This window comes from Pseudomonas sp. 2822-17 (genome assembly GCF_002742485.1).
Classification (GTDB): domain Bacteria; phylum Pseudomonadota; class Gammaproteobacteria; order Pseudomonadales; family Pseudomonadaceae; genus Aquipseudomonas; species Aquipseudomonas cyclaminis.
In genome coordinates, this window is the sequence record NZ_LJRZ01000738.1 from 1 (window position 1) to 114266 (window position 114266).

At 55.4% G+C, this 114266-nt stretch carries 106 protein-coding genes, 4 tRNA genes, 6 pseudogenes and 1 riboswitch (1 of these 117 running past the window's edge); of the genes and pseudogenes, 62 read left to right on the forward strand and 54 right to left on the reverse strand.

What is annotated here, in order from left to right:
• The first annotated feature begins 178 nt into the window (after positions 1 to 178).
• Both AOA60_RS24030 and AOA60_RS24035 read left to right on the forward strand, forming a co-directional pair.
• Positions 179 to 255, forward strand: a tRNA-Asp gene (locus AOA60_RS24030).
• 106 nt (positions 256 to 361) lie between these two features.
• Positions 362 to 438 (forward strand) — tRNA-Asp (locus tag AOA60_RS24035).
• Positions 439 to 595: 157 nt separating this feature from the next.
• Here AOA60_RS24035 and AOA60_RS24040 read toward each other — a convergent pair.
• Complete coding sequence (locus AOA60_RS24040) at positions 596 to 1879, reverse strand: FAD-binding oxidoreductase (RefSeq protein ID WP_099586448.1); 1284 nt, start codon at positions 1877 to 1879, stop codon at positions 596 to 598.
• Positions 1880 to 2063: 184 nt separating this feature from the next.
• Here AOA60_RS24040 and AOA60_RS24045 point away from each other — a divergent pair.
• From AOA60_RS24045 to AOA60_RS24055, 3 genes are all read left to right on the forward strand, one after another.
• Positions 2064 to 2140, forward strand: a tRNA-Val gene (locus AOA60_RS24045).
• A gap of 230 nt (positions 2141 to 2370) precedes the next feature.
• Positions 2371 to 2805 carry a hypothetical protein gene (locus AOA60_RS24050; RefSeq protein ID WP_099586449.1) on the forward strand — a complete coding sequence of 145 codons (435 nt, stop codon included), beginning with the start codon at positions 2371 to 2373 and terminating at the stop codon, positions 2803 to 2805.
• 224 nt (positions 2806 to 3029) lie between these two features.
• Positions 3030 to 3476 (forward strand): anti-virulence regulator CigR family protein, encoded by a 447-nt coding sequence (locus AOA60_RS24055; protein ID WP_099586450.1) that lies wholly within the window; start codon positions 3030 to 3032, stop codon positions 3474 to 3476.
• Here AOA60_RS24055 and AOA60_RS24060 read toward each other — a convergent pair.
• Both AOA60_RS24060 and AOA60_RS24065 read right to left on the reverse strand, forming a co-directional pair.
• Complete coding sequence (locus AOA60_RS24060; RefSeq protein ID WP_099586451.1) at positions 3457 to 4872, reverse strand: heavy metal sensor histidine kinase; 1416 nt, start codon at positions 4870 to 4872, stop codon at positions 3457 to 3459. The genes AOA60_RS24055 and AOA60_RS24060 overlap by 20 nt on opposite strands.
• Positions 4869 to 5540 carry a heavy metal response regulator transcription factor gene (locus AOA60_RS24065; protein ID WP_099586452.1) on the reverse strand — a complete coding sequence of 224 codons (672 nt, stop codon included), beginning with the start codon at positions 5538 to 5540 and terminating at the stop codon, positions 4869 to 4871. Before AOA60_RS24065 ends, AOA60_RS24060 begins: the two co-directional genes overlap by 4 nt.
• A gap of 235 nt (positions 5541 to 5775) precedes the next feature.
• Here AOA60_RS24065 and AOA60_RS24070 point away from each other — a divergent pair, with 235 nt between their 5' ends.
• Positions 5776 to 6453 carry an HAD-IA family hydrolase gene (locus tag AOA60_RS24070; protein ID WP_099586453.1) on the forward strand — a complete coding sequence of 226 codons (678 nt, stop codon included), beginning with the start codon at positions 5776 to 5778 and terminating at the stop codon, positions 6451 to 6453.
• 95 nt (positions 6454 to 6548) lie between these two features.
• Here AOA60_RS24070 and csrA read toward each other — a convergent pair whose 3' ends face one another.
• On the reverse strand, positions 6549 to 6743 hold the full coding sequence (gene csrA / locus AOA60_RS24075; RefSeq protein WP_003192511.1) for a carbon storage regulator CsrA: 195 nt from the start codon (positions 6741 to 6743) through the stop codon (positions 6549 to 6551).
• Between the two features lie 246 nt (positions 6744 to 6989).
• Here csrA and AOA60_RS24080 point away from each other — a divergent pair, with 246 nt between their 5' ends.
• Positions 6990 to 7370: an SPOR domain-containing protein gene (locus tag AOA60_RS24080; protein WP_099586454.1), complete on the forward strand. Its 381-nt coding sequence runs from the start codon at positions 6990 to 6992 to the stop codon at positions 7368 to 7370.
• A gap of 31 nt (positions 7371 to 7401) precedes the next feature.
• Here the strand turns inward: AOA60_RS24080 and AOA60_RS24085 are convergent.
• Positions 7402 to 7728 (reverse strand): annotated as a pseudogene (locus AOA60_RS24085) (endonuclease); the annotation flags it as partial.
• A gap of 523 nt (positions 7729 to 8251) precedes the next feature.
• Here AOA60_RS24085 and AOA60_RS24090 point away from each other — a divergent pair.
• From AOA60_RS24090 to AOA60_RS24110, 5 genes and pseudogenes are all read left to right on the forward strand, one after another.
• Complete coding sequence (locus AOA60_RS24090) at positions 8252 to 9304, forward strand: nucleoid-associated protein (protein WP_099586455.1); 1053 nt, start codon at positions 8252 to 8254, stop codon at positions 9302 to 9304.
• On the forward strand, positions 9273 to 10748 hold the full coding sequence (locus tag AOA60_RS24095) for a hypothetical protein (RefSeq protein ID WP_099586456.1): 1476 nt from the start codon (positions 9273 to 9275) through the stop codon (positions 10746 to 10748). Before AOA60_RS24090 ends, AOA60_RS24095 begins: the two co-directional genes overlap by 32 nt.
• A 490-nt stretch (positions 10749 to 11238) precedes the next feature.
• Positions 11239 to 12147 (forward strand): hypothetical protein, encoded by a 909-nt coding sequence (locus AOA60_RS24100; protein ID WP_099586457.1) that lies wholly within the window; start codon positions 11239 to 11241, stop codon positions 12145 to 12147.
• Between the two features lie 212 nt (positions 12148 to 12359).
• Positions 12360 to 12602: pseudogene (locus AOA60_RS24105) on the forward strand (AAA family ATPase); the annotation flags it as partial.
• A 198-nt stretch (positions 12603 to 12800) separates the two neighbouring features.
• Positions 12801 to 13523, forward strand: a complete 723-nt coding sequence (locus tag AOA60_RS24110; RefSeq protein ID WP_099586458.1) for a class I SAM-dependent methyltransferase — start codon at positions 12801 to 12803, stop codon at positions 13521 to 13523.
• Positions 13524 to 14035: 512 nt separating this feature from the next.
• Here the strand turns inward: AOA60_RS24110 and AOA60_RS24115 are convergent.
• Positions 14036 to 15067: a serine/threonine-protein kinase gene (locus AOA60_RS24115; protein WP_099586459.1), complete on the reverse strand. Its 1032-nt coding sequence runs from the start codon at positions 15065 to 15067 to the stop codon at positions 14036 to 14038.
• On the reverse strand, positions 15064 to 15540 hold the full coding sequence (locus AOA60_RS24120; protein WP_099586460.1) for a hypothetical protein: 477 nt from the start codon (positions 15538 to 15540) through the stop codon (positions 15064 to 15066). Before AOA60_RS24120 ends, AOA60_RS24115 begins: the two co-directional genes overlap by 4 nt.
• 265 nt (positions 15541 to 15805) lie before the next feature.
• On the opposite strand from AOA60_RS24120, the gene AOA60_RS24125 reads away from it, so the two are divergent.
• Positions 15806 to 17107, forward strand: coding sequence for a hypothetical protein (locus AOA60_RS24125; protein WP_099586461.1), 1302 nt, complete (start codon positions 15806 to 15808; stop codon positions 17105 to 17107).
• Positions 17091 to 17294 (forward strand): hypothetical protein, encoded by a 204-nt coding sequence (locus tag AOA60_RS32375; RefSeq protein ID WP_143522555.1) that lies wholly within the window; start codon positions 17091 to 17093, stop codon positions 17292 to 17294. The genes AOA60_RS24125 and AOA60_RS32375 overlap by 17 nt, the downstream gene beginning before the upstream one ends.
• Positions 17295 to 17504: 210 nt before the next feature.
• On the opposite strand, the gene AOA60_RS33090 is transcribed toward AOA60_RS32375, so the two are convergent.
• The 3 genes from AOA60_RS33090 to AOA60_RS24140 form a co-directional block, all read right to left on the reverse strand.
• Positions 17505 to 17669 (reverse strand): hypothetical protein, encoded by a 165-nt coding sequence (locus AOA60_RS33090; protein WP_178075416.1) that lies wholly within the window; start codon positions 17667 to 17669, stop codon positions 17505 to 17507.
• Positions 17670 to 18024: 355 nt separating this feature from the next.
• On the reverse strand, positions 18025 to 18627 hold the full coding sequence (locus AOA60_RS24135; RefSeq protein ID WP_256592881.1) for a hypothetical protein: 603 nt from the start codon (positions 18625 to 18627) through the stop codon (positions 18025 to 18027).
• Between the two features lie 360 nt (positions 18628 to 18987).
• On the reverse strand, positions 18988 to 19506 hold the full coding sequence (locus AOA60_RS24140; RefSeq protein ID WP_143522556.1) for a hypothetical protein: 519 nt from the start codon (positions 19504 to 19506) through the stop codon (positions 18988 to 18990).
• A gap of 237 nt (positions 19507 to 19743) precedes the next feature.
• On the opposite strand from AOA60_RS24140, the gene AOA60_RS32800 reads away from it, so the two are divergent.
• The 5 genes from AOA60_RS32800 (at position 19744) to AOA60_RS24165 (ending at position 24690) form a co-directional block, all read left to right on the forward strand.
• Positions 19744 to 20121, forward strand: coding sequence for a type II toxin-antitoxin system CcdA family antitoxin (locus AOA60_RS32800; protein ID WP_158235066.1), 378 nt, complete (start codon positions 19744 to 19746; stop codon positions 20119 to 20121).
• Between the two features lie 412 nt (positions 20122 to 20533).
• The gene (locus tag AOA60_RS24150; protein ID WP_099586463.1) at positions 20534 to 21241 is read left to right on the forward strand and encodes a hypothetical protein; all 708 of its coding nucleotides are present in this window, start codon (positions 20534 to 20536) and stop codon (positions 21239 to 21241) included.
• A gap of 239 nt (positions 21242 to 21480) precedes the next feature.
• The gene (locus AOA60_RS24155) at positions 21481 to 22626 is read left to right on the forward strand and encodes a cyclic GMP-AMP synthase DncV-like nucleotidyltransferase (RefSeq protein WP_099586464.1); all 1146 of its coding nucleotides are present in this window, start codon (positions 21481 to 21483) and stop codon (positions 22624 to 22626) included.
• 4 nt (positions 22627 to 22630) lie between these two features.
• Positions 22631 to 24232, forward strand: a complete 1602-nt coding sequence (locus AOA60_RS24160) for a ThiF family adenylyltransferase (protein WP_099586465.1) — start codon at positions 22631 to 22633, stop codon at positions 24230 to 24232.
• Entirely contained in the window at positions 24229 to 24690 is a 462-nt protein-coding gene (locus AOA60_RS24165) for a Mov34/MPN/PAD-1 family protein (protein WP_306461051.1), read from the forward strand. The genes AOA60_RS24160 and AOA60_RS24165 overlap by 4 nt, the downstream gene beginning before the upstream one ends.
• 19 nt (positions 24691 to 24709) lie before the next feature.
• On the opposite strand, the gene AOA60_RS24170 is transcribed toward AOA60_RS24165, so the two are convergent.
• Entirely contained in the window at positions 24710 to 25021 is a 312-nt protein-coding gene (locus AOA60_RS24170; RefSeq protein WP_099586467.1) for a DUF6555 family protein, read from the reverse strand.
• A 556-nt stretch (positions 25022 to 25577) separates the two neighbouring features.
• Here AOA60_RS24170 and AOA60_RS24175 point away from each other — a divergent pair.
• Genes AOA60_RS24175 through AOA60_RS24190 form a run of 4 tightly spaced genes read left to right on the forward strand, consistent with a single transcriptional unit; the run spans position 25578 to position 30418 of the window.
• Complete coding sequence (locus AOA60_RS24175) at positions 25578 to 27014, forward strand: hypothetical protein (RefSeq protein ID WP_099586468.1); 1437 nt, start codon at positions 25578 to 25580, stop codon at positions 27012 to 27014.
• Between the two features lie 11 nt (positions 27015 to 27025).
• On the forward strand, positions 27026 to 27835 hold the full coding sequence (locus AOA60_RS24180; RefSeq protein WP_099586469.1) for a hypothetical protein: 810 nt from the start codon (positions 27026 to 27028) through the stop codon (positions 27833 to 27835).
• 1 nt (position 27836) lies between these two features.
• Positions 27837 to 29375, forward strand: coding sequence for a hypothetical protein (locus AOA60_RS24185; protein WP_099586470.1), 1539 nt, complete (start codon positions 27837 to 27839; stop codon positions 29373 to 29375).
• Entirely contained in the window at positions 29375 to 30418 is a 1044-nt protein-coding gene (locus AOA60_RS24190) for a hypothetical protein (RefSeq protein ID WP_099586471.1), read from the forward strand. The genes AOA60_RS24185 and AOA60_RS24190 overlap by 1 nt, the downstream gene beginning before the upstream one ends.
• A gap of 224 nt (positions 30419 to 30642) precedes the next feature.
• On the opposite strand, the gene AOA60_RS24195 is transcribed toward AOA60_RS24190, so the two are convergent.
• The gene (locus tag AOA60_RS24195) at positions 30643 to 31125 is read right to left on the reverse strand and encodes a helix-turn-helix domain-containing protein (protein WP_256592882.1); all 483 of its coding nucleotides are present in this window, start codon (positions 31123 to 31125) and stop codon (positions 30643 to 30645) included.
• Positions 31126 to 31515: 390 nt separating this feature from the next.
• On the opposite strand from AOA60_RS24195, the gene AOA60_RS34045 reads away from it, so the two are divergent.
• Complete coding sequence (locus AOA60_RS34045) at positions 31516 to 31764, forward strand: hypothetical protein (protein ID WP_256592886.1); 249 nt, start codon at positions 31516 to 31518, stop codon at positions 31762 to 31764.
• Between the two features lie 166 nt (positions 31765 to 31930).
• The gene (locus tag AOA60_RS24205) at positions 31931 to 32428 is read left to right on the forward strand and encodes a hypothetical protein (protein ID WP_099586474.1); all 498 of its coding nucleotides are present in this window, start codon (positions 31931 to 31933) and stop codon (positions 32426 to 32428) included.
• Positions 32429 to 32670: 242 nt separating this feature from the next.
• Here AOA60_RS24205 and AOA60_RS33095 read toward each other — a convergent pair whose 3' ends face one another.
• Positions 32671 to 32823 (reverse strand): hypothetical protein, encoded by a 153-nt coding sequence (locus AOA60_RS33095; protein WP_178075417.1) that lies wholly within the window; start codon positions 32821 to 32823, stop codon positions 32671 to 32673.
• A gap of 287 nt (positions 32824 to 33110) precedes the next feature.
• Here AOA60_RS33095 and AOA60_RS24210 point away from each other — a divergent pair, with 287 nt between their 5' ends.
• Positions 33111 to 33569 carry a hypothetical protein gene (locus AOA60_RS24210; protein ID WP_099586475.1) on the forward strand — a complete coding sequence of 153 codons (459 nt, stop codon included), beginning with the start codon at positions 33111 to 33113 and terminating at the stop codon, positions 33567 to 33569.
• Between the two features lie 87 nt (positions 33570 to 33656).
• Here AOA60_RS24210 and AOA60_RS24215 read toward each other — a convergent pair whose 3' ends face one another.
• Positions 33657 to 34625 (reverse strand): toll/interleukin-1 receptor domain-containing protein, encoded by a 969-nt coding sequence (locus AOA60_RS24215; protein WP_099586476.1) that lies wholly within the window; start codon positions 34623 to 34625, stop codon positions 33657 to 33659.
• A 752-nt stretch (positions 34626 to 35377) separates the two neighbouring features.
• Here AOA60_RS24215 and AOA60_RS24220 point away from each other — a divergent pair.
• Positions 35378 to 35728: a hypothetical protein gene (locus tag AOA60_RS24220; protein ID WP_065926143.1), complete on the forward strand. Its 351-nt coding sequence runs from the start codon at positions 35378 to 35380 to the stop codon at positions 35726 to 35728.
• Positions 35729 to 36106: 378 nt separating this feature from the next.
• On the opposite strand, the gene AOA60_RS32380 is transcribed toward AOA60_RS24220, so the two are convergent.
• Positions 36107 to 36418 (reverse strand): hypothetical protein, encoded by a 312-nt coding sequence (locus AOA60_RS32380; RefSeq protein ID WP_143522557.1) that lies wholly within the window; start codon positions 36416 to 36418, stop codon positions 36107 to 36109.
• A gap of 371 nt (positions 36419 to 36789) precedes the next feature.
• On the opposite strand from AOA60_RS32380, the gene AOA60_RS24230 reads away from it, so the two are divergent.
• From AOA60_RS24230 to AOA60_RS24240, 3 genes are all read left to right on the forward strand, one after another.
• A complete protein-coding gene (locus tag AOA60_RS24230) occupies positions 36790 to 37140 on the forward strand; it encodes a hypothetical protein (protein WP_099586478.1) in 351 nt (116 codons plus the stop codon).
• 216 nt (positions 37141 to 37356) lie between these two features.
• Positions 37357 to 38424, forward strand: coding sequence for an ArsO family NAD(P)H-dependent flavin-containing monooxygenase (locus AOA60_RS24235; RefSeq protein WP_099586479.1), 1068 nt, complete (start codon positions 37357 to 37359; stop codon positions 38422 to 38424).
• A gap of 291 nt (positions 38425 to 38715) precedes the next feature.
• The gene (locus AOA60_RS24240; protein WP_099586480.1) at positions 38716 to 40344 is read left to right on the forward strand and encodes a methyl-accepting chemotaxis protein; all 1629 of its coding nucleotides are present in this window, start codon (positions 38716 to 38718) and stop codon (positions 40342 to 40344) included.
• Positions 40345 to 40673: 329 nt separating this feature from the next.
• Here AOA60_RS24240 and chrA read toward each other — a convergent pair whose 3' ends face one another.
• Positions 40674 to 41894: a chromate efflux transporter gene (gene chrA, locus AOA60_RS24245; protein ID WP_099586481.1), complete on the reverse strand. Its 1221-nt coding sequence runs from the start codon at positions 41892 to 41894 to the stop codon at positions 40674 to 40676.
• Between the two features lie 591 nt (positions 41895 to 42485).
• Here chrA and AOA60_RS24255 point away from each other — a divergent pair.
• On the forward strand, positions 42486 to 43973 hold the full coding sequence (locus AOA60_RS24255; RefSeq protein ID WP_099586482.1) for a SulP family inorganic anion transporter: 1488 nt from the start codon (positions 42486 to 42488) through the stop codon (positions 43971 to 43973).
• 391 nt (positions 43974 to 44364) lie between these two features.
• Here the strand turns inward: AOA60_RS24255 and AOA60_RS34960 are convergent, their stop codons facing one another.
• The 3 genes and pseudogenes from AOA60_RS34960 to crcB form a co-directional block, all read right to left on the reverse strand.
• Positions 44365 to 44619, reverse strand: a complete 255-nt coding sequence (locus AOA60_RS34960; RefSeq protein ID WP_143522558.1) for an SH3 domain-containing protein — start codon at positions 44617 to 44619, stop codon at positions 44365 to 44367.
• Positions 44620 to 44686: 67 nt separating this feature from the next.
• A pseudogene (locus AOA60_RS24265) lies at positions 44687 to 44944 on the reverse strand (inorganic diphosphatase); the annotation flags it as partial.
• A 10-nt stretch (positions 44945 to 44954) separates the two neighbouring features.
• Positions 44955 to 45338 (reverse strand): fluoride efflux transporter CrcB, encoded by a 384-nt coding sequence (gene crcB, locus AOA60_RS24270; RefSeq protein ID WP_099586483.1) that lies wholly within the window; start codon positions 45336 to 45338, stop codon positions 44955 to 44957.
• A gap of 138 nt (positions 45339 to 45476) precedes the next feature.
• Positions 45477 to 45538, reverse strand: a riboswitch (Fluoride riboswitch).
• Positions 45539 to 45851: 313 nt separating this feature from the next.
• Between crcB and AOA60_RS24275 the strand changes: the two genes are divergently transcribed.
• Positions 45852 to 47294, forward strand: coding sequence for an ATPase domain-containing protein (locus AOA60_RS24275; protein WP_178075419.1), 1443 nt, complete (start codon positions 45852 to 45854; stop codon positions 47292 to 47294).
• Between the two features lie 24 nt (positions 47295 to 47318).
• Positions 47319 to 47684, forward strand: coding sequence for a response regulator (locus AOA60_RS24280; RefSeq protein WP_099586485.1), 366 nt, complete (start codon positions 47319 to 47321; stop codon positions 47682 to 47684).
• Between the two features lie 200 nt (positions 47685 to 47884).
• On the opposite strand, the gene AOA60_RS24285 is transcribed toward AOA60_RS24280, so the two are convergent.
• The gene (locus tag AOA60_RS24285; RefSeq protein WP_099586486.1) at positions 47885 to 48220 is read right to left on the reverse strand and encodes a hypothetical protein; all 336 of its coding nucleotides are present in this window, start codon (positions 48218 to 48220) and stop codon (positions 47885 to 47887) included.
• 2128 nt (positions 48221 to 50348) lie between these two features.
• Here AOA60_RS24285 and AOA60_RS24300 point away from each other — a divergent pair.
• Positions 50349 to 52373 carry a methyl-accepting chemotaxis protein gene (locus AOA60_RS24300; RefSeq protein WP_099586487.1) on the forward strand — a complete coding sequence of 675 codons (2025 nt, stop codon included), beginning with the start codon at positions 50349 to 50351 and terminating at the stop codon, positions 52371 to 52373.
• 189 nt (positions 52374 to 52562) lie between these two features.
• Positions 52563 to 52925 carry a histone-like nucleoid-structuring protein, MvaT/MvaU family gene (locus AOA60_RS24305; RefSeq protein WP_099586488.1) on the forward strand — a complete coding sequence of 121 codons (363 nt, stop codon included), beginning with the start codon at positions 52563 to 52565 and terminating at the stop codon, positions 52923 to 52925.
• Between the two features lie 75 nt (positions 52926 to 53000).
• Here AOA60_RS24305 and AOA60_RS24310 read toward each other — a convergent pair whose 3' ends face one another.
• From AOA60_RS24310 to AOA60_RS24355, 8 genes are all read right to left on the reverse strand, one after another.
• Positions 53001 to 53099 (reverse strand): DUF2256 domain-containing protein, encoded by a 99-nt coding sequence (locus tag AOA60_RS24310; protein ID WP_099586701.1) that lies wholly within the window; start codon positions 53097 to 53099, stop codon positions 53001 to 53003.
• Between the two features lie 31 nt (positions 53100 to 53130).
• Positions 53131 to 53526: a hypothetical protein gene (locus tag AOA60_RS24315; protein ID WP_056789427.1), complete on the reverse strand. Its 396-nt coding sequence runs from the start codon at positions 53524 to 53526 to the stop codon at positions 53131 to 53133.
• Positions 53527 to 54142: 616 nt separating this feature from the next.
• Complete coding sequence (locus AOA60_RS24330; RefSeq protein WP_099586489.1) at positions 54143 to 54352, reverse strand: hypothetical protein; 210 nt, start codon at positions 54350 to 54352, stop codon at positions 54143 to 54145.
• Between the two features lie 281 nt (positions 54353 to 54633).
• Complete coding sequence (locus AOA60_RS24335) at positions 54634 to 55431, reverse strand: NYN domain-containing protein (RefSeq protein WP_065926365.1); 798 nt, start codon at positions 55429 to 55431, stop codon at positions 54634 to 54636.
• 3 nt (positions 55432 to 55434) lie between these two features.
• Positions 55435 to 55593 carry an NUDIX domain-containing protein gene (locus AOA60_RS34965; RefSeq protein ID WP_083244906.1) on the reverse strand — a complete coding sequence of 53 codons (159 nt, stop codon included), beginning with the start codon at positions 55591 to 55593 and terminating at the stop codon, positions 55435 to 55437.
• Positions 55594 to 55715: 122 nt separating this feature from the next.
• Complete coding sequence (locus AOA60_RS24345) at positions 55716 to 56366, reverse strand: hypothetical protein (RefSeq protein ID WP_099586490.1); 651 nt, start codon at positions 56364 to 56366, stop codon at positions 55716 to 55718.
• 3 nt (positions 56367 to 56369) lie between these two features.
• Entirely contained in the window at positions 56370 to 58043 is a 1674-nt protein-coding gene (locus tag AOA60_RS24350; protein ID WP_099586491.1) for an adenylosuccinate synthetase, read from the reverse strand.
• Between the two features lie 3 nt (positions 58044 to 58046).
• Positions 58047 to 58586 carry a hypothetical protein gene (locus AOA60_RS24355; protein WP_099586702.1) on the reverse strand — a complete coding sequence of 180 codons (540 nt, stop codon included), beginning with the start codon at positions 58584 to 58586 and terminating at the stop codon, positions 58047 to 58049.
• Between the two features lie 225 nt (positions 58587 to 58811).
• Here AOA60_RS24355 and AOA60_RS24360 point away from each other — a divergent pair, with 225 nt between their 5' ends.
• The 3 genes from AOA60_RS24360 (at position 58812) to AOA60_RS24370 (ending at position 62427) form a co-directional block, all read left to right on the forward strand.
• Entirely contained in the window at positions 58812 to 59387 is a 576-nt protein-coding gene (locus AOA60_RS24360; RefSeq protein ID WP_099586492.1) for a DUF6037 family protein, read from the forward strand.
• Between the two features lie 253 nt (positions 59388 to 59640).
• The gene (locus AOA60_RS24365) at positions 59641 to 59907 is read left to right on the forward strand and encodes an MbcA/ParS/Xre antitoxin family protein (protein WP_256592883.1); all 267 of its coding nucleotides are present in this window, start codon (positions 59641 to 59643) and stop codon (positions 59905 to 59907) included.
• A 336-nt stretch (positions 59908 to 60243) separates the two neighbouring features.
• Positions 60244 to 62427, forward strand: coding sequence for an AAA family ATPase (locus AOA60_RS24370; protein ID WP_099586493.1), 2184 nt, complete (start codon positions 60244 to 60246; stop codon positions 62425 to 62427).
• 565 nt (positions 62428 to 62992) lie between these two features.
• On the opposite strand, the gene AOA60_RS24375 is transcribed toward AOA60_RS24370, so the two are convergent.
• The 13 genes and pseudogenes from AOA60_RS24375 to AOA60_RS24435 form a co-directional block, all read right to left on the reverse strand.
• Positions 62993 to 63367: a hypothetical protein gene (locus AOA60_RS24375; protein WP_143522559.1), complete on the reverse strand. Its 375-nt coding sequence runs from the start codon at positions 63365 to 63367 to the stop codon at positions 62993 to 62995.
• A gap of 211 nt (positions 63368 to 63578) precedes the next feature.
• Entirely contained in the window at positions 63579 to 64040 is a 462-nt protein-coding gene (locus tag AOA60_RS24380; RefSeq protein WP_099586495.1) for a hypothetical protein, read from the reverse strand.
• A gap of 334 nt (positions 64041 to 64374) precedes the next feature.
• Positions 64375 to 64983 carry a hypothetical protein gene (locus AOA60_RS24385; protein ID WP_099586496.1) on the reverse strand — a complete coding sequence of 203 codons (609 nt, stop codon included), beginning with the start codon at positions 64981 to 64983 and terminating at the stop codon, positions 64375 to 64377.
• A 119-nt stretch (positions 64984 to 65102) separates the two neighbouring features.
• Positions 65103 to 66788 carry a hypothetical protein gene (locus AOA60_RS24390; RefSeq protein WP_099586497.1) on the reverse strand — a complete coding sequence of 562 codons (1686 nt, stop codon included), beginning with the start codon at positions 66786 to 66788 and terminating at the stop codon, positions 65103 to 65105.
• Positions 66785 to 67687: a hypothetical protein gene (locus AOA60_RS24395; protein WP_099586498.1), complete on the reverse strand. Its 903-nt coding sequence runs from the start codon at positions 67685 to 67687 to the stop codon at positions 66785 to 66787. Before AOA60_RS24395 ends, AOA60_RS24390 begins: the two co-directional genes overlap by 4 nt.
• A 474-nt stretch (positions 67688 to 68161) precedes the next feature.
• On the reverse strand, positions 68162 to 69229 hold the full coding sequence (locus AOA60_RS32805; protein ID WP_099586499.1) for an endonuclease/exonuclease/phosphatase family protein: 1068 nt from the start codon (positions 69227 to 69229) through the stop codon (positions 68162 to 68164).
• A 30-nt stretch (positions 69230 to 69259) separates the two neighbouring features.
• Positions 69260 to 69823, reverse strand: a complete 564-nt coding sequence (locus AOA60_RS24405; protein WP_099586500.1) for a hypothetical protein — start codon at positions 69821 to 69823, stop codon at positions 69260 to 69262.
• On the reverse strand, positions 69820 to 71781 hold the full coding sequence (locus AOA60_RS24410; RefSeq protein ID WP_143522560.1) for a hypothetical protein: 1962 nt from the start codon (positions 71779 to 71781) through the stop codon (positions 69820 to 69822). The genes AOA60_RS24405 and AOA60_RS24410 overlap by 4 nt, the downstream gene beginning before the upstream one ends.
• Positions 71782 to 71788: 7 nt before the next feature.
• Positions 71789 to 73951 (reverse strand): hypothetical protein, encoded by a 2163-nt coding sequence (locus AOA60_RS24415; RefSeq protein ID WP_099586502.1) that lies wholly within the window; start codon positions 73949 to 73951, stop codon positions 71789 to 71791.
• Positions 73944 to 75089, reverse strand: coding sequence for a tyrosine-type recombinase/integrase (locus AOA60_RS24420; RefSeq protein ID WP_099586503.1), 1146 nt, complete (start codon positions 75087 to 75089; stop codon positions 73944 to 73946). The genes AOA60_RS24415 and AOA60_RS24420 overlap by 8 nt, the downstream gene beginning before the upstream one ends.
• 129 nt (positions 75090 to 75218) lie before the next feature.
• A pseudogene (locus AOA60_RS24425) lies at positions 75219 to 75587 on the reverse strand (endonuclease); the annotation flags it as partial.
• Positions 75588 to 75591: 4 nt separating this feature from the next.
• On the reverse strand, positions 75592 to 75843 hold the full coding sequence (locus tag AOA60_RS24430) for a DUF1654 domain-containing protein (RefSeq protein WP_099586504.1): 252 nt from the start codon (positions 75841 to 75843) through the stop codon (positions 75592 to 75594).
• A 184-nt stretch (positions 75844 to 76027) separates the two neighbouring features.
• The gene (locus tag AOA60_RS24435; RefSeq protein WP_099586505.1) at positions 76028 to 77116 is read right to left on the reverse strand and encodes an asparaginase; all 1089 of its coding nucleotides are present in this window, start codon (positions 77114 to 77116) and stop codon (positions 76028 to 76030) included.
• A 553-nt stretch (positions 77117 to 77669) separates the two neighbouring features.
• Between AOA60_RS24435 and AOA60_RS24440 the strand changes: the two genes are divergently transcribed.
• From AOA60_RS24440 to AOA60_RS24470, 7 genes are read left to right on the forward strand one after another with little or no spacing between them, the layout of a single operon-like run.
• A complete protein-coding gene (locus AOA60_RS24440) occupies positions 77670 to 78626 on the forward strand; it encodes a sugar ABC transporter substrate-binding protein (protein ID WP_099586506.1) in 957 nt (318 codons plus the stop codon).
• Positions 78627 to 78683: 57 nt separating this feature from the next.
• Positions 78684 to 80237, forward strand: coding sequence for a sugar ABC transporter ATP-binding protein (locus AOA60_RS24445; RefSeq protein ID WP_099586507.1), 1554 nt, complete (start codon positions 78684 to 78686; stop codon positions 80235 to 80237).
• A complete protein-coding gene (locus tag AOA60_RS24450; RefSeq protein WP_099586508.1) occupies positions 80234 to 81211 on the forward strand; it encodes an ABC transporter permease in 978 nt (325 codons plus the stop codon). Before AOA60_RS24445 ends, AOA60_RS24450 begins: the two co-directional genes overlap by 4 nt.
• A gap of 3 nt (positions 81212 to 81214) precedes the next feature.
• The gene (locus AOA60_RS24455) at positions 81215 to 82237 is read left to right on the forward strand and encodes a LacI family DNA-binding transcriptional regulator (RefSeq protein WP_099586509.1); all 1023 of its coding nucleotides are present in this window, start codon (positions 81215 to 81217) and stop codon (positions 82235 to 82237) included.
• Between the two features lie 23 nt (positions 82238 to 82260).
• A complete protein-coding gene (gene rbsK, locus AOA60_RS24460) occupies positions 82261 to 83178 on the forward strand; it encodes a ribokinase (RefSeq protein ID WP_099586510.1) in 918 nt (305 codons plus the stop codon).
• On the forward strand, positions 83175 to 83579 hold the full coding sequence (rbsD, locus tag AOA60_RS24465) for a D-ribose pyranase (RefSeq protein WP_099586511.1): 405 nt from the start codon (positions 83175 to 83177) through the stop codon (positions 83577 to 83579). Before rbsK ends, rbsD begins: the two co-directional genes overlap by 4 nt.
• A 26-nt stretch (positions 83580 to 83605) precedes the next feature.
• Entirely contained in the window at positions 83606 to 84634 is a 1029-nt protein-coding gene (locus AOA60_RS24470) for a nucleoside hydrolase (RefSeq protein WP_099586512.1), read from the forward strand.
• Between the two features lie 33 nt (positions 84635 to 84667).
• On the opposite strand, the gene AOA60_RS24475 is transcribed toward AOA60_RS24470, so the two are convergent.
• On the reverse strand, positions 84668 to 84880 hold the full coding sequence (locus AOA60_RS24475) for a hypothetical protein (RefSeq protein WP_032886978.1): 213 nt from the start codon (positions 84878 to 84880) through the stop codon (positions 84668 to 84670).
• A gap of 153 nt (positions 84881 to 85033) precedes the next feature.
• On the opposite strand from AOA60_RS24475, the gene AOA60_RS24480 reads away from it, so the two are divergent.
• Together AOA60_RS24480 and AOA60_RS24485 are read left to right on the forward strand one after the other, a co-directional pair.
• A complete protein-coding gene (locus AOA60_RS24480) occupies positions 85034 to 85339 on the forward strand; it encodes a hypothetical protein (RefSeq protein ID WP_099586513.1) in 306 nt (101 codons plus the stop codon).
• A gap of 145 nt (positions 85340 to 85484) precedes the next feature.
• The gene (locus AOA60_RS24485; protein ID WP_099586514.1) at positions 85485 to 85805 is read left to right on the forward strand and encodes an I78 family peptidase inhibitor; all 321 of its coding nucleotides are present in this window, start codon (positions 85485 to 85487) and stop codon (positions 85803 to 85805) included.
• 68 nt (positions 85806 to 85873) lie between these two features.
• Here the strand turns inward: AOA60_RS24485 and AOA60_RS24490 are convergent, their stop codons facing one another.
• The gene (locus AOA60_RS24490; RefSeq protein WP_003234260.1) at positions 85874 to 86086 is read right to left on the reverse strand and encodes a cold-shock protein; all 213 of its coding nucleotides are present in this window, start codon (positions 86084 to 86086) and stop codon (positions 85874 to 85876) included.
• Positions 86087 to 86375: 289 nt separating this feature from the next.
• Complete coding sequence (locus AOA60_RS24495; protein ID WP_078825416.1) at positions 86376 to 86690, reverse strand: hypothetical protein; 315 nt, start codon at positions 86688 to 86690, stop codon at positions 86376 to 86378.
• A 356-nt stretch (positions 86691 to 87046) separates the two neighbouring features.
• On the opposite strand from AOA60_RS24495, the gene thrS reads away from it, so the two are divergent.
• The 9 genes from thrS to AOA60_RS24540 all read left to right on the forward strand — a co-directional run bounded on the left by thrS (position 87047) and on the right by AOA60_RS24540 (position 94503).
• On the forward strand, positions 87047 to 88969 hold the full coding sequence (gene thrS / locus AOA60_RS24500) for a threonine--tRNA ligase (RefSeq protein WP_099586515.1): 1923 nt from the start codon (positions 87047 to 87049) through the stop codon (positions 88967 to 88969).
• Positions 88969 to 89520, forward strand: a complete 552-nt coding sequence (gene infC, locus AOA60_RS24505; RefSeq protein ID WP_015884933.1) for a translation initiation factor IF-3 — start codon at positions 88969 to 88971, stop codon at positions 89518 to 89520. Before thrS ends, infC begins: the two co-directional genes overlap by 1 nt.
• 60 nt (positions 89521 to 89580) lie before the next feature.
• A complete protein-coding gene (gene rpmI / locus AOA60_RS24510; protein ID WP_002553160.1) occupies positions 89581 to 89775 on the forward strand; it encodes a 50S ribosomal protein L35 in 195 nt (64 codons plus the stop codon).
• 30 nt (positions 89776 to 89805) lie between these two features.
• On the forward strand, positions 89806 to 90162 hold the full coding sequence (gene rplT, locus AOA60_RS24515; RefSeq protein WP_003234252.1) for a 50S ribosomal protein L20: 357 nt from the start codon (positions 89806 to 89808) through the stop codon (positions 90160 to 90162).
• A gap of 109 nt (positions 90163 to 90271) precedes the next feature.
• Positions 90272 to 91288: a phenylalanine--tRNA ligase subunit alpha gene (gene pheS / locus AOA60_RS24520; RefSeq protein ID WP_017737822.1), complete on the forward strand. Its 1017-nt coding sequence runs from the start codon at positions 90272 to 90274 to the stop codon at positions 91286 to 91288.
• Between the two features lie 26 nt (positions 91289 to 91314).
• Positions 91315 to 93693: a phenylalanine--tRNA ligase subunit beta gene (gene pheT, locus AOA60_RS24525; RefSeq protein WP_099586516.1), complete on the forward strand. Its 2379-nt coding sequence runs from the start codon at positions 91315 to 91317 to the stop codon at positions 93691 to 93693.
• Between the two features lie 3 nt (positions 93694 to 93696).
• Positions 93697 to 93999, forward strand: coding sequence for an integration host factor subunit alpha (gene ihfA, locus AOA60_RS24530; protein WP_002553164.1), 303 nt, complete (start codon positions 93697 to 93699; stop codon positions 93997 to 93999).
• A complete protein-coding gene (locus AOA60_RS24535; RefSeq protein ID WP_003219935.1) occupies positions 93980 to 94336 on the forward strand; it encodes a MerR family transcriptional regulator in 357 nt (118 codons plus the stop codon). The genes ihfA and AOA60_RS24535 overlap by 20 nt, the downstream gene beginning before the upstream one ends.
• A 90-nt stretch (positions 94337 to 94426) precedes the next feature.
• A tRNA-Pro gene (locus AOA60_RS24540) sits at positions 94427 to 94503 on the forward strand.
• A 78-nt stretch (positions 94504 to 94581) separates the two neighbouring features.
• On the opposite strand, the pseudogene AOA60_RS24545 reads toward AOA60_RS24540, so the two are convergent.
• Together AOA60_RS24545 and AOA60_RS33100 are read right to left on the reverse strand one after the other, a co-directional pair.
• Positions 94582 to 94940: pseudogene (locus tag AOA60_RS24545) on the reverse strand (integrase); the annotation flags it as partial.
• A complete protein-coding gene (locus AOA60_RS33100) occupies positions 94883 to 95068 on the reverse strand; it encodes a hypothetical protein (protein WP_178075415.1) in 186 nt (61 codons plus the stop codon). The pseudogene AOA60_RS24545 and the gene AOA60_RS33100, both read right to left, overlap by 58 nt.
• 115 nt (positions 95069 to 95183) lie before the next feature.
• Here AOA60_RS33100 and AOA60_RS34055 point away from each other — a divergent pair.
• Positions 95184 to 95405, forward strand: a pseudogene (locus tag AOA60_RS34055) (hypothetical protein); the annotation flags it as partial.
• Positions 95406 to 95662: 257 nt separating this feature from the next.
• Here the strand turns inward: AOA60_RS34055 and AOA60_RS24560 are convergent.
• The 8 genes from AOA60_RS24560 to AOA60_RS24595 all read right to left on the reverse strand — a co-directional run bounded on the left by AOA60_RS24560 (position 95663) and on the right by AOA60_RS24595 (position 108068).
• Positions 95663 to 95986, reverse strand: coding sequence for a DUF2388 domain-containing protein (locus AOA60_RS24560; protein ID WP_099586517.1), 324 nt, complete (start codon positions 95984 to 95986; stop codon positions 95663 to 95665).
• A 214-nt stretch (positions 95987 to 96200) separates the two neighbouring features.
• A complete protein-coding gene (locus AOA60_RS24565) occupies positions 96201 to 98147 on the reverse strand; it encodes an avidin/streptavidin family protein (RefSeq protein WP_099586518.1) in 1947 nt (648 codons plus the stop codon).
• A gap of 166 nt (positions 98148 to 98313) precedes the next feature.
• Entirely contained in the window at positions 98314 to 99654 is a 1341-nt protein-coding gene (locus tag AOA60_RS24570; RefSeq protein ID WP_099586519.1) for an MFS transporter, read from the reverse strand.
• 55 nt (positions 99655 to 99709) lie between these two features.
• A complete protein-coding gene (locus AOA60_RS24575) occupies positions 99710 to 100534 on the reverse strand; it encodes an aspartate/glutamate racemase family protein (RefSeq protein ID WP_099586520.1) in 825 nt (274 codons plus the stop codon).
• A 34-nt stretch (positions 100535 to 100568) separates the two neighbouring features.
• Positions 100569 to 101459: a hypothetical protein gene (locus AOA60_RS24580; RefSeq protein WP_099586521.1), complete on the reverse strand. Its 891-nt coding sequence runs from the start codon at positions 101457 to 101459 to the stop codon at positions 100569 to 100571.
• A gap of 64 nt (positions 101460 to 101523) precedes the next feature.
• Positions 101524 to 103182 (reverse strand): hydantoinase B/oxoprolinase family protein, encoded by a 1659-nt coding sequence (locus AOA60_RS24585; RefSeq protein WP_099586522.1) that lies wholly within the window; start codon positions 103180 to 103182, stop codon positions 101524 to 101526.
• Positions 103183 to 103195: 13 nt separating this feature from the next.
• Entirely contained in the window at positions 103196 to 105280 is a 2085-nt protein-coding gene (locus AOA60_RS24590) for a hydantoinase/oxoprolinase family protein (protein WP_099586523.1), read from the reverse strand.
• A 175-nt stretch (positions 105281 to 105455) separates the two neighbouring features.
• Positions 105456 to 108068 (reverse strand): LuxR C-terminal-related transcriptional regulator, encoded by a 2613-nt coding sequence (locus AOA60_RS24595; RefSeq protein WP_256592884.1) that lies wholly within the window; start codon positions 108066 to 108068, stop codon positions 105456 to 105458.
• 458 nt (positions 108069 to 108526) lie between these two features.
• Between AOA60_RS24595 and AOA60_RS24600 the strand changes: the two genes are divergently transcribed.
• The 5 genes from AOA60_RS24600 to fecE form a co-directional block, all read left to right on the forward strand.
• A complete protein-coding gene (locus AOA60_RS24600) occupies positions 108527 to 110932 on the forward strand; it encodes a TonB-dependent receptor (protein ID WP_099586524.1) in 2406 nt (801 codons plus the stop codon).
• A gap of 183 nt (positions 110933 to 111115) precedes the next feature.
• Entirely contained in the window at positions 111116 to 112030 is a 915-nt protein-coding gene (locus tag AOA60_RS24605) for a Fe(3+) dicitrate ABC transporter substrate-binding protein FecB (protein WP_099586705.1), read from the forward strand.
• A gap of 2 nt (positions 112031 to 112032) precedes the next feature.
• Complete coding sequence (gene fecC, locus AOA60_RS24610; protein WP_099586525.1) at positions 112033 to 113022, forward strand: iron-dicitrate ABC transporter permease FecC; 990 nt, start codon at positions 112033 to 112035, stop codon at positions 113020 to 113022.
• Positions 113019 to 113987, forward strand: coding sequence for an iron chelate uptake ABC transporter family permease subunit (locus AOA60_RS24615; protein WP_099586526.1), 969 nt, complete (start codon positions 113019 to 113021; stop codon positions 113985 to 113987). The genes fecC and AOA60_RS24615 overlap by 4 nt, the downstream gene beginning before the upstream one ends.
• A 4-nt stretch (positions 113988 to 113991) precedes the next feature.
• Positions 113992 to 114266: the start of a Fe(3+) dicitrate ABC transporter ATP-binding protein FecE gene (gene fecE, locus AOA60_RS24620; RefSeq protein WP_099586527.1), read on the forward strand. It continues 517 nt past the right edge of the window; only the first 275 of its 792 coding nucleotides appear in the window; its start codon is at positions 113992 to 113994; its stop codon lies off the right edge, out of view.

Here is a 114266-nt window from a genome sequence, read left to right on the forward strand (position 1 = left end):
CGGTAGTTCAGTCGGTTAGAATACCGGCCTTACAAGCAGAGGGTCGGCGGTTCGATCCCGTCCGCTGCGCCATATTTTCCAGGTCTGACTTGTCGGGCTTGAGATTGAACAGCCAAGGCTGATTGATCAGATGTTTAAAAGACGGTTGAGGTGTTTTGCTCAACTGGTCAAGCGATACGCAGCGGTAGTTCAGTCGGTTAGAATACCGGCCTGTCACGCCGGGGGTCGCGGGTTCGAGTCCCGTCCGCTGCGCCATATTTTCCAGGTCTGACTTGTCGGGCTTGAGATTGAACAGCCAAGGCTGATTGATCAGATGTTTAAAAGACGGTTGAGGTGTTTTGCTCAACTGGTCAAGCGATACGCAGCGGTAGTTCAGTCGGTTAGAATACCGGCCTGTCACGCCGGGGGTCGCGGGTTCGAGTCCCGTCCGCTGCGCCATATCTGCCTCAAGGCCCACTGAACGCCTTGGAGCACAAAGCAAGCCTCTGGCTACTTTGATCCGATAGCAAAGACCCTGGTCGAAAGACCGGGGTTTTTTGTGTCTGCGATTTGATGGCGTGTTGCAAGAGCCGGCGCGCCGGCTCCCGTGGCATTGTCAGAATCCCAGTTTGTCCCGCAAGCCGTAGTACCAGGCCCCCAGCGCCGCAAACGGCGTGCGCAACAGTTGCCCGCCTGGGAACGGGTAGTGCGGCAGGTCGGCAAACGCATCAAAACGCTCTGCCTGGCCTCTCAGTGCCTCAGCCAGTACTTTGCCTGCCAGATGGGTGTACGTCACGCCATGGCCGCTGCAGCCCTGTGAGTAGTAGATGTTGTCGCCCAGGCGGCCCACCTGGGGCAGGCGCGAGAGGGTCAGCAGGAAATTGCCGGTCCAGGCGTAGTCGATCTTCACATCCTTGAGCTGAGGGAATGCCTTGAGCATCTTCGGGCGGATGATTGCCTCGATATTTGCCGGGTCGCGCGCGCCATATACCACGCCGCCGCCGAAGATCAGGCGCTTGTCGCTTGTCAGGCGGTAGTAGTCGAGCAGGTAGTTGCAGTCTTCCACACAGTAATCCTGCGGGAGGAGGGTCTTGGCCAGCTCATCTCCCAGCGGCGCCGTGGTGATGACTTGCGTACCGCAGGGCATCGACTTGGCGGCCAGTTCCGGCACCAAATTGCCTAAATAGGCATTGCCCGCGACGATGATGAACTTGGCCCTCACCTGGCCCTGGGCTGTATGCACTACCGGGTTGGCGCCGCGCTCGATACGCACTGCCGCCGATTGCTCATAGATCGTGCCGCCAAGGGATTCCACGGCCGCTGCTTCGCCGAGTGCCAGGTTGAGCGGGTGGATGTGACCGCCACTCATGTCCAGCAGGCCGCCCACATAGTTGTCGCAGGCAACCACCTCGCGGATGCGGCGCTCGTCCAGCAACTCCAGTTGAGTGTGGCCATAGCGTTCCCACAGGCGCTTCTGTGACTCCAGATGGCCCATGTGTTTGCTGTTGAGTGCTGCGAACACGCCGCCGTCCTTTAAATCACACTGGATCTGGTACTTGGCGACCCGCTCGCGAATGATCCTGCCACCTTCGAACGCCATCTGCCCCAGTAACTGTGCCTGTTGAGGGCCGACGCTGCGCTCGATCACATCGATATCGCGGCTGTAGCTGTTGACGATTTGCCCGCCATTACGGCCCGACGCACCAAAGCCCACCTTGGCGGCTTCCAGCACCGTCACGCGAAAGCCGTTTTCCAGCAGAAACAGCGCACTGGAGAGGCCGGTATAGCCGGCACCTATTACACACACGTCGGTTTCGACGTCACCCTGCAGCATCGGGCGCGGCGGAACGGCATTCGCGGAAGCGGCGTAATACGACTGGGGGTAGGGGGTGTTCGCCATCCTGGAACCTCTGTTTTATATTTTTTACGAGTGCGCCGATCCTACCTGAGTTGAAAATTGCCTGCCAGCCACCCGAAAAATGCCGGTATGTCGGTCGCAAATAAAAAATTCGCATATTCATAGGGTTAGCTGCAAAAAAGATGTTGACACCCCTCCACAATTCCGTAGAATGCCGCCTCACAGCAGGCACGTAGCTCAGTTGGTTAGAGCACCACCTTGACATGGTGGGGGTCGTTGGTTCGAGTCCAATCGCGCCTACCAAACAAAATCCGCTCTGCTGGGCGGTCTAGAAGGGCTCACCGAAAGGTGGGCCCTTTTTTGTTGTCTGCGATTTGCAAAACGTTTGTAAAACCTCCAGCTCAGTACGGCAATTCTGCGCTTACTCCATGTTGGCTGTTTTCGGCGGTTGCGACTAAGCATCAAGGGCTGTCTAAAGTATTTGAATGCCAGGCCGATAAAGGGCGCAAACCTCCAACACTCGGACATTTGGCATGCTTATCAACATTAGCACTACCGCTTCCGTAGCAAGCACTCCAAGCACTGTCAGCTCGATGGATGCCGCGACCACCGAAAGGACGGCTACCGCCAGCAGCGCCACTGCTGGCGCAAGCACTGAGACTAAAAGTGCGGCGGGTGCAGGCGGCGGTAGTCAGGCGTCATCCAGTTCGACGGAGTCAGATACCGTCAAAGAGTTGAAAAAGCAGATCGAACAGTTGCAGAAGCAACTTCAAGCAGAGCAGCAAGCCTTGCAGAAAGCCCAGTCCAGCAACCAGAGCGCAGACGCCAAGGCTGCCGCTGTGGCGGCGGCTCAAACGCAAATTGCAGGCACTTCTGCCGCGTTGCAGACGGTGACTTCGGCGCTATTGCAAGCCGTCACCGCAGAGGGTGGCAGCACGTCGGGCTCGATGGTCAGCACCACCGCCTGATTGCCGCAAAGTGTGTTGAGCCGCTGTATTTATCAATGGTTCAACACACTTGCTCCCGCACCCTTGGGCAATCGATACACCTCCACCAGCGCCAATCCCCCTCCTGCGCCTGAACCCCATGCCCTTGAACGGTCATGGTTACGAGGTTTACGGGTTCGCAACGGTGCGCGTGCTTTGGCAACTTCGACTACAGTTCAACTACGTTTCAGCCTTGGGTAATCGCCATGATCAAGTCGTCCAAGTTTGTGTCAGTCGCGCTGTCGCTGGTCCTGTTTGCCGGTGGAGGCATGGCGCTGGCGGATCCCGGCAATGGCAAGGGGCAAGGTAACTATAAAGGCAATAATCAAGGCGGCCAGGGGCATGACAAACCCAAAGGCAAAGGTGGGTCGGGCAACCATGGCCCCAGTGTCGATCGTGGAAGCGTGCTGAATGTGTTGGGTGGCTATCGCGACTACTGGCGCCCTGGGCCGGCGTTGCCCCCTGGCATCCAGAAAAACCTGGCACGGGGCAAGCCGCTGCCGCCGGGCATTGCGAAGAAACTGGATGGCCGCTTACTGGGCCACTTGCCCCGTTACGATGGGTACGAGTGGCAGCAGGCAGGCACCGACCTGATATTGGTCGCCATTGCGACGGGCATCATCTATGAAGTCCTCAATGGCGCCCTTGATTGAACTCGCGGGCCGGGAAAAACAGTTCGAAACAGGTCTCGCCTGCCTCGCTGCTGACGCTGTACCGACCGTTATGCAGCTGCATGATGGTCGCCACAATCGACAGACCCAGGCCATTTGACTGGGCCGAACGCTCCCGTGACTCATCCACCCGGTAAAACCGTTCGAACAGCCGCGATAAATGCTCCGTCGCAATGGTTTCACCCTGATTTGTGACCTTAAGGTAGATGCCTTCGGCGTCCGCACTTGTCTGGATCACTAACTCGGACGCTGGTGCGCCGTAGTTGATGGCATTGGCGCACAGGTTCGCCAGGGCACGGCGCAGCAGCATCGGTTCGGCCCAGATCACACCTTCGCCCTCGGCACGAATACGGATGTTCGCGTCGCCTGCCACGCCTTCAAAGTAATCGGCGATGCGCGCCACTTCATCCGCCGCGCTCAGTTCCTGGCGCTGGCGCAGGGCGCTGGCCGGGTCGGTGCGGGCCAGGAACAGCATGTTGTCGAGCATCCGAGCCAAGCGCTCAAGCTCTTCGACATTGGAGGCCAAGAGCTGCTGATAACTTTCGATGCTGCGGTTCTGTTGCAGGGCGACCTGGGTTTCCCCCAGGAGATTGTTGATCGGCGTGCGCAGTTCGTGGGCCATGTCGGTAGACACTTGCCCCAGTTGCGCAAAGCCCTTGGCGAGGCGCTCAAGCATGGTGTTGAACGAGTCGATCATCGGCAGCAGTTCTTTCGGTACTCCCTGGCTGTCGAGGCGTTCGGCCAGGTTGCCGACGCCGATGCCTTGAGCGTGTCGAGCCAGCCGACGCAAAGGCAGCAGGCCGCGATGCACCAACAGGTAGCCGGCCAGTGCGAGGAGGATCGCGGCAACGCTCGCCAGGAGATACACGCTCAACCGGTAGCTGGCGAGCAGGGCGGTCCGCTCGGTCATCAGGCGCCCGCTGGTGACTTGCAGGCTGCCCAGGTCGCCGGAGTCGATGGACGCGGCCAGGGTGGAGAAGGGCACGCCATTCACGCCGGGCAGGTGTTGCACGTCGTTCAGTGTGAGGATGTGGTCTTTGGGGACTGGCTTGATGGCTGGCAGCTCGATGTTGCCGGGGTTCACCAGCAGCAGCGGCTTTTGGCCGGGCGCGGCGATGCTCAGCACGGATTCGCGGTTGCCCAGCATGTTTTGGAACAGTTCCGGCTTGGTCCTGATCAGGTCCAGTGTGTTGCTGTCGTTGAGCAGGTTGCGCAGTTGATTCACCCGGGAAATCAATTGCACGTCGTCGCTCAGGATCAGCTCGCGCTCCAGCTCCCGGTATAGCACCACGCCGAGGGTGGCGAGCAGGGCAAAGGCGAGCAGGGCGAAGATCACGGCCAGGCGCAGGGTCAGGGAATAATGACGGCGGTGGGTCATGGCTGGGTATCGAAACGGTAGCCAATGCCCCGCACGCTGTGGATCAGCTTGAGCGGGAACGGGTCGTCGATTTTCAGGCGCAGGCGCCGCACGGCCACGTCCACCACGTTGGTATCGCTGTCGAAGTTCATGTCCCACACCCGCGAGGCAATCAACGAACGCGACAGTACCTGGTCCTGGTGAGTGGCAAACAGGTGCAACAGGGCGAACTCTTTATTGGTCAGGGTGATGCGTGTACCGGCGCGTGTGACGCGGCGTTTCATTACGTCGATGTGCAGGTCAGCGATCTGCAGGTGCTCTTCTTCCCGGCTCGGGCCGCGACGGTTCAGGGTGCGCAGGCGTGCTACCAGCTCGGCGAAGGAGAAGGGCTTGATCAGGTAGTCATCGGCACCCAGTTCCAGGCCTTTGATGCGGTCGGCAATATCGTCGCGCGCCGTCAGAAAAATCACTGGAGTATCGGCGTCCTTACGCAGGCGACGCAGTACTTCCCAGCCGTCCATTTTCGGCATCATTACATCGAGCACAATCACGTCGAACGGCGTTTCCAGCGCTTGGTGCAGGCCGTCCACGCCATCCCGGGCCAGGCTGACCGAGTGGCCCAACTCCTGGAGGCCGTTGAGCAGGTAATTGCCGGCCTTGGGTTCGTCTTCGATAACGAGGATGTTCATGGGAAATGCCCTGATTCAATACTGGCGCCAGTGTAGCCGGATCAATTGTCGTTGGCGCATTGAGTCGTGCCAGTGCGTTCACGGTAACCCGCGGCCGCGTACAGCCAACCAACAGAATGATGACAAGTTCGTAATGATTGCCTCGCGGTGCTGGCATCAGCGTTTACAACTCAGGAGGTGATCCGTAGATTGCAACGGGCCGATTATTCGTTTCAGCTCACGAGGAAGCCCTGCAGTGTCTATCCGAGGTTCAGCCGTACTTGCCCGCCCTTACCACGCCTTCTTGTTCGATATGGACGGAACCCTGCTTAACTCCATCGCCGCCGCCGAGCGCGTTTGGAGCACCTGGGCTGAACGCCATCGGCTGGATGTAGCGGCCTTCCTGACCACCATTCATGGTGCGCGGGCAATTGACACCATCACGCGCCAGGCATTGCCCGGTGTCGATCCACAGGTTGAAGCGCAGTGGATTACCGAGGCGGAAATCAATGACGTGGACGGCGTTGTGGCGATTTCCGGTGCTGTCGAGTTTCTTAATAACGTGCCCGGTAATCAGTGGGCGCTGGTCACCTCTGCACCGAAGGCGTTGGCATTACGTCGGTTGAAGGCAGCGGGCATTACGCCGCCGGCGGTGCTGGTCACGGCTGAAGACGTGGCCATCGGCAAGCCGAACCCCGCCTGTTATGTGCTGGGTGCGCAACGCCTGGGTGTGTCGGTGCAGGACTGCCTGGTGTTTGAAGATGCGATGGTGGGGATTCGTGCGGGGGAGGCGGCTGGAGCAGATGTGCTGGTCGTCACGTCGACGCACCTCAAGCCCATGCTCACTGAGCATCCATCGATTGAAGGGTATGAACAGGTGCAGGTGCAACGCGGCGCTGATGGCTTGTTGTACTTGCAGAGCGCGGTGGGCTGACACTAAAAAACGGGTCGTGCCCTTAACCCAAGAACAGTTCAAAGAGGTTTTCGCCAGCCGTTACCTGAACGAAAGGGCTGGCTACTGAGGGTGCTTCAAGGCGTCTGGTTTTTGTCCGGAGCAGTCAGGCCGGCCTGGATGCGCTGGTAAATCTCCTCGCGATGCACGGCAACATCCTTGGGCGCGTTGATGCCGATTCGTACTTGCTGGCCGCTGACGCCGAGGATGGTGATCGTAATGTCATCACCGATGTTTATGCTTTCACCGACTTTGCGGGTGAGTATAAGCATGGACTTCTCCTTGATTGCTTTTAGGACACATGTTTCAAACAGGGCAGGTGTCGGATGTGTGTAGCTTACTGCTAAGCGCTTCCCTGTGACTGCCTCTTTTAGGACGCATAGAGGCGACATTAATTCCCATGGCGGCATCATACAGGTCTGGGATACATCATTCGCATTGTTTAAGCCAACGTTTATGACGGCCAGAATAGACAGTGAATGATAAAGTCGCCTCTTTATCCTTAAAGGAGCAGGGCAGTGCGTAAAGTAGCGATGGCAATTGCGGTGTTGGCGTTGGCCGGTTGCGGTGAAGGTAAACCTGTCGACGCCCCCAAGGCCAAGCCTGCCGTGACCGAAAGCCAGCCACAGACCGGCGCGATTGCTGCTCAGGAGTGGGACCTGCGAGTCGGTCCGCCTGACCACAAACTCCAGGCGATCACCGACCTGACCGCCTGGTTGCTCGAACATGGTTTCAATTTTTATATCGTGAAAGTCGACGGCAAGGACGACGTGCTGCTGGGGCCGTTTGCAACCAGGGCCGAAGCTGAGGCAAAGCAGACGCTGCTTAACGAAAAGATGGCCCGTGCCAAGAAAACCGACACGGTGTCCGAGATCATCGAGCACCAGCCCGCGCAGTAACGGGCCGCTTGGGCGGCAGAGCCGCCCCTGCTCAACCGCAGGCTTTCAGATTGACCGGGCCGACAAACTCATTGCCACGCCCCATCACGCACGCCACCGTCTGGTTACGCTGGCGTTCCCAGGTTTGTACCGGGTAGGTCTTGTTCCAGGCTTCGTACAACTGGCGATCCTGTTTCGACAAGCGCAAGCCGTATTGTTTGCTCATGTAGAAGTAGGTGCGCGCGATCATCCCGCGAATGGACGGGCGCGGCATCACCTTCTTTGCCTTGAAATCCACTTGGGTCAGGCATGAACCGTACTGCCCGTTTTGCACCGGCAGCCAGCCAAAACTGAAGTTGCTTCGGTCGCCGTTGACATCATTATCCGATTGGGCTCCGCATTGACATTTTAATTTTTTTTGAAAAAAATCGTTTAAATTCAATGTCTTGATTGATATTTTGCTTGCCGAAGAATCCTATAAAATCGTGTCAATGTTGACATTTTAGGTTGTCAGCAAGGTCGGGTTTTTTCCCGACGAACGGTATGTGCTGGGACGGGTTTTTGTAACCCCAATTCTCAGGCGCCTCACGTTAATCATTTTCAAATCACCTCAGTTGCTCCTGAAGCTGAACCTTTGGAAAGCTTTCGCATTTCTCTCCGCTTATCTACCGTGCAGCTTGCTCACACCCCATCTAGGCAGTGAGTGACACGTGATCCAAATACTGGCCGCTTGCCAGCCTTTCCGTATATGCTCCGATCACTGCATCTCTACCAATCCTACGTTTTCGGGAATGGCGTCGGCCTCTGCAAGGCTGCAACTGATGCGTCATTGCCGCCTTTATACCCACCGAGGCGAGCCACTCCTCCTACCGTGCAGGAGGGGGCTACGATATGGAGATTGCATGAGTTATTTTTCGGACGAAGAAATAGATTCCCTCAAGATCACTCGGATGATCCTGCACGTGGTGGGTACCAAGAACTTCGAGGCACTGCCGGAGCGCGCCTTGGAGGAGCAAGCATTCTTTATCGGTAAAATTGTGGACACAGCCACTGCGCCAGTGTTCATGTTTAAAGCTGTGTCCACTACACGGAACGAAATCGAAGCCATTGCAGCTGGCGAAAAATCGTTTGTCGATGGTGCACAAAGCCTCGCAGCGAGCTTCAACAGGCAGCACGTGGTTGGCAGTGCTGATGGAGTTCTGCTCATGTTCGAGCTCGCGGTCAAAGACCCTGATGTGAAGATCTACAGTCTGATCAAGTACGACTACAAGCTTGCCTTGGAGCAGAATGACGGCGCTCCTGGGAAAAAGCTGCGCCGAATCGTAAATGCGCTGGTCGACGAGAAGAAGGCCATCCAGAAAACTGCACTTATTCGTGTCGTCGCTGGTACTGCGGATCAGGATATTTCCGCCACTGATCGTACTAAGCAAGGCGTAGACCTGACGGACTACTTTGCTGACTTCCTGGCGGTGAGTAGGGCGGTCTCTGACACTGAGCTGAGTGAAATCACCCGTAAGGTGCTCAAGGCGGCGTTACAGACCTGCATAGATCATCTGCCCGGTCAGGATGTGGCCAAGGCGCTCAAGAGAGCCCAGGCCAGTCTGGGCGGACGTAGACGCATTGATGAAGAAGCAATCGTCGAAGCAGTGATACTGGCAGCAGGACATCCTGAAGATGAGAAAGTCGCTAACCGTCTGGAGCGTGAAACGCGCAGCCGTGTGAGAAAGAGCAAGCTGCACGAACTCAGTTTTAAACCAGATCGGCGGATTCTCCGGCAGCCCTACATGCGCAAGATCGTCACTACTGAAGGCGTCACCATTCTTTTCCCCGATAGGGTGGAAAACCCGAACGTAAAGGTGGTGGAGCTGAAAGGTGGAAAGAGGCAAATCATCGTGGATACAGATAGGGTCACGGAGGACAGCGTTGTCACACCAAAGCCTGGCCAACCTACTTAACGATCTGTCACGTAAGCGTCAGGCGCTGATCACTGAGGGGAATGGCACTCTCATTGTGTCTGACCTACCTGCTGATGCTGCACGGTCAATCGCTCAAGCCGCCTCCGCTGCCGCCTGGTCGATCACCATGTATGACAGCGCTGGTGGTGAAGCAGAGGTCGAGGAGGGTGATGAGGCTTTCGGGCCATTTCGCGCTGAGCTCGTGAAACCGTTTCCGGTAGAGCATGATCAGACTGCGGTCTTGTACGTTGCCACAGAGGCAGGGTTTAAGGCTTTCCTCGACAACGGTCATTCCGCATCACGATGGCACATCCTGGGACTGCAGAAGCCCTTCAACACTCGTGCTCGCGCGTATAGCGACTGGGGCTTAGACGAGCCCTATGTCGAATCTCAAGCGACAAAGTCGCCCCGGCTTTTAGTAAAAGAGTCAGCCGACGTCCGCACCGTGCCCGAGGATGTTCGCCACTGGTTGCTCGCAGATGGTCATGAGCTCGATGAGGCTGACCCGCTGCACATTGTCTGGGCAACCAAAGCCTTTGACGCCCTGAGCCGTTGTTTCGCGAACGAGATCGACGCGACCGGGAGCAAGCTCAGTTTCAAAGGGCCACCCAAGCTCAATCTCACGCTCTCGGAAGCGGTCAATGGTGCCGCGCAGATCACGCTGAATGACTTCAAGGTTGTGCAGGACGCTGCGGTTTGGGTGTTCGACAATGCGCGTGAAGCCGAAGTGAAGCACATCCTGCTGTCTGCTGAGATCGCTCGATCGGGTAGGGCGGATGGAGAGGCGCTTCAGTACTTCAGAGATAACCTTTCTGCGGCGCTGGATTGTGGAAAGATCGCCTATCAGATGGCGGTCTCGGAGATCACCAAGGATACCCTCAAATCCCTAGGAGACCTTCGCAAGGCAGTCACTGAAGAAACTTCCAAAGCGACAGATGCGACCCGTCAGGCGATCGCAGCGATCTCGACAGCGCTGACTGTGGGCCTGGGCTTGATCGCTGCGCGACTAACTCTGCAGATCAACCCGTACTTGATTTCACTAGTGATGGCGGTTGCATTCGGCTACACGACGCTGAACGTGATGTCGGGTCGTAAATTCATAAATATTCAGCGGCAGTTACGCCAGGATTGGCAATCGAAACTGTATCGTTTCCTCTCGGAGTCCGAATACAAGAAGATGGTCGGCGATCCTATTGAACAGGCCGAGAGCTTCTTTTTCAGGATCAGTTACCAAGGTCTTACGATGCTCGGGGCTGCAGCGATGGGTATTGCAGTCTTCGCCTTCCTTTACGCCACGCCTCCTTTGGCATCGCCGGTAGCAACTCTGGGGCCCCCTATTTCAGCGCCCGTAACTGCAAACCCGCCGCCAACAATTAGCGAGCCGATATCCCAGCCTAAGCTAATGCCAGAACATTCAGCTCCGACGAATCCAGCTGAAAAATAAGAAGCGACTATTCGAACTTTGACCGAGAGATTTTTGCTGTGGCCCCAGTGATAAGCGAGGCGTGAGTGCTGGAGTGGCGAGGTATCTAGCGCGATAGGTTTTGCAAGGTTTCCTGGGTTTCTTGAAGTTGACACAGTCCCTCCTGGTCAAGCACTTATGCAGAATGACGGGATCCCTCATGTCTACTGATGCATCATTTTCGACTACGAGGTGATGCCATCTGAATGACCCTGTTCGTTCAGATCGATATCCCGTCCGTACATCGGATGAACCTTCCCCAGGTTTTATTTTTTCGGCAACCGGCCAGCCTAAATGCATCGCTTTAGATAACGGAGTTCGTTAAGTCCGGGAGCACGTGCGAAAGGATTGGGGTGACCAATGCGAAGTTTGGGCATGATAGAGACGAAAATGGGCCAACCGCTCAGCCACTTCAGTTCTGCTGGCAGTATGCTACCTTTGGCTTCTCTCACGGATGGCGAGGACGAAAGCAATGGTCACAGGCAAGTCAATCAATAGCGTTAACAGAATCATCGCGCACTCGCATGGTGCTCGCGAAATGCTGTTTGTGATTGAGCGAGACAAAGTCGATCAAGACGTCCAGGCGCGGCTGGCGATTGCTCACCTCGAAAAAGACGGTGATTCGATCCTTCCTGCGGTGATTGGAAAAATCAGCGAATTCAATGCTCGTGGCAAGGAGATTAAAAGGCGAGATCTCCCGCTAATCAAAAAATCAGTGCCGCAATACCGGAGCTGGAAAGACTGGCATGGTCAAGAGCACAGCGGTGTGCAAATTCGAACAATGGATGTGTATCCCATCGATTTTGTTCGCCCTCCCATGGAGCGCCTTTCTCTAAGCGTCATCGATGGGAAGGAGTACATTGTGACTCGCCGGGTGGAAGTCGATGAGCCGCCTACGGCGCTTATTCACCTAGCGAACCTCATGCTTGAATTCTTCCAGGAGTTTGAGATCTTCGACGTTGAGCGTCAGCGCATCGCGAAGGTGCAGGCACGTCAGTTGCAGTGGGATTTGCTTCCCCCTGGTAAATACCCTTGGAAGAGCGCTGAGGCCATCGTAAAACCCTATTTGGCTGGCCTTCGGGCGTCAGAGCAGGGGGTGATCGAACACCGGATCAGGGAGATCACTCGATTCGAGCCTGATTTCTTCGCGACGGGCCGAGGGGGCTATCAAGGCTACTTCGTCTTCGGCTTTTCCAAGCGCGGGATTTACCTCCTTGAGAGCTCACATCTGGACAACGCCACCTATAAGTTTGGTGAGGATTGGGAAGTCCTATCGACCCTGACCAAGGACGAGATCATTAATGGCGATCACGACCATCGACGTTTTATCCACGATAAAACCTGGGGGCGTAAGATCCGCCAGATGCTCGCATACGCTTAGCGGCACACGACCTTTTGTAATGTCCTACAAAGAATCAGCCCCCCCGAGCCGTCGTAATGGCCTCGGGGCCATTGGCCGCTGTATGTGCTCAATCGCATCGGTACTACTCGCGCGATCGCGCTCGCAATGTCCCGCTGGATCGATTGAGCATCTGATTGCGATTGGAGCGTATTCCTCCCGCACCGCTGACCCCACAAGGAAAGGAGTCTAATTTGAAGCTTCAGTTCGTTCGCATCTGTGGTTTTCAGTCGTTTGGTGCGGAACCGGTCACCGTTGATTTGGCCGACCTCACATTTCTGATCGGGCCCAACGGCTCCGGCAAGACAGCGACTCTCCAAGCGCTTTGTCGCCTCTTTTCGTTTGACCCCAATCAGCGGCGATTGCGTAAATCAGATTTCTTCGTCCCGCACCATGAAGTGGAGGCTCCAGATCAGCGAGCGCTTTGGATTGAAGCCGTCGAATTTCCTGGTTATGTATCTTGTGTTCGATCTTGAAGAATGTGGCCAGGCGCTGCGCCAAAGCCACGAATACCTGTTCGCCGAACTATATGGGTAAGCGCTCGATCACATCGAGCTCATCCAAACTCACGCGTTCAGTTGCAATGAAATGCTGCGTATGGCGGTTCATCAATCTGGCCTTCTTAAGGAAATCTTATGATTCATCTGCATGGAGCGAACGAGTACTCTGCTGAATGGGAGCAGGAGTCTCTGTCACTGGAGTCGCATGGTGTTTATCAAGCGCTAGCAAAAGCCCTTCCCCTAGGGAGGGTATTGGAGATCGGGTGTGGTGTAGGCAATGGAACCGTGCACATCGCGGAGGGACGGGAGGTTTTGTCGTTGGACAACAACGCGTTTCTGATCGCGAAGGCTGCCGCACGGCTGAAGCAGGCAGGGCACAATGTCCATATTCACCGGTGTGATTTCTATGAGCTCACGACTCAAGACGTGAGCGTGATTGAGCAGTTTCAACCCAATGTCGTGGCCGCCTGGTTCATTGGATCGCATGGTCAGGACATATCCCGTCGTACGCCTGATGACGTAGACATGATGGCGCGACCCAAGCTCTATCGTGAAGGGATCGAAGATGTAATTGTTTCGAACAACATCGCAGTCGACTCAGTAGACATCATCAATTTGGTGTGGCGAGGTGGACTAGCGGTTAGCAGTACTTTTGAAGAGGTCTTCGATAGCCAGAAGGCTGATTATGATGAGTATGTCTTCGGCCCGGTAGGTTTTGAGGTCTACGATGTGAAGCTGTCCTACTGGGATCGCACGGGCAGTACCTTTGAGTATGGTCGAGCTCACAATCCCAATTTTGCGGGAGGCCCTGTTGCTCCGATAATTATTTCAATCTTCGCTCGGCGCAAAGTTTTTTAACATTCCCGCGCTGACGCTCATCGGCTAGTCTTAGCTGTAATTTTCGAGGGTGATAGGCCAATTCCAGCAATCTGGGGCTACGTTACCGGCCAGAGAAAGTCGAAGTCCTGGCGCCTTGCAATGCTAAACAATCCAGCTATGCTATGGCTTGTGTTGAGGTGCTGTCTATATGTACAGTGTTCGTATTCACTTCCTTTGGATCATTTGGTGATTTGCTGCAAGCTCGCCGAATGGACATTCGCAGGCCATCCTGCTTTTTTCGAACAGTGGCTAACCAAATGAGCGTAAGCCGTTCCAATCTCAAACTTTCGATGCCTCGGTGTGGTTACTGCAATGCGCGATGGCGGCCCCCTGAGGGTGTTAACGCCTCGGAAACGTTCTGCCCCCACTGCGCGGACGAGCGTCTTGCGTCTGCTCGTGAACGTTTCCAATTGGATAGCTTGAATACGGCAGATTTGGTTAGCGGCTATCTGTTGCCTCGCCGCTACCGCGTCATTGTGTAAAACGCGGCGCTACTGTGCGAAGAACGCCTCCAGCTGGTTGATGACCAAGCGCCTTCTGATCACCCCTTCAGATCCTCCCAGCGTCATCGAGCGGCCTTCGCCGAGCGGTTCGCTCCAGGCCTTCCATTCGTGCTTTCGTTCGCCATGCCTATACCATTCCACGATGACTCGGCGCTTCGCGGACAGTTTCTCCCATCTCACTTGATCTGGGGTGACTAGCGGCAATGTCCAATTTGGCTTGATGGGTAACAGAGATAGCGCGTTGAGGGCTTCGTTGGCATTTTGATAACGGCCAGCGGGATCATCGTTGAGCATCTTTCGTATGACGCGTCGCCACGGCTTGGGTATATGCGGAAGCCAATTCAACTGTTCGACATATTTACCTTCCTTGACGAGGTCGTACGGCGAGTCGTTCTCCAGTATGTACCAGGCTTCACCGCTTAGCAGTCGGAACAGCGTCATGCCGAATGACCAGATATCACTCTTGACGCTGGTGGGTTTACTCTGCCAAATCTCGTATGCAATATGGTCGCCGTAACCGGCTGCCGAGCCGTAACCCAACAATAAATCGTCGGTTACCAGGCCGAAGTCACCCAACAGAGCTACTCCTGTCTCGTTCAAGAGAATGTTTCCTGGTTTGATGTCTCGATGGAGCATGCCCCTGGCGTGGAGAGCGCTTAATCCCATCAGTACATCAATGCCGACTTTTCGTACTTGGTTGATGGTCATCGAACCTTGCTCGTGGAGGATCTGAAGCGAACCGCCCTTGCAGTAGTCCATGGAAAATCGGATGCAGTCGTTGTCCTCCTCGATGCCATGGACTCGCACAACATTCCGATGGTTCGCTTTTGACAGATGTTGAGCTTCGGTCAGAAACGCGTGTTTAAGATTTTTCCACTCTTCTTCGGTTGCGACCGCGGAACGGCCAAGGACTTTCACTGCGACCTGGCCGTGCACACTGTCCTCGCCCAGGAAGACTTCTCCGAAATAACCTTTCCCAAGCATTTTTCCGAGTTTCAGTTTGCTTACGACGGCGTTCATTTACGGCCTCGCTGCGATACCACAAGCATTGCGGCTTCTCGGCTGCCTTTACGCAGTGTGCCGCCTTCGACCTGTTCGTCCCAGAAGCTGTCGTCTTTGATGCAGTCATCGACCTTGCGTTTGTACGCACGGCTAATCGTTGCTTTTGCAATAACCTTGGTGGTGCAGACAGAAGCTGCTGCGGCCATAATCACACCTCTCAATTCCGCGCCTTCCAGCAGGCTCAATTTGGCACTGCTTCCTTGGGGTAAGGCGCTTGCCTTGACAAAGACACGCTCAACTTTTTGTTCCTTCAGGTAGCTCACGCACTGCTGGTGAAGGATGTCATAGCCATGTTGGCGATCACCCGTGGGCAGCTTCCAGTTCGTATCCATAACAATGCTGACCGGAACCTCAGAGTCTGCTGGCACTTGTGTGTCAACAACCGTTACGTCTCCTGCAGAAACGACCAAACCAACGCAGCGCTCACTCATGCAAACTTATCCTTGTCGAATTGAGAGATGGCACCATGGTATTGCATGGGCGATGGGGGTCAACCTGAATGCGATGCTACTGCTTGTCCGTATGCAGATTTAGCATTGCTTGGGCGCCAGGTGTCATGGCTTCTCTAGACAGCTGGTGGGCCAAAACTCAGTGGCGTAAGATGCATGTGGTGGGCACAGGGCTATCATGCATTATTGCTCCCAAAGCGGAGTACCGCTTGATTGAATCTGCGCGGTATGGTGCTGGACAAACGCTTTGCTGAAGGGATACAGCCTTTTGAATAAATCTCGGAAAAAACCTGCCACCAAGAAGTACCTTGCCTACCTCGAATGGAAGGCCAGTGCAGGTCATGCAATAGAGCAAGCAAAGAAACGGGTGGTTCAAACCTGGGGGTATCGGTGTCTGTCATTTATTTCGAACGGCTTGTGGTTCATCGTTCGGCCGGTCTGCTTATTCATGAGCTGTGGGGTTGGTTCTTTCCTCATTGCGCTAGTGACTATTGGTAGTGCGGCAACGGTATCCGTGACCAGTACGGAAATCTTTAAGGAGTACGGTGAAACTGCTGACTGGGAAGCGCTTTTATCCACTTCTCATCTCTGGCCGGCGGTTTTGTTTTCGCTGGTGGCTGTTGCATGCATCACGCTTAGAGAGATGGGAGTAGTTGATTCCGCTAAGAAAAAAGAGCGAGAGTTGCAGCAGCAGTTGAATACGATGCCGCCGAAAAATTTTCTTACTGCCTATCGTGATGCGCTGATCGATACTCGTATGTTATACGAGCAACAACTTATGGGTGGGGCTTCGGCTGTTAGCTCACAATCCATTGGCGATGACATCCGTCTAGTAATGGCAAAGATGCTGATGCTTGCCCAGCAATGGGAAGGTGCTCCGAGCGAGACCTATCGAGCCAATATCATGTTGGTGGAAGAAGATAAGGCATGGTGCATGGCAAATTTGGCTAAAGAAATCAACAGCAGTCCGTTCTTCTTATTTGGTTCTAATCTAGACGCGCGGCTTGATAGTACTGATGGGGTTCTGCATATTTCGTCAGATGAGCTGTCAACCGTATTTGATGGAAAACAAGACGGTCAGCCTGATGCCGACATTGAGCCTATTTGCTTTCCGTTCGCGCTGCACAATACCAAACTAGTATCCCATCACCCCAACATTCCAGGCGCGCCAGAGGCAGTTTCTACTTTGCGTCCCCAGTATATCGCTAACTGCCGAACACATTTTGATGAGTGGCTGGAGCGAGAGCTGCATGATGATTCGCATATTTCCCCTTTTTATCAAGGTGTAGTCTCTAAGTATTACGGTAAGCATAAGTTTGCAGTGTCAATTTTGGCCATACCGTTGTTTGTAAAGGGTGGTGACGGCTTAAAGCAGCGTGTTGGTTGTCTAAATATTTATAAGGGCAAGAAAGATATATTGATGGGTGATAGCCGTAATAATCAATTCGTTGAACTTATGCTCCCGCTTTGCTCATTTCTATCGGATATGATATTATCATATCGTGTCTATAAAGACGGGGAGGCCACAAAGCATGAAAGAGCCCATTGAGAGCATTGAAGCGTTTGACAGTTCAGAAGACCGTCATGATTGTCTCCATACCCGTGCTGTCGCCAAAATCTATAGCGGGCGTGCTTCACGTACCGAGCTTCGAGCAGCCATGATCGAAAAAAACCGACGAGTAGTTGAGGACGGGGTCGACTCGCTTGAAGTTGTTTATGTGAGTGAATACCGTTAGCGTTAAATTTAGGAAAAAAATTATAAAAGAGGTCACTTGCGGGTGGCCTTTTTTGTGCTTGTCTAACCACCGCGCTCTATTCAGCGCTGCACCTACGAACGCCTCATGCCCGGCTAGCTGGCCGAAACCCTAGCTGGCATTTCGCTCCCACCTGCCACACACCGTTGATGTGCTGATTTCAAGACATTCGGCGGTCTAGCTTCTAGTCTTTCAAGTGGGGATTACAGAATCTTGATCGTTCAGATTCGCAGCTCGAAGCAATCCGAGCATCTCCGTCAGGATTTCTGCGAGCCTGGTAATGGCTCCGAACTCGCGAAGGGTTTCCAGAACCGCTTCTGGGGGCAGCGGATGAAGCGCGACACCTGCGTTGATCATGTGCATCTTCAATGAATCGAGTAACACTCCTTCCTGCTTTTCGTAGTGGAACGTCTCGATCAGCGTTGTTGAACCTTGCTTGTGAACCTCGCGTATCCGCTACATGTCGGCGTGGTACTGTCTCGGTCAATACAGGCTTCTCAACCCAATGCAGGCATCGGCGGGGGATTTCCGATCTGCTAGGTTACTAATCAGCAGCCAGGGTTAGCGGGTGCTGAGTGTTTCAGCCGGACTTCACTTATCATGCTCTCAGTGGTGTGTTCATCGGGCGTTTACTGTACTCCGGCCAGCTCAGCATATCCCTGGTTGAGGTGCTGAACTGATCCAGCTGGCCCGGGGCGAAGCTATTGTCTTCTCAGGCTGAATCTGCGGCAGCAGCCCAGCGCTGATAGATCTGCTCGGCATGAGCCGGATTCTCAAGCTTTGGTTTTGAACGCAAAGCGAACGCCTTTTCAGCCAAGGTCTCCAGCCGCTCTGCTGCTTTCGGAAGCCAGCCATTCTTGATCGCCCACAGCTTGATGTTCTCTGCCGGCTCTTGGTGGTTACGCGAGCGCAGGATTCTAAGGATGCGTTTGGCGTGGTCATCATCGGAGGCGTTCAGGACGGCGGTGCCCAAGTTGATCACTGAGGTCAGGGACTTCATTGCTTGTTCAATGATCGGATCGGCAATGAGCTTGATCGCAGGGGCGGCAGACTTCCCAGATTTTGTGGGCTTGCCCAGCACTTGGGGTGACCAGGTTCTATTCCAATTTTCAATTGCATCGGGCGTCCATGGGACAGCCACGACAGCCACCAGGTTTTGCAGCGAATCGATTTTGTCCATCATGTCCTGGCCGGCAAATATGGCGATCAGCACGGATGGTTTGGATACCCATTTCAAGGTCTTCATCGTTTCGCAGCGCATCTGGGCGCCGCTCGGCAATGTTACGGGTACTCCTTTGACCAGCTTACTGTGCATCGTCGCCCCTAGCGCCTCATGGAGGGCGCCAGAGGTGAGTGATGCTTTGGCGGGCACTAGGAAAATGACGTCGAGCGTGCCGGAGGTTTCGCAGAGGCGGTCTGCAACCTTTACACCTGCCAAGACGTGCACAGGGCTCTGATTGGTGTCGGATAGGATATTTGCCGGAGTGCCAAGTAAGACTGACTGTAAACCACTTTTCTGCACTGTAAACCAAGCTGGTTAACAATATAAAAAGAAGGTTTACAGCTCTACGATTGGCTTCGGTTCAGGGGTGGCCGCTCAGAACGCTGTTGTCGCTCTGGAGTCGCTGGGGCTTGGCAGCGTATTCCCAACACCCCATCGTTTGATGCAACCACGCTACGCTCTGGAGGTAGCCAGCTCGTCAAAAGGCCGAATAGCCCGTGCGTTATCGAGCCAGTTCTCAGGGTCTTCAAGTTTCTCTCTGACGTAGTCGCCGTCGCGATTGCGGTAGCCGAAGGCCAGATACCGCAGATGTTCACAGTGAATCATGTATGCCGCCGTGACCCTAGCCTGGCAAGCATACTCTGCTCCATCGAAGGCGGGGGCGAGTAGTCCCATCCTGGCCAGCGTGAGTTCAGTTTGCTCTCGCACAAATTCGACGAAAAGTTGCTGTGGGTCTGCCGCCTCTGCTTTGAGCTCTTTGGGCCGACCATCTTCATGTTCCAGACCGTAGAGGTAAGCTGTTTCCTGAGACTCCACAAACAATACATCCTTGAAAACCCGACATGCTCCTCCAGGCTCGCAAGCCTTTATGTCAGTGAGCCAAAGCTCGTCATGCTGGTAGTCTGGGAAACGCCCTGCGAAACGCCGGTTTGAGGCTGAGTAGATGGTGGCTGGTGTGATGCTGTCTTGCATGGTTGCGCTCCAAAAAATGCCGTCGAGTGTCATCCGTCATCGAGTGTAGTCACTCATGGTGACGATCAATGACGACTATTCTGACCATGGACTTGGGCGTTGAAGTGTAGGCTGGAATCTGAGTCGTCACGAACGGGGCGTTTTAATGGCAAGATAGGCGTTCACTTCCGGGGCTTTGCGGGCTAGGAGCTTCGAGCAGAACAGCCCATTCGCTCTGCGCAACATAGGAGATAAGCCATGCCGCTCGGCTACGATCCAAATGCCCCTAAACAGCCAGTGAATGTTCTCGTGAACGGTGACCTCCTGGAGAGGGCAGCGGCCATCAATCTGAACCTGTCCGCCGCCTTAGAAAACGCCATAGCTGAAGCTGTCGCGCGGTCTCATGAAGGTGAGCAGGGCCTTGAAGAAAACCGAGACGCCATACTGGACGAATCCGTGTATCAGATTGACCCCAATGTGCTGACTGCAGCTATTGGTGTTTTCGGTAGCGCGAATTACGCGAAAAAATGGCTGACCACCCCAGCGCGAGCCCTAGGCAGCAAGCGGCCAGCAGAGGCAGATATTGAAGAGGTCATGGATCTGATAGGGCGGATAGAAAACGGCTTTGGTGCCTAGCAGATAGCGTCAGATTTGGCGCCTGTCAGCATGCCCAAGTCACCTCACCCCCACATCTTGCTCAAAACCGTGCCAATGCCGCTGAACGATATGCGCCCGGCCAAGACAGCCGCGACTTAGGTTGCATCGGAGACACTCGGCCCCATGCCTTCACAAAGGATGGGGTGACGGATGTCGAGCATTTCAGTGATAAGGTTTTGAACATTGGGCTTCGCATGGGAGGGCTCCACTTCATCCACGACGCAAAGGGGGTGAGCCTTCCAAGAAGGAGAGGTCGAAGCCACATGGTGATCCCGGGCACAGCCTCAGAATTTCCTCCATCCCAAGTCGTGCCGGTGTAGGGTTGCTCTTGCACGCTCGACGCTACGGCAGGCCAGCGTCCCGCCGAATGCCTTTCCTGAAAGGAGTACTCATGTATCAAGTGATAGGAATCAAGAACACAGCCCTCGCTTTCCTAGTTGTTACCCTTGCAATCTTTGCCCTGATAAATCATGGCGAAATCATCAAGCTTTTAGATCAGCCGCTTGACCTTCTAAAAGCGCTCTCCAGCGCTTCGAGCCTGGCTGGTCTTACCTTTCTGTTGCTGGGTGAGAGCTTCATCTTCCCCTGGATTTGCAAATTGCCAATCGTGAGAACGTACTTCCCTCCAATCGATGGCGCGTGGGATGTCACCCTTCAATCGAACTGGGGCGCTATCGAGCGCTTGAGGGGGAAATTGGAGGTCGAAGACAAGATAACCAAGCAGGGCAAGGTCAAAATTTTCTCTCGCTTTTTCCGCGTGCGCATGCAATTCGAGGCTGATGACCGCTATTCGAAGTCAAGTACCGTCTGTGTAGCTGTTCAGCGGGATTGTCAGCACGGCACCATCGAACTCGATTACATCTACGAAAACCTGACCAGCAACCCGATGATTTCCGACTGCAGCCGGCACAACGGAGCTGCCCGAGTTCAGGTGCGGGACGAGGATGGAAAGGTCTCGATGGAGGGGGTGTATTTTACGGATCGCAACTGGAACCAAGGGCTCAATACGGCAGGCTATATTTCGTTCAAGCGCGCTGCGACCGGAGCAAAAAAGGGCAGTGAGAACGCCCAGAAGGATGATAGTAGCAACGTACAATGATACTATATGTTGTGATTTATTATCTGTGTTGCACTACATGTAGGGTGGTGGCATCATTGGATCCAAGCTGCGACCGCTTCGCTGTACTGCGCTAAGGATCGACGACCGCTGGAGGTTAGGTGGGCCGTGGGGCGGGTGTTGTTTTGCTTAGCGTGACGTCAGATCGACGCCGTGCACCCTGACAGCCTGTATTAGGCTTGTGATCATTGAAGGCCCTAACCGACAAAGGAGTGGCGTCCATGCCAAACCTGAGCCCGTTGCTCTACAGCTCCAAGGAGCACAGTACATTTTTGAAGAGACTGGATCTCGGCGATTCCGAGAAACAGAGTATTAACTCGGCCAGAGCAGATGTGCGAGACGCGTTGCGGAGGAAGCTTCCGAGAGCTCTTCGCGATCGTGGATATGAAGGCAAGGAGTGCAATCCCAAGTTCTTCATTCAAGGTTCTTGGGCTTACAAAACTCTGAACCGCCCTTGCCAAACCCCCCCTCAGCAGTCCGATGTCGATGACGGCGTTTACTTGCCGATGAGCATTGTGACGGAGGAGAACCGGCCCACGATGGCCATTAAGGATTTCCGGGCTGCCGTATCGGATGTTCTGAAGCCGCTGTGCGACGAAAAGGGCTGGGAGCTGTCTTCTAAAGTAACCTGCTTGCGCATCGAAATCTCGACCTTTGCCCATATTGATCTTCCGCTCTACGCCATCCCGGATGACCAGTACGTAATGATTGTAGAAAGCATGGAGGCGCGTAACCACTCAGTTATCAAGGCTCTTGCAACCGACTCGGAGCAGGACTGCTGGAAGAAGCTGCCCTCGGACAAGATCCTTCTCGCCTGCGAGGATAAGTGGATCATTTCCGACCCTTTGAAAATGAAGGAATGGTTCGAGCTGGAAGTCTCGGACAAAGAGGAGCAATTGCGTCGAGTGATTCGCTACATCAAAGCGTTTCGTGACAAGCAATGGGACAAGGGCGGCCCGAGTTCGATCTTGCTTATGGCCGCAGCATGCCCGCTCTTTCAGTTCTACCCCAAGAGGGATGACTTGGCGCTGTTCCACGTTGTGAAAGGCCTGCCAGATGCTTTGCGAAACGGCGTCAAAAGCCCGATCGATTCCAAGGTCTACCTTACTGATGCTCTGGGTGAGGAGGGCGTTACCGAGGCTGCTGAGAAATTTGAAACTTTCAGGATATACCTGGAGGCGTCGACTGCAGACAGCGCCAAGAAAGACATGGCCTGTCAGTGGATGTGCGCCATGTTGGGTGATCGATTCCCTAACCGTCCCGACCTTATACCCGACCAGCCCGCACAGCCGATGCCGGCGGTAATGGCCGCGACCCCTCCTGAGCGCGGCCCGTCTGAAATCGTCAAACGTACAAAAGCGGGGTAACGCGATGAGCGTGATCCCCGAACTCCTCGCAGCGCTGAAGCCTCTAGGGTTTGAGCGATGCGTGGAACAGCTAGGCACTTCCACATTGCTAGTTGAAGGTGTACTCGCAACGCGTTTCGGCGACGTACCGTGTTTGGCGTCGATCGACAGGTCTTTTCAGACATTCCCCATTGTGCAGTTGAGCCCGGTACCTGAGTGCTTGCGTCCAATCGCCCCACACGTGGGGGCGAATGGTTCGTTATGCTACATCGCAGAAGCGACAGCTGTGGTGGACATTTTCGACCCTGTCGGTCAGACACTGGCGGCATTCGAACAGGCTGCTCGTGTGCTTGATCAGATCATGGCAGGTGAGCGGGTAGACGATCTGGCAGAAGAGTTTTTTGCTTTTTGGCCTGGCGAAGCCTTGTATGTGGATGTGAGCTCACGTCAAACCGGCGAAGGAACTCTTCTAAAAGTAGGGAAAGCTTACGCGATCAGCGACCAGCCAAAACGCACCTTAGCCAAGCTGAAACATCGACCTGGCTCACACCGCGAACTGGATTTCGTTGTAAATCGGGTGACGACGAAAGCAGTACCAAGGCCAACGCCTGACGCTTGGCCACCTGAGACTGTTGAGCAATTACTGAATTGGCAAGGGCAGCTTGATGATGCCTGTCGGCGCAAAATTGAAGCACGTATCGTCAAGGCCTATCGCAAAAGGGCGGGTTCTGCGATCGTCGTCATCGATTCTCCCTCGATGCCATACGGATTTGCGATATTCGACCTGCAGAAGAACCGGCGAGGATTGTCGCGCGACCAGGGTCTGCCTATTTATGACCTACCCATCACTCGGTTATTCATGGTTCGTATCGACGACGCTTATGTGATTCAGCGCAACATTCCAGGTCAAACCACACTCGCAGGGAAACGCATCGCGATGGTGGGGTGCGGAACGATAGGCGGGTACCTCGCGGAGATGCTGGCCAAGGCCGGGGCAGGTTCACTAGGTGGGGAACTCATGCTAGTCGATAACCAAGGGCTCGAACCGGGAAATCTGGGTCGACACCGGTTGGGTATCGACAAGGCCTTCCTGCCCAAGGCCACCTCGATGGCAGATGAGATCAAGCGTGCTATGCCGGCCTCGAACGTACGGGCGATCACCCACGATGTCCGGGAGGTCAATCTTGAGGGGTTCGATCTGTTGATTGATGCCACAGGCGAGCAGTCATTGGGTCAGTGGCTTGCTGCTCATCACTCACAAACAAGTCCGCTACTACATGTGTGGATCGAAGGCGCAGGCATCGCCGTTCGATCGTACATCGGTAAACATACCTCTGAAGGCTGCTATCGCTGTCTTTGTGACTACGAGAATTGGGGCGATTTCCAAGCGGTTGAAGGTGGCGTAGAACCGCTCTTTGCCGGCCAAGGTTGCGAGGGGCCTTACGTTCCGTTCTCCGCATCGGTATCCATGCAGGCTGCTGCCCTGGGCTTCGATGCTGCCATGGCGTGGGTCGGTGGTAACCACTGGCCTGGCTTGTCCACGCGGGTGTTGAGCAGAGAGCACGAAGGTGTCACTGCTGACTGCACGATACTCAAGCGACCAGGGTGTCCAGCATGCGGTTCATGAGTACCTGGCGAAGGCCAGAAGATGAGCAATTTGTTTACTTCAGCCAAAGTGTTTTGGAAACTTTCGAGCGCCATATTCAGAGCGACGATGGAACCGAGGCCGGGGGCATTCTTCTTGGGCATGTGCGGGGAAAGCATCTTGAAGTGTTGGAAGCCAGCGAGCCGACTCGCCAGGATCGCCGCCTGCGCTATTTCTTCGAGCGGATGATTCATGGTCACAAGAGTTTGGCGGACAGACGCTGGCAGGAGACCAATGGATTGGTGAGGTATATCGGGGAGTGGCACACTCATCCTCAAGAGGTGCCGAGCCCTTCACGCATCGACCTTGACGAATGGGAGATTCTGGCGAAGGGCCGCACTGATCGGCGTCCGTTGCTGGCTGTTGTGGTCGGGCGGCAGAATCTCCATGTTGAGTTGATGTACGCGGGCGGTGGGCGGCAGCAGTTTCTCCATCGATGATACCAGTCGATTCGACCGTCTAATCCCGCTTTAGAGGCTTTCCAATGCTATCCAGCTCGCGCTGATTTCGAGCAGCTGGCCCATAGGCTTCCTCCCACGCTGGGGCAGCGGCCTCTCGCCATTTCAACTCCGTTACCCCCAAGCGCTCTGCATGAGGTTTCGACACGACCTTCAATGGAGGCCTTCCAAGGTTGGGGATCGGCGCTAATCCGGCGTCGTAGCTTACCCACTGCCACGCGTCGAGATTGCGCATCTCTTTTGCACGAATGATGAATGACTTCTGCTCCCCGTGGAGCTTGTATTCGATGACAAAAATATCAGTTTGGATCATTAGCTCCTCCTTATGCTCATAGTCAAATGAGTAGTGCTGGAAGGAAAAAATCCAACGATTTTTTTAAGCGACTTGCTGAGTGACGTTCGGCATGAATTAGCCAGCTATTCACGCCCATCCTTGGCTGATAGCAGCTGTATAGGACAGTTGAGTAGAAGGGGCAGTGTTGTCCTAATAGGCATGGGGCTGGAGGTTTCGCGCAACTGAACGTGTTGGTCAAGGAATGTTGATATGTCTTGTCGAATAACCGATTTCTACACCCTTAACGACCGTTCCTCTTGGACGGCAGTAAAAGAAATTGATGCAAGTAGCGCCCCTGCGAGCAGCTCTTTATTTGCAGCCATCAGTCGACAATGTCCGTTTTGCACTTGCCACTCGGAACCGCTGAGGTCATCATTTCGATATCATGATGGCTACTTGCTGGCCTCATGCGTTACGGACAACGAGCGCAACCGAATCCCCCCTCTGAAAACACGAAACGGCGGCCTGCTGCTCGCTTCGCTTGCTCGGTGGAATGTGAAGCGACGTTAAAAATAAATGAGTATGGATATTTTCGATGCGTTTTCTTAAAAAAGTCCTCGCAGCCATTGTCGCTTTTTTTTCACGACAAGAAACAGAGGCTAGCGAGCCCCTCATTCCCAAAATCGACCCTGAAAAGCTGAAGAAGAAACTCGATCTTCAGAGGATCGCTAAGGAAAACGGTGCCAAAGGGATTCCCGCACATAGTGCCACTCAGTTGACTCATGCTGAGCATGCTGTCCGGGGAGAGCTCGGAAGGATGCGCGAGCAGACTGTAAAGTACGGTGAGCAGCGCATTAAACAGATCCAAAATCGTCTTGACTCCATCGATATTACGGTGAACATGAACCGCGCGATTGAGCTGGGGAATGAGTTTGTGCGCTCATCTGATCATCACCTCACTCGTGAGGAAGGGCGTATGACAAGTTTCGCCACCGATGTGAAGACGAAGTTTCAAATTTTGACAGCCTTTCGTAAAGAGCATCGGTTATTAGACATCTCTGCGAAAAACCCAAGCGGCGCCTATATTTTCCTGCAAGTCTTGATCGTCATCGCATGCTGCGTCGCAGAAGGTGCGCTCAATGCGACGTTTTTTGGCTCTGGTCTTGAGGGGGGACTGCTCAGCGGTTTCTCGATGGCCTTCGCTCTCTCTTTTTTCAACGTTCTCATCTGCTTCTTGTGCGGTTTTGTATTTCGCTACAAGAACCACGTCATAGCTGCTTTTCGATTCTGGGGGTGGGTGTCCTTTTCATTTGCCGCGACCGTGACGCTGGCGCTCGCGATATTGATTTCCGCTGTTCGTCATGTGCTAAGCGTAAGTGAAGATGGCTCCCAAAATCCGTTGCCACTGGCCGTTCAGAATGTTCTGTCAGGTACATTTCCCATCCAAGACTTAGAATCCCTGGTTCTGTTTTTCGGGACACTCCTCTTTGGAGTTGTCGGCTTATGGAAGGGTTACCGGCTACTTGATAGTTACCCAGGATATGCACCCGTCTGGAAGCAATATTCTGAAGCCCATCATGTTTATATCGAGCTCGTTGACGAGTTGCGTAGCAGGCTAGAAGTTGAGAAAACCGACGTTTTGCAGAAAATTGACAACGCCGTACAGGGGGCCGAAAAAGAGATCAACGCGTTTAGATACAACATGAGTCAGAAGGCAATCGTGAAAAAGCAGGTTGCTGAAACTTTGGTTATGGCTGACGAAACGTTGCAGAGCCTGACCAGGTTTTATCAGAACGAAAATATGATGGCGCGTCCATCAGGCAGCCCTGCGCCCGAGTACTTTGATCAGCCAGTCGTGTTTGGTGAGCTTGAGATGCCAGATTTCGATGTCTCGCGTGACGAGATAAAACTCGAAGAGCAAGAGAGCCTGCTGGGCAGGATGGTGGCCCAGGTCGAGCCGATGAGAGGAAAGATACAAGCCTCGTTCAATCAGCAAAATATCCAGCTTCAACCATTGCAAGATTTGGTGTAAGGAAATTAGTTATGTCGGTTTACGCCAAACGCAAGAGTAACGCTGGGACGTGGATTTTGGCTGTAGTGATCCTCATTGCGCTATCGGCTGGAGCATGGGCCTACGTTAATTTCAAGCTCGCGCAAGACACTATGGACAAGGTTACCCTGTGTCCGACCAAGGGCCCAAAGGGCCATGTCGTTGTGTTGATTGATAACACCTCTCCTTTTCCGTTCACTCAGAAGGCTGCTCTCACCCAGCGCCTCAAAAGCATGATTGCGACGGACATTCCTGAGGGTTATCTGCTGTCCGTTTTTCTGCTCGGGGAGAAATTTGAGCAAAATGAAAAGCCGATTTTTGAACGCTGCAACCCGGGACAGTGGAAAGACCGCAGTCAGTTAACAGCGACCAAGAAATTTGTAGATCGAGATTTTAACGAAAAATTTGAGAGTCCGTTGCACGAGGTTGTACGCAAAATTCCCCTCGACCAACACAGCAAGCTTTCCCCGATTTTTCAGATGCTTCAGTTGGTGGGAATCAATGGCTTTTCACATGCGAACGTAGATGGCGATCGCAAGCTCATCATCTACTCGGACATGCTCGCGAACATGCCTGATTTTTCGATGTACAAAGGCGCTCTGATGTCTTTTGGAGAGTTCGCCAAAACGCCATATGGTCGAAATGCGCAGGCACCAGGATTGAAAGGGGCGGTGGTGACGATCAACCTACTTGCCAACGAACATAAAACCGCTCAAACCAATCGCCTCGGAGATTTCTGGGCGAATTACTTCGATGCCAACGAAGCGTCGGTGGACGGAATCAGCTCCATGGAGGGACTTTAAATTGGACGTTCAGAAGCTGGTGCAGCGAGTTCAAACGTATTTTTTCATCGCGTTCGTACTCAAGGTTTTACTCGCTTCAGCGAGCTTTGCACTCAAAGAGCCGTTCTGGCTTGGATTCATAATCCCGCTGGTAGTGATGGTCGGTTATTGGGTAGTGGGTTTTCACGTCAGAGAAAAGTGGAATACTCAACTCACCCTCGCCAAATTTGCAGACTCGGTTTACTACCTCGGGTTTCTATTCACCGTCGTCAGCATCATCATCTGCCTGCTCGACATCGAGTCGATGGGTGACAACCTGTATGGCATGGCCATGCGTTTCGGCGCAGCCATGTGCAGTACTGCTTTGGGTATGCTTGCCCGAGTGATGCACACAGGCTTTAAAGTCGATACCAACGATGCGGTCAAGAGTGTCGAGGAGCGCGCAGTACGCTCAGCTGAAGAGCTGACCATGGCTTTTGACGCTTCGAGCCAACAGCTTGCCGTCTTCAGAGACCAAGTGATGGCAGCTTCCAAGGAAGCAGTGCAGAGCGTTCATGAGCAAATTACGGCTATCGCTCAACACAGCACTAATTCCATGGATGCTTTTTTCAGCAACGCGACCGTTCAAAGCAACCAAGCTTTTGAGCGCATGCTTAGCCAGGCCAGCGAGGCCAGCGAGCAGATGCTCGACACCATCGCTGGGCTTTCTGAGAAGAGCGCGCTTACGCTAACGCTTATGGAGGGTCACGCGCTCGATTTTGGCAAGAAAGCGGGCGAGCGGCTGGAGCACACTGTTTTCCCGGATAATTTGTTCACTCAAAAACTCAATCCCGCGATAACCACGCTATCCGGCGCTACGGATGGCCTCAACGAGGACATCTCCGCGCTAGCCCTGGATGTCAAAACGTCTGCTCGTATGGTCGGCACTGCAATCCGCAGTCTGAATACCAAAACGCAGACTATCGGCGACGCCGTTGTAGCAGTCGGCTCGATCGTCGAAAGCCAAGACCGACTAATCGAATCGATGAAGTCTCAGAGTCATGACGTCATGGAGCGAGTCGAACGCGTTCAGAAAGAGTATCTGGACTCCTTGGACGATCAACGGGAGGAATTCATGGCCGACATGAAAGCCAGCCAGCAGGTGTTCTCTCAAATCGTTCAGAAAATCGATGAGCTGCGCCTCAGTGTAACGGATAACAGAGCTGTAGAAGGGGTTGCGCGTGAAGTGGCGGAGTCTCTAAAAACCATCGGTGAAACCGGCATGAAAAATGTCGAGACACTTGCTGACTCCATGCAGACGAACCTGGCTCCCCTAGTCGATGCAGTTGTAGCCAGCAACGAAGTGCAAAGAACGCTCGTTAGCCACATTGAGCTCAGTACTCAACAATTGGGAGCGGCTCAATCTCAAATGCTTGATGAGCTAAGAAGCGCGATTGAGCAGGGCGCCAATCCGGTGTCTCTTCCAGGCGTGATCAATGAGGTAGCCCATTTCTCTAGCGGCGAAAATGTGGTCGATTCAACGCGTACCAGTGATGGCGTGGCTGACGTGAGAACTGCTTGATGAGTTCTAAAAATGATCAGGTTTTCCAGCTATCGCTCACCGAAATATGGATCATCCTTTGCTTCATCCTATTGCTGCTCATGGGGTACAAGGTTTGGCAACTTACCCAGAAAAACGACGAGATGGCGGGCAAGCTCGCCAGCGTGCAGAGTCTTGATGAGCGCGAACTGGCAATCAAGGCTGCGACTGATGATCTCAGAGCACGGCTGAAATCCATAGGAATGAAGAATCCTGACGAAATCATTTCAAAGCTCATCGACGCGTCCAAAGCCAAAGAAGAGGCTGGCCGGCTGAAGGTGTTGCTGACTCAAAAAGATGAGCAACTCTCAACGATGGTTGCTATCGACAAGGCGTTGCAAGAAGCGAGCGGTGGTTCTAAAGGAGAGGAGGCCAAGCGGTTGGTTCTTGAGACAATGATGTCTTTTGAGCAGCTCAAAAAATTGGTGGCTGACCCCGATGGAGGTGTTCGGCCCACTGACGTCGTTAAGCGAGTTGCAGCTCTTCAAGAGACCGAGCAATCACTGAAGTCCGCCATGGGGCGGAAAGGTGACCTGACGGCAGAGCAAATTTCAGAAGTGGTGAAAAATGCTGACGCCTTCGCATTGGCAGAAAAGCAAGGTGTCAACCCTGCGACGTTGCAGAAAACAAATAGCGATTTGAAGGGGCAGGTTCAGTTCCTCCAAAACAAGCTCAACAAAGGCAAAGGCGGCGATCTCCCGCCTTGCTGGGCTAATGAGGCGGGCAAAGCAGAAATGTTCCTCACAGTATTTCTGAAAGATGACTCCATTAGCTTCGAGCCGGCCTGGCCATCGACGCGGACAGCAGACGCGGAAGCGCTGCCAAACTTCACTGCACTTATGGCCAAAACGACGCGTTCCTATGAAGACTTTCTTCAAGCAGCACGTCCAATCTCTGACCTGGCCAACCAGCGGGAATGCAAATTTTACGTGCGACTGGCAAGCCAGATCGATGGTGCTGTGTTGTCCGACCGACGTCGACTGATGATTGAGACCTTGTTTTACAAGGTGGAAGTCAGACGCTAGGCCTACATCTTTTGCCACGGTGATTGTGAAGAGTCGGTCTGACCTTACTGATTGGGAGTAGAGCGCAAGCACCGGTGCCGGCACAGGTGATCGACAAGGGCATCCCCACTGCCGGCTTGCTGGCCCACGTGATAGTGGCCATGTTCGCAGACCATATTCCGTTGTAACGGTCGCTTACTCCTTAGACTTGGCATGCCCTAGCATGCTGCAAGCTTCACTCTGACTCAGCCTTCAGCTGGCACCGACCGCTCCCAAAGAAACCCCACGGTTGACCGACTTATCCCGAGCCGCCTAGCGGTCTCTGCCTTGCTCAAGCCAATCTCTTTGCACTCCAGCACTTTTTTCAGCTTGACCAGGTTCACTGGTCGAGCGGCAGGCCGCTTCACTAGATCAATTCCAGCAAGATGCGCGGCAATATCGTCGTCGCTGACGCGTTTTTGTAGCGCCTTCAGCTCCTCTGCGGCCTCTGCGAGCAAAGCCGAGGAGGGGGTCTTATCCCGTGTCGAGAGAATCAGTGCCATGAAAGCCAAAGGGCTCATGCCGAGAGCCTCGGCAAGCTCTACGAATTTATCAATGGTGGGGCTGCTTTCGGCGTTCTCGATTTTGCTCAGGTATGTGCGCGATGCAGCATGGGCAAGGTTTTCCTGAGTGAAGCCTAGATTTCCTCGAACTGCTCGAACGACCGCTGCCAGTGCTGGCTTCAACAAGATGATGTCCTCAAAAGAGAGGATGTAGCCATGTTGTCGTGTACAGTTACACGTTATATGATGTATAAAACTGTACTGGTTGCTGTCAGTGATCTCGCTTGCACTGGCCGGCGCGCCAATCAGCGGCGTGTAAGGGCACTGCGGGCTCAGCATGCACAGCCTTGGGTATGGTTTTGCGTACGCAGCGTGGCTACGGTTGGAGGCTCACTCAATTCTTCCAATTATTTACTAAATCGCACCGCGTACAGCGAGCCTACTGGAAGAGGAGGCGGTGTAATCGCTCGTCGTTCGTAATAGTTTTATCAATTGTCGAGAATCAAGCAGATGTCTAATTGTGATTGGGTGCCAGACCGCCGGGTGGTCGAGGAGCGTCAGGGCGCCCTCCAAGGTATGCCCCCAGAGGTCATCCGGGCACAGCACGTCGACTGGGCGGTCGTTGTCGATGCTTATCTTTTCAATGCTGCAAGGGTAGGGGAGCGATACGTCGCGCTTGTCTACAGCGACCAATCGGGAGTCTCTGAAAACGGTATGACAGTTGCGACGCATCCTGTGCGATGCGTCGACGAGAGGGATGGCTTCAAGCTGGTTCGTACTGTCGGAGGAGATCACTACGTGATCACAAGCGAGCACCACTGTTGAAAGTCTACAGGCCCAGATGATCTGTAGCGCCGAGCCGGATGAAGAAAAGGACAATTAACCTCAACTTCATTTCCACGTTTACCGCATGAACGACGCCATCAGGCAGCGTTCGATGGATCTTTAGATAGCCGCGCCTGTAGAGAACCAATGCGCATAAGGATGAAAAATGGCTGACCTCGAAAAAATAACAGTGACAATAAAAAATTATGACGTCCAAGCGCAAGGCGATCTTGATGCTCTTTACAGTCGCGTGAGACTTGAAGATGAAAAAGGAGAGACCTTCTATTTTAAGCAGGTGGTTGTTCCGAAATACCTGAAAATTCATGGTGCGATGGCGACCGAGATTCCACGAACCTGGTATTTCAAAAGAACCTCCAAAAAGTCCATTGTGGTGCTAGCGTTTGAAAACAAAAACGGAAAAGTCGAATACGATTTGGATGACATCCGCTTGATCGCTAGGTCGACAGTATTGAAAGGCGTGGTGTTCTCGCTCGGTTCAATTCCTGCGGCCATTATCGCTGCTACGGCCACATTCGGCCTTGGTCTGGTGATCATGCCAATGGGCCTCTGGTACGGATACAGGAACATTTTCAAGCTTCCTGCAATGCTGAGTCGCAAAACACTCCTTAGCGATTTTGCGAAGCACGGAATCAACGTTCGTTAATTTCCGCCAATGTCGTTTGGACATGCGTTTCGGCTGCGGTAGTCGAGAGGCCGCTAACTTATGAAGCTGACTCCCTACCTCCCGTCCGACCTTCGCTTGGGTGGCGTAGCTGGACTAGCAATCCATGGATAAGGCTAACTGACACTGCGCCGCACCAACTCAACTAACCATGAGTACTTACGTGCTCGCAGGGCGTCGTGATGAGTGATATCTGGCTACGAGAACGAGAGCGAAGGAAGGCGCTATGGCAGCTCGCTGAACTGGTACCAGGCGATCAAAGCGCACGGGCGATCCTGGAACGATTGGATGAGCTTGAACGACTTGATCATGAAGTTCCATTGAGCGCCTGCCATCTCGACCACGCTGACCTGGTTCGGCTGCCTAGGGAGGCTCATCCTGTTGGGTGCTGGATTATTCGGAACGCAGATATCCCAGAACCTTGGAAATCCCGCTTTGCGGTGGCTCTGGGGCCCGCAGCTCGTGTGGAGGCAGGATTCTACTGGCATGATTGGACTGATTTTCTAGAGGCTTGGGAGCGCGAAGTCGCGCACGTGGAACAACATCGATCGGCACTCGATGACGAATAACAGCAATTTACCCGAATGCCCACGATGTTGCTCCAGTGGCTCAGAGTGGTCTCTTGAACGTGGGAAGCAGGGAATTAGTCCGCAGGAGGAGAATGATGGAGCAGCACGTAAGAACGCTGGGCCGTGACAACCTGTCAGAACTCGAATCTGTTGAACGACTAGTAGCGTCAATCGGGCCAGCGGCGTTCGAGGCCGATGTACGTTTTTTATCGAGCCTGCACACCGTCGATACCGAGTCAGCTATCCAATCGATCAACCGCCTCACCCATCCCTCCCTAATCGGGATGAGCGAGACCCCCTTCCGAATTTTCCAACGGCTGTGTGACGAACTGGTGTTACGAGCGCCGGCGTTGCTTCAACGCCCAAGTTACCGTTGCAGAAATGGTGATACTACTGCAGTCCCTTTCGAGCTCTGGTTGGCTATCGTCCGGCATGCCCGAGAGTTTTTTGACCCAGCGGGGTTGGATGCGGATTTTTTGGTCACGAGGATGCGCGAGGGACATTCGAGCAAGGAGGCCTTCGATGCCCTTATTGCTTCGAAGCGCCTCAAGTGATGGCAGACATCGACACCAGGCGATGAGCATCCGATGCGCGTCCCGCCTCCACTCCATCACTAAGTATCTTTGGTTGATCAGGAAGGATCATCTCCCGCGCTGTAATGGCGTGATGACGATTCCCCAGAGCGCCTCCGCAGCACCTTCTTGAGACAGCTTCTGGTCGTGTCCGGAATAGTGGGACATGCCCAGAGTTTTCAAGTACAGGGCTTGATCATCTGCATTTACCGAAAGGGATTCGTTGTAGCTATTGCCCGCGAACGTATCGCCTTGGCTGTAGTAAATCCCGGCACCCATCTGACCTCCTGTAAACACCGTCCCCCTAGCAACATCCCGTCCGTCCTTGTAGATGACCGCAGAAAAGCGATTGGCGTCGACTCGACGATACACGCCCTCATAGCCAGGATTACGGGCTTGAAGCTCTTGCAGGGAGTTCTCGAAGTAGCGTGCGATGTACTCGAAGGTGTCCAGCAAGAACTGATCTTTGTCCCGCTGGGTGAAGCTTTTTGCAACTCGAAGGTTACTCGACCGGGGGGTAGTGGTCGCTGACTGGGAGGGGGGCTGTGGAGGAGCCGGTGCCGCGCGCGAGATTTGCGATGCAGGACTGGGCATATCCTGGCGGCATCGTTCTGCAGCCTTGCGTACCGCTTGCGCTACTTGCAGGAAAGCTACATCACGGTCAGGCCAAAGGGTGACGGGCTTACCATCCTCGGGCGTAGCAAGCAGCTTGCCGAACGGAGCATGGTGCCAATCACACGCGCGCAAAATCACAGGAATGACGATCGCTTCATTTGCCGAGTGGCGCTCCATAGCGCGAGTCATCTCGATGTTGTAGCAATAATCTGAGGCGATGAAGTCCGGGCTAACCAGGAGAAGGACGATTTCGTCACTGTTAATGTGGTTGTCGATGGCTGAATCGATTTCTTGACCTGCGCCGATCCTGCGGTCGTGCCAGGTGTCGATAACGCCTTGGCGCTTGAGCATCGATAGCTGCTTTTCCAGCTGATCACGGAGCGCTTCATCGGCATGGCAGTATGAAAAAAATACGCTTGGCAAGATCAACACTCCATGGGTTTTTGATGGCTTTAGATCTTAGGGTCTGTCCTCTGCCGAAGTACAGACATTAGCCGCAGAGACGTGCGGGACTACCGGCACGCAAATGGGCCAATTACTTTCCTCCCAACCCTGGCCCGAGTTGATAGTGCGATGGCCCCGAGCACACGCAGTCGGGGATCGGTAGCGAGCGGGCTTGATGGTGGAGCTCGGTCAACTGCTGAGTATTGATCACCACGCGGTATATGAAGGCTGATTTGGGCTTTGGTCTTTGGTTTTTCCGGCCCTTGCAGGTCTTGCCAGCAGGCAAGGCAAGGGGCTGGCCGGGGGATCGTCATTTCTGCCAAAAGACGTTGCTTATGCTTTCATTACAAAACACTTCGCAATCGCGCAAATTTTTTAGCCGGGGTAAGTCTGTCTGGAAACTTTCGCGTGTCAGGCAAAGTGCAGGTTGCTGTGCGATTCACGATGCGTAGATCTACTTAGTTCTGGTTATCGATGTATTGGGCGGGCTTCATGGTCACTTCAGTGCGTTAGCTTCGAGTAGCGCTTCCTTAAGAGCTGCGAGGGCGTACTCCAAACGCCGGTCTTCCCGAGGATCACCGCTTGCAGGCATGTGCGACTGACAGTGATGTAGGAGGGCCTCTAAATCGTTCTGGTTAAGATCGAATTCGATTTTCATCAGCTTGCTCTGAGAAAGTGAAGGGCGACCAGCTGTGGGCTGGGAACGGCGCAATATAATAAATGAGGTTAACGTGCAGGATGAGGTAGTAAAGTTGCTCTGGGAACAGTCTTGGCAGGTCTTCGGCAAGTCTCTGAGCAAGGTGTTGGGTGAGGCCTTGGCTAGCTATAAGCGCAGCGCCGGGTTCGATGAGATGCAGCGCCTGTACCCGAGTGCAGTAGGTGACGAGGCTTTTCAGGTTTTAAGGCAAGCGCTAATGCGCCAGTGGCCCCACGGCCATGGTCAGAGCTCGCACGCTTATGTTGAATTGCGTGGTCGCCTCAGAGAGCACGTCGAACAGTACCTGCTCCGCCGCCTCGTCCTAGGCAATCAAGTCGTGCCGGCGCTCCGAGACGTCCTGTTTGCTGCTGATTTGGGCGTGTGAAAGGTGGAAATTTTGCACCTCACTTAGCGTTGAGTTGGCTGACGACACCCGCTCGCGCACTTGGTCATAAGTGTCCAGTTGACGCTGACACTCAACAACCGTCGGATTTGGCCGGGCGGATTGGGGCATGGCAGCCATTTCCTGGTCTCGTCGGAGCGCGGTACAACGCCTCAAATATGCCCCCATCAATCCCCCAGTCATCGCAGTTTGCTGCTCACGGTACCGTTTAGCTAAGGCAACTGTTCACTATCCGGTGTGAGGCTCGGCACTTGAACGTGATCCGCCTTGGTCGTATCCATTTGAAGTCATCCTCGATAGTTCGGATCGGTGAGTTTCTCGGACGGTGCCAGACAAAAGTTCATTAATGCGACAAAAGATTCAAATTTGCGACAACTTATTCACCCCCCCCTCTTGAAAATTTTTAACCGAGACGGAGTTCTTATATTTGAGAGCAAAAGAATTTTCTACGGTGCCGACGCCACTGATGGTGCTCGGATAAGACACGGTGTGACGGTCGATCTTTTCGCTTTTGATCTTAGAGCTTTTTAAGGCTTCAATTGCCTTGCCGATAGGCGAGGCGAGGCCTGGTAGGGGAGATCGTCTTTTTGGCCGTAAGGCCGCTGCTTTTGCTTTTGAGTTCAAAAGAAACAAACGTAAACCAATTTTTTGAGTGGGGTAACTGCGCCTCAAAATGCCCCCATGTCAGACAACCTACGGCGACGCTGGAATTGCAGCGCTATTTTGCCTAGTACACGCGGGTGTCGCTGGCTTTGGTTGTGAACATATTTATCCGCATAATGATGATCCTCGGATCACCGAGTTGCATCGGCTGCCACCAATGCCTGCTCCAACGCCTCCAGCGCACTCTGCAATCGTTGATCTTCACGAGCATCGCTAGAGGTTGGTCTGTGAGTCTGACAGTGGCGTAAAAGGGCCTCCAGGTCGTTCTGATTCAGGTCAAATTCGATGTGCCTGCTCAGGCTCGATTTCAGGGTTGTCAAATGTCTTACCGTGTTCCGGTGGGCACGCTGTAGTTGTGTGGTAGCAGTGAGGTTTTGTGCTTGGATAGTGATGTAGAAACGCTGGTGTGGAAAAGGGCGTCGCAGGTCTACGCGGATTCGCTGAGTTTGATTCTGAGTAAGGCCTTGCTGGGTTACAAGCGCACTTCTGGATTCGATGATTTGACCCGGCTTCACGAGGCAACGCTTGGCGGCGAGACAATGATGATCTTGAGGCACGCCATAAAGCTTCGCTGGCCTGCCAGCGATGTGGGGTATTCAGATCCGTATGTTGAGCTCCGATCCCGCCTTCGATCATACCTCACGCAATATTTGCTGCGTAAGCTCGTTTTTGATCATGAGGACACGCCTGCTTTGAGAGATGCCTTTTTTGCAGGGGATCTTGGTATGTGAATAACGGCGTCGGTCAGCATCGATCTGATGCTAATCACGCCCGATGTTGTGAATGCGCGAGGAGTCGTCACGGTAAGTAAACGTGCATTTGCGCAAGGTGATCAGACTTCTGCCGCAAGAGCAGCGCGGTAGCTTCGTCAAAGAAGACGGACAAGTCGTGATTGATGAGAATGGCCGCAGGGTATAAACCGATGTAAAGCAGATGGGCCTAGAGAGATGCTGGTGAATCAAAACTCGAAATTTGATGTAGTGGTCATTGGCGGTGGCCAATCCGCACTCACCGTAGCCTATTTTTTGAGGCGTACAGGCCTTTCCTACGTATTACTCGACGCCGAGTCAGCACCTGGAGGGGCCTGGCGGCATGGGTGGGATTCTCTCCGACTATTCTCGCCGTCTGCTTGGAGCTCAATTGCCGGCTGGCCCATGTCAGCAGTACCCGGGGGGACTCCTGGGCGGGACGATGTTGTCGACTATCTGACTCAGTACGAACGCCGATATGACTTCCCCATCATCCGTTCCACGCGGGTGACCCATGTCGAGAACATCGAAGGCGGGTTGCGCGTTTTTTCCGGGGATACTTTCTGGGATGCCAAATCGGTCATCAGTGCAACAGGCACGTGGAACAGCCCGGTTATTCCAACCTATCCAGGGCAGGCGCTTTTCGAGGGGCAGCAGATCCATTCCGCCCAATACGTTGGGCCGAGTGAGTTCGAGGGGAAGACCGTGCTGGTCGTTGGCGGTGGTAACTCGGGTGCTCAGATTTACGCCGAAGTTTCGAAGGTGGCTCATGCAACTTGGGTGACTCAGCAACCGCCAAAGTATCTTCCAGATGAGGTCGATGGCCGCGTCCTGTTCGAGAGGGCCACTGCTAGATTGAAGGCGCAACAAGAAGGGATGGAGCCCCAACAGCCCGTTGGAGGGCTGGGAGACATTGTGATGGTGCCACCGGTAAAGGAAGCTCGCGAACGCGGCGTGCTGAACACGGTGCGGCCATTGACGCACTTCACCTCAACAGGTGCTGTGTGGCCGTCGGGGGCCGAGACGAAAATTGATGCTGTCATCTGGTGTACTGGATTTTCTCCAGCGCTCAACCACCTGAGCAATCTGAGTATCGTAGGTCAGGACGGCAAGGTAGCCGTAACCGAAAATCGAAGTGTTGATTCATCCGGTCTTTGGCTGGTGGGCTACGGCGATTGGACAGGGCTCGCCTCAGCTACATTGATTGGAGTGACCCGCACAGCTCGGGATGTAGTCAAGCAAGTGCAAAACTATCTCGATAATTAATGGCTGGCGCGCCCATATGCAATGCGAATATAAATACTTTGCAAAGTGTTTTCTGCATTACAAGTAGCTTGACCCGCGTTCACTAGGCATCTCCATAACCCCATAACAACCATTACCTGAATCTTATTTCACTCTAGACTTCGGAACAAAGCCTCAGCAGTCACATCTAGCAACACAATATAGAAGATAAAACTCCAGACTTTTCGGGCTACATTACATTACTCGACGAACGGTACTTAAGCACGCGTGGCGAGTGACGACATAGCTGACAATTCAAACGAGGCTCTCATTATGATACTACGCAAGCTAAACCTTGCTCCACGCTCAGCTCTGTGCTTTGGCTTCTTTTGCCTGATGATTATTGCGCTAGGGATCATCGCCCTAAAGCAGGCGTCAAGCTTGAAGGACTCTGAAAGCTTCGTTGAAACGAATGTGGTACCCAGCATATCCATACTTGGTGTAATTGACAGAGAGTTCGTAAGCATCAGGGGTAGCAACGCAAGGTTGCGCAATCCTGTAGAGCCCGAAAGCCGAAAAACTCAAGCTTTAGAAGAATTGAAGAAGGCTAGAGTTAATATCCAGAGTTCGCTGTCGAATTTGCATCCGCTAATCGTAACCCCGATGGGCAAGCAGAAAATTGATGAGCTTTCAAAAAGCCTTACAAAATATCAAGTGGTACAAGATCAATACTTGTCTCTAATTTCTTCGGGTAATTTAGATGAGGCAGTCAAGCTCTCCAATGAGTCAATGAAACAATCTGCTGACGCTGTTGAGAGCGATATCAAAGGAATAATAGATGTTAACAACAATAAAGCTAAACGTGCCGGGGAGGAGGCGAGTCAAACCTATGAACAAGCTAAATTGATCGTTGGTAGTTTTATATTGACCAGTACATTGGCCGCTATTGCACTAGCTCTGATGTACACCCGAAGTATTACCAGCCCAATCAGTCAATCACTAGCCATTGCCGAGCGCATTGCTAAAAACGATCTCACTGGAGTTATTGAAGCTCAAGGGCACGATGAGGTGGCCAGGCTTATGCGGGCTTTAAGCGTAATGCAGCACGGTCTACGAAATACCCTTTCTTTGATATCTGATTCCTCCAACCAGTTGGCGTCGACTTCTGAAGAAATGCACGCTGTCACCGAAGACGCAAATAAAGGCATGCTGCGTCAAAATAACGAAGTCGAAATGGCAGCAACTGCCGTCACTGAGATGAGTGCAGCGGTAGAAGAGGTAGCTAGAAATGCCTCGCAAGCCTCTGAAGCAGCTAATCGATCCAACTCCGCCGCGTTGGCTGGTCGTGCACGTGTTGATGAAACCGTGCAGGCCATCAGCATAATGGTCGCAAGTGTTGAGGATGCCTCCCAAGAGGTACAAGGGCTCGCAGTAATGGCCACCGACATCAGCAAAGTTTTGGATGTGATACGCGCTATCGCCGAACAGACCAATCTTCTTGCGTTGAATGCGGCTATCGAAGCCGCTCGTGCCGGTGAGGCGGGTCGAGGCTTCGCAGTAGTCGCTGATGAAGTCCGAGCTTTAGCTCATCGTACTCAGCAATCAACCAGTGAAATTGAGCAGATGATCAGCTCAATTCAGAAAGGCACTGGATCTGCCGTATCTGCAATGACTCACACGAACACCCAGGCCCAGAAAACGCTAGACACTGCTCATGGCGCCGGTTCCGCGTTGGTGGAGATTACCGAATCTATCGACAATATTACTGAGCGCAACGTCCTGATTGCGACCGCATCGGAAGAGCAGGCTCAGGTTGCAAGGGAGGTAGATCGCAGCCTGGTGAGTATCCGTGATCTTTCAAATCAAGCGGCAGAAGGGTCAAGTCAGACAGCTATTGCAACGTCCGAACTCACAAAACTAGCGGTCGAATTGAACAGGCTAGTCAAGCAATTTCAAATGTAGTGCTAGCCCTCCTTACTGGATGGTTGCATGTATAAACTATCAATTTTTATCAGGCAGTTCGCAACTCTCAAGTGGAATTTAAGTGCTCCGGGCCTGCGGAGCACCGGTAGCTCGACTCTTTGATATCCGCCAGGGGATTGCCATTCTGGTGTAGTAAAACGTATCTAGGATTGATGAGCAGGCTGAGTTGGAGGATCGCTGGAATCACTCACGCAGAGAGCTACTGTGTGTCGCAATCGGCGTCTTATTGAACGCGGTCGTACAAATTGCGTGCACAGCAATTTCTGAGAATCAGAGCCCCGCGCATTCCAGATATCTGTTAGCCGACCTCAAAATACACTGCCAAGTAAACATCCGAGGAGACCACCCCCCAAGACGACCAACCATGGAGGAACCTTCCAGAACATCAAGGCCACAAGAGCTATCAGCGCCAAGCCAAAGTCTGTAGGAGTCAATATGGCGCTCGTCCAGACAGGGTTATACAAGGCAGCCAGGAGAAGACCCACAACTGCTGCGTTTACGCCTGAAAGCGCAGCTTGGGCGCGTAAGCTTTTCCGCAGTTGCTCCCAGAATGGCAACACGCCGATTACGAGCAGGAAAGAAGGAGCAAAAATTGCCAGGACGCACGCGGTAGCCCCGAGCCAACCAGAAGGTTGCGCATTCATGGACGCGCCAAGAAATGCTGCGAAGGTAAAAAGCGGGCCCGGTACGGCCTGTGCTAAACCATAGCCGGTAAGAAACGTGTCATTGGCTACCCATCCGTTCGGTACGGTAGCTGACTGAAGCAACGGCAGCACAACGTGCCCACCTCCGAAAACTAACGACCCAGTACGGAAAAAGACGTTTACCACAGCTAATGCTTGAGAGGGCCACACTTGAACCAGCAGTGGCAGGCCAGCTAACAGGCCGAAGAACAGCAGCAAAAACACCACACCGACTTTCCTGCTCACCGATATCGGCAAAGACTCCGTAGTTTGGCTCTGATGGGTTTTGAAGAGCATCAATCCTATGACGGCACCGAAGAAAATCACGCCAATCTGCCCCCAAGCATGCGGCCAAAGCAGTGCAGCATAGGCAGCAAACACTGCGACGGTTATTCGAGGGGCATCAGTGCAAAGACTACGGCCCATTCCCCAGACGGCTTGAGCAACGACAGCCACCGCGACAATTTTAAGACCATGTAAAAGACCGCTCGGAAGCGCCCCTCCCCACGAGGACATACCCTGAGCGAATAAAACCAGGATTATTGCCGAAGGCAATGTGAAGCCTGCCCACGCAGCTACTGCTCCAGGAACCCCAGCACGAGATAGTCCTAAACCTATTCCAACCTGGCTACTGGCGGGCCCCGGCAAGAACTGGCACAGAGCAATCAAATCCCCATAGCTACGCTCGCTCAGCCATTGGCGTCGAGCGACAAATTCTTCGCGAAAGTAAGCTAGATGTGCAATCGGGCCTCCGAAGGAGGTGAGCCCTAGGCGCAGAAACACCAGAAAAACCACCCAAGGGGAGTCAGTCGTGACGGCCTTTACACTACCTTCGGCTGACAATATTCATCACTCCCAAAATGATTGCTGCACAAAACCAAATACTTTGGAGCAAACGGTATATAGGCTAAACGATGGCCTTCCTTAGGCATACGCGGCTAGCCCTGCGAGTGGATCAGAACTTAGTTTCATAATGATGTACCAACCTCAGCGAAAATCAGTTCGAGCTCTAAGCGGGCCTCGCGAGATGCTTACGACTTTCACCATTGTCACTCGTAACGGAGCCGTACCTGCAAATTAGACTTTGCTCAGAAACCTACTCTTCAGCTACCTCTCTTTCAGCATCAAATGCTCTTGGAACTTGACACTGAGTCGCGATCAAGGGTGGATTTGCTGTATACTGCAAGCGCTGCATACCCTTGAGCTACAGGAACACCAGCATGACTGTACTCCAAACGATCTACTGGCAGCCTACGCCGCCTTAGCGCTACGCCCCCTCGCAACAACTTGCTTCCGCTAGCCTCGCTCGCGGATGCGCATCGCTGTACGCCTGGTTTTACACCTTAAGCACACAGCTAAAAATCCTCAAAATTTGAATTTGTATCGATTCGCTCGCCATTCCCTTTGCGTGCGCGATGCTTTGCATTGGATATTTCTATGCTGCAAAAACTTAGACAAACGTGGTTTTCCAACGTCCGTGCCGACGTGCTCGCGGGGCTGGTGGTTGCACTCGCGCTGATCCCGGAAGCCATTGCCTTTTCCATCATCGCCGGGGTAGATCCCAAAGTTGGTCTCTACGCCTCCTTCTGTATCTGTGCCGTTATCGTCTTTGTCGGCGGGCGCCCCGGAATGATCTCGGCGGCGACAGGCGCCATGGCACTGCTGATGGTTACGCTGGTAAAAGAGCACGGACTCCAGTACCTGCTGGCCGCGACTCTACTATGCGGCGTACTTCAAATCCTTGCTGGCTACCTGGAGCTTGGCTCGTTGATGCGCTTTGTTTCACGCTCGGTAGTCACCGGCTTCGTAAACGCATTGGCGATTCTGATTTTTATGGCGCAATTGCCTGAGCTGACCAATGTCACCTGGCACGTCTGTGCCATGACCGCTGCGGGCCTGGGAATCATCTACCTGTTTCCGTATGTGCCGAAAATCGGCAAGCTGATTCCCTCTCCATTGGTGTGCATTCTGACGCTGACTGCCATCGCCATTCACCTCGGTTTGGATATCCGCACCGTCGGTGACATGGGCCAACTGCCTGATACGCTTCCGATCTTCCTCTGGCCTGAAGTTCCGCTGAATTTTGAAACCCTTCGCATCATTTTCCCGTACTCGGCTGCGTTGGCAGTAGTGGGTCTACTCGAATCAATGATGACCGCGACCATCGTCGACGACCTTACCGATACCACCAGCAACAAAAACCGCGAGTGCAAAGGCCAGGGTGTGGCCAACATCGCAGCCGGCATTCTTGGCGGCATGGCAGGTTGCGCCATGATCGGCCAGTCGATCATCAACGTGAAATCTGGTGGCCGCACCCGTCTCTCGACATTGTGTGCCGGCGTTTTCCTGCTGCTGATGGTGGTATTTCTTGGCGAATGGCTCTCCAAAATCCCTATGGCGGCACTCGTGGCTGTGATGATCATGGTGTCCATCGGCACCTTTAGCTGGGATTCTTTGCGTAATCTGAAAGAGCATCCGCTGTCGACCAACCTCGTCATGGTGGCGACCGTCGTGGTCGTCGTGGCCACTCACAACCTGGCCTACGGCGTACTGGTAGGTGTGCTGCTGGCTTCGCTGTTCTTTGCCAATAAGGTCGGGCACTACCTAGATATCAAGAGCACTCTGGAAGAGACGAAATCGCATCGGACTTACCACGTAATGGGCCAGGTGTTCTTTAGCTCTGCGGACAAGTTCACTGAGGTTTTTGACTTCAAGGAAGTGCTCAACAAGGTCACCATAGATCTCAAACAGGCGCATTTCTGGGATATCACCGCCGTCGCAGCGCTGGATAAGGTCGTGATCAAGTTCCGACGCGAAGGTGCTGAAGTTGAGGTGCACGGTATCAATGAAGCCAGCGCAACAATCGTTGACCGCTTCGGCGTTCACGACAAACCCGGTGCCATCGACAAGCTCATGAGCCATTGAGAAAACCAGCATGAATGGGAACTTACAAGCTTCGTCTGTGCGTTGCAGAGTGCTCCTGTTCAGTACCGCCCCTTTGTAACAGCTCTAGGTTGAGACGTTGGCACTCACCCTCAGCCTCAACTCGCGTCTGATAGGTTGTCTTCAGGCGCAACTTTTCCTCGTTGTCATAAATGTTGAAGCCTATAGGCGCGGTTTCGCAGAAAAAGCGCGTTCCGTTGCGCATTGACCCCGTCTTCGTGGGGGCTGCAGGAACGACAACAAATCTCGAAATCATTTCCAAACCCTCTTCAAACTCCCTTTTACTAATAGCGGCGGAAAGCCACCACAGCAAACAATCCACCTGAGTTTCCGATGAGAAGCAGGGCTCAGTGATGATAATCTTGTCGGGGAATCAGTTGGTATTGCTGCTGTGGGTGGCAGCTTGCGGCGGGCCGGCAGCTTCGCGCAGATACGTGCCGTCAACCCAGCCAGTGAGCTTCTGTTTCAGGCCTGCTTCGATTCGGCACCAACGACTGGATCCAGCCAGTTTGCATCCCAGGTTGCGAACCCTGTCGCCAATCAATAGCGTGCCGACGATCTGTTTGCATGCACCGGGTTCGCTGCGTATGTTGAGAGTTTCGCCGCTTGAAGGTTGGCGACGTCCCAATAATCAGGGCCACCAGCAAATGACGGATCGACACCATAAAAACCGTAGTAGACGATTGTTTTGGGATATGGGCAGCCACTGATTTGCGAATTTCCTCCCTAGCCTCATCTGCGCTCCCCCAACGGCTCATCTTCACCCACTTGCCTGGCTCCAATGCCTTGCAGTTTTCGAAAAAGTGCTGGATCTGTGCGAAGAGTAACGCAGGGAGGTCTGAGCACTCCTTTACGTCGCTGTACATCGAGCTAAGTTTTTCATGAGGGACTGCGATCACCTTGGTATACCGACGGTTTTGTTGAGTGAAGAAAACGACCATAAAGCCTTTCATTTCTATCTCCTCAGCGAGTACCAATTATTTGGTAGGACAGAAGCCCGAAAGCGGTCATCGCTAACGAACCTACGACGTGCAACGAAATTGAACCGAGCGCCCAGAGCAGTCTGCCTTCCTGGATTAGGACAACCGTTTCGGCTGAAAAGGTGGAGAAGGTGGTAAGCCCACCACAGAAACCCGTGATGATTAGGAGACGCCACTCTGGGCTTAGTGCCGGAGATGCGGCCAAGAAGGCGATGGCCAAGCCGATGATGTAACCCCCCACCATGTTCGCGACCACAGTGCCTGGAGGAATCGTTGGGAACAGAGCATTCAGCTTCATCCCCAAGAGCCAACGCAACCAGGCTCCAAGTGAAGCGCCAACAGCAATGACGATTAATGACTTCAGCACGGAGAGTCCTCCTCATCAGATCTGAGTGGACTAACTGGCAAGCGGCTCGCGCTGAAACAAAAGGGTAAATCGAAGGGTAAGATCATAGCCTGTCCTAAATTAGAGGACAGGGAGACACACCTACGCACCCTGTCCAGGGTTCACGTAGGCATCATCAGCACAAAGGCGGTTAAAGGAGGAATGCCATCTCCTTTCTTCATCCTATAGCAGCGCCCGGAGATGATTCAAGCTGCTTATGCAATCCACGACCCTGGTACGCATCCGGCATGTTTTAAGTAAATGCACGCCGCCGGCTACTGCATTTGAATCACTGCAGGATTAGACGGTCATCTGCTAGCAAGGTTGATTTCACAAGGGTGTTAGCTGGATGAAGTTCGAGTAAAAGACTGCCTTGGTACGGGACAAACAACTTTCCTAGCACGCCATGCTCTAGGCTCAATGGCTCTAGAGCGAAAATGGCGTTAGCATTCCGCTCACTCGGCTTAAACAGCCTGTTTTTCAGATCAGGGTCGCATTGTGGAAAAGCTAAAACGCCTCGAAAGTGGAATCGAAGGGCTTGACGCTCTGCTCAAGGGCGGACTGGTAGCAGGCTCTTCATACATAATCCAAGGGCGCCCAGGGTCTGGAAAAACGATCCTAGCGAACCAGCTTGGGTTCCATCATGCGAGCAATGGAGGCCGGGTTCTGGTCGCCACGCTGCTGGCCGAATCGCATGACCGTCTCTTTCAGTTCCTCTCTACGCTGAGCTTTTTCGACTCGTCCAAAGTAGGCGCCGAAATTCAGTTTGTCAGCGCGTTTGACACTCTGGAAAACGAAGGTTTGGATGAAGTTGTGAAACTGCTTCGACGCGAGATAAGCCGTCAGAAAGCCACAGTGATGGTGGTTGACGGTTTGCTCAATGCGCGCTCAAAAGCTGATTCACACATCGACACCAAGAAATTCATTTCTGAACTGCAAGGGCATGCCGCTTTTGCTGGTTGCACGGTGCTGTTTCTTACCAGCTCCCGCCTTGACGACGGTAGTCCTGAGCACACCATGGTTGATGGCGTCATAGAGATGGGCGAAGAGCTATATGGCACTCGCTCAGTGCGTCGAATTCAGCTGCGCAAAACTCGCGGCAGCGGAGCCATGACCGGTCTTCACGAGTGTGAAATTACCGACAAGGGCTTGGTGGTTTACCCGCGACTCGAAAGTCTCTACAGCCACCCGTCTTCTCCCGATAGCGCCGATATGACGCGCATCGCCAGTGGCATTGAATCACTGGACGGCATATTAGGCGGAGGCCTGCACAGTTCCAGTGTTTCTCTGGTAATAGGCCCTTCTGGGATCGGAAAGACGACTCTGGGCCTTAAGTTCCTGGCCGAGTCGACTGTGAAAGCGCCGGGCCTTCATTTTGGTTTCTACGAAAGCCCACAACGGCTGCGGCTCAAAGGCCAATCACTGGGTATCGATATCAAAGGCATGGAAGATAGCGGCGCGTTGAGCATTGCCTGGCAGCCCACCACAGAAGGTCTCCTAGATGGGCTTGGCGCCCGACTGCTGAGCATCGTTGAAGAAAAGGGCATCAAACGTCTATTCATCGATAGCCTGAGCGGCATGACGCGAGTCACGACAAATCCAGCGCGGATTACTGACTTCTTCAGTGCTCTGATGAACGAACTACGATCCAGAGGCGTTACGGTATTTGCATCCTGGGAAATGCGCGATCTGTTTGGCTCAGAGGTCAGCGCACCGAACTCTGACCTCTCCAGCATCGTCGACAATTTGGTTCTGATGCGGTTCTCTGAGAATCACTCTGAACTAAGCAGGACGCTTTCCATTCTTAAAGTACGAGACAGCTCTTACGACCCTGCGCGTTTTGAGGTCGTCATCCGTGATCAAGATGTTTTCCTGAAAAAGGCCTCAAGACATGAACCTTCAGTCCCGACTGAGACATTGCCCGGTTCAAAATCTTAAGCCTTCGTGCGGGTTGAATTTAACATGACCACCATCTTGGTCGTCGACGACGAGTATTTGATCGCTGATATTCTCAGTTTCGCGCTGGAGGATGAGGGGTTCATGGTGGTGAAGGCCAGCAACGGTCAGAAAGGGCTTGAAGTGCTCGATAGGGAGCGGCCTGCCTTGATCATTACCGACTTTATGATGCCGGTCATGGACGGTCTTGAATTCGCCACTGCCGTTCGAGCGCTGCCTTCGGCGAATCAATTGCCGATCATCCTGATGAGCGGTGCTCAGGCCCATATTGGCATGGAAAGATCGGATCTGTTTGATGCGGTTTTGGCAAAGCCATTCAACATCGACTCGATCATTGCAGAAGTTAAAAAACTACTAGCCTCTGATCAGTGAAGCTAAATCTACATATCCTGAGCAACCTCAGGCCGGGTTCCCCTCTAACCCAGCGCCAGCTTAGCGGCTGGGCTGAGCGCAATAGCTCATCTGCAACATAAGCGGCGTGATTGTGATGGTACGACCGTCAAACGATTCAGATACCCGTAGCGTTGAAGCCACTTATAAGATCCTTGACGGGAGAGCGAGCCTGGGCGCGGCTACATCGACTTTACCGAGACGACGTCTACATACTTGTACTTCTTCCTAGCGGCCTTCACGGCCTCTTGTTCAGCAAGCAACGAGCTCAACGTGTCAGCCTCGTGAATCAACTCGGTCATTTTTCCCTCAAATTCGTTTCCAACCCTGAGAGTGACCAGCAGCCTAGGCGTAAAAGCTTTTGCCGCTTTCTTCTTCATCTGGGGCGCTGCTGCTGGCTCTGTAGGCGCTACTTCTGGCACATGCTCCTTTACTTGAGGAGCAGACACCTGCTCTTCGGGCTGAGGCGTACCAAATAGAGCACGACGCATTTCTTCTTCAGTTAATTCAGAGTTCATAGAACATCTCACAGGGACGCGTTTCGCTGGGCAAGTTGTAATAGAGTTGTTGCAGACTGGTGTTCGTGGAGGCTGTACGGACGTCAAATCTCCAGTTCGCTTTCAAGACAAGAGCCTCGTAAAGCTTGCGAAAGCTTCACCTTTGGCAGCAGTGTAATGAGCCCATCAACTAAGTTGCTAGCGTGACGAGCGTATAGCGTGACTGTGCCTGCATCCGGCGTTCGGCCTGGCACGATAGCACCTACCCGCTGCTGGGCAATTTTCAGTATGCTCAAGACGTCCTGACTCACCTCATTGGTGGACAGGTGTTCAACCAATGGTCTGGGCGGAGGGGCGGCGCGGCTCCACATTTCTATGACCGCTTGGGCCATTTCCCAAAGCGACCTTCCTGCGCCATATCCAGGCGACCCCTAGTCATTGCGGAGTTCTACCAACATCAGACTCTTTCTTGATTGCGAGTTTACCCATCTATCATCAGCAGCGAGGCTGATATCACTCGCATTGGTGGCTGAGCATGGGCGCGAATTCTATGTGGAATTGCTCGAAGCTTGGCAAGAAGAAGGCTGCAGTGATTTCGTAAAGAAAATCGTGCTTCCGCAGCTGTGGGGTGGGAGCTACGCATTGCCCATTGTTGAAGCCAGGATGTCGATGCTCAGGTTTCTGACGTTATTCAAAGAGGAGCTCGAGATCGTCACGGATGCTCCCCAGTAGGACTGGGAGCTTTTTTGCGATCTGGTATATGACGGTGGCGATGGCCCAGAATCGTTCGTAACCTTCCTACTGACGCAACGACACTTACTCCGACTAGCGAGGGTGAGGAACTGCCTAACCACTCCTTGCTCGACGCCAGGATCATCGCCGGCATGTTTGCATCCGTGAGCCTAGGGAATCCCGGTGGGGCCTGGGCGGATTAGACGGAATTATACCTCTTGCGGATTCGCTGGATTTTCTTGATCTCTGATCACACCAAATCTCGTACAAACCACAAAAAGTAAACTCAAATACTCGGCTTTTGTTGGCAAAACCGAGCCGGGGCCTACGGCCCCAAATTAACGAGCAGGTTACAAGGTGCGGAGGGGCAACCCTAAGCGATGGTATCTACTTGGGAGTGAGCTCAAAAAGCTGACAGATCGAAAAGGTCACCTAAAAAAGCAGCCGGCAAATCTGCCTAAGCCCTACAGGGAAGAGTAGGAAGGTACAGGCACTGCTGCTTTTCTTTTGAGTTCAAAATATACATCTCCGGTTTTGAAAATCCATTTCAGGGGAGAGCATTTTATTTGGTCGCAAACCCGACACAAATGTCGTCTGAATATAAATATTCCATATGCTCAGCCGGTGCAGCCGACCAGCTAATGCAATCAGTGCGCGGTGCTAACGACTCGGGCTGGAGTATCTGCCCTCCCTAGAGCCTGGCAACCAGTTAAGGCACTTATAGAAGATTCGGATGCAAGCCTGTCAGCCGGCAGTCTTCGAACCACCGCTGCCCTCATGACGCGAGCACAGTGTGCTTACCCATGCACCGCATACCTGCTTTCCAGGCGCTCCGCAGTAAGAGAAGGTTTTCGTCGAAAGTTGGATCGCTACGTCTACTGCGCCCCTGCAGTAGGCGTCTCCCCCGTCATAGAAAAAATGCAGCTCTCCAAACTTGGATTTGATCTGCCCAATGATTACAGGAGTGACTTCTGGATGTCGCCTCAGGTAGTCCTGAAGAGTATCGCAGAGAGCAACCAGGAGATTCCTCCACCCATGGTCGCAATAAATCTCGTCACATACCCCCCAAAGGACAAATACCTGGCTTGACTGTTTGGCATATCGATGTAGGTAAATGTCCTCCTGCGCAGGTTCACTAAGTTAGCGACCGCAGCGCTTCCCCTTAAAGAGCCCTTTTGAAATGGTGATGGCTCAGCGACATCACCGCTCTCAAGGCGTTCCAAAGTTGTACAAAAATAAATATCTGTACAGCTTTTCATAAAGTTATCAATCTGAATGCCGATAGGATGACTGAAACGTTTAATTACATAAAACGTGATTAGCCGAATGAGCCAGACAGAGCCAGGCACTCGAGAAAAGGGAGCGTTCTCAACAAAAACCAACTACAAACCGTCCCATTCCGGGCTGTGAGAACTCTATGAATATCCTTGCTCCTGCCGTACACCTGGCTAACCGATTACGCTTCCCCACGAAATTTGGTGTGCTCGCAATCATTGTCTTCATCCCTCTGGTTCTACTCGGTACGCGCGTCATCCATCAGATAAACGAGAGCCTTGAGGTTATTCGCTCGGAACAATTGGGCCAGCGCTATCTGTTGGACGTCACACCTGTACTGCGCTTATCAATGTTGCAACGCGCGCTGACGAACCGCTTTCTCAGCGGTGATAGAACCGCTCAAGCCGATCTATCGGCCAACCAGATGAAGCTGGAGGACGCGTTTTCGAAACTGGCCGCAACCGACAGGCAATTCAACACGCAGCTTGAAACCGGTGATCGCGTTCAGCGTCTGCACACGGCGGCACAGCGGTTGATCGAGCAGGCAAAGGCCGATGCCAACCAAAACGAGATGTTCGACAACTGGAACGATCAACTCACCGAGACATTGAACTTCGTGTACTACGTATCGGCCACGTCGGGCATGGTGTTGGATGAAGATTACGCATCGCTGTTCATGATCGACCAGAGCACCTTGAGGCTGCCACGGCAAATCAACATCGTCGGGCAATTGCGCGGCCTTGCCAGCGGACTGCATGACGGACAAACGTTGAGTTCGGGGGCGCGCAGCGTTATCAAGTCGATGCTCAAAAATGAGTTACTCATCCACAAAGAACTTCAACAAAGCCTCGCCCTGTTGCGTCGCAGAGAACCTGCCCTCGCCGATAGTATTCAGGCACCTATCACCATTGCTTTTGTGAGCCTGGACAGTTTCCGTGCCGACCTTGAAGTATTAATTGACGCACCAAGCGACACCATCACCGGCGTTCAGAATCTGCCAGGTAAAGGCAATGCGGTGGTCGCTGAGTTGTACAAGGCGCAAGACAAACTGCAAGACGCACTGCTGAATGCGCTTGAACGACGAGCTCAGGAAAAAACTTCGGAACGGCTATTCATCCTGGGCATGTTTGCCGTTCTTGGCCTGTTGCTGGTGTATGTGTTCAGCGGTATCTATAGCGCCATGCGCCGCACCATCAACGACGCTTTGGTAGCTACCCAACTCATTGCACAGGGTGACCTGAGCGTGCGTATTCAAGTACGGGGCAAAGATGAAATGGCCGACGTGGGTAATGGCCTTAACCATATGGTGCAAGCCTTTAGCTCCTCGCTTGCTCATGTCGAGCGCAGTTCACAATCGGTCTCCGATGCAGCGGAGCGTATAGGTGTGTCGATTGACAGGGCTAAGCGCGCGATGAGCGCACAGCAAAGTGAAACCGAACAAGTCGCAACGGCTATCAACGAGATGACCACCAGCGTTGCGGACGTGGCGCAAAACACCGAGGGTGCCGCAAACGCCGCTGAGCACGCCAGCCAGTCCTCCAACACCGGCCTGGCGAAGATGCAGGAAACCCGCATGACTATTGAAGCCTTGGCCGATGAGGTGGAGCGCAGTGCGCAAAAGGTTTCGGCACTTGCGCAACACAGCCAGCAGATCGGCGGCGTTATTGAGGTGATCCGTAACATTGCTGATCAAACGAACCTGCTGGCGTTGAACGCGGCCATTGAAGCGGCCCGCGCTGGTGAGCAGGGTCGAGGATTCGCTGTGGTCGCCGACGAGGTCAGAACTCTGGCCTCGCGCACACAAAACTCTACCGAAGAGATCCGCAGGATTATCCAAGAGCTGCAGCTAGCGACAGGCGACGCCGTCGAGCAAATGAAAGCGGGCAAATTGCGCGCGCAGGAGTGCATCGAGTCCGCTGATCAGGCATCGACCAGCCTGGATGCAATCAATGACGGCGTTGAGCAAATCGTAGGGATGAATACCCAAATAGCCAGCGCGGCAGTTCAGCAGCACGCCGTCTCGGAGGATATCAATCGCAATGTGACTGAGATTCGTAACGGTAGCCTTGCATTGATGAAGGGCATAGAAGACAACGCTGTTACTGCGGAGGAACTGTCGCTGCTGGCAGAGGAACTGCGTAGTGTCGTTTCGCGTTTCAAGCTGTAACGCGACAGTGGGGGAGCCCAATTTGTTGCCTCCCCCAGCCTTTGCTTACGCGCCTACCGATAGCGCATTGATTCAATCAGAAACGAAGGATACCCAAGCATCATATAGACTCTAAAAGTTGAGCCTTTTCCTTCATTCAATTGTCTGTTCTGTTGTAACGTGACGGTACTAATTGCTCAGGAAGCTCCCATGTCAAAACTCGCAGAATTTCGCCAGCTTGAAAAACATCTCGCCGAACAGCTTCAAGCGCTTGAGGCCCTGAAGGGCGACGCTGGTCTTAAGAAAGAAATTGAATTCGAAACGAAGCTGCGCGATTTGCTCGCAAAATACGGCTACAGCCTGAAAGATGTGATCAATCTGCTTGATCCACAAGCAGGTCGTCGCGCTCCAGTATCCGAGCCTAAAGCCAAACGCAAGGCCCGCCAGGTGAAGGTTTATAAGAACCCACACACCGGTGAAACCATTGAAACGAAAGGCGGGAACCATCGCGGCCTGAAGGAATGGAAAACTGAGCATGGCGCAGCGACTGTAGAGTCTTGGCTCGCGAAGTAATCTCTATTGATAGAAAAGGGCCCCTAATGGCCCTTTTTTGGCTCAACCTTTTGTGCGCAGGCAGTGCTCCGACCACTAACGTACCTCCTCCCAGCCTCGCGTCCATTTCTTCCTCCAAGTGAAAGGAAGGCCGCACGTAAGGCGTGTTTTTACCGGAAGCTCGCTCTTTTTCACACCCGCACCCATGTTGATGATGGTCAGAAGGTTACTTCGATAAGAAGTATCCGGTGGTGCGCAGTTGAAGGCTGTAAACCCAGATCCCAAAAACCAAAGCGTACTCCTTGAACATCGGAAGCGTAAGCAGGTGGACTATAGAACCGCTACCCATTCGGCTAAGGGAAAATGTTACACCTAAGGCCAAGGCAAGAATGAAGCAAAGCGAACTACTCTTTTTCCTGGCTAATAGCATCAAGCCGCCAACGAACATCAGCAGCGCTACCACGCAGATATTGAGAAACACCGAGATAGAAATGTCACCAAAGCGAGTTTGCTCGAAACCTTCCTCCACCACCCAGACGCCAGCTTGAAGCAGGACGATGAAACAGTAGAAGACGGTCATGAAGACGGGGGCTGGACGAGTGTTGTACCAAGGCTGAGGCATATTCGCTTCCATAGTGATGAGCTCCTGGGGAGATTGCAGTCACGGATTATAGGATGGTGGCTATGGACTACACCATCGAAGTAGCTTTGCCCATTAGCTCCCTGCGAGTCGCCGCAGCCCCATTAGGACTGGTGTGCTGTGATGGAGATGTAATCAAACACCGTAACGTTTGATCCCCCCAGAAGTGATGCAGTACCGACCGCCTCTACGCCCGATACAGACGTTTCCGAATGAACAAGGGAAAAGGATCCATAGCTCGGCGTTTGCCGAGGAATAGGCTGAGGAGCAGGTCTCGTCTGACGCACTGGTTCCTGCTTGGAGACTGCGTAGCAATTCGCCCCGCCCCAGAGGCTTTTAGATGATAGCCATTTAGCTGAGCGAGTGGTTCAATCGCGTCCATGACCCTCAAGCTGCCAAAGAAACCGGCGGTGTCAGGATAATGAATACCTGCAAGAGACACCTTGGCCACGCCGGATTCTCGGTCGAAGTAAGACAGAAAATGCCACCCACCTGTAGTGCTTCCAGCGTGCGGAAAGTTGATCGCAGCTTTGCCAGTTATCCAGTTATGTAGTGCTCGCGTAAGACCCTTTGAGATCAAAGTCAAAGAGCGGCGGGATCATGGGAGCTTTTTGAGCCTTGCTAGACCTTGCTTGATGTGGCCAGAGTTCTCGCCGATTGTCTCCAGAGCACCACGGACGTTATTTCCTACATCCGCATGTCCGTGGGCTTCTACGTGGAGCGTCAATTCCATCAGGGCTGCCTCTAGGGCGAGTTGGTTCTGGTACATCCTTTCCAGCACATCCGACAACGAGTATTCCTTAGGCATTGATGTGATCTCCTTCCGGGATGCTGAGCATAGCGCAGGATACGAAATGGTTAGGTGCCTCGCGGAAAAATCCAGAGGCTCATCAACTTTGAACAAATCATTGATCGCGTCCCCTAACTCTGTGCAGATTGCCTCAAGCCGATTTTTTTCCTAGGGAAGGTTAGACGCTAACAGTGCACTATTGCGCATACCTCGAAATACCTTCTGATCTCCATCCAGCGATTCGATATAGTCGGAAAGTGCCTTGGCGGTGACCAAGCCTGGTTATTGAGAAGGACTCATTACTTACTCTGCTGTTTATGCCGGACATACATCACAGCGCTGCCACCGGAAGCATTACGAGCCTGAAGCTCGAAGGCGTGCGGGTAGCCTTTGATAAGGTCACTCAGTTTTTTGTAGCCATGAGTCCTGGGATCGAAATCTGGCCGCAGCTTCGTGATATTCGCGCCAAGCGCGCCTAGGTGTGCCCACCCATCCTCGTCAGCAATGTCGTCGAGGATCTTGGCGATGAATCCCACAGGGGCTTTGGGCTTTTTAAGCGGCTCAGCCTGCGTGGCTACACTGGGCTCGCTGGCGCTGGTAGCGGATGTCTCGGATAGCTCACTTTTGGGGAGGGGAAGGGCATCCTCACGTAGCAATTCGATGTAAACGAACTTGTCGCAGGCAGCCACGAACGGCTTCGGTGTTTTCTCTTCACCGAACCCATATACCGTCAGTCCCTCTTCACGCAGGCGAGAGGCGAGGCGGGTGAAGTCGCTGTCACTGGACACTAAGCAGAAGCCGTCAAAGCGTCGGGTGTACAATAGATCCATCGCATCAATGATCAATGAGCTGTCGGTCGCGTTCTTCCCTTTGGTGTAGGCGAACTGCTGGATGGGCTGGATGGAGTGATCCAGCAGCACTTTCTTCCAACCGGCTAGCTGTGGGCCAGTCCAGTCGCCATAGATGCGCTTGACGCTGGCAACACCGAATTTGGCTATCTCTTCGAACAAACCTTCGACGATTGCTGCTGGGGCATTATCAGCATCGATTAGAACTGCCAAATGCTTCTGTGCATTGGCGGGTATGTGTGTGGCCATGGATCATCCTTGAGTGAAAGCACTGCACACCAACGTATGCGCTATGCAACGACTTATGAAGGGCACCTCAATACCTGTGTCCTCGCAACGCTCGCGTACCGCCGCTGCCTCGAAAGAATCTTCATCCTTCAGCTTTCCGCCAGGCGTCGACCAATAGGTCATGCCCGTCAGAGTACTGCCTGAAACCGAATTTTAAAAAGCAGCAGTCGATTGTTTGGGCTGATTATCAATAAACGCGCCGCTAAGCGCTTTTTCGTTATCCTGCTCCGCTCCGGGGATGACGACTAACCAATGACGTCCAATACCTCGTTTCCCTTCATCCTGCGAACTTCCAGTACATAGTCGGCAATGTTAGGAACGGCATAATCGACAACTAGCTCGACAACCTTCTTCTTAGGCTTGCCCGTGCGCGTAACAGGATAGTCCACGATTTTACAGAAGATCTCCGTGCCGCGACGGTGCGGCATGGGCCAAGTATTGCCCGAGTTCATGTGACACAGCCAGATGGCTTCGGCATAGGCCGGGATGAAGGTCGACGAGTCGAGGGTAAGGACATCATGTTCGAGCTTGCGATAATCGCGAGCGCCAAGCAGGCCGTGGAGGCGCTGCTCCTCGGCCCAGAAGAAGACTTTGCCGTTGATCAACTCATACCATTGACGTGGTGTCGTACCGCCCGTGAGTGCTGTAATCAACCGGCCTTCAGGCATGGGTTTCTGATCACGCAGTACAATACTGGAGGGGTCGCCTGACTTCACATCCATTTTCTGCCCGCGATGCTCACTCTCATATCGAGCGCGTTCACCATCTGCCACTGCCAAGTGATCCAGAACCGCCGTGGTACTCATCAGTCCGCGTGTGCGAATGCTGTCCCAGGCTCCGCGTTCGGCCATGTGATAAATGCGAGGGTAAAGCGCTATCAGCTTTTCCAGATCCATGTGTTATCTCCTGTCCGAACGTGCAGTCCAGTTGCGTCGATCGATCAGAGAGCGTAGATCGCTAGCGCCGGGGTCTCTGGAAAATCGGGTATTGATAAGCGAGACAGGCGCCTGAGAAACGCGCTCCAGCTCCTCGACAAATTTGATTGTGTCCGGATCAAGCTGCTCGAACCTGCGCGCCTTGCTATTGGATGACTTCAAGTAATCGGCAAACGTCAGGACTATGTCTGTCGGAGCGTTGAGGGCGCATGCTCTTCGGAACTGATCCCATTCGAACCATCCTACCCGCCGGCTGCGCTTGGTGGTGGAGGTTTTCTCTGCGGCGTTCAACGCCTTGGCTTCAAGGCCTGCGAAAGCTGCGATGTCATCAAAGCTAGTCGCATGTTTAAGCGTCCCGGAAGTATGCCCATCCTCACCATCTGGGTCGCCTACACGAATCGGCATCGGGCGAATGACCATCAGAATTTTGCGGATCCTACTCGGCGATATTCCTGCCTCAGCCAGGCATCCTGCAACGTTAGTATCTCTGGACGTCACGTGAGGGTAATCTCCGTGAAAGATACTCAGCCCGCTACCCTGAGTTCCCTCCAACAAAATCGAATGACCGTTGCGGTAGGCTTCTTCCAAGCGGTCTGAGGTGCAGCCGTGATAGTTGCCAGGAGTGCCGACGTACGGGCGGAGCTCTTCTACATCTCTTGCGAGCCGAATATCTCTGCCCCTGCTCAAAATACGTCGAGCAGCGGCTGCTCCACTTCCGCTTCCTGTGGATGCAATGGTTGAAACCAGATGCCCACCCCTCTCTGTCCCGATATCTTCCTCCTCAATGATGGTGGCCTGGGGATCAATGAAAAGTCGATCTTCGTCGATACCGCACTCCTCGATTTCCTTCAAAAGCCCTGGCAAATGAATCGTCATGCCAGGGCCGAGAAGTAGTCGTGCCGTTACGTCCCGCGACCCAGAAGGCAGATGGTGGTAAGTGTAGGGGCCGTCAGAGCTGGCTACTGTGTGTCCGGCATTGGGCCCACCAACACGAATCATTACGTCGTACTCGCGCGCAAGGTAGGCGACGATGTTGCCCTTACCTTCGCTGCCGTACTGCCCGCCGATTAGCACATCTACGCATCTGATTTCAGGCGGTGTATACAGATGCAAGCGGGCGGCAACCCGCACGAGTGTGTCATTTGAGTCGGAGCGTTCGGTGTAAACACGGACGTCGGCATCATCTTTCAGCGCCTGGATCTCTGCCTGATCCCTGAGCTGATTAACCTCGTCATAAGGCAAGGGATTGGTTTGGCCCTCTATTCGCTCTGCATAACGTCCTTGGAGCGTAGGGTCGCTTGCGTAGAGGTGCACATGCACAAGGTTTGCTCCGAAGATCTGTCGAAACTGTAGTACCTGCGCCAGCGTATTCAGGTGATCCACGACTAGCGGTCGGTCATCATTCTCCTGCCCGCATACTGCCTGGGTTTCCCGGAGCATCCATTGGTCAACGTCTTTTGCTCCATCACGACGATCAAGCATGTCGGGTTGCGCCATGCCAAGTCGCCACTCGGGATCATCAGTGGCTCGACGATCGTAAACCACGACGAAGCCGAATTCCTTCACCAACAAGCTGGCCAATCCACTCTTGCCGCTACATGTCTTGCCACTGATTACTACGATCTGCCGAGTTTCCATGCGCTACATCTCCCAGATTCCCATTATTTCATCCGCAATTTGAGACGGGGTGTACCTGTCCGTGTCGAGAATTTTGTCCGCAAAACCTGAGAGCGAGCGGGCGCTCTGCTCGTTTGGATGCAACACATCGTTTCTATATTCGTTCAGGCCTGTTGCACTACGCTCAGCGTACCTACGCTCCAGGACAGACTCGGGCGCGATGATGTGCGCGTGCTTTACCGCCTTGCCGAAACGGAGTCTGAACAATTCAACCTGCCGGGGCTTGCGGACGGCATCCAGTAGCCAGTTTTCGACGTCTGGCCGAGTTTGAATGGATGGGTTTGCCACGGATTCTATGAGCCAGGAGAAATCGGTGGCCTTGTCGAAAGAATCGCCGAGTTCTTGGAGGTTATGACGATCAAGTGGCTCGCCCTTTGAAACTAGGTGCGCACGTAGAAAGGAGCCGCTGCTTATCGGAACAAAACCATAAAACTCTTGGAGCGCAGAGGAAACCGACGTCTTGCCACTGGCCATTGGGCCACTTAAGAGAAGTAGTCGCTTCACGTTTTGACGATCCCTGTCTAGCGAAACCAATATAGCGATGAAGCGTAGCTCAGTTTGCAAATTTGGCAGGGATTTCGTGAATCATAGCCAGGCATAAGTTTGCTGAGTGCGCAACAAATGGAACTGCTGCGATGATAACTAAAAGATTTATGATGGCATTTTGATTGCTCCTCCTTTTTGACCTTGCCATGATGTCTAGTCAAGATTTTTAAGGGATGAGGCTGGATGGAAATGACTTCTCTCAGGCTGCTTCACCGCAGCATGATTTCAATCGGCAGCGACATGCAGCAGTTCTTGGTCACCACGGGCGCCGCGAGCTTCGATTGTCTATTCTCGACCCGTGACACCCCCTTCGTACTAACGCTTACCGCCCGTGGCGAAACTAGGGGTTTCTTCCCTTTCGAGGTGTTCAACGGCTACAGAATCAGGGACTACTTTGGTGATATGTATGGCGACCTAGTTGCGGTACTCAGGTCGGACGGGACGAGTGGTGAGCGGTTGAAACCCAAGGATTTCCTAGAGCAACTGAACCAGGCCATTCCGACTCAGGCGACCGTCCGAGCCAACCCCAAACCTTCAGAAATTGTCCGCTTGCGTCCCGATATCATCGAGGATCGTGAGAAACCGTATTTCAATGCGTGGATCTATTGGAAGGAGGACAGCGGTCGACACCCAAGCGAGGAGAACCTGCATAAGACGCTTTTACTACTCGGGCCTGAGGCCGCGCAGCACAGTAGAGAGCGAAATGCGTCATCGCGATGGAGTGCTATCGACACTGGCGGGGCTTGGGAGGCCTCTTAAGACGCCACAATGTTCCCTCTATCGCGTGTTTTCTGTGAAGAAGGTGCCGGACTCGCTGCGGTGCCAGTAACGTTTCGACTAATGGCCAACGTGTTGGATCAATGCCGAGACAATCGTTCTAGATGATGATACTGCGAGGGACGTGGTCAACTATTCTGCAGCAATAAGTCACTGCTCCACATCCCAAGCATTCGAAGTGCTTTCTGGTGTTGTTGAGAGCTTGGTGAAATAGGATCGAGCGGAGCCTGTTTGGATGACTATCAGCATCGACAGCAGCCAAATGCTGTGGCCTGATGGCGATCGGGCCGATTTAAACGAGGAGAGCGTCATGGAGTTCGCGGAGCCGATTCGCCATCACGCTGAGCGAGTATTTGGGTGCAAAGTAAAGGCAGCGGTGTGGATGATGCATCCAAGAGCTGTATTTGAAGGCCTCAGTGCGCTGGGTTACGCCCAGAGCGAATTAACTTATCAGCATGTAATAGAAGAGCTAGAACGAATCAAGCATGGGTTCGTATGCTGATTTAATCGCCATATGAATGGCTGTGCGACAGCGTTGTAGCATCTGCATTTGGCTTTCGGTGCAATCATCAATCAGGCCAAGCTAACTTAGACGCTTGGCCCTCGGCTCTAGGATCTGGCCGGCCTGAAGCTTGCGATCACGGGCCGACAGTTCTCTGCCGACGTATGCGTCCGGCCAAGTCATCTAAGCAGCGCTTTGCGCGCCCTAGCTTACGCCAACGGTATCGGACTGGTAGGTGTTGGCCGTTCTGGGGGCAGAAAGAGTTGCGTGGTGGCACATTGCATTTTTTGGCAGAGGGCTTAATCTCGGATTCTCTCTGTGCCACGGACAGCCCTTGTGATTGAGAATCTGCTCATACGCGGCGTATCAAGCTATTCGCCTAACGCCCCGACCCTCATCGGCCCTCTAAAGCGTGTGAGCATGCTTTACGGGCAAAATGGCACCGGTAAGAGCACGATTGGCAACTACCTGCAAACGCCAGGCGAGGCGTGCTACCAGAGTTGTAGCATGGCGCCTGCTGACCCCGAACGCGAAATTTTGGTCTACAACCACACCTTCATGGAGATGAACTTCCATGAGGACGTAGCGCAGCCTGGGGTGTTTACACTCAACGCTGGCAACATTGAGGCCGAGAATGCTCTGAATGCTGCGCAGGCCGAAATCAAGTTGCTGTCGACCCTGCAAGAGGAGGAGATGGCCAAGGGCAAGGCGAGTAAGGCGGCGCGAGACACTGAGAAGCAGGCATTGAAAGACGGCCTGTGGAAGCTCAAAACACCATTCGATGGCTCACCCTTGGCCTACTGCTTTCAAGGCGTGAACACCAAGGATCGTCTGCTAGAGAGGATCCAGGCTACACCTGAAGCACCGGATGCCGTCACAACTGCCGAATTGATGGCGGAGGCCACTGAGCTTCAGGCGGCAACGGACGCGCAGTTGCCCTCTATTTCGCTTGTCGGCTTCCCAAGCTCCGAGCTTGAGCCCAACCCTATTTTCAGGGAGATTATCATGGGCACAGACAACTCCTATTTGGCAGGTCTCATCCACGCGCTCGGCCATTCCGACTGGGTTCAGCATGCGCTCTCATTACCCCCCATCGATGGCGATTTATGCCCCTTCTGTCAGCAGCCATTACCAGAAGGCTTTCATGGCGAGATTGCCAAGATCTTCGATAAAACCTACGAGCAGCGCATACGTGACCTAACGAACCTGCAACGCCGTTACGCCGGAGCTGTCGAGCAAACGCTGCAGCGCCTGAGTAGCCCGAGCTACCAGAAACCCTCGTTTCAACTGGCTATCGCTAACCTAACTGCAGCCCTTCAGCGTAACGTTCAGGCTATCGAAAAAAAGATGGCAAGCCCGTCGATTGTGGTTGAGCTTGAGTCCAGCGTTGGGTTGGTTGAAGCCTTGAATGAGTGCATTGCAGTCGAACAGGAAAAAATCGACGTCTTCAACCTCAAGGTCAAAAACAAGCAGGCTCATCTCGCCCAGATCAAGGATCGATTCTGGGGCGTGCTCAGGACTTTAGCTGGTGCGTTGCTGGATCATTATGCTCAAGAGGATCAGACGCTGGCCTTGGCTCAGCAAGAAGCCAGGGACAACATTGAGGCGCTGCGGGTCAGGGCCAGGGCTGAGCGCGAAATCATCGCCCAGTCTAGGGCCGCCATCACGAATATCGACCAGTCGGTTGACAGTATCAACCACTGGCTCCGCATCCTCGGACTCAAAGGTTTTGAGCTGAACAAGGAGGAAGGAGATGTTCCTCAATACAGGTTGCAGCGCCCCGAGCAACGCGCGGGTGTGTTCAAGACGCTGAGTGAGGGCGAGAAAACGCTCATCTCGTTTTTGTACTTTCTAGAAGTCTGCAACGGTGAGCTGAACTCGACTGCGGAAAGGTTGATCAGCGATCGCATCATCGTAATTGATGATCCCATTTCAAGCTTGTCCCACAATTTCGTGTATGACATTGCCTCCCTGATCAAGCGCCATGTGATCAGCCCGAACTCCCGCTTCCAGCAGGTGATTATACTGACCCACAACCTGTTTTTCTTTCACGAGATGGTCAAGCTCATGAACGAAGACGGAGGACGTGGCCGGGGTAACGGTGGTCAGCAGGAAGGCCAGTTGGCGCTGTTCCGGATCACCAAGTCCGAGTACAGCGCCGTGGTTGCGATGCAGCCCAAGGAGATCCAGAACGACTATCAAGCTTTCTGGCAGGCCATCAAGGACGCCCTGAGTGGCCGCACCTCGGCCACCGTCATCCCGAACATGATGAGAAATATCCTGGAGTACTACTTCACGTTCGTGCACCGCCAAGACAAGCTCGCCAAGGCGCTCGAAGATCTGAGCGATGAAGATCCACAATTCCGCTCGTTGTACCGCTACATCAACCGCGAATCCCACGCTGATGCCGTGAATATTACCGATTTTGGTGAGATCGACCCGACGGTGTACGTCGAGCGCTTCCGCCAAGTGTTTGTCAGAACAGAATTTCAGGAGCATTACGACAAGATGATGGGATAGCGCTCGCTTATTTCTTGAGCCGGGAGATGGGGACGACGTGCGTGGCCGCTTGCAGCGGAATTCTCACAACAACGGCTAATCCAAAGGCTAACTCGCTGAGAGTGCGCCAGGAGTGAATCGTTTTTTACCCTTCAGCTGGGCTTTCCAGGCTCTGGCTGCACTGATAGCATTGCGCCTGCAGCTACCACCAAAGGACTCTCCTTCCTGCCAGTCATCCATCTGCTCGCTTTGCACGTGGTGTAAAGGCTATCAGCGGCCCGCTGAGATCAGATGGAGAATACGCCATGAACAATCATGGAAAAGTTGTCCTGGTTCGCCAGTACAACCGATTCCGGTTCGGGCAGTGGGAGACCGTGTGCATGCACATGCGATCCCTTCCGCGCCGTTAATTTGAACGTACCTAGGTGGTAGCTGCACCTCCCCTCAGTTTTGATTCTCATCTCTTAGTTGCCAAGTTGCAGTTACATCAGCCCATACCTACCGCCGCAGTCGGTAGGTGGTGTCGGGGCGGGTTATGGCAGCTGGTTGCATTTCCGAGCGACCTTGGTTTTCCTGTTCTCGGTGATCAGTCGCCGAGCTCCGGCTTCACGATAGCGCGGATTTCGTAGAGTTTGAGGCTCACCTCATGAAGCTTGCTGATGAACTCGTCCAGCAGTTCATTGGTGACGTCGAAGTATCGATTTTTTTTGTCCAGCCGACGGTGCAGTATTTGCTGGTTGGCCTCGTCGGTGATGGGGTAGGCATGCACTATGTCCGATCGCCTGGTATTGAGTGCTTGGAACATGTCAGCCGCGATCCGGCCAATAGGATCCACCTCCGGCATCGTATCCTTGGCTTTTTTAACGCTTTTGCGGAACCCGCTCAGGATATCTCCGCCTGTTTTCGCCTGAAGCTCCGTGCGATTGATACGCGGATCCATATGGTGGGCGACTTCGGCCATGAAGCTGCTCAGCGAAGCAAAGCCATATAGCGCTATGCCTAGTCGGTAGATGTATCCATCGTCAGCAGGTAGTGCGAGACGGGTGAGTCCTCTGATGCTGTGAGTGTTTAGCTCGGTTGTCATGGTACATATTCCAACTTCTTGGTCAGGTACGGTAGAGTCCGAGTTCAACGCTGCGAACCCGGACTGTGTTTTGCACGAGATGGCTGATTTACTTGAGCTTGCTGCGCAGCCAACTCATCACATCGATCAAGATTTTCAGCCTGCGGTAGAAGTTGTCCGTGTCGACTAGGAAACCCAGTTGCTTGCGAAGCTGCACTATCTCGCTCATCACAGCCCTGTGCATATCTGTACCAGCCTGGCCTGAGGCAACCATCTCCTGCTCAACCTCGCACAGCCGGTTATTCCAGGCAATATCGACTGCGTGACGCTTGAAATAGCGGCGGTTGAATACCGAGTGCTTGCTGAGCAAAAACAGGTAGGCCCCAAAGCCTGCCAGAAAGACCTGCAGCGTGCTGATCTCAAGCCCCTGAGTGTTCAGAAACTGGGCGATTTGTGGCGTTTGCCAGCAGCCAACCGCGAACAACACCGGCCATAGGGCAATCGCGAACAGCGCTTCATTTGTGTGTGGATAGTAGTTCAGTTGAATAGGGATGAAACGTAGGCGGGTCATGGCAACTCCTGTAGGTGGGCTGTCCTGGCCTGAGGGGCCAGAACTCACTCAAGCTTCCGGTTTTGCCTGGGCTCGATGCAACTCAAGTGGATGCATTTGGTGTCCATTAGTGCATTTGGTATCCAGCTGCAAGAAAAGCGGCGCACTCAACACGTTGTTAGAGCGACATTTCCCTCTTTGTGAGGCAGCCCTCAGTTCCAGTGTCGGAGGTTGCTCAAGAGTGCCTCGATCAGGGGGCTTTGGAACAATTTACTCTTTGATTGGCGTGCTCGATGAGCGCAGACGGCCTCGGCAGAGCAGAAGCCGAGCGTTGGAGATTGCTGCCTAAATAGATTCATTTGAAGTGCTGTGGATACATTATTTTGTTCAGTAAGTTATCCACTGCGATGTAGAAAAAATCCTCATAAGATACTCGTCCCCCGTTTTTCAAGCCAAAGCTGTGTTCACTTAGTATCTTCTGAAAACACCGAGTCAGGTTTATCAAGTCCTCTATACTTACAGGGTAATCTTCGTCAAGCTTCTCTCTGTTCAGGAAATATTTTTTATCGGAATGTGCCAGGAATTTATCTCGACGCACGGTGATCCGTTCTATGGTCGCTTGGTTCTCAGCAATGAGCTCTCTTTGTTTTTTTATTTGCTCCGTAGGAATGCTCCCGTCTTTCCATTTAATGGTCAGGCGGTTGCTTTCGCTAAAGTCAATAAATTTGATGATGTTCCGGTCTGACCGTTTTCCGTCTAGTAGCTTGGCCATAATCAGGAGAGTGTCGACCTCCAGTGACTGTATTACATAAGCAAATATGCCGGCCTTGTCGATGAATACATCATTGTTCTCTTGGTACTTTTTATTCAGAGAGTGGTAAAGCGCTAATTTCGGAACCAAGTCATCAAATACAATTTGCTGAAATCCGTTCAGCAGGCTTTCGTACATCTCTTGCACATCCATGGATTTGCCTTAATTTTCTAGTTGTTATGCTGAGGGGCGCGGCGCGTCCACCTCGCGATCAAGGTATAAGTCGGGCCTGTCCCCCGATGGGGTGAACTGTTGGGATAGGTCGAGCAATATTATGGAGACTTCTGCACTCCGGCGAGTTTCGCCAGGTACCAAGTTGGCACTGGATGGCGGTGCAACCTTGCCGATATCGCAATTAATACTTCCCAGGGAGTTCCGTGCCAAGCGAAATCTTCGGGGGAAGCGGCTTGCTTAGGTACCTTCAGGGATACCTCCATTTCTTCAGCCGGTGACTGCTGGAAGCCAGAAAGGCTTCGTGATATCCCAACAGTATTCACGTAGGTGTCGGAACATATCAGTGTCTCCAGCGCCTTTTGTGGGAACCAGCGTTCCTTGGTCACGCCTTTTAGTCGAGGAACAATCTCTTCAGAGAGCTGGTTGAGGCACTCCTGATCACCCAGCACGGCGGCCATGGTTCCTAGCATCGGCACCAACGTCGTGGTTTGGAAGAATCGTGCCCTGTCAGTTTCCTTTCCGTAGTACAGCGCCATTGCGTCTTCTAGGTCATCAGTGTCTACAGGCATGATCCTTTTCTGCCGAAGAGCCGTGTCGAAGCGATCTATGCATTCCTGAAGCATAAAGCGTGCGCTGGTGGTATCACCGGTTGCCAGGATCGCCCCCATAGCAAGCGAGAGATCGATGGCCTGTCCGTCATAGACCGGCAGGAAGCAGCCGTTATGTTCGTTAATGAGAGACACTAGGCAACTGTGTATGGCTACGACTCTTGTCCGATCGACTTTCAGTGCGAGAAACAGCAGGAGCATGGTGCCTAGCCGGCCAAGTTCATCACAAATCAATTCCATATAAAGCACGTGATCTGGGCGATACCGGAGGACATTCCGACGGTTGAGTAGTGATGGCATCACTCGCTCGTAGTACCGCAATAGTGCATCGGCGTGGAGTTGGGCAAGGGTTTCGAACCTCTTGGTGAACTGAGCCTCATTCTGCAGCCCCAACTTGACCGATTCACCCCATAGCCGCAGTAAGAGGTATTCACCTGCGAGAACCCCTGGCTTTTGGTTGCCTTCACTCTCGGCCCATACCAACAGCACTGCCCATCCTATTGCTGCTGCAGCCGCGCGTTTATAAAAGCGGTTCCGACGAGAATTGCCGGATACGTCCTGGTCATCTTCCTTGGCGCTCAAGCAATCATCGACGAACCGCACGAATCTGGAGAATGACGAGTGCGTGTCTTCTAGGCCTGCCAGTGCTGCTCGGAGATCAGATTTACCTTTTTCAAGCAGCAGCGCATCGTCAAAGAGGTACTTCTCAATGAGCGGGCTCAGCTGATCCATGCCCCAAAAATCCAGCGAGCACAGTGGGGCCATCTCGGTTACCTGGGTCGACAGGGCGGCATAATCCGACTGGGCGTCCTGTTTCAAAATACCGTTGGAGACAAGGACGATCCGTTTCTTGAAACCGCGCAACGCTTCGGGCAATCGGTTCCGGAGGTACTCGGTCGACGCCTGGAGGATAGACGGAAGGATCGCTTGCTGACTGCCGTAGAAGTCACTTCGGCCTACGTTCCCGAACTTGATCACAAACAGAAAGACTTCGGTGCCACCCTCTTCATTTTCCTTCGTGGACATCACGTCAACCCCACCCTGGTTCACACCAACTTGGGCGCGGCTCAGCACCGAGTGGCCCATCGCTTGAAGAAGATCCGGGAGGAGGGCGTCTAACTCGTCGCGTTCGCGAAGCCCTGAGAGGTAATGGGACAGGACAAGTTGGATACTCATTGGCAAGCCTCCTTCCACAGAATCGCCACCATGTGTCCATAAAGGAGGGGATCGGCGATCCAGGTCTGGGGTAGTTCCACACTCATCTCGTGAGTGAACATGGGGATCATGGTCTCTACCGCTTGCTGATCGTTCAGGTATTCCACGGCAACCTGATTGGAGTATTTGAAATGCTCCGAGAGCATGAACATGTCGGCCAGGAAGGACTCGCCTTGCGCACGTCCGGTGATCGCTCGACTTTCTCTCCGGCGAAGGTAGCGGAAGCTTCGGCGCATTTCCGATGACATTTGGAGCTCAACCAGGTGTGGCAAGGCTTCCAGCGCATCAAGTTCACTGGCAAGCCTCTCCGCCAGTTGCTGAGCAACCTGCGAGTCAGCAAACGGTGACGACTCTGCATGCAGGAGGCGTTTACAGGTTGCCGGATGCTCCGTAGCTAGGAAGTTGGTCACTTTGGCTGTGGTGTTCGCAATCAGCTGGCTTGGAGGTAGGTCTTCGCTCATGCTCAGTGCCCATCCGAGTGAAACAGCTACCGGAACATCCAGCGCACACAACCTACGGGCTACGGTGGTGGCGCATTCTTCGGCGGTCTCGGATAGCGCAAATTTCAGCAACTCAGGGTGTTGCAGGTAACGGATGCTGATCTCATGGGCCAATGCCTTGCCGAGCTTGAAATGACCCTTTTTTCCAATCCATTCACAGGCTGCTAATAAGAACAGGTCTTTGGCCACGATCCGCTGAAGGACGCCCTTTGCTTCTTCGTGGAGTGACTCTGCGTCCACGCCCGAACTTTCCGCTTCCCGCCAGAGGGTGTAGAAATCTTCCAATATGGCCGGGCCGTCCTGCTTGGCGTCGCCATTGTAAAGGCGCAGGTAAAAGTCGTTGAACCTCATCATGTCCATTAAAATTGGCTCCGGGGCGTCACGGGGTGGCTGTTGGCAGGCTGCTGGTTGGCTACGTAGGTGAGCGGGGTGCTGCCAGGGAGGGCAGGTAAAAGTGCGCTACTAAGATAGTATTAGAATGGTGAGTATGTCTGCTATTTGAGGATTCAGGCGTGGCGGATGTTATGAGTCTGATGGTAGTTAGAGTGCGGTGCTTGGCGCCATCATCAATCAGACAAAGCTAATTAGACGCTTGGCCCTCGGCTCTAGGATCTAGCCGGCCTGAAGCTTGCGATCACGGGCCGACAGTTGTCTGCCGACCGCTCTCTAAAGATATCGTCGTCGGTCTTCATTCGTCCTTGGAGGAGCGGTGGCCAGGGGCAGCAAACCAGCGTTACACGAAGCTCTCCCGCCCGGCCTTAAAAATTAAGCTGCCTCAAGGACGCTGGTATTTACCAAAGCTCTTTGATCGCGGCCGTCCGCACCGCCGGTGCATCAAGTTTTCTTGCAGTTACCCGCCAAGCGAAAATGCTGATTAACCGCATCTGCTTCACTATCGAAAGACACGCGGTTTTTTTCTGACACCGCATCATATGACGGGCAATCCGGACGGTGGTAAACCAAAGTTTTCCGGTTACCAATGATGGCGACATTGAGTGACTTTTTGTTTTGCCTTGCTTGAGCTGACTTAGTTTTGGTCTGTGCCTGGTCGGCGGTCACTGACGTCGAGCCTGTGCCACTTTTGCTGAGTTCGGCATTCAGAAAAATCGGTGCATGATCAGATACGCTGCGTCGACCTTGAACATGGCTCAATCTCAAATATTTTGGATAGTCAAACACCTGCACCGAATTGACCTTCATTGTAGAGTCCTTGCTGACAAAAATGTTGTCATAGAGATTGGCGAATTTTCCGTCCGTGGTGGAAAGGGTGGTTGCGCCATTCAGTACAAGTGGTCTTGCGCTTGAGTCCAATCTATCCCAGGCAGGGGAGGTAGGCGGGGTGTTGAAATCACCCATCAGCATGATCTGGCTGTTGCCTGGGTAGGTATCTTTCAGCCACGACCAATAATTCGAGAGCGCCACTATCTCTGAGGCACGGTCAGCTTGGCTTTTGCCGTAGAGAATGTGGACTGTTGCAACTACGAAATAGGAATTGTCAGTGAGGGATTTGAATCGAGCTGAATAGGGCTCTCGTTCAAATGTATCCTTTCGATCGAGGTAGGTCACAGCCCCGTCTTCATACGCGATAGCCTCATCTTTCCACACGAAGCCGTACATTTCTTTGTAGGTCGATCGACCCACAGCGTGCGAAGCCATGAAGCTCCATTGCTTGCCGGTTTGTCTGGTCAGTTCCTTGGCCAATGCGGCGAGAGCCTCTTCACTCATCAATTCCTGAACGGCAAGAAAATCGACTTTCTTTGCAACCTTCGCTATTGCGACAAAATCCTTCGTGTCCCGGATGCTGAGATGTTCGAGGTTCCAGGTACCTATGTTCGTGGCCGCGAGGGCGTTGGTGCAGCAAAGTAAAAGACAAACAGCGATGTACCGGAAAAACTTAAGCATTAGGGACTCTATGGCAAAATTTGGTAGGCGTCAGTTTTTGATGGCCTTCATCATCTGGCGAAGCTGCTTACTCAGTTCACCATTACGCAACTGAAGCTCGGCGTTCTCAGCTTTAAGATACTCGATGGTGCTTACGAGGCTTCTATGGCTATCGACCATCTGGTTACCAATGGCCGCAGTGAGCGCCTCAGAAAGACGAAGATTGGTTAGGCGTTCGATTTCAGCTGTTCGCGAACGAAGCTCGTTCTGTATGACCGCCTTCGTGCGCTTTATCCTCGGGCGGTATTGGGTGGCTGAAAGGCTTTTCCAAAGTTCTTCAAGTTCAGCATTCTTTTGGAGGATCAACTCATTGAGTTCAGGCTGACGGCGTTTGTTCAGCAAGCTGTCATGGACACCACTGTCTTTGGCAATGTTGCGAGCTACGATTCTTCTTTCTTTGATACTGAGTTTTTCGCCCGCCTCCATAGACGCCTTGATGCGGTCAAAAGCCTTACATACGTGCAAGTAAAGGTTTCGCTTCGTTGTAGAGGTGACCCAGGAAGGTTCTTCGGGGACTTCAGTGCTATTGGAATACTGCCCTAAGCTGAATTTCATGCTGTTACCTTCTCTTCCAAGCGACGCTCGATTTTCCGAACGACTTCTCCACTCATATTCCCGAGAGCCTTGAGAGGATGGTTCTCCGCAATGAATTGGTGTGAGATTGCTGTTCGCTCAAGCTCCCGCTTCTGCAGGTTATTGTTCATACTGTGAGGGCATCCGGCGCAGACTTCCGGCGTGCTGCGTTGATCTACGTTCGGCGTACCAGTCTTAGGGTCATGGCACTTCGCGATATGCTGCTCATTAGCGCGCAGTGCGCAATAGCCCCATTCGAATGCGGTAAACCGCTCAAATTCATTAGCCAAGGCACTGAGGCGCTCATCGAATTCATCTCCTGTGAGCACGGAAATTTCTGCCATTTCTTTATCAATGCGTTTGGCCGCTGGCCCATAGAAGCGATCGTCCAATTTGCCATGTGCAATCCGGCCCATCACCTCTTTGGCGTAGTCGCGTTCCATGCTGATACGAACAGACTCGCTCAGTTTCTCGCGGGTATAGCGCCTGGTATGGAAAGAGCCATATGAATGGCGGAAATGCTCCCGGATCTTTTCCATGACATTCCCATCAAATCTGCGCAGTGCAAACTCTGCAAAGGTATGACGGGCTTGGTGAGGCGAGACCTCACTATGAATCTTGCCAGCATCGGGGTACTTTTCTGCGACATGAGTCTTATAGAAAGACTTGAACCAACCCCTCAATGCGAATAGACCGTAGCCTGCGTCTGCCAACCATTGCTCATCGCTGAATTTGCCAGTGCCACGGGCGACAAGAAAAGCTTCTGACCTGTAAGCTCTATGGAGTAACGGCAGGTTGAACTTCTCCGTATCCACCGCCGACAGGTTTTTCATGAGTGTTGCTGCTTCTGCGGCAAGTCCGTGTAACGATCTTGGGTGCGCGAGCCCTGATTCTGTTTTGTAGTTTTCGGATGTAAACCACCAAGAACCGTCCGGTTCTTGCTCGTAATCTGCAAGTCGCATTCCGTTGATTTCCGAAATGCGAAATCCACTCAATAATGTGATGACGGTCAAGGCTGCCTTAGTGAGCTCACAACAAAAATCACTGAGCGCGCCTTGGTTTTTCCATGGCAAAGATGCGTGGTGCCCTATGGTTGCTCCATCGATTGCGTTACCAAGCTTTATCGCAGACGGCGCCCAGTCTCGTTCAAAACGTGACAATACGTATCCCGGCGTCTGTATCCTTCTGTAAAGGGCGAGGCGATCCTTTTCACCAAACCAGCTTGTGATTTTCGTCTTTTCGCTACGCCATTGAGTAAAAAATATAGCCGCGATTTTTGCTTCATCTGATTCTATTTGGGTGATCGCTTCAGCGAGCATCAACGAAGCACAAGTCATAGGGATTGAGCCGTAGCTCCCGCCTTTACTCCATACCGCGTATTCTACTTCCAGATGTTTAAGCAAGGGCTCCATTGTGCTTTTTTTGAAAGCTCCGGTCATTCGGTGCACGACACCGTCTACGAGCTTTCCGGAATGGAGCATGGTATAAGTTTGTTCTAGGATCTTACAGAACATTGTCATTGTGGAGGGGCCAAGAATGAGGTCGCCGTCCTGATTATTCTCCTTTTTTACCATTAAAGCGCGGAGCATTGTTTGTATCTCAAGCCTGGACAGAGATTGGAGCGCTCGATCTGTAAAGTTTATCTCCCAGTACTCACAAAAGTCGCGTAAGTAAGCGATTTCTTGGCGTGCACTTGAAAGACTACTTACAACGATGCGTCCTTTCTCGTCTGCATGGCCCCGTGAAATATGCCCTTTCAGGAAATACATCTGTGCATAGAGCCTTTTTTGCATGGAGCATTTCCAGGCAAAATTGATTATGTAGAAAATGCCTGTAATAGGATCCTGAATCTGGAAAGAATCATCTCCTAATTGATTTCCGATAATTGGCGATTCAGGCGACATGGTAAACAGTGCGGATGGGCTTGAATTGATTTGCATGGCTTGTTTACCTTACGACTGGAGTGGGGAAGGTATAATTCTTAAGTATATCCTTTCCCTGGCTAATGGCTTTGTGGTCAAACTTTTCGAGCGCATCCTCTATGTACGCCGCTTGCATTGCAATTGAAAAGGCTTTCAATTCATCTTCGACGGAAAAGTGCTTTAGCTGGTTGATACACTCATTCCGGTAGCTTATAAGTAGTGCGGCTGTAATACCGTTGGTGATGATGAACGTTTTACTTCCTTTCTCAAGCTGTCCAAATGGAGATATAGTGAAGCCTGCCCTTTGAGCAGACAATAGCAACTCGTCAAATTCTTCAAATTCGCCATTGTCAGATTTTGTTTGCGACCAACCGAGCATTAACTTTAGATCTGCCACGCTAATCATTACTTCATCACGAATAGCCGCTTGTACCTTGCGCGCGTCCTCCACCATGAGGTGGCCAACGTTAGATGCAAATAGCGCTCTTTTTTTCAAGCGATACTTTGTCTCGCTCGCGTGCATATATACTACTTCTTTTACGCTTGCAGAGTGCGCGGTCGCATCGGCTCCCACAACCTCTTGAGAATACTTTTCAAACGCTTCATTGCCTGGATTGCCGCCGTCGGTGTCTATGATCGCGCGCGATTGAGCAATGGCAGTAACGCTAATTGTTTGACGTTGTGCGGGACTAGGGTTTTGGCCCGTGATGCCAATCGCCGCATTTTCGTGCCGACGCTTTTTATTGTTCCAGATAGGGCGATTATTCAAAGCAACACGGCGGACTATGTCAGAGAAGGTTTCAATCTCACGATCCGCATCATAAAGCGCTTGATATTGTAGGGTGTTTTGAAATGCGGCCATTACTAGTGGCCGATACAATACACTGTCTACACTCTGAAGGTTACCAGTGACGGGCAGGTTGAACAGCAAATCACCTGTTTCAGGAAAGCGGTTGTGGAAGCTATTTTTTAGTTCCTCAAAATCAACATACGCGCGATATTGCAGAGACTTTGAGTAATGCATCGGTACTTCGCGGATTGATTGCTCGCTTCGGTTTTTAGTATAAATGGGTGAGGCAACGTTTGGGGTAATTCTTAGATCCCCTAGACGCATATCCAAAACGCCGGCTAATTGAACCCTATCCGTAGCCAGCAGCCAAGCAAATGCCACTTCTTCGCTGGGGGTGTGCTTTAAAAGGTATAGGTAATCAATGTTATGAAAGTAAAGTTTGTGGTCGCTGTTCTCGGGATAGATGTCTAACGCTCCTGAGTCTCGAAGGCCCGCCTGAATCAGGCGGTTTGCCTCATCAATTGTCAAGGGCGAGTTGCTTTCAATCTGGGCGTAAGCAAAGTCAGAACTGTTATGGAGAAGCCTTTCTTTTAAGCGTAGGTTTTCGCTTTTGAGGATGGCGCCTGCGAGTGCTTTGTATACAGTGCTACGATCTGTCTTGCTGGTGCTATATCTTAGCTTTTCGTAATCTCCGTTGCACCCTTCAAGTAGGTTGGTGACTTGTTGCATAACACCTTCATCACGGAGTAACTCTAAGCGCTGCTCATTCATTTCCCTGAGAAATTGACAGCAAAAACGTATCGTCGATCTTACAATCTTCAGTTCGTCTTTTTCGGGCTGGTTGGTAATTTGTCCTAAGCTCGGAGTTGCCTGGCCCGCTCGATTGGAAGCGGAAGGAATGTACACAATGGCCTCCCGAACAGCTGCGGCCGCATCGGCGAGTTCAGGATTGCCATAGGCCTCATTAAGAAAGCTATCGAATGCCGTTCGATAAACCGACATGTACACACATACGGTATTCAGTTTGGCTTTTTTTTCAGTGCGTAGATAACGCGTGAAATCTACCATAAATGCCGCTGGTAACGCCTGCGCGTCTGGGTACTCGGTGATTGCCCAATTGGCGAGAGTGTTAAATCTCAAGATTCTATTATAGGCATCTATCAAAGAATTGTTTTTACATTCGGTGCTGTTGAAATATCGCAACAGAGAGCGAAAGATTGGGCAGCCATGAAATTGCTCCGGTATCTCAACGCGGCGGTGCTCGACTTTCTTGCCCTTAGCACCTTGCATCGGAACGATGGCATAGGTATCCGAGGGGCTGAAGTTATGAATAGGGCTGGGCGCAAGCGTGGACAAGCTCGCGGGGGCGTCCGCAACAGCGTCAGTAGTATCAGTCATCATATTCATCGTTCAACGCACGCCTAATTTTTTCACGACGGTGAAGTTTCCCATCGAAAATCACATATTCTTTAGTTGTAGCTTTATCCTCATGCCCCATTTGCTCGGGAACATATTGCCAGGGGTCGTAACCATGTTTGTAGCAAAAATCGACAAGGTTAGTGGCATAGGTGTGTCGTAATGCATGAAAGGTCAACTTGAGGAAGCTGCGCTTCGTCACGAAATGCAAGTGTGGGTTTTTCGTATGAAGCTCAGCTATTATTTGATCAATATTAATTGCGGCTGCGGCTCGTGCTGCCTTGAAGGTATTAGTCGCATGTCCTTTAAACATGGTTGTTCCACGTTGGGTGCATATCAGCGGCCCATCCGCAATATTTTTCCGCCTTCCTTCCAAAAAGTGTTTTATTTTTTTGAAAGCTTTGGGTGGGATGTCGACTTGCCGGAGCTTCTCGCCCTTACCGATAATCGGTACCGTTATTGTTTGGTCATTGGCCTTTTCGGCCTGAGTTACGCGCTTTCTCAAATCACTCGTTAGTAGATTTCTCGAATCGGTCACCTCGGCAGAGCGTAGGCCGCAATAGTAACCAAGATGGAGCACTAGCTCGTCTCGTTCTTTTTCAAATGCGGATTGGGCCTTGATGCTACCCAGTAGCGTCTCGAAGATGTCTCTCTCGACATACTTGTTATACAAGTCAAAGTTGACTCGCTTCTTCCCCTCACCCTGTTTCTTTTGCTCATCCGAAATGTAGTGGTAGGTGAAGGATGCGGGAGCATCAAGCATCCCAATCTGCCAGGCATGCGCGTAGAACAATTTGAGCGTAGAAATGTGGCGATTGATCGACTTGTTGGAACACGACCTGGCCATTTTTAGATGGCCGTACAGATAGCCCGACATGTCTGCGTCTTTGAGTAGCCTCCAGTCCTGTTCGTGTGCTTGCAGTGCCTCGAAGAAGCTTCGGAGGTCATGGGCGCAGGAGCGAATGGAATTTGGCTGCTGGCCTTCTTGGGCGAGGTGTATCAGGAAGAGAGTGGGCGCTGGAACGATGCTCTGTTCTGCGAGGTGGCCGTCTTCGAGGATGGCGTAGGTGCTGAGGGGGCCGCCTGACCAGTTGATCTCCTTCACATATTTGATTTTCACCGCTTAGCGTCCCGATCTCGTGAAGCACCATTCGCTTCATAAAGCCAAGCTAATCAGCAGGTTATCTTGCTGTCAATGTGCCATCGGGAAGAGTGTCAACGTTTCTTAAAAACGGGACTCTCTCGGATAAACCTCGCCGATACTCGGTACCAAATTGTGCAGGTCTGCTTCGGCACGCTTGAACACGTCGTCATGGCGCGTGCAGTTCTTGCGCCCGCCATCCTGCCAGCACTGACGCTGGTGCCCAATCTGCCAGGCCGGAACAATGTGCTCCCACTCGATGCGTGCGGCGCGGCTGGCGTTTTTGCGTGGGATATAGCCGCAGGCTTTCAAGTCCACGCGGTTGCCGCTGTACTTGCAGCCGCAATAGAACTCGGTGGATTGCGGGGCGTAGAGTGTCCAGGCGACTTTCTTGGCTTCACTGAAGGTTCTGGGTGCCTGCGCATGAGCGGTAACGGCAAAAAGCAGGCAACACACAGCAATAAAACGGGCACTCATTCAATCAATCTTCCTTCGGCACAACCCAGAAAATCTGCACGCCACCATCATCTCGATAGGCGAGGGTGACGTTGTCGTTCTCCGCGATTTCTTCCAGTAAACGCTGCCACTCGTCTTCCGGTTCTTCCGGCAAACGGAAGAGCAAGGCTGCCTTGGCTTTTTGCGCGTTGGTGGAATTGATGATTTTTTGCACGCGAGTTGCCAGGCGTGTGTAGGCATCAGGCGGGGTGGGCGCTGCGGAAGAGGATTTTGCCACGGAATACTCCTTGGTAAGCTGTATGTGCATACAGTATTTAACTGTGGGCAATTTCGCAACTGCTTAAAATTCAAGAAGTTCGTCTGACAACGAATTAGGGAGTGAGGTGTAGGGCGGGGAGAGAGGAATAGCGAGGTTGTTGTGGCGAGGGAGTTTGCTCCCTCGCCACCTATACAGTCAGGAATCAATATTCCCAGAAGATTCGTTGCAGTTCTTTGCTGTCCTGGGTCTTGGTCATGGCAACCATCGCCAGAATCCGCGCTTTCTGCGGGTTCAGGTCGAGGGCAGCAACCCAGTCATACTTGTCGTCTGGCTGCTCGGCATTACGCAACACCATGCCGCCGGCATTCACGTGGGATGAGCGAATGATCTGCACGCCTTGTTTGCGCAGTTCCACCAGCGCAGGCACCACTTTGGACGACACCGAACCATTGCCGGTACCGGCGTGGATGATGGCTTTGGCGCCAGCCTGGGCAAGGGCTTTGTAGGCGGTGTCGCTTACGTTGCCGTAGCCGTAGGCGATTTCCACATCGGGCAGGCTTTTGATGGTCTTGATGTCGAATTCCGAATCCATGGTGTGGCGCTTGGCAGGCAAGCGGAACCAGTAGGACTTGCCTTCGACCACCATGCCCAGCGGGCCCCAAGGGCTCTTGAAGGCTTCGGTCTTGATATTGATCATCTTGCTGACGTCGCGACCCGATTGGATCTCGTCGTTCATGGTGACCAGCACGCCTTTACCGCGCGCGTCTTTGCTGCCGGCTACAGCCACGGCGTTGTACAGGTTGAGCATGCCGTCGGCCGACATGGCGGTGCCCGGACGCATGGAGCCGACCACTACGATTGGCTTGTCGGTTTTTTCTACCAGGTTCAGGAAGTAGGCCGTCTCTTCCAGGGTGTCGGTACCGTGGGTGATCACGATGCCATCCACGTCTTTGTTGTCGGCCAGTTCGGCGACCCGGCGACCCAGTTGCAGCAGGTTTTCGTTGTTGATGCTTTCGGACGCAATTTGCATCACTTGCTCGCCACGCACATTGGCGATCTGGCTAAGCTCAGGAACACCGGCGATCAATTGCTCGATACCGACTTTGGCCGCCTGGTAAGTGGCACTGTTGGCGGCGCTGGCGCCAGCCCCGGCAATGGTGCCACCAGTGGCGAGGATCACCACGTTGGCCAGCCTGGCCTTGGATTCGACTTCTTTTGCCTGAGCGGCAACGGGGAACAGCAGCAGCAGGGCTAACGCGCCCGGAACAAAATTCTTCAGTGCAGATTTCATTATTTTTCTCTCTGGTTTTTGATGAGTGCTGTAGCAGGTTCATCTAGAGCGCCCGGGCGATTCTGAATGCCACGAGGTGCTGGGTAGGAGCAGGATTTGTACCAGGCCGATTGTGTTCGCGGATATAAAATAACTTATTGATTTATAACGCTTATTATTGTGGTCTTGACGGGTTGGGTGATGCGGCTGTCCGGCTTTCCGAACAAGCTGCGCGATTGCGTTCGGTTGTCCGAAAATGATCACCGGAAAATCCTGGGTCGCCTGCCGAAGGCTGTTGTTTCAGAGGACGAAACGATGGGGGAAATGTTTAACAACGTCCTTTCGCCGCCCGGGAGGGCAGGAGGTAGAGGCCTTGCATGAAAGGGTGTGTTCTTCCGTTGACAAATCTCGACAAGGTTCTCATAGTTCGACCAACGCAAACGTTTGCGGGATGTTTCACGGCGTACTTCAAGAGCGCTGTGAAGGCTCTTATCAGCCACCCGGGTGGGAGGGTTGCCGAAGCATTCTTCGGTGCAAGCGTTGCTCACAATAATCATAAGATCGGAGTGAACCCATGAAGCTGCCATTCGCTGGACGTCTTCTTGCTGTCGCTGTGCTTGCTGCCGCATCCGCCGCTTTACCCCTGTCCTCCGCATTCGCTGACGACGCCGCCAAACCCAAGGTCGGCCTGGTGATGAAGTCCCTCGCCAACGAATTCTTCGTCACCATGCAAGACGGTGCCAAGGCGTACCAGAAAGACCACGCCGCCGATTTCGACATGATCACCAACGGCATCAAGAACGAAACCGATACCAGCGCGCAGATCGACATTGTCAATCAAATGATCCTCGCCAAGGTCAACGCCATCGTCATCGCGCCTGCTGACTCCAAGGCGCTGGTCACCGTGCTGAAAAAAGCCTCTGACGCCGGTATCAAGATCGTCAACATCGATAACCGCCTGGACCCGGGCGTGTTGAAAAGCAAAAATCTCGAGATTCCCTTCGTCGGCCCTGACAACCGCAAAGGCTCCAAACTGGTAGGCGACTACCTGGCCAAGCAACTGACGGCAGGCGACAAGGTCGGCATCATTGAAGGCGTACCGACCACCACCAACGCCCAGCAGCGCACCGCCGGCTACAAGGATGCGATGGACGCTGCCGGTATGAAGATCGTTTCCACCCAATCCGGCAACTGGGAAATTGACCAGGGCCAGAAAGTCGCCTCGGCCATGCTGAGCGAATACCCGGACCTCAAGGCCTTGTTGGCCGGTAACGACAACATGGCCCTGGGCGCCGTCTCCGCCGTACGTGCGGCAGGCAAGGCGGGCAAGGTAATGGTCGTGGGTTACGACAATATCGAAGCGATCAAGCCGATGCTGAAGGACGGCCGTGTCCTGGCGACTGCCGACCAGGCGGCTGCCCAGCAAGCAGTGTTCGGTATCCAGAATGCGCTCAAGCTGGTCAAGGGTGAGAAAGTCGATGCCAAAGACGGCGTGATCGAAACCCCGGTCGAACTCGTCCTCAAGAAGTAATCCTGGCGGTACCCAACAGCGCCCGCTCGCTCTGAGCGGGCGCCTGGAGATTTTCCTATGTCATCTTCCGCCCCGAACGCTGTCCTCTCGGTCAGCGGTATCGGTAAGACCTATGCCCAACCGGTTCTGTCCGACATCACCCTTACGCTCAACCGAGGGGAGGTGCTGGCGCTGACCGGTGAGAACGGCGCAGGCAAAAGCACCTTGTCGAAGATCATCGGCGGGTTGGTCACGCCGACCACCGGGCACATGCAATTCAATGGTCAGGATTACTGTCCCGCCAGCCGCACCCAGGCTGAGGCGCTGGGCGTGCGCATGGTCATGCAGGAACTCAACCTGCTGCCGACGCTGACCGTGGCCGAAAACCTGTTCCTGGATAACCTGCCCAGCCACTGTGGCTGGATCAGCCGCAAGCAACTGCGCAAAGCGGCGATCGAGGCGATGGCCCAGGTCGGCCTGGATGCCATCGACCCGGACACGCTGGTCGGTAGCCTGGGTATCGGCCATCAACAAATGGTCGAGATTGCCCGCAACCTGATTGGCGACTGCCACGTACTGATCCTCGACGAACCCACGGCCATGCTCACGGCCCGTGAAGTCGAGATGCTGTTTGAACAAATCACCCGCCTGCAGGCTCGGGGCGTGGCGATTATCTACATTTCGCACCGGCTGGAAGAGTTGGCCCGCGTCGCCCAACGCATTGCGGTATTGCGCGACGGCAAACTGGTCTGCGTCGAGCCGATGGCCAATTACAACAGCGAGCAACTGGTCACCTTGATGGTCGGTCGCGAGCTGGGTGAACACATCGACCTGGGGCCGCGCAGCATTGGTGGCCCGGCCCTGACCGTCAAAGGTCTGAGCCGCTCGGACAAAGTCCGCGACGTGTCCTTTGAGGTGCGTGCGGGCGAGATCTATGGCATTTCCGGCCTGATCGGCGCTGGCCGTACCGAATTGCTGCGTTTGATCTTCGGTGCTGACCTGGCCGACAGCGGCACCGTGGCCTTGGGCTCACCGGCCCAGGTGGTGAGCATTCGCTCGCCGGTGGATGCAGTGAGGCACGGCATCGCCCTGATCACGGAAGACCGCAAGGGCGAAGGCCTGCTGCTGACCCAGTCCATCAGCGCCAATATTGCTCTGGGCAACATGCCGGAGATCTCTGGCGGCGGTGTGGTAAACAGCCGCGACGAAACCGCGTTGGCCAAGCGCCAGATTGACGCCATGCGTATCCGCAGTTCCAGCCCGGCGCAATTGGTGTCGGAACTGTCCGGCGGTAACCAGCAGAAAGTGGTAATTGGCCGCTGGCTGGAGCGCGATTGCTCAGTGATGTTGTTCGACGAGCCCACGCGCGGTATCGACGTGGGTGCCAAGTTCGACATTTATGCCTTGCTCGGTGAATTGACCCGCCAGGGCAAAGCGCTGGTGGTGGTATCGAGCGACTTGCGTGAACTCATGCTCATCTGCGACCGCATCGGCGTGCTCTCTGCCGGGCGCTTGATCGAGACCTTCGAGCGCGACAGCTGGACCCAGGACGAATTGCTCGCCGCCGCCTTTGCCGGCTATCAGAAACGTGATGCGCTGCTCAACGATGCAGTGCTTAGGGATACCCCATGAAAACCACAACGACCCCCGGTAAAACTGGCGGCAACTTCTACGGCCTGGGTACCTATCTGGGGCTGGCGGGTGCCTTGCTCGCGATGATTGCGCTGTTTTCGGTGCTCAGCGATCACTTCCTGTCCTATGACACCTTCAGCACCCTGGCCAACCAGATCCCGGACCTGATGGTGCTGGCGGTGGGCATGACGTTTATCCTGATCATCGGCGGTATCGACCTGTCGGTAGGTTCGGTCCTGGCGTTGGCGGCGTCGGCCGTCAGCGTGGCGATTCTTGGATGGGGCTGGAGCGTATTGCCCGCCGCGCTGCTCGGCATGGGCTGCGCCGCGTTGGCCGGCACTATCACTGGCTCGATCACCGTGGCCTGGCGAATCCCGTCGTTTATCGTGTCCCTCGGTGTGTTGGAAATGGCTCGCGGCGTGGCGTACCAGATGACCGGTTCGCGTACGGCCTACATCGGTGATTCGTTTGCCTGGCTGTCCAACCCGATTGCGTTCGGTATTTCACCGTCCTTCATCATTGCCTTGCTGGTGATCATCGTTGCGCAGCTTGTACTGACGCGTACCGTGTTTGGCCGTTACCTCATCGGTATCGGCACCAATGAGGAAGCCGTGCGGCTGGCGGGGATTAATCCAAAGCCCTACAAGATTCTGGTGTTCAGCCTGATGGGCCTGCTGGCCGGCGTGGCCGCGTTGTTCCAGATTTCGCGCCTGGAAGCCGCAGATCCGAACGCCGGCTCCGGCCTGGAGCTGCAAGTGATCGCCGCCGTGGTGATCGGCGGCACCAGTCTGATGGGCGGGCGTGGTTCGGTAATCAGTACCTTTTTTGGTGTGTTGATTATCTCGGTATTGGCCGCCGGCCTGGCACAGATCGGCGCCACCGAGCCCACCAAGCGCATCATTACTGGTGCCGTGATCGTGATTGCGGTGGTCCTCGATACGTACCGCAGCCAACGCGCCAGTCGGCGCGCCTGAGCCATGGCAACGATCAAGGATGTGGCGGCGCTTGCGGGAATTTCCTACACCACTGTGTCCCACGTGGTGAACAAGACGCGCCCAGTGAGCGAACCGGTACGGGTCAAGGTCGAAGCCGCTATCAAGCAGCTCGACTATGTGCCCAGCGCCGTCGCACGCTCGCTCAAGGCCAAGACCACGGCCACCATTGGTTTGCTGGTGCCCAACAGCCTCAACCCGTACTTTGCCGAGTTGGCGCGGGGCATCGAGGATTACTGCGAGCGCAACGGCTACTGCGTAATTTTGTGCAACTCCGACGACAACGCAGAAAAGCAGCGCAGCTATTTGCGGGTGTTGCTGGAAAAACGCATCGACGGCTTGATCGTGACTTCAGTGGGCGGCGATGACAGCGGCCTCGCCGCCGGGTTGAGCGCGGTGCGCACGCCCATGGTGATTGTCGACCGGGCGCTGGACGGCATTGATGTCGACTTGGTGCGTATCGACCATGAGGAGGGCGCTTACCTGGCGACCCGGCACTTGCTGGAGCTGGGGCACCGCGACATCGCCTGCATCGGCGGCCCGGCCCATACCCGTGTCGCGCAAATGCGCCTGGCGGGATACCACCGCGCGCTCCATGAGGCAGGCGTGGAAGTGTTGGCCAATCGCACGCAGGAAAGCGACTTCACCAGCACCGGCGGTTATGCTGCTGCCGTGCAATTGCTTGCGGAAAACCCGCCCAGTGCGATTTTTGCGAGTAACGACATGATCGGCTTCGGCGTGTTGCGTGCCGCAGCCGAACGCAATATCCGCGTGCCGGGCGAGCTGTCGGTGATCGGTTTCGATGACATTCAAATGGGCCGCTACGTTTACCCGGCGCTAACCACGGTCGGCCAGTCGATCCTGCAACTGGGCGAGATGGCCGCCGAGCTTTTACTGCGACGTATTGCAACACCCCAACTGCCGATCGATCAACGCATCGTGACGCCGAGCATCGTATTGCGCGAGTCGACGGCGCCCGTCGCCGGTGTGTTCGCGCAATACCGCTGAACCGAATTGATGAGTACTGATGTATGCCAGCAAAAGTAGTGGTAGTAGGCAGCTTGAACATGGACCTGGTCACCCGCGCCAGCCGGCTGCCCCGCGCCGGTGAGACACTGATCGGCCAAACGTTTTCCACGGTGCCGGGCGGCAAGGGCGCCAACCAGGCCGTGGCATCGGCGCGACTGGGGGCAAGCGTGGCGATGATCGGCTGTGTTGGCTCCGACGCCTACGGCACTGAGTTGCGTGGTGCATTGCTGGTGGAAGGTATCGATTGCCAGGCCGTCAGCACCGTGGACGGTTCCAGCGGGGTGGCGTTGATCGTGGTGGATGACAGCAGCCAGAACGCGATTGTGATTGTCGCCGGCAGCAACGGTGAACTGACACCCGCATCACTGCAGGCGTCTGATGCGGTGTTGCAGGCCGCCGACGTTATCATCTGCCAGCTTGAAGTGCCGATGGAAACCGTGGCGTATACCCTCAAGCGCGGCCGTGAGCTGGGCAAGACGGTAATCCTCAATCCGGCGCCGGCCAGCGCGCCGTTGCCTGCCGATTGGTACGCCTCGGTCGACTATCTGATTCCCAACGAAAGCGAAGCCACCGCACTGAGCGGTGTGACAGTCGATTCTCTGGACAGCGCCAAAGTGGCTGCCACACAACTGATCAAGGCCGGGGCGGGCAAAGTCATTATCACCCTCGGCGCCCAAGGCGCATTGTTTGCGAATGGCAAAGGCTTTGAGCACTTGGTCGCGCCCAGGGTCAAGGCGTTGGATACCACGGCTGCCGGCGATACCTTTGTCGGTGGTTTCGCAGCAGCCCTGGCCAGCGGTAAAAGTGAAGCCGAGGCCATCCGTTTTGGCCAGGTCGCGGCAGCATTGTCAGTCACCCGTGCCGGTGCGCAACCCTCCATTCCTACGCTGCATGACGTTCAAGGTTTTGTACCTTTATGAAAAAGACCCCTCTGCTCAATATCGCACTGTCGCGGGTGATCGCCTCCCTGGGCCATGGCGACATTCTGGTGATCGGTGATGCGGGCTTGCCGGTGCCGCCGGGCGTCGAGTTGATCGACCTGGCATTGACCAAAGGTATTCCTGATTTCATCAGCACCTTGCGTATCGTGCTCAGTGAGATGCAGGTGGAAAGCCACGTGCTGGCGGAGGAAATCCTGCTCAAGCAGCCGCCCGCTCTGTCTGAACTGAATGTGCTGAATGAGCAGGCCGCTCTTGGCGAGCAACGTCTGCTGAGTCATGAAGCCTTCAAGCAACTGAGCCGCCAGGCGCGGGCCGTTGTACGCACCGGCGAATGCCAGCCTTACTGCAATATCGCGCTGGTGTCCGGCGTAACTTTCTAGAGTTCCCCAACGACAAGGAGTGTTTTATGCAACGTGGTATTCCAATCCTGAGAAATCTGTTTCGGAGTGTCTTGCTTTTGTCCGCGCTCACTGCTGCAAGCGCCCACGCGGCGGAGAAAATCGACCTGATCATCGATACCGACCCAGGTGCCGACGATGTGGTGGCCTTGCTCTTTGCCATGGCCTCCCCGGACGAATTGAACATCCGTGCCTTGACCACCGTCGCCGGCAACGTGCGCCTGGACAAGACTTCGCGCAACGCTCGCCTGGCCCGCGAGTGGGCAGGGCGCGAGGACATCCCGGTCTACGCCGGTGCGCCAGCGCCGCTGCTGCGCAAGCCGATCTATGCCGAAAACATTCATGGCAAGGAAGGCATTTCCGGCGTCACCGTGCATGAGCCTAAAAAGGGCCTCGCCGAGGGCAATGCCGTTGATTACCTGATCAAGACCTTGCGCGCCGCGAAGCCTCACAGCATCACGATTGCCATGCTTGGCCCACAGACCAACCTGGCGCTGGCATTGACCCAGGACCCGGAAATCACCCAGGGCATCAAGGAAGTTGTAGTGATGGGGGGCGCGCATTTCAATGGCGGCAATATCACGCCGGTTGCCGAGTTCAACCTGTTTGCCGACCCGATTGCGGCGGAGATTGTGCTCAAGAGTGGCGTCAAACTGACTTACCTGCCGCTGGATGTGACCCACAAGGTGCTGACCAGTGAAGCGCGTCTGAAAAAGATCGCCGACCTCAAGAACAATGCCAGCAAGGTCGTCAGCGATATTCTCAACGAATACGTCAAAGGCGATATGGAACACTACGGCATCCCCGGCGGCCCGGTGCATGACGCCACCGTTGTTGCCTACCTGCTCAAGCCTTCGCTGTTCAGTGGCCGTGAGGTCAATGTGGTGGTGGACAGTCGCGAAGGCCCGACTTTCGGCCAGACCATCGTCGATTGGTACGACGGCCTGAAACAACCGAAGAACGCGTTCTGGGTTGAGAACGGCGACGCCCAGGGCTTTTTCGATCTGTTGACCGAGCGCTTGGCGCGTCTGAAGTAAACCGCTTGCCGGCCGACGTTCGTCGGCCGGTTCTTATTCGCGCTCGGGGTTGTGTGCCCCCATGTGATCGGCCGGGTATTTCTCGAATACCTGGCCGATGAAGGCTTGTGCCGCCTGGGTGCCGAGTTCCTTGACCAGCAGGTCGATACCGATGATTGCCAGTTCCTCCGGGCTTCCGGGGCTGTAGGAGCTTTGTCCTTGTGGCCACTTGGCTTTGATGTCGGCTTGCAGCGTTACGGTGGTCATGGAAATCTCGCGGGCTGAAATACGGGGCAATGCGCTGGCGCGCGGTTCTATCGGGCGCAGTTAAGCATTTTGCGCGGTGTTTGGCACTGCTACTTAGGCATGACGCGAGTGCTGTGCGACACTGTCCCTCTGTTTAATTGCCGGGGAAACCGTGTGCAAATCGATTTGAATAACCCCGATAACCTCACGCTGGCCGCCGTAAAGCAATTGATCGCCAGCGCCAGTGACGACGAACACACCCAACTGCGTGTGACCAAGGCCGGGATTGCCTACCTGTCTTCTGGCGTGGTGGCGGGCACTGACACGGAGGGCCTGCTGTTTCGCCTGGAGACCTGGGCCAAGGGCTCCGGTTACGTCGGCAATGTCGCGGCGAACGACGAGGTCTGGGTCATGCAGATCTTCAATGCCCTGCTGCAGAACTGGCCTAATCCACCGTTTGACTATATCGACATCTACTGATTGCGTTCATATCTGGTCACGATTGTCCGGGCGAACGCTGCTTGAGAGTCAGGCAGACTTGCCCAACGACGGTTTACGTCTTGAAACCAATCCGCCAGACCACTGTCGCACGATCTCTGTCCATTTTTTAATCATAGGAGGCTTCATGCCTTGGAAGCTCGCATCATTCGGTACTTTGTTGGCAGCACTCGCGTTGGCGGGTTGCAGCACCCCAGGTACCTCTGAGCCAGCCAAAGACACCGCCGTGACCGATGCCGGTCATAGCCGCTGTGAGTCAAAGGCTGCCGAGTTCACAATCGGCCAGAAAGCTTCGCCCCAGTTGCTGGAGCAGGCCCGTAGTCGCGCCGGTGCGCAGAATGCGCGGATCCTCAAGCCCAACGACATGATCACGCTTGAATACCGCTCCGACCGCTTGAATCTGAACACCGACGACAACCTGGTGATCACGCGCGTCAACTGCGGCTGATCGCTGCTTTTGCAGCGCCCATAAAAAACCCCGTCACATGGACGGGGTTTTTTTAGCTCAGCGGAGAATTACTCGCCGCGAACCTGTGCAGCTTGCATACCCTTTTGGCCTTTCTCAGCCACGAAGGAAACGGTCTGGCCTTCTTTCAGGCTTTTGAAACCGTCGCTTTCGATAGCTTTGAAGTGTACGAACAGGTCGTCACCGCCACCTTGAGGAGTGATGAAGCCGAAGCCTTTTTCATCGTTGAACCATTTAACGGTGCCGGTTTGGCGATTAGACATGGTGTATCTCCAAGAAACATATATTTTCAGTAGTGCTGTGCTGCTCAGGCCAACTGGGCACACCGGGCTATCATAGTCGAAATGTTCGACTTGGGAGCCCCCCCTAGGCACTGTTTGCTAATCAATAGCGTTGCGTTTAGGCGCTGTGTTGGCTGAAAGCCCCGATTTACGGGGCTTTCGCACGAAATATCAGCTGGTAAAAAAAGCCGTAAAAGCTGCGTAATTTGTGAGAAATGGCAGTTTTCAGGCTGTTTTTACGGCTGAAAATCCGTCTGATCGCGGGGCATACTTACTTTTTCTTCACGACTTTGCAGGAAGAAATAGCCGCCACGGCTTTGTTTTTGAGCTCAGGGCTGGCGTTCTGGTTGGTCATCAGCTCCTTGATTTCGGCGGTGCTCAATTCGGCGTTGATCTTGTCGGCGCCGCATTCGCAGTGGGCTTTGGCGGTCTTGGCGTCCACGTTCTGGCTGGCGGCCGCGCTGCAATCGCTGACGAAACTGTCGCGGGCACCGGCAGGCCAGTTCGACGGGGCCGCAGCATGTGCGCCGAGGGAAAGCAGGGTCAGGGAAGCGGCTAGAGCGAGGGTAGAGGTAAAACGCATCATGAGGATGCTCCTTTGGGTCGAGGACGAACGGCGATTCTCAGTGGGTTTGAGGGCATGCGTACAGCCCAAGTTCACTTTCGCCGCTATTTTGTCTTTGCGTAAGAAGGCGTGGGCGCGATGACCGTTCATCTGTGCTAGCATCGATGCCCTGGCAATTCCCAGGCGCGCCATTTGCCGTCTTGCCAGTTTCTTTTTAGTTCACTCCAGTCACTCTGGTTCGATTATCGGTTGGCCGAAAGGCTCCTGCCGCTGTAAGGCAGGCGTTCATCACTGAACGGCCTGGTGTTGGATCTTGTACTGGCTCATCCCAACCCACGTGACCTTTGGTAGGGGTCACCACTAGGAGAGGAGGCGCCATGCCAACTATTACTCTTCCCGATGGCAGTCAACGTTCATTCGATCATGCGGTTTCCGTAGCCGAGGTCGCCGCATCCATTGGTGCCGGTCTGGCCAAGGCCACCGTAGCAGGCAAGGTCGACGGCAAACTGGTTGACGCCAGTGACCTGATCACCTCCGATGCCACCTTGCAAATCATCACGCCCAAGGATCAAGAGGGGCTGGAGATCATTCGCCACTCTTGCGCGCACCTGATTGGCCATGCGGTCAAGCAGCTGTACCCAACGGCGAAGATGGTGATCGGTCCGGTTATCGAAGAAGGCTTCTATTACGACATCGCCTACGAGCGTCCTTTCACGCCGGACGACATGGCGGCCATCGAGCAGCGCATGCACGCGCTGATCGAAAAAGATTACGACGTCATCAAGAAAGTCACGCCGCGCGCCGAAGTGATCGACGTGTTCACTGCTCGTGGTGAGGACTACAAGCTGCGTCTGGTGGAAGACATGCCGGACGAGCAGGCCATGGGCCTGTATTACCACGAAGAATACGTCGACATGTGCCGTGGCCCGCACGTGCCGAACACGCGCTTCCTCAAGTCGTTCAAGCTGACCAAGCTGTCCGGTGCCTACTGGCGCGGCGACGCCAAGAACGAGCAACTGCAACGTATCTACGGCACCGCCTGGGCTGACAAGAAGCAGCTGGCCGCCTATGTCCAGCGCATCGAAGAAGCTGAAAAACGCGACCACCGTAAGATCGGCAAGCGCCTGAACCTGTTCCACCTTCAGGAAGAAGCGCCGGGCATGGTGTTCTGGCACCCGAATGGCTGGACCCTGTACCAAGTGCTTGAGCAATACATGCGCAAGGTTCAGCGTGACAACGGTTACCTTGAGATCAAGACCCCGCAGGTCGTTGATCGCAGCCTGTGGGAGAAATCCGGGCACTGGGCCAACTACGCCGACAACATGTTCACCACCCAGTCGGAAAACCGCGATTACGCCATCAAGCCAATGAACTGCCCGTGCCACGTGCAGGTGTTCAACCAGGGCCTGAAGAGCTACCGCGAGTTGCCGATGCGCCTGGCCGAGTTCGGTGCCTGCCACCGTAACGAGCCATCGGGTGCACTGCACGGCATCATGCGTGTACGCGGCTTCACTCAGGACGATGCTCATATCTTCTGCACCGAAGAGCAGATGCAGGCCGAATCCGCTGCGTTTATCAAGCTGACCATGGACGTCTATCGCGATTTCGGTTTCACCGACGTCGAAATGAAACTGTCCACTCGTCCGGAAAAACGCGTCGGTTCCGACGAGCTTTGGGATCGCGCCGAAGCCGCACTGGCCGCAGCACTCGACAGTGCGGGGCTTGCGTACGACCTGCAGCCGGGTGAAGGTGCGTTCTACGGTCCGAAGATCGAGTTCTCGCTGAAAGATTGCCTTGGCCGCGTCTGGCAGTGTGGTACCCTGCAGCTCGATTTTAACCTGCCGATCCGTCTGGGAGCCGAATACGTCTCCGAAGACAACAGCCGTAAACACCCGGTTATGCTGCACCGGGCGATCCTCGGCTCGTTCGAACGGTTCGTCGGGATCCTGATCGAGCACTACGAGGGTGCATTCCCCGCGTGGCTGGCGCCGACCCAGGCAGTGATCATGAATATCACTGATAAACAGGCAGATTTTGCCGCTGAAGTTGAAAAAACACTCAACGAAAGCGGATTTCGTGCCAAGTCCGACTTGAGAAATGAAAAGATCGGCTTTAAAATCCGCGAGCATACTTTGCTCAAGGTTCCCTATCTTTTGGTTATCGGAGATCGGGAAGTCGAGATGCAGACTGTCGCTGTGCGTACTCGTGAAGGTGCTGACCTGGGCTCGATGCCCGTCGCCCAGTTCGCTGAGTTCCTCGCGCAAGCGGTTTCCCGGCGTGGTCGCCCAGATTCGGAGTAATTATTATTAAGCGTGAAATGAGACAAGATAAACGAGCTGCACCGAAAGCCCCGATCAACGAGAATATCTCGGCACGCGAGGTTCGGTTAATTGGCGCTGACGGCGAGCAGATTGGCATCGTCTCGATTGATGAAGCGCTTCGTATTGCAGAAGAGTCCAAACTGGACCTGGTGGAAATCTCCGCCGATGCAATCCCACCCGTTTGCCGGGTGATGGACTACGGCAAGTCGATCTTCGAAAAGAAGAAGCAGGTTGCCGCGGCGAAGAAGAACCAGAAGCAGATTCAAGTAAAAGAAATCAAGTTTCGTCCAGGGACGGAGGAAGGGGATTACCAGGTAAAACTGCGCAACCTGGTACGTTTCCTGAGTGATGGGGACAGGGCCAAGGTATCCTTGCGATTCCGCGGCCGTGAGATGGCCCACCAGGAGCTGGGGATGGAACTCCTCAAGCGGGTTGAAGCTGACTTGCTCGAGTACGGTTCGGTCGAACAGCATCCTAAGATGGAAGGACGCCAACTGATCATGGTCATCGCCCCGAAAAAGAAGAAGTAATCAACAGGGCACGGCAGGCCTTCTGATTATGTTTATCAACTGAATGCGGAGTATCCGAACATGCCAAAGATGAAGACTAAAAGTGGTGCTGCTAAGCGGTTTCTGAAAACCGCTAACGGTATCAAGCACAAGCACGCTTTCAAGAGCCACATCCTGACCAAAATGTCGACCAAGCGTAAGCGTCAACTGCGCGGTAGCAGCTTGCTGCATCCGTCTGACGTGGCAAAAGTCGAGCGCATGCTGCGCCTTCGTTAATTTTTGGATCAAGACTAGAGGAAGTAACTCATGGCTCGTGTTAAGCGTGGCGTCATGGCCCGTAAGCGTCACAAAAAAATTCTGAAACTTGCTAAAGGCTACTACGGCGCGCGTTCACGCGTATTCCGTGTTGCCAAGCAAGCGGTAATCAAGGCAGGCCAATACGCCTACCGTGACCGTCGTCAGAAAAAACGTCAGTTCCGCGCTCTGTGGATCGCTCGTATCAACGCCGGTGCACGTGTTAACGGTCTGTCCTACAGCCGTTTCATCGCTGGCCTGAAAAAAGCGTCCATCGAAATCGACCGTAAGGTTCTGGCTGAACTGGCCGTGAACGAAAAAGCGGTGTTTGCTGCGATTGTCGAGAAAGCTAAAGCCACCTTGGCTTAAGTACCCCCGACAGTCACCCTGGGTTGCTCCTGTAGCCCAGGGTGGTAAACGTCATAAATAGGGGAAGAGCCTTCAAGCTCTTCCCCTATTTTGTATCTGGAGTCTGTACATGGAAAACCTGGACGCGCTCGTCGCTCAAGCTCTTGAGGCTGTGCAAAGCGCTGAAGATATCAATGCCCTGGAGCAAATCCGGGTTCACTACCTTGGCAAAAAGGGTGAATTGACTCAGGTGATGAAGACCCTGGGGAATTTGCCGGCTGAAGAGCGTCCGCAAGTCGGTGCGCTGATCAACGTCGCCAAGGAGCGCGTCACAGAGGTGCTCAATGCACGCAAGGCGACGATGGAGGAGGCCGATCTTGCGGCCAAACTCGCCGCCGAGTCCATTGACGTAACCTTGCCTGGCCGTGGCCAGGCCTCGGGCGGTCTGCACCCGATCACTCGGACTCTGGAACGTATCGAGCAGTTCTTCACCCATATCGGCTACGGCATTGCCGAAGGCCCAGAGGTCGAAGACGACTATCACAACTTCGAGGCGCTCAACATCCCAGGCCATCACCCGGCCCGGTCGATGCACGACACCTTCTATTTCAACGCCAACATGCTGTTGCGCACCCATACCTCGCCGGTACAGGTCCGCACCATGGAGGCGAACAAGCCGCCGATCCGCATCGTCTGCCCAGGCCGTGTGTATCGCAGCGACTCGGATATCACCCACTCGCCGATGTTCCACCAGGTCGAAGGCCTGCTCGTGGATCGCGATATCAATTTCGCCGACCTCAAAGGCACCATCGAAGAGTTCCTGCGGGTGTTCTTCGAGAAAGAACTGGCGGTGCGTTTCCGTCCATCGTTCTTCCCGTTCACCGAGCCTTCCGCTGAAGTCGACATGGAATGCGTGATGTGCAGCGGTAAAGGCTGCCGCGTCTGCAAGCAGACCGGTTGGCTGGAAGTCATGGGCTGCGGCATGGTTCACCCTAACGTGCTGCGCATGTCCGGGATCGACCCGGAAGAGTTCTCGGGCTTTGCCTTCGGCATGGGCGTTGAGCGTCTGGCCATGCTGCGTTACGGCGTGAACGACTTGCGTCTGTTCTTCGACAACGACTTGCGGTTCCTCGCGCAATTTCGCTAGTCGTAACGAATCATTAGGAGAGCAGGATGAAATTCAGTGAACAATGGCTGCGTGGCTGGGTAAGCCCGCAGGTAGATCGCGACGAGCTGGTAGCTCGTCTGTCGATGGCCGGTCTTGAGGTCGATAGCGTTACGCCGGCCGCCGGTGTTTTCAGTGGCGTGGTCGTGGGTGAGGTGCTGAGCACCGAGCAGCACCCGGACGCCGACAAGCTGCGTGTGTGCCAGGTCAGCAACGGCGCGCAAACGTTCCAGGTCGTGTGCGGAGCGCCCAACGTGCGCCCGGGCCTGAAGATCCCGTTTGCCATGATCGGCGCCGAACTGCCGGGCGACTTCAAGATCAAGAAGGCCAAGCTGCGCGGCGTTGAGTCCAACGGCATGCTGTGCTCCCAGGCCGAGCTGCAGGTAGGCGAAGGTAACGATGGCTTGATGGAACTGCCGGCCGATGCGCCAGTGGGTCAGGACATCCGCATTTACCTGGAGCTGGAAGACGCGAGCATCGAGGTCGACCTGACCCCGAACCGTGGCGACTGCCTTTCCCTGGCTGGTCTGGCCCGTGAAGTGGGCGCGCTGTACAACGCCCCGGTTACCCGTCCAGTGGTGGCCACTGTGCCTGCCGTACATGATGAAGTGCGGCCGATTGAGGTGCAGGCGCCAAACGCCTGCCCGCGTTACCTGGGCCGCGTGATCCGCAACGTTGACCTGTCCAAGCCAACCCCGCTGTGGATGGTTGAACGCCTGCGCCGCGCCGACGTGCGTAGCATCGACGCTGCCGTCGACATCACCAACTACGTGATGCTGGAGCTGGGCCAGCCGCTGCACGCATTCGATCTCGCCGAGATCAACGGCGGCATCCGCGTGCGCATGGCTGAAGAAGGCGAGAAGCTGGTATTGCTCGACGGTCAGGAAGTGGCTCTGCGCGCCGATACTCTGGTAATTGCCGACCATTCCCGCGCTCTGGCGATTGCCGGCGTGATGGGTGGTGAGCACAGTGGTGTGTCCGCGACCACGCGCGATATCTTCCTCGAAAGCGCGTTCTTCGATCAAATCGCTATCGCTGGCAAGGCCCGTTCCTATGGCCTGCACACCGATGCATCGCACCGTTACGAGCGTGGCGTGGACTGGCAACTGGCCCGTGAAGCCATGGAGCGCGCCACTGGCCTGCTGCTGGATATCACGGGTGGCGAAGCCGGCCCGATCACTGAGACGGTCAGCGAACAGTATCTGCCGTCGGTGGCACCGATCACCCTGCGCGCCAAGAGCGTCGAGCAAATGCTCGGCCTGGTTATCGAACCTGCTGAAATCGAGCAGCTGTTGTCGGCCCTCGGCCTCGGTATTTCTGCAGGTGGGGAAGGGCAGTGGCAGGTTGAAGTGCCAAGCCATCGCTTCGATATCAGCTTGGAAGTCGACCTGATCGAGGAGCTGGCTCGCCTGTACGGCTACAACCGGCTGCCGGTTCGTTACCCGCAAGCTCGCCTGGCACCGCAACCCAAGGCCGAGGCGCGTGCGCACCTGCCTGAGTTGCGTCGTCTGCTGGTTGCCCGTGGTTATCAGGAGGCGGTGACCTACAGCTTCATCGACCCGAGACAGTTCGAACTGTTCAACCCTGGCGTCGAGCCGCTGCTGCTGGCCAACCCGATCTCCAACGACATGGCCGCCATGCGCTCGTCGCTGTGGCCGGGTCTGGTGAAAGCGCTTTCCCATAACTTGAACCGCCAGCAAGACCGCGTGCGCATGTTTGAAAGCGGCCTGCGTTTCGTGGGGCAGCTCGATGGCTTGAAGCAAGAACCGATGCTGGCCGGTGTGGTTTGTGGCAGCCGCTTGCCTGAAGGTTGGGCACAGGGCCGCGACGCCGTGGACTTCTTCGACGTCAAGGCTGACGTGGAAGCGGTGCTGGGCTTTGCCGGTGCCTTGGATGCGTTCACCTTCGTTCCAGGCAGCCACCCGGCGTTGCATCCGGGTCAAACCGCACGTATTGAACGTGACGGTCGCCTGGTCGGCTTCGTTGGCGCTATCCATCCAGAACTGTCGAAAACCCTCGGCCTTGACCGTCCGGTCTTCGTTTTCGAGCTGGTCCTGGCTGAAGTGGCCTCGGGCAAGATGCCTAAATTCAGCGAGCTGTCGCGCTTCCCCGAAGTGCGCCGCGACCTGGCCCTGATCGCCGACCGTGAAGTCGCCGCCACTGCTGTTCTGGATGTAATCCGTGAAAATGCAGGGGAATGGCTGACAGACCTAAGGCTATTTGACGTCTATCAGGGTAAAGGCATTGATCCGCATAGAAAAAGCCTTGCAGTTGGCTTGACCTGGCAGCATCCATCGCGCACTCTTAATGACGATGAGGTGAATACCACGACACAAAATATCCTCACCTCGCTCGAACAAAGGTTGAACGCCACGTTAAGGAAGTGACGTATGGGGGCTTTGACGAAAGCTGAGATGGCGGAACGTCTGTACGAAGAGTTGGGTCTGAACAAGCGCGAGGCCAAGGAATTGGTCGAGCTGTTTTTTGAAGAAATCAGACACGCTCTGGAAGACAACGAACAGGTCAAATTGTCCGGTTTCGGCAATTTTGACCTGCGGGACAAACGCCAGCGGCCTGGCCGCAATCCAAAAACGGGAGAAGAAATCCCGATCACGGCTCGCCGTGTGGTCACCTTTCGTCCAGGGCAGAAGTTGAAGGCCCGAGTTGAGGCTTATGCTGGAACCAAGTCATAACGACGAGCTACCCGTCATCCCAGGCAAACGCTACTTCACCATCGGTGAAGTCAGCGAGCTTTGTGCGGTAAAACCGCACGTGCTGCGCTATTGGGAGCAGGAGTTTCCTCAACTCAACCCCGTCAAACGCACCGGGAACCGTCGGTATTATCAGCGCCAGGATGTGCTGATGATCCGACAGATCCGTGCGTTGCTGTACGACCAGGGGTTCACCATCAGCGGCGCGCGCCAGCGCATGTCCGGTGATGAAGCCAAAGACGACACCACCCAATACAAGCAAATGATCCGCCAGATGATCTCCGAACTCGAAGATGTGCTGGTGGTTTTGAAGAAGTGATACAGGCTTTTAAAATACTTCCACATTTCAAAAGCTTGCGGTATATTCCTGATCGCTTCGTTACGAAGCAAACCCAGTAACACGCCTAGTCGGGGCGTAGCGCAGTCCGGTAGCGCACTAGCATGGGGTGCTAGGGGTCGAGTGTTCGAATCACTCCGTCCCGACCATTATTCCTGAGTAAAATCAGAAACTTGAGCCGATCAGATAGATCGGCTTTTTTGTGTCTGCGCAAAACTTGCGCAAAACTACCCGGTGATTTCGTTGATATTTAGGCCCGGAATCGCCTCTGACCAGATGATTTTCTCATGGTCCCGCTGGTAGTTTTTGGTCATCCCCTCGCTCGCATGACCTGCGATCTTCTGCCCATCCTTGCCGGCTTTCTTGTACAGGTGCAGCGACAGCGCCCAGACTTCGTGAAAGCCCGGCATCTCCTCTTCTTTCCATCCCGCGTGCTGTTGGCCGACTCTCTGGCCTCCTTGAATGCTCGCGTCAAATACCGCCCCTCAACCTTCGTCCAGTGGTCCTTCGTCTGTGCCTGCTTCTGTTTCAGTCGATCCGGCTTGCGGTGCACCAGGTACGGGGACACGACATCATCGCGGCACCGGCCGATTTCCAGTCGGCCTTATCTGGAACTTGCCACAGGCCGTAGTCGCCGACATTGCAGCTCGCTTTGAAGATCCGGACGGCATCGCGCTCATCGCCTTTGACTAGCCGGTCGTTCCAGTCATGCAAACGCCATCCTCACTGCCGAGTAGGGCGAACGTCTCGCGCACCCAAAGCCGGTCTCCGGGCTGTCCGAACGGGCAAAAGTCGTTGTAGTAATCAATGCTGTTCGGGTGCAAAGGGCCTTCAGGTGCCATTTAGCGACATTATTTGTATCTGCCCTTACGTGCTCGCCAGTTACGACCGCGATGGCCATTTTAGCGTCGTGTGTCAGGGGCCGAGGGACAAGGAGTTCGTATATCGATTGGCTGAGGGTACTTCTCTGGAAGAAATGGAGTTTCATGCTGCGTGGTTGCAAGGAATAATTGGCTCACGGATGCAGGAACTACTGAATCTGGACAAATGAACTATTACATCGTGATACGCGCTATGCGGTGCATGAATCGACCTTCACCTGGCGCCATACGCCGACGGCTTCGAAGATCCTCGCGGCGTGCTCCCATTCGATGGTGCGATAAGCCTACCCCACCCAAAAGCGGGCGGGCTCGGCAAATTGCAGGCAAAGAAAAGCCCGCGATGGGGAGGGCGGGCTGAAAGGGATGATCGCTAGGAGCTGGGGTAACCATAAGCGCTCGCCTGTGAAAAGGTCGTGAAAGGTCGCGCTCAGTAAGAGGTAACGATTGCCTGGGCGAGTTGCTGGTCCGTCATCAGGGGAGGGCCGTATGTCGTGCGGTAATAGCGCACTGCCTGTTCAAATTGGGCGCCGCGAATCTGGCCTTCTGAGCCAATGAACGCAAGGGCGTCAGCCTTTGCAGGCTTGAAGTTATTGGCGGCCAGCATAGTGAGCCCGGTAGTTCCTGCAACGGTGTAGCTTGGAGCCATCAGTACAGACAGCACCGAGTTGTTATAGGAGTCATCGGACTCCTCAGAGGCATGAGCGTTGATCGATACCATGAGGGCTGCGGCTACAATCTTCCATGAGTCCATGCTGCGATGCTTCCATTGCGATCAGAGTGCGCCAAGATAGCAGAGGGTAGGGTACCAGGACAAAAAGCCAAGGTCGCTGGCAGGCTGACTAAGAGCGATATACGCCCGTCCTTGCCAGGCGTTTAACCAATAACGTTTTAGACTCACCGCATGTCTTTTTTCATCCCTCAGGTACATTTCCGATTATTCAGACCTGACCCAATTGATGCAGCGTTCACGCATCTTGCCGATAAAACGTCAGTGACTTCACCCGCGTCTGTACATAGCTGCGCGCAACGGTGTTTGGCGAGCTGGCCATGACCAGGACATTCAAACTGTGATCCTTCAAGTCGACTGAGCCGGATAGGCACAGTGTCGTAGCGCCTTCGACTCCTGTTGCCGTCAAGCTAACCGATTGCAGCGGTAGCCCACTGGCTTGGGCATTGATGTCGGTGAAGCCGGACACTTCCGCTTCGCCGGTGTCGGCTGACAGTGTGCCGCTGACATAGCCAAATGCATGGCGCTGGCCTGCATGCACACGCAGGTTCAAGCGGCTTCCATCAGCGGCAGCCCAGGTGCCGCTTAGGGCGTCTTGAATGTCTGGCTTTGATGAGGGAGCGGTAACCGGTGGATGTTCCGGCTCGGAGGCCACTCTGTGGTACAGCAACTTGTCGACATAGGTGCCTTGGTCAGCAAGCCCTGGGAAGTCGCTGGTGGCTACCAGCAAATGCGATAGCGTCAGCCTGTCTTCGTCCTTCACGCGCAGAATTTGTCCGCTGAGCCCAGAAGACCAGTTCCAGCTGGGATCAGAGGATTCATCACCCAAGGAATGCCATTCGATGGCCAGTGCTACAGGAAGGCCTTGTTCTGCGTGGACGGTGGCGGGTGCTTGATAGCCGACCACGGCATATTTGCCTGTCGAACCCGTCGAGGATTGGTAGGTGCCGCAGATCCGGTTCCCTTCAACCGTCAGCGTCATGACCGAACCATAGTCATTCTGCCAGGTGCCGGCGGCCGACATCGGCCGCGAAGGCGCTTCGGCTTTGGCCGTGGCGCTGAAGATGAGCTTTGCGTGGCTGAGTGGTCTCGGTGCCGTGTCGAACGGTTGCGAGGACGAACGCGTGATGATCTGCGGGCTGCCGGGGCGATTGAAGAGCCACACGCCAGCGGGTGCCAATGAGTAGGTTCCCGGGCGACATTGGACCACGCGGTACTCATAGACGGTGTAGCAATGTTCCATCACCAATGAACCCACCAACACCAGGTCGGCCAACCCGAGAGGCTCAAATTGAGGCAGGATTTTGCCTTTGCTGGGGCCTTCCTCAATCAATACGTTGTAGAGATTGGCACCGAGCGTGATCTCGCCATCGGCAAAGCCGAGGACCACGTCGGGGGAGCCACCTTGGGCGATGCGCGCCAGGGTTTGGCGCATCAGCCGGTCGTCTCCCTTGAACCGAGACGAACCGGAGTCCAGGGCAAAGCTCAGGTCGTTGGCCAACACTTCGCCACCGACGGCGTAGGAGGTGAGCTGCGTGGACCAGATGTACTCCACTCCAGCGACCTTGCTGTAGAGCGACCAGGGCAGAAATAGGTGCGGGCCTCGGGTCTTGCTGATATCAATGCCACCCAACTGACAGCTGCCGCGCCGTGATGCGGCATCCCAATCGAAGGCGATGAAGGGGTGTGTGGGATCCACCTTGCCGCTGTTCATTAACGCCTGAAACACGAACGAGCTACGGCCGTCGACATAGGCGCTGCTGCTGGGCAAGCCAATGCCGCCGTCCCAATCCAACTGGTGAAACTGTGCACCGTCGTAGTCCGCTGCCAGTAGCAGCTGGGTGGGCAGCGTCGTTTGGTTAATGTGCAATACGTCCGCGCCCGACTCGACCTGCATGGTTCCCCATGGGCCAAAGCTGTAGGGCCGTTGCAGACAGTCCGTGAAGGTGAAACTGCTGGACGCCTGATAGTCAAACCGGCCTGCGCTGTAGTGTTGGCACCGATCCGCTGCGCAGAGGCTGGAAGTGACCCAGGTGATGTTGGTGCCCGTGTCCAGGGTGAGTTTCAAGGGTTGCTGCGGGGTGCCGACGTACAGGGATGAGTACCAGGGGGCGGCACCGTTGTTCTGGTAGGGGCCACGATCCATGGCGAGGGTAATGCCCCCGACCTGATGTTCATTGTTCATGGTGAATTCCGTTTCTGATAATGGTGTTTGACGCGGGTGTAGAAGGGCGATGGAAGCGACCGGTGAGGGTCGCAGCCATGGGCATACCGCTATTCAAGCGCAGTTACTGGCGGGCGGATGTCGGTGACCGCCGAGGGGCTCGTGTGAAAGCGCGATGCGTTGCACGTCAATCCAGCGTCTTGCCTTCGGTTTCGGGAATGAACAGCGTCAGCACCACGGTGGCCAGCATGAAGGCGTTGATGAAGGTGGTGGTGATGTTGAACGATGCGCCATAGGCCACCAGCGCACCGATCAAGGAGGGTGCCAGGATGTTGGCGATGCGCTGGGCCAGAATCGCCCAGGCGTAACCGATGGTGCGTAGCTGGGTGGGATACAGCTCGGCGATCCAGGTGCCCCAGACACCCCAGGCACCCAGGCTGAAGAAGGCCAGCGCAAAGTTGCTCAGGTACAGCATCTCCAGCGTTTGTGAATTGGCAAAACCATAGCCGGCGATCACCGAGGCGCTGATAAAACCGACGATGATCTTCTTGCGGCCATAGCGATGGGTCAACCATGACGCGGCCATGTAACCGGGGATCATGCACAGGGCTGACAGCGCGATGAACCCATAGCTCTGCGGCAGGGTCAGGCCGCGTTGTTGCAGCAACGTCGGCAGCCAGGTTTGCAGGCCCCAATAGCCCCAGGAAAACGTGAAGTTGACCAGGATTTGCAAGGTGCTGATTTTCAACAGCGCCGGGGCGAACAGCTCCCGTTGCCGGCCACGGCTGACGGGGTCCACCTGCAGCTGGCAGTCCTGCGGCACCTGCACGGCACCTCGGCTCAGGCGGGCGAGCACTGCGCGGGCTTGCGGCTGGCGCCCGACACTGGCCAGCCAGTACGGCGACTCTGGCACCCAGCGCGCCACCACCAGCGCCCATAGGCCGCCGAGGGAACTCACCGCAATGACCGTGCGCCAGCCATAGGGCATCAGCCACACCGTAGCTCCCAGCGCCAGGAGCATGCCGATGGGCCAACCCGACGCCAGGTACACCGTCAAGGCGCCCCGCTGGCGAACAGGCAACAACTCCTGGTAGTGGGCGAAGGTGACCACCATCATGCCCACAGCCGCCACGCCGGACAGCAGTCGCAACACGTACAGGGTGGTGTAGTCTGGCGCGAAGGCGCTGGCCAGCGAGATCACGCCGTAACTGGCCAGGCTCCAGATCACCGCTCCTTTGCGCCCGATGCGCTCGGCCAGCTTGCCCCAGATCAACGAGCCCAGCAGCATGCCGATGAACATGGCGCCAATCAGGTGGCCCAGGGCTAAAGCATCCAGCGCAAAGTCCTGGGCGATCAGCGGCGCGGTGTAGACAATGATCATCATCTCCCACGCCTCGATGGCGAAGACGAAGAACAACGCGAGGCAGCACTTGAGGTGCTCGCGGGTCAAGGGCACATCGTGGAAAACATCGCCCACTTGCCGGGTGGAACGTGCTTGGTGCTCGGGCATTGCAATAGCTTCGCTCATAAGGGGGAGGTCCCTGTGAGGGAGATGGCCACTCGGCCATCTCAAGGTTGAGGGGCTAGGCGTCCACGCGATTGCCGATGGGCACAGGGCCTTGGAACAGGCCAAAGGTTTTGATTTCGCTTTCAGGCGGCGGCTCGCAGCTGCCAACGCGACTGGGCGACCAGCCGAAACGTTGCTTCATGCCGGCCATGGCTTCGGCCATCTTGAATGCGGCCACGACGGGGTCGATGACCGGCACGCCCACCTCACGCTGCACTTGCTCAAAGAAGCCGAACTCAATGGTGCAGCCCAGAATAATGGCTTCTGCGCCGTCTTCTTCGACGGCCAGGGAGGCTTGTTCAATGATGCGTCGCCGGGTAAGGGCGGGATCTTTTTGAAACTCATCGACCCCCATTCCCAACGCGCGCATCGACGCGAGCCGATCCCCCGCGCCGTAGCCACGTACTCGCTCGCGCATCTGCTCCATCCATTTGTCACGCCCGACAATAATCGAGTAGCGGTTGGCCAGTTGTGCGGCCACCTGCAGGCTCGCCTGGCAGGGAGCGACGACCAGGCAGTTGCCGGAAATTTCCCGTGCGTCTTCCAGCGCCGGGTCGTAGAAGCAGCCGATCACCAAGGCATCAATGTTTTGCTGGGCGCAATCGCGGGCGATGCGGACGGTGCGCTCATAGGTCAGAGCCTCATAGGCTCGGTATTCCAGGTGTGTCGGACTGGACGTCATATCAAACGACACCACCTCAACGTGGGTCGAGGGTTGTTTGATGCCGTGCAGTAAGTCTGCAATCGGCGCATCAAAGGTGGGGCAGCCAATCGGATTGAGCCAGCGTACCGAAACCGGTACATCGTGGGGCTGGAGGGGAGGGGTTGTTGCAGTATCCATGCGGGATGTCCTCAATTTAAATGGGTTGCCAGGGCTAGAAGAACTTCACCAGCGCCATGGTCAGCTCAGTGGAGCGCGGCAAGTTGGCGCTGTGGTAGTAATCGACATTTATGTTGGCGGACAGGTAGAGCTCTTGTTGGGCAAACCCGGTGTAGGTCATGGAGGGACCAATCTTTCCCACCCGCGATGGTGCAAAGCTGGAGGCCGCACGGTTGTTGACGTGGTAGACGTGGTGCAGGCCCAGCCACAGGTCGTCGCGCACCAGGTAGCCTGCGGCGATGTCGGCGAACCAGTAGCTGATGCCACCACGTAATTGGCGCGGATCGCCGTCACCCAGGTCGGTGGCGTTGCGATTGCGTGCGGCGTAATGCACGCCGACGGGAGTGAAGGTGGCGGCGAAGTTGCCCTGCCGCCAATAGTTGGCCACGCTGAAACTGACCGCGTAACGGTTGGCAAAGGCACCGTGGCCGGCGACATTGTCGTTGCCGTTGGGGAACTCGACCATCAGCGTCGGGTTGATCCAGAACGTGGTGTAGTCCGCCGCGCCGTAGGCACTGGTGGGTTCAAGCACGTTGTAGTAGTAGGCGAAACCGAGATTGGGGGAGGCAATTCCCCATGGGCTGGTGTTCTTCGCACTTTGGGTACTGGCGTAACCCGGTACGGCGCCGACCCAGAACTGCAATTGATCGCGGGTAGTGTCGGTAAAGCCGGTTTCGGAAAAGTACGCCAGCACCGTATTGCCCCCGGCACGTACAGTGCCGTCGACGTTGCGGTTGAACACGGGAAAGGTTTCCAAGGCCCAGCGCCCAGGTAACCCTGGCTGGCCAAAGCCAATGAACTGTTCGGCGTGGGCCGAAGGGCTGTTGCCCAACGCCAGGGCCAGCGAAACCACAGCGCCGCAGCGCGATAACGGATGTTGCAACATGACGGTTCCCTCTTATTGTTGTAGGTGAACGCATGGGAAGGCCGCCGCTTGGCGGCCGGTTTGATCAGGGCATGACGCCGTACACGGCGTAGGCGGTTGGCTCGTCGAGGTAGCCATTCTTCAGGTCGTCGCGCACGGCTGCGGGGTCACGTGCGGCCGGTGGCCCGTAGCCCCCGCCGGCACCGGTGCGTACGCGCACCAGGTCGCCCGCATTCAGAGGCACACCGCTGGCCATGGCGTAGCGTTCCGGCGGGTGGTCACCACGCAGGACTTCGACGTAGTTGGGCGTGCCGTCCAGACCCTCTTGCAGGCCCCACGGCGGCACAACCGAGCGGGTGTAACCGCAGGTCAGGAAGCTGCCGTCGGCCCGCACGCGGTAGTCAATGCAAATACCGCGACCGCCCCGGAACTGCCCATGTCCGCCCGGTTCGTCGTTCAGCGCCATGCTCTCCACGTACAGGCCATAGCGGGCCTCGCAGACCTCAACCGGGCAGTTGTAGGTTTCGCCGTGCAGCCCGGAATAAACCGCGTTGTTGCCATCGCGCCCGGGCTCTGCGCCCCAGCCACCGATCTCTGGCTCCACCAGGGTAAAGACGCGGCCGGTGTCCGGATGCCGACCGCCGATAATGGTGGCGCAGACCGAGGCGAAGTTGCCGGCGGGCAGGCGGTTGGGGAACTGCTGCGCCAGGCAGCGCAGGATCAGGTCATGCACGCGGATCAGGTTCTCGAAATAGAAGCCTTCAGCCGCCGGCGACTGGGCATCGAACAGCGAGCCGGGACGCGTCAGCACGGTGAGCGGACGAAAGGTGCCGCCGTTGGTGATGCCCTGCGGTGCCGTCAGCGCCTTGAAGGCCATCTGCGCCGCCACTACGGTTCCGTCCCGGCTCAGGTTGGTCGGCCCTGCGCACTGGTCGGGGTTGTCGCGCAGGTCGATGGTCAGCGTATGGTCATGGATCTGCACGGTGACCTTGAAGAGGCTGCCATCGTCCTGCGGTTCCTCCAGAAACAGGCAGGCATTGGGCAGCTCTATCAGGGCCTTGCGCGACACCTTTTCGCCCAAGTCCATGAAGTCCTGCATGGCCAGCAGGAACAGGTCCGTGCCGTATTTGGCGGTCAGCTCACTTAGGCGCAGGGCGCCGCCTCGTACTGCGGCCACACCCGCCCACAGGTCGCCCTCCATGAAGTCCGGCATGCGTGTATTCGCACGCAGGATCTGCAATACGGAGCGGATCGGTTGGCCGCGGCTGATCAGCTTGACCGAGCACAGGCGTAGACCTTCCTGGAAGATATCGGTGGCCTGGGTCGACAGTGACCCAGGCACCATGCCGCCGACATCGTTCCAGTGCGCAATGTTGGCGGTCCAGGCCACACGGCGTCCCTCGGCGAACACCGGCATGGCCAGCACCACATCATTGAGGTGGGTCACCGCGCCGCTGTGAGGGTCGTTGCAGATGAAGACATCGCCGTCCTGGATATCGTCGGGGCCGCTATGTTGGAGCAGTATCTGTTTGACCGCCTTGTCCAGCACGCCGACAAAGGCCGGGATGCCGGCCCCGGAACTGGCGATCTCACCGTTGGCGTCGGTGATGCCGGTGCCCATGTCCAGCACCTCATAGATCACCGGGCTCATTGCCGCTTTGCGCATGGCGGCGAACATCTCGTCGGCAATGGCTTGCAGCGAGTTCTGGATAATGTCGCGGGTGAAGATGTCGAGTGTATGCATGGTGATAATCCCCTCAGCCGTTGAGCGTGATGTGCAGGTTGCCGAGGCGGTCCACGAGCACGTGGTTGTGCGGGTGAACCACGACGGTGGTGCCGGCGTCCTCAATCACGGCGGGGCCGTCAAAGCACATCTGCGGCTCCAGCAGGGCGTAGTCATAAATGGCCGCTTCGTGGATGCCCTCCGTGGCATAGTCGACGAGGCGTCGGCCCTTGCGGGCGGCATCAATGGTGCGCCCGGTGATGGGCAGAGCCTGGGGGATCAGCTTGTCGATTTGGGCGACAGCGACCAGATGGAAACCGACAATCTCCAGCGGCGCTTCGAGGCGATAGGTGTAGTGCTGTTCATAAAGCGTGTGGAAGCGCTGTGCGATATGCAGCCAGTCACTGTCCAGGCGTTCATCGAGGCCCAGCGGTACTTCCACCGAATGCTCCTGGTTCTGGTAACGCAGCTTGCAATGCACCTGAAGTTCGACCCGCTCCGGGGGCACCGCCTCGGCCGTGAACTGCTCGCGGGCGCTGGCCATCAGCTCCTCCAGGAACGCTTGGGTGTGCTCAAGGGCCTGTGACTGTGTGGCGTCAACAAAGCGATTGATGAACAAATCACGACGCAGATCCGAAAGCGTCATGCCCCATGCCGAGAACACCGAGGCCCCACGGGGGACGATGACCTTTTTAACGCCCAGTTCCTGGGCCAGGGCCACCGCATGCAGCGCGCCGCCGCCGCCAAAGGCCATCAGGGTCAGCTCGCGTGGGTCGTGGCCACGGCTCAATGACACCAGCTTCAAGGCGTTGACCATATTGTTGTTGGCCAGGCGTATCACGCCGCGTGCGATCTCATCGGCAGGCAGTTGCAGGCGTTCGCTCAGCGCGTTGAAGCCGTGGGCGACGGCCGTGAGGTCGGCGCTTACTTCGCCGCCGCAGAAGTACTGCGCATTGATACGGCCCAGCGCCAGATTGGCGTCGGTGGTGGTGATGTCGCTGCCGCCATGGCCATAGGCGGCCGGGCCGGGCACGGCGCCGGCGGACTGTGGGCCGACATGCAGTTTGTCGAAGGCGTCGACCCAGGCGATGGAACCGCCGCCATTGCCGATTTCCACCAGGTCCACCACCGGAACCATGATCGGGTAGCCGGCGTTGATTCGGTCGCGTTCGATCCAATAGTCCGTCTTGATTGCGACCTGGCCGTTACGGATCAGCGCGCATTTGGCCGTGGTGCCGCCGATGTCCAGCCCTAGCAGGTTGGGCTCGTCGATCAACCGGCCCAGTTCGGCCGCCGCCCAGAAACCACTGGCCGGCCCCGATTCGACCATGGTGATGGGGATATCGCGCGCATGGGCCACGCTGTCGACACCACAATTGGACTGCATGATATACAGCGGCGCCTGGTAGCCCTCGCTGCGCAGGCCGGCTTCCAGCTCATCCAGGTAGCGCGCGGCGATCGGTTGCACATAGGCCGAGAGGGCCGTGGTGCTGGAGCGTTCGTATTCGCGCCATTCTCGGGTGATCTGGTGCGAGGCAACCACCGAGACCTCGGGCCATAAGCGTTTTACCTCGTTCAGCACCGCTTGTTCGTGGCTGGGATTGGCATAGGCATGCAGCAGGCAGATGGCAATGGCTTGAACACCATTGGCGCGCAAGCCCTCAATCATGGCCGGCAGTTCATCCAGCGCCAACGGCTCGCGTTCGCGCCCATCGGTGCACAGGCGTCCGGCAATCTCCAGGCGCAGGTAGCGCGGAACAAACGGTGCAGGCTTGACCCACTTCAAGTTGAAATAGTCGGGCCGGTTAGCGCGTGCGATTTCCAGGATGTCGCGAAACCCCCGGGTGGTAATCAGGGCTGTTTTGACCCCACGGCGTTCGGTCAAGGCGTTGATGACCACCGTGGTGCCGTGGGCGAGAAAGTCGACCTCCGACAGGGTCACCCGAGCCTTTCGGATCACGTTCAGAATGCCCTGGGCAAAATTCGGCGGGGTGGTATCCACCTTGGCGGTACGGATCGTCTGCTGACCGGTGACGGGGTCGTTCTCGAAATACACCAAGTCGGTGAAGGTGCCCCCCACATCGGTCGCGACGCGCACAGTCTTGCGGTTTGATTGCACAGTGCATCTCCTGAAGTTTGTTGTTCTTGTCAGGCACAGGAGATGACCGCCGTCGCGACCATCCTCTGCGGATGGTCACGATGCTAGGCAGTGCAGGGGGCGAGTTACCACGGGTGGGGCGGGTAGGGGACGAGCGATTGCCCGTTGCACCTACCCGGTTGGGTAGGCTGGCGGCTTAGAGCGAGGCGTCGAGATAGCCTTGGCGCAGTGCCGCGCTGATTGCGGCTGTGCGGTTGTCCACCCCCAGCTTGGCGAACAGGTGCTTGAGGTGAAACTTCACGGTGTTTTCCGAGATGTCCAATGCGAGCGCGATGGCTTTGTTGGATTGACCGTGGGAGAGCAGGCTCAGTACCTGGCGTTCTTTTGCACTCAACACGCTGTGGGCAGGCATGGGATGCGCCCGCCAGCCACGCAACCGCTTGATCACCGAGGTGAGCATGGGCGGCGGCGTCGGATACTCCAACAACGCCGGCAGCAGGCAAGGCCCCACTTCCAGAAGCAACCCTGGCAGTCCATATTGGATGATCGGGGCCAGGGCCTGTGCGGTGTCCTTGGCATCAAGTGTTCGCACCTTGCTGCTGGCGGCCAAGGCCATCAACCTCAGGCGCCAGGCCGGCAGCAGTAGCCCTTTTGTCTCTAGCTCTGTCGCGGCACGTCGCAAGCGGGTCAGCGCCGCAGCCGAAAAACCGCTCTGCAACTGCATGCGAGCCAACGCCAGCGTGGCGGCTTCTTGGCTACGCCAGTCTTGGGCACAGTTGGCGGTGCGCTCCAGATCCATCTGCAAGAGCGCTTGGCGCGCTGTCGGCAATTGTCCGCCTTGCACCCACGCATCGATACGCCAGGCCTGCACCAACCCTGATAGACGTGGCCATTGGCGGGCATTGGCCAACTGTTCCACATGGTTCAGTTCCAATAGCGCCGCGTGCAGGCCATGGCTACGCAAGCGTGTGCGCCAGGTGACTTCAGCCGTTACGGCGACAATATCCAGCCAGCCGTCGGCATGCTCCAGCGCGGCCCAGCCGTCCTCAAGCCAAGGCGGGGTCTGCGCCCATTCACCTTGCCAATACAGATGCCTGGCCTTGAAACAGCCCACCAGCGCCCGCAGCGAACTTTCCTGGCCGAATTGCTGGGTGGCAAAGGTCAGGGCCTGCTCCAGCAACACACCGGCGGCGTCGACACGTCCAGCGAGTGCCAGGGCTTGCGCTTCGTGAATGCGGCAATAGTTTTCGCCGCGTGGGCTGGCAATGACGCGCATTTTGACGTGCGCGTCTCTGATGCTGCGCAGGCTCGCGTCCAGTTCGCCGCGCGTCAGGGCGGCCAGGGCCAGCACGCACTCCAGGGTCGCTTGTGCGAGTGTCTGGTCGAGTGGGGATGAGTGGGCGTGGACGGTCAGGGTTTTGGCATCAAGAGTGTCCAGACGATCCTGATAGGCTGCGGCGAGGGTCTGGATGACGTGAAGGTCGCGGGCTAATCGCGCGTTCCCGACGACCTTGCCGCTGGCGCGTTGCAACAATTGCGTCGACAGCGCGTGATCACCCAGCTTGGCGTGCAGATAGGCCTGGAGCAGCAGGAGATCGGGATGGTCGCTGCATGTGGCGGCATCGAACTGTTGCAGCAAACTTTGGGCGTAGCGGATGCCATGGTGCAGCACAAGCTCCCACCCACCCGCGCTGACCACCAGGTTCACTGCCAAGGGGATGTCGTCAGCCTTGAGCGCATGGTGAACGGCCTGGCTCCAATCCCTCTGGCCCGCGAGCCAGTGTGCCGCCGCACGATGAATAGACTGGCGCTGCCGGCTGTTGACACGCAGACGCAGAAAGTCACGCAGAAGGGTGTGGTAGCGGAACCATTGGCGCTCCGGATCGAGCGGAATCAGCAAGGTGTCCAGGTGCGCAAGCTGGCGCAACTGTTCGGCACTGTCATGACGACCACGCACCGCGTCTGCCAGGTCGGCATTGAAGCGTTGCAGCAGGCACGTCTGCAGCAGCAGTGATTGGCAGTCTTCGGACAGGCGGGTGAAGATGTGCGTGGTGAGGTAGTTGGCAACATCAGCCACACCACCGGAGAAGGCGCTCAAACCGTAAGTCGAGCCGTCATTACTCGTGCGCCATAAACGGGCCAGTTGCACCGCTACGGCCCAGCCTTCGGTGGCCTTATGTATCTGGCACAAGGCAGTGGCGTCCAGATCAGCGCCGAGAATGTCGCGGGCTTCCTCAAGGGACAGGGTCAACGCCTGCGCACAGACTTCGTGTACCCAGCCCTTGGCTTTCCAGCGTGACAATGGCCAGTCTGGAGGTGTGCGGCTGGCCACCACCCAGTGCAGCCAAGGCGCCGCGTGCTCCAGCAAATGGCTCAAGAGGGCGCTTACCTCGGGGCTGGCAGCGAGATGGTAGTCATCCAGAAACAGGGTGATTACACGGTTTTCCCGGGCAAGTGCCTGCAATAAAGCATTGAGTGTACGTCGGGGCTGCACGTCCAATGCCTGCGAGGCCGCAAGGTGGGGCAAGTGCGCCAGTTCAACGCCAGCCTGGTCCAAGGCCAGGATCAGGTAGGCAAGAAAGCGGTTGGGTTCGACATCAGCGTCATCCAACGACAGCCAAGCCGATACGGTATCGGGTGCTTGTTGCCGCAGTGCTGCATGCCATTGCATCAGCAGGGTGGTTTTGCCGTAGCCGGCTGGAGCCGTCAACAGCGTCAGGGGGACAAGTGCGTTCTCCTTCATGGAAGCCAGGAGTGCTTCTCGTGCAACAGACGTCGGCAGCACCTGCGGCGGCGTCAGCTTGCCCATCCAGTACCCTGCGCTTGATGAATGGGAGGGGGGCTTTTGATTCATGGTAAGCGTCACTGGTGAAGAGGCTTTGGCGCTTTTGTAGCAGCAATCCTGGGGAGGCGTTGGTTAACTGTGTTACAGCCTTTGCATTCAGTGGGCGCCATTTTTTGTCGTAGGCGTTCATGGAGAGCGAACGCCAGCATGCTGAGCTTATCGGTGTCCTGTGCGAGAACGGACACTTCGCTGGCCGCCCTAATTCTCTGGCCTGCCCTGAAGATGAATCGAGGCTGTTTTCGATAAATTTTCTCACCCTGTCGAGCACGCCCCGAATGGCCAAACCCGCTTCCTCCACGCTGGACCGGGTCAAAGTGGGGCTGGATATACCCATAGGCTGAAAAATAAATGTCGAAGCCTGTCCCTTTTTCTCACCTCGCCTGTCATTGCAGGTAAGTGAACAAAATCGAGAGCTTCCTCCCATGCCCGCAGTCCTACCCTTGCGCTTGCGCCCGTTGCTCAAACTGAGCCTGATGCTGAGCCTCAGTGCCAGCCCGCTGTTCGTCCCCACCAGCTTTGCCGAAGACAGCGCCGCCCGCCGCAGCTACCAAGTGCCGGCCGGCAGCCTGAGCGCGGCGCTGACCCGTTTTGCCGGGTTGTCGGGCGTCAACCTGTCGGTGGACCCGGCGCTGGTCAGCGGGCGCAGCAGCAGCGGTTTGTCCGGCGAGTACGGCGTGGAAGAGGGCTTCGCACGCCTGCTGCAAGGCTCCGGCCTGCAATTGCAACCCATGGGCGAACAGGCCTATATGCTGATGCCGGCGCCGGAGGGCAGCACCCTGGAACTGGCGCCGACCTCCATCCTCGGCACCACCGGCCTGTACGACGGCGACACCTACGCCGGTGGCCAAGTGGCACGCCGTGGTTCCCAAGGGTTGCTGGGCACGCGGGACTTTATGGAAACGCCGTTCAGCATGACCACCTACACCGCCGATGCGGTGAAGAACCAGCAGGCGCGCACCCTCGGTGACCTGATCAACAGCGACCCGTCGGTACGCGCTACCAACCCGGCCGGTGGGCGTTACGAGCAGTTCACCATTCGCGGTTTCAGCCTGTTCAACAGTGATGTGTCGTACAACGGCCTCTACGGCGTGCTGCCGACCTACACCATCGACATGGAAATGGCCGACCGCGTCGACATCTTCAAAGGCCCGACCCAGTTGATCAACGGCATCTCGCCGCGTGGCAGTGTGGGCGGCGGGATCAACGTGGTGCCCAAGCGCGCCACCGACAAGGACATCACCTCGTTCACCGGCAGTTGGGCCTCGGATAGCCAGGCCGGCGGCGCGGTGGACGTAGGCCGGCGTTTTGGCGAGGACAACAAGTTCGGCCTGCGCTTCAACGGCGTGAAGCAGTCCGGCGATACTGAATGGGATCACCAGAGCGTCGACCGCGAGATGGCCGTGCTGGGCCTGGATTTCCGGGGCGAGCGCTTGCGCCTGTCCACCGACATCGGCCGTACCGAGCGTGACACCGATGCACCGCAAGAGCGTGTGCAGGTCGCCGTCGCTGCGCCGGTGCCAAGCGCCAACGATGTGCGCCGCAACTACGCGCAATCCTGGAGCAAGGCCCGCACCAAGGACACCTTCGGCACGGTGAATGCCGAATATGACCTGAGTGACTCGGTGATGCTCTACGGCGGCGTGGGGGCGCGTAAAAGTAATCACGAATTTCTGCGCCATGCAGTGTCGGTGAGCAATGCGGCCGGCGCGTTCACGGTATCGCCGCGGGATTTCACCCGCGATGAAAACGTGCGCACCGCCACGGCCGGCGTGCGCAACTGGTTCCATACCGGGCCGGTAAGCCATGAGGTCAACCTGGCACTCAGCGACTTCTATATGGACTTCACCAACGGTGGCGCGCGTTATGCCAACGCATCGAGCAATCTCTACAACCCGGTGCAAACCGCGACGCCGTCCGTGGCCACGCGTCAGGATGCGAAGGTCTACACCGAAAACCGCTTCAGCGGCGTGGCCCTCTCCGACACCTTGGGCTTCTTCGAAGACCGCCTGTTGCTGACCCTCGGTGCGCGCTGGCAGCGGGTAAAAGTCGACGACTGGAGCGATGGCGTCAAAGGCAAAACCAACTACGACGAAGAAAAGCTCTCGCCCTCCGGCGGCTTGCTGTTCAAGGCCACCGACAAACTGTCGCTGTACGCCAACTACATGGAAGGCCTGAGCCAGGGCAAGATCGCGCCGTCCACGTCGCGCAACGAAGACGAGATCTTCCCGCCGTTTGTCAGTCGCCAGGTGGAAGTGGGCGCCAAGTACGACGCCGGTGCCTTCGCCGTGACGGCCGCCGTGTTTCGCATCAAGCAACCGGCCTACGAGACCAACGCTACGTCGAGGCTGTTCGGGCCTAACGGCAAGCGCGAGAACACCGGCGCCGAGCTGAGTGTATTCGGCGAACCGCTCAAGGGTGTGCGCCTGCTCGGCGGTGTGATGTACATCGACAGCAAACTCAAGGACACCACCAACGGCGCCTGGGACGGCAACCGCGCTCCGGCCACGCCCAAGTACAACGTCAACGTGGGCGCCGAATGGGACGTGCCGATGCTCGAAGGCCTGACCCTGACCAGCCGTGGCATCCATTCCAGCTCGCAGTACCTGGACCAGTCCAACGTCAAGGAAATCGATGCCTGGAATCGCATCGACGTGGGTGCACGCTACGGGTTCAAGGTCGACGACAAACACATCACCCTGCGGGCCAATGTGGAGAACGTCGCCGACAAGCGCTACTGGAGTTCGGCGGGCGCATCGGATGACAGCGAGCCGGGCCTGACCTTGTCGACCCCGCGCACTTACCTGCTGTCGGCCACTGTCGACTTCTGATACCTGTGCATCCTGTGTGGGTTGATGCCTTCCCACCTGTAGCAAGCCCGCTTGCCACAGGTGGAAACCCATCAGTTAATGAGAATGTTTTTTGATCACGCTGCCCTGATATGGAATAGTACCCGCCGTTTTCCCCAGCCTGTCCAGCTGGGGTGTTTTAACGCCGAGGTACCTGTCATGCCAATGCTGCGCTCCATCCCGATCCTTGCCGCCTGCGTCCTGGCGTTCTCCTCCAGCGTATTGAACGCTGCCCCCATCGACCTCAACGACGGCCAGCACGCAGTGCATCTGCCCGATGCGCCCAAGCGCGTGGTGGTGCTGGAGTTCTCCTTTCTCGATAGCCTCGCCGCCGTTGACGTCACGCCGGTCGGTGCCGCCGATGATGGCGACGCCAATCGCGTGCTGCCCCGCGTGCGCCAGGCCATCGGCCAGTGGAAATCCGTGGGCCTGCGCTCGCAGCCGAGCATCGAGGAAATCGCCCGGCTCAAGCCGGACCTGATCGTCGCCGACCTCAATCGCCATCAAGCGCTGTACAGCGACTTGGCCAGCATCGCGCCGACCCTGCTGTTGCCGTCCCGTGGTGAAGACTATGAGGGCAGCCTCAAGTCCGCCGAGCTGATCGGCAAGGCGCTGGGCAAGAGCCCGCAGATGCAAGCGCGCATCGCCCAGAACCGCACGAACCTGAACAAGATTGCCCAGCAGATCCCCGCCGGTGCCAGTGTGCTGTTCGGCGTCGCCCGCGAAGACAGCTTTTCCGTGCACGGCCCGGACTCCTACGCCGGCAGCGTGCTCCAGGCCATTGGCCTGAAAGTGCCGTCGGTGCGCGCCAATGCCGCCCCTACCGAATTCGTCAGCCTGGAGCAACTGCTGGCGTTGGATCCTGGTTGGTTATTGGTCGGCCATTACCGCCGCCCGAGCATCGTCGACAGCTGGAGCAAACAACCGCTGTGGCAAGTGCTCGGCGCCGTACGTAATCAACACGTGGCCGAAGTGGATGGCGACAGCTGGGCGCGCAACCGTGGGGTGCTGGCCTCGGAGCAGATCGCCGAAGACGCCCTGGCGATTCTCAAGGGCGGCAACGCCGTACTGAGCCAATAAGCATGGCGCGTAGTCTCGCGGCGGCGGGCATTGTGCTGCTCGGCGCGGTGCTGTTCTGGTTGTCGTTGTACAGTTGGTCGCCGTTCACCCTGACCGCGACGGATGCCTGGAATGGCTTGGTTCATCAAGGTGCTGTCGGCGGCAATATGGCCTATATCGTCGCCCAACTGCGTGTGCCCAGGGCGGTGTGCGCGGCGCTGGTCGGTGCCTGTCTGGGACTCGCAGGGGCATTGATGCAAGGCATCACCCGTAACCGCCTGGCCTCGCCGTCGTTATTCGGCGTGACGGCGGGCGCGGCGTTGGGGTTGGCGTTGTTCTCGACAGGTTTGGTCGCGCCGCCGTTTGCCGGTGGTGCCTTGTTGATGACCTGCCTGGGCGGTGCGCTGGCCTGGGTCACGGTGTTCAGTCTCGGTGGCGCCTGGTCGCCGGCCACGGCCCAAGGCCGCCTGGTCTTGGCCGGCGTTGCGGTGGCCGCGTTGTGCGCTGCGTTGACCCGGCTCACGGTGATTCTGGTCGAGGCCCAAGCGCAAAGCGTATTGAACTGGCTGGCCGGCTCCCTCGCCAATGTGGGCGCGGCCCAGGTGCAACTGCTGTGGCCGTGCACCTTGATCGGCGGCCTGTGGGCACTGTGGTGCGCGCCACGCCTGAACCTGATCAACCTCGGCGAAGACGCCGCCCGCTCGTTGGGCGTGGGCATCGCCAGCCTGCGCTTGCAGGTGTTTGTCGCCAGCCTGTTGCTGGTGGGCGCCAGTGTCTGCGCGGTGGGGCCGATTGGTTTTGTCGGGTTGATTGCGCCGAACATCCTGCGTCAGTTTCTCGGTAACGACTACCGCTGGCTGATCCCGCTGAGTGCGGCGCTGGGCGCGGTGATCGTGCTCGGTGCCGACCTGCTCAGCCGCGCCGTGGCCTTTCCGGTGGAAACCCCGGCCGGTGTGGTCACCGCGTTGATCGGCGCACCGTTCTTTTTATTCCTTGCCAGGCGCGCCCTATGATTCGCCCCCGTTTTCGCCTGTGGTTGCTGCTCGGCCTGTTGCTGCTGGCGACCTTCGTCAGCCTCAGCGCCGGCACGCTGTGGCTCAAGCCTGTGACCGTCCTCGACCGCCTGCTGGCCCACGACGCCCTCGACTTCGAAGTGTGGAACCACCGCCTGCCGCGCAGCCTGATCGCGATCCTCGCCGGCGCCGCCTTTGGCCTGGCCGGGGCGATTGTGCAGGGCGTGATCCGCAACCCGCTGGCCTCGCCGGAAATCCTCGGCGTGACCCAAGGTGCCGGGCTGGCGCTGACCGTGGCGATCATCAGTTGGCCGCACTTGCCGGTTGCCTGGCTGCCGCTGGTGGCCTGCCTGGGCGGTGCCGGCGGCGCTTTGTTGCTGGCGCTGTACAACACTGGCGTGAGTTTTTCCGGGGTGCGTTTTGCGCTGTCCGGGGTGGCGATTGCGGTGACCTTGTCCAGCGTCACCGAGTTTCTGATCCTGTCCCACCCGCTGGATATCAACACCGCGCTGCTCGCCCTTACCGGCAGCCTGTGGAGCCGCAACTGGCACCATGTGGCGCTGGTGCTGCCGTTTATGTTGCTGATTCCGCTGGGGCTGTGCCTGGCCAAACCGCTGAACCTGATCGCCCTCGGCGATGAAGCCGCCCACAGCCTCGGCACCGCCCTGAGCCGCACGCGCTGGCTGGCGATGGCCTGCGCGGTGCTGCTCACCAGCCTGGGCGTGGGGGTGATCGGGCCGATTGGCTTTATCGGTCTGGTCGCACCGCACATGGCGCGGCGGCTGGTGGGCGGGCATCACCAGTACCTGCTGCCGGCGGCGATGCTGATCGGTGCGCTTTTACTGGTGCTGGCCGATACGCTCGGGCGCACGTTGATCGCGCCCAGCGAAATCCCCGCCGGGGTACTTACAGCGGTGATTGGCGCACCGTATTTTCTTTGGTTGCTGGCACGGTTCAAGGGTTGATGACATGAGTATTCTCCAGGCCAGCCAGCTCGATATCGGCTACGGCGGCACACGTATCGTGCAGGGCCTTTCGTTTGCGCCACCGGCGGGCAAAGTCACCGCGCTGATCGGGCCCAACGGCTGCGGCAAGTCCACCTTGCTCAAGGCCTTTGCGCGCATTCTCAAACCCACGCAGGGTGAACTGACCCTCGACGGCCAGGCGTACAGCGCCTTGTCCGCCCGCCAGTTGGCGCGGCAGATCGCGTTTCTGCCGCAGGTATTGCCCGTGCCGGAAGGCGT

Excerpts from the sequence above, each read along its gene's own strand:
- AOA60_RS24385 (WP_099586496.1), bottom strand. The coding sequence starts at position 64,983 with ATGGATGTGCAAGAGATGTACGAAAGCCTGCTGAACGGATTTCAGCAA.
- pheT (WP_099586516.1), top strand. The coding sequence starts at position 91,315 with ATGAAATTCAGTGAACAATGGCTGCGTGGCTGGGTAAGCCCGCAGGTA.
- AOA60_RS24455 (WP_099586509.1), top strand. The coding sequence starts at position 81,215 with ATGGCAACGATCAAGGATGTGGCGGCGCTTGCGGGAATTTCCTACACC.
- AOA60_RS24450 (WP_099586508.1), top strand. The coding sequence starts at position 80,234 with ATGAAAACCACAACGACCCCCGGTAAAACTGGCGGCAACTTCTACGGC.
- thrS (WP_099586515.1), top strand. The coding sequence starts at position 87,047 with ATGCCAACTATTACTCTTCCCGATGGCAGTCAACGTTCATTCGATCAT.
- AOA60_RS24155 (WP_099586464.1), top strand. The coding sequence starts at position 21,481 with ATGCCAAACCTGAGCCCGTTGCTCTACAGCTCCAAGGAGCACAGTACA.
- ihfA (WP_002553164.1), top strand. The coding sequence starts at position 93,697 with ATGGGGGCTTTGACGAAAGCTGAGATGGCGGAACGTCTGTACGAAGAG.
- AOA60_RS24190 (WP_099586471.1), top strand. The coding sequence starts at position 29,375 with ATGAGTTCTAAAAATGATCAGGTTTTCCAGCTATCGCTCACCGAAATA.
- AOA60_RS24365 (WP_256592883.1), top strand. The coding sequence starts at position 59,641 with ATGACTATCAGCATCGACAGCAGCCAAATGCTGTGGCCTGATGGCGAT.
- AOA60_RS24600 (WP_099586524.1), top strand. The coding sequence starts at position 108,527 with ATGCCCGCAGTCCTACCCTTGCGCTTGCGCCCGTTGCTCAAACTGAGC.
- AOA60_RS24560 (WP_099586517.1), bottom strand. The coding sequence starts at position 95,986 with ATGGACTCATGGAAGATTGTAGCCGCAGCCCTCATGGTATCGATCAAC.
- rpmI (WP_002553160.1), top strand. The coding sequence starts at position 89,581 with ATGCCAAAGATGAAGACTAAAAGTGGTGCTGCTAAGCGGTTTCTGAAA.
- AOA60_RS24345 (WP_099586490.1), bottom strand. The coding sequence starts at position 56,366 with ATGGATCTGGAAAAGCTGATAGCGCTTTACCCTCGCATTTATCACATG.
- AOA60_RS24360 (WP_099586492.1), top strand. The coding sequence starts at position 58,812 with ATGGAAATGACTTCTCTCAGGCTGCTTCACCGCAGCATGATTTCAATC.
- AOA60_RS24315 (WP_056789427.1), bottom strand. The coding sequence starts at position 53,526 with ATGCCTCAGCCTTGGTACAACACTCGTCCAGCCCCCGTCTTCATGACC.
- AOA60_RS24535 (WP_003219935.1), top strand. The coding sequence starts at position 93,980 with ATGCTGGAACCAAGTCATAACGACGAGCTACCCGTCATCCCAGGCAAA.
- fecC (WP_099586525.1), top strand. The coding sequence starts at position 112,033 with ATGGCGCGTAGTCTCGCGGCGGCGGGCATTGTGCTGCTCGGCGCGGTG.
- AOA60_RS24210 (WP_099586475.1), top strand. The coding sequence starts at position 33,111 with ATGGAGCAGCACGTAAGAACGCTGGGCCGTGACAACCTGTCAGAACTC.
- AOA60_RS24445 (WP_099586507.1), top strand. The coding sequence starts at position 78,684 with ATGTCATCTTCCGCCCCGAACGCTGTCCTCTCGGTCAGCGGTATCGGT.
- AOA60_RS24305 (WP_099586488.1), top strand. The coding sequence starts at position 52,563 with ATGTCAAAACTCGCAGAATTTCGCCAGCTTGAAAAACATCTCGCCGAA.
- AOA60_RS24410 (WP_143522560.1), bottom strand. The coding sequence starts at position 71,781 with ATGCAAATCAATTCAAGCCCATCCGCACTGTTTACCATGTCGCCTGAA.
- AOA60_RS24120 (WP_099586460.1), bottom strand. The coding sequence starts at position 15,540 with ATGAGTGAGCGCTGCGTTGGTTTGGTCGTTTCTGCAGGAGACGTAACG.
- AOA60_RS24390 (WP_099586497.1), bottom strand. The coding sequence starts at position 66,788 with ATGAGTATCCAACTTGTCCTGTCCCATTACCTCTCAGGGCTTCGCGAA.
- AOA60_RS24175 (WP_099586468.1), top strand. The coding sequence starts at position 25,578 with ATGCGTTTTCTTAAAAAAGTCCTCGCAGCCATTGTCGCTTTTTTTTCA.
- AOA60_RS24595 (WP_256592884.1), bottom strand. The coding sequence starts at position 108,068 with ATGGGCAAGCTGACGCCGCCGCAGGTGCTGCCGACGTCTGTTGCACGA.
- AOA60_RS24255 (WP_099586482.1), top strand. The coding sequence starts at position 42,486 with ATGCTGCAAAAACTTAGACAAACGTGGTTTTCCAACGTCCGTGCCGAC.
- AOA60_RS34965 (WP_083244906.1), bottom strand. The coding sequence starts at position 55,593 with ATGACCTATTGGTCGACGCCTGGCGGAAAGCTGAAGGATGAAGATTCT.
- AOA60_RS24405 (WP_099586500.1), bottom strand. The coding sequence starts at position 69,823 with ATGAAATTCAGCTTAGGGCAGTATTCCAATAGCACTGAAGTCCCCGAA.
- AOA60_RS24330 (WP_099586489.1), bottom strand. The coding sequence starts at position 54,352 with ATGCCTAAGGAATACTCGTTGTCGGATGTGCTGGAAAGGATGTACCAG.
- AOA60_RS33090 (WP_178075416.1), bottom strand. The coding sequence starts at position 17,669 with ATGATCAACGCAGGTGTCGCGCTTCATCCGCTGCCCCCAGAAGCGGTT.
- AOA60_RS24395 (WP_099586498.1), bottom strand. The coding sequence starts at position 67,687 with ATGGACATGATGAGGTTCAACGACTTTTACCTGCGCCTTTACAATGGC.
- AOA60_RS24585 (WP_099586522.1), bottom strand. The coding sequence starts at position 103,182 with ATGCATACACTCGACATCTTCACCCGCGACATTATCCAGAACTCGCTG.
- AOA60_RS24580 (WP_099586521.1), bottom strand. The coding sequence starts at position 101,459 with ATGTTGCAACATCCGTTATCGCGCTGCGGCGCTGTGGTTTCGCTGGCC.
- rbsD (WP_099586511.1), top strand. The coding sequence starts at position 83,175 with ATGAAAAAGACCCCTCTGCTCAATATCGCACTGTCGCGGGTGATCGCC.
- AOA60_RS24180 (WP_099586469.1), top strand. The coding sequence starts at position 27,026 with ATGTCGGTTTACGCCAAACGCAAGAGTAACGCTGGGACGTGGATTTTG.
- AOA60_RS24055 (WP_099586450.1), top strand. The coding sequence starts at position 3,030 with ATGATCAAGTCGTCCAAGTTTGTGTCAGTCGCGCTGTCGCTGGTCCTG.
- AOA60_RS24565 (WP_099586518.1), bottom strand. The coding sequence starts at position 98,147 with ATGAACAATGAACATCAGGTCGGGGGCATTACCCTCGCCATGGATCGT.
- AOA60_RS24170 (WP_099586467.1), bottom strand. The coding sequence starts at position 25,021 with ATGATCCAAACTGATATTTTTGTCATCGAATACAAGCTCCACGGGGAG.
- AOA60_RS24285 (WP_099586486.1), bottom strand. The coding sequence starts at position 48,220 with ATGAACTCTGAATTAACTGAAGAAGAAATGCGTCGTGCTCTATTTGGT.
- AOA60_RS24380 (WP_099586495.1), bottom strand. The coding sequence starts at position 64,040 with ATGACCCGCCTACGTTTCATCCCTATTCAACTGAACTACTATCCACAC.
- AOA60_RS24240 (WP_099586480.1), top strand. The coding sequence starts at position 38,716 with ATGATACTACGCAAGCTAAACCTTGCTCCACGCTCAGCTCTGTGCTTT.
- AOA60_RS24475 (WP_032886978.1), bottom strand. The coding sequence starts at position 84,880 with ATGACCACCGTAACGCTGCAAGCCGACATCAAAGCCAAGTGGCCACAA.
- AOA60_RS24090 (WP_099586455.1), top strand. The coding sequence starts at position 8,252 with ATGAGTTATTTTTCGGACGAAGAAATAGATTCCCTCAAGATCACTCGG.
- AOA60_RS33095 (WP_178075417.1), bottom strand. The coding sequence starts at position 32,823 with ATGAGCCTCCCTAGGCAGCCGAACCAGGTCAGCGTGGTCGAGATGGCA.
- AOA60_RS32375 (WP_143522555.1), top strand. The coding sequence starts at position 17,091 with ATGAAAGAGCCCATTGAGAGCATTGAAGCGTTTGACAGTTCAGAAGAC.
- AOA60_RS24135 (WP_256592881.1), bottom strand. The coding sequence starts at position 18,627 with ATGCACAGTAAGCTGGTCAAAGGAGTACCCGTAACATTGCCGAGCGGC.
- AOA60_RS24150 (WP_099586463.1), top strand. The coding sequence starts at position 20,534 with ATGTATCAAGTGATAGGAATCAAGAACACAGCCCTCGCTTTCCTAGTT.
- AOA60_RS24440 (WP_099586506.1), top strand. The coding sequence starts at position 77,670 with ATGAAGCTGCCATTCGCTGGACGTCTTCTTGCTGTCGCTGTGCTTGCT.
- AOA60_RS32800 (WP_158235066.1), top strand. The coding sequence starts at position 19,744 with ATGCCGCTCGGCTACGATCCAAATGCCCCTAAACAGCCAGTGAATGTT.
- AOA60_RS24115 (WP_099586459.1), bottom strand. The coding sequence starts at position 15,067 with ATGAACGCCGTCGTAAGCAAACTGAAACTCGGAAAAATGCTTGGGAAA.
- AOA60_RS24205 (WP_099586474.1), top strand. The coding sequence starts at position 31,931 with ATGGCTGACCTCGAAAAAATAACAGTGACAATAAAAAATTATGACGTC.
- AOA60_RS24415 (WP_099586502.1), bottom strand. The coding sequence starts at position 73,951 with ATGACTGATACTACTGACGCTGTTGCGGACGCCCCCGCGAGCTTGTCC.
- AOA60_RS24495 (WP_078825416.1), bottom strand. The coding sequence starts at position 86,690 with ATGATGCGTTTTACCTCTACCCTCGCTCTAGCCGCTTCCCTGACCCTG.
- AOA60_RS24060 (WP_099586451.1), bottom strand. The coding sequence starts at position 4,872 with ATGACCCACCGCCGTCATTATTCCCTGACCCTGCGCCTGGCCGTGATC.
- AOA60_RS24490 (WP_003234260.1), bottom strand. The coding sequence starts at position 86,086 with ATGTCTAATCGCCAAACCGGCACCGTTAAATGGTTCAACGATGAAAAA.
- AOA60_RS24100 (WP_099586457.1), top strand. The coding sequence starts at position 11,239 with ATGGTCACAGGCAAGTCAATCAATAGCGTTAACAGAATCATCGCGCAC.
- AOA60_RS24065 (WP_099586452.1), bottom strand. The coding sequence starts at position 5,540 with ATGAACATCCTCGTTATCGAAGACGAACCCAAGGCCGGCAATTACCTG.
- AOA60_RS24040 (WP_099586448.1), bottom strand. The coding sequence starts at position 1,879 with ATGGCGAACACCCCCTACCCCCAGTCGTATTACGCCGCTTCCGCGAAT.
- AOA60_RS24615 (WP_099586526.1), top strand. The coding sequence starts at position 113,019 with ATGATTCGCCCCCGTTTTCGCCTGTGGTTGCTGCTCGGCCTGTTGCTG.
- AOA60_RS24575 (WP_099586520.1), bottom strand. The coding sequence starts at position 100,534 with ATGGATACTGCAACAACCCCTCCCCTCCAGCCCCACGATGTACCGGTT.
- AOA60_RS24235 (WP_099586479.1), top strand. The coding sequence starts at position 37,357 with ATGCTGGTGAATCAAAACTCGAAATTTGATGTAGTGGTCATTGGCGGT.
- AOA60_RS24485 (WP_099586514.1), top strand. The coding sequence starts at position 85,485 with ATGCCTTGGAAGCTCGCATCATTCGGTACTTTGTTGGCAGCACTCGCG.
- AOA60_RS24375 (WP_143522559.1), bottom strand. The coding sequence starts at position 63,367 with ATGGCCGAAGTCGCCCACCATATGGATCCGCGTATCAATCGCACGGAG.
- csrA (WP_003192511.1), bottom strand. The coding sequence starts at position 6,743 with ATGCTTATACTCACCCGCAAAGTCGGTGAAAGCATAAACATCGGTGAT.
- AOA60_RS24110 (WP_099586458.1), top strand. The coding sequence starts at position 12,801 with ATGATTCATCTGCATGGAGCGAACGAGTACTCTGCTGAATGGGAGCAG.
- AOA60_RS24280 (WP_099586485.1), top strand. The coding sequence starts at position 47,319 with ATGACCACCATCTTGGTCGTCGACGACGAGTATTTGATCGCTGATATT.
- AOA60_RS24050 (WP_099586449.1), top strand. The coding sequence starts at position 2,371 with ATGCTTATCAACATTAGCACTACCGCTTCCGTAGCAAGCACTCCAAGC.
- AOA60_RS24160 (WP_099586465.1), top strand. The coding sequence starts at position 22,631 with ATGAGCGTGATCCCCGAACTCCTCGCAGCGCTGAAGCCTCTAGGGTTT.
- AOA60_RS34045 (WP_256592886.1), top strand. The coding sequence starts at position 31,516 with ATGCCCCCAGAGGTCATCCGGGCACAGCACGTCGACTGGGCGGTCGTT.
- AOA60_RS24435 (WP_099586505.1), bottom strand. The coding sequence starts at position 77,116 with ATGAAATCTGCACTGAAGAATTTTGTTCCGGGCGCGTTAGCCCTGCTG.
- AOA60_RS32805 (WP_099586499.1), bottom strand. The coding sequence starts at position 69,229 with ATGCTTAAGTTTTTCCGGTACATCGCTGTTTGTCTTTTACTTTGCTGC.
- AOA60_RS24335 (WP_065926365.1), bottom strand. The coding sequence starts at position 55,431 with ATGGCCACACACATACCCGCCAATGCACAGAAGCATTTGGCAGTTCTA.
- AOA60_RS24165 (WP_306461051.1), top strand. The coding sequence starts at position 24,229 with ATGAGTACCTGGCGAAGGCCAGAAGATGAGCAATTTGTTTACTTCAGC.
- AOA60_RS24470 (WP_099586512.1), top strand. The coding sequence starts at position 83,606 with ATGCAACGTGGTATTCCAATCCTGAGAAATCTGTTTCGGAGTGTCTTG.
- AOA60_RS24300 (WP_099586487.1), top strand. The coding sequence starts at position 50,349 with ATGAATATCCTTGCTCCTGCCGTACACCTGGCTAACCGATTACGCTTC.
- pheS (WP_017737822.1), top strand. The coding sequence starts at position 90,272 with ATGGAAAACCTGGACGCGCTCGTCGCTCAAGCTCTTGAGGCTGTGCAA.
- rplT (WP_003234252.1), top strand. The coding sequence starts at position 89,806 with ATGGCTCGTGTTAAGCGTGGCGTCATGGCCCGTAAGCGTCACAAAAAA.
- rbsK (WP_099586510.1), top strand. The coding sequence starts at position 82,261 with ATGCCAGCAAAAGTAGTGGTAGTAGGCAGCTTGAACATGGACCTGGTC.
- AOA60_RS24140 (WP_143522556.1), bottom strand. The coding sequence starts at position 19,506 with ATGCAAGACAGCATCACACCAGCCACCATCTACTCAGCCTCAAACCGG.
- AOA60_RS24350 (WP_099586491.1), bottom strand. The coding sequence starts at position 58,043 with ATGGAAACTCGGCAGATCGTAGTAATCAGTGGCAAGACATGTAGCGGC.
- AOA60_RS24605 (WP_099586705.1), top strand. The coding sequence starts at position 111,116 with ATGCTGCGCTCCATCCCGATCCTTGCCGCCTGCGTCCTGGCGTTCTCC.
- AOA60_RS24570 (WP_099586519.1), bottom strand. The coding sequence starts at position 99,654 with ATGAGCGAAGCTATTGCAATGCCCGAGCACCAAGCACGTTCCACCCGG.